This window comes from Clostridium sp. AF35-15, from assembly GCF_003477745.1.
In the GTDB taxonomy this organism is placed as follows: Bacteria; Bacillota; Clostridia; order Lachnospirales; family Lachnospiraceae; genus Otoolea; species Otoolea fessa.
Map to the genome: position 1 here is coordinate 76,660 of NZ_QUDY01000006.1, position 115,343 is coordinate 192,002.

Sequence of the window (115,343 nt, forward strand, 5' to 3'; positions counted from 1 at the left end):
AGGATTTTTTCTGCTGGAGCTGCATGAACCATCGGATGTTCATATTATACACTGTGCGGTCGATGACCTGATACCGTTTAATGAATGGTTTGTACTGCCGTATTTTCTGTGGTACGCGTGGGTGCCGGTGTTTATGATTTATTTTATGATCAAGGATCGGGAGGCATATCTGAGACTTTGTTTTGTGATGTTTGCAGGAGCAACCTTTTGCTTATTTGTCTACCTGCTGGCACCGAACGGTTTAAATCTGCGGCAGGAGATCACATCACAGAATTTCTGCGCGCAGATTGTGAGGTTTCTGCGGAGTGTGGATCCGCCGAACAATGTCTGCCCGTCGATCCATGTATCGAGCACTGTGGCGGTGCATCTGACGATCTGCCACGCGGCAAGTGTGCGGAACAAGAAACCGATCCGTACACTTTCGTGGATTGTCACGATTCTGATTTGTCTTTCAACCATGTTCATCAAACAGCATTCGCTGGTCGATGTGCTCTGTGGCTGGATTTTGAGCCTGATTCTTGACGAGGCGGTGAATGTGTGGGTGCTAGTAAAGGCATTTTCAAAAGGAAAAGCTGGAAAAACAACGAATGCGGTTCATGAAGAATAAAAAAGTGAACGAATTGAACAGTTGCAATGATTTTCTGATATCTAAAAAGAAAAAATGATTGCTTTGTGGAAAATAAAAAAATAATATAAAAAGTGTTATAAAAACAAAGAACAGGAGGAAATAATCATGGCTGTAGTATACGCATTTTTAGCAGATGGACTGGAAGAAGTGGAATGTCTGGCGACGGCAGACGTGCTGATCCGCGCGGGTGTGAAGGTAAAACTGGTTTCGATTACGGGTAAAAAAGAGGTGAAGGGCGCACATGGATTTGGTATCCATGCAGATGCCCTGCTGCATGAGGTTGATCCGATGAAAGCGGATCTTCTGTTCCTTCCGGGCGGTATGCCGGGAACGAAAAATCTGATGGCGTGCAAACCGCTCTGCGATGCACTGGTGCATGCAGATGCTGCTGGAAAGCGCCTGGCAGCGATCTGTGCGGCTCCGAGCATTCTGGGGCAGCTGGGGCTTTTGAAGGACAAGAAGGCAACCTGCTATCCGGGCTTTGAGGATGCCCTGACCGGTGCGAAGCTGACGGGTGCGGGCGTTGTGACGGACGGCAATATCACAACGGCGCGTGGACTTGGATATGCGCTGGATCTGGGAATTGAGCTGGCATCGCTCTTAGTCGATCGCCCGGTAGCATTACAGGTCAAAGATTCAATTCAGTATGACCAGGTGTAGTTTCAACTTAGAAACACACAGAAAATGCATCAAAAATGGCATAAAACCCACCTAAAACCACTCATAAACCCGCAAAAAGTGAACGCAAAATTATATTTTCCGCTAGTATTTAGCACGCAGATATGCTATAATGCTATCTTGAAGTGTAACGCCCGGTAGAATGGCGGTTCACATATAGAAGCAAGGAGGACCCCTTAAAATGAGTTTACAGGTAGAAAAATTAGAGAAGAACATGGCAAAGCTGACCATCGAAGTTCCGGCTGAAGAGTTTGATGCAGCAATCAAAAATGCGTACAACAAGAACAAAAACAAATTCAGCATCCCGGGATTCCGTAAAGGTAAAGCACCGTTAGCTATGCTGGAGAAGATGTATGGCGCTGGCATTTTCTATGAGGATGCAGCAAACGAAGTGATCGACGCATCTTATCCGAAGGCAGCAGAGGAGAGCAAGGAAGAGATCGTTTCCACTCCGGAGATCAAAGTGACTCAGATCGAAAAAGGTAAGGCATTCATCTACGAGGCAACCGTAGCTCTGAAACCGGAAGTAACTCTGGGCGAGTACAAAGGCGTAGAAGTTAAGAAGGCAGAAGCTGTTGTGACAGACGAGGATGTAGAGAACGAGCTGACTGCAGCACGTAAGAAAAACGGCAGACTGATTGACGTAGAAGACGGCGCAATCGAGGACGGCGACAACACTATCATCGACTTCACCGGCTACATTGATGACAAGACATTTGACGGCGGCGCTGGTACAGATTATCCGCTGGTAATCGGTTCCCATTCCTTCATCGAGGGCTTTGAGGATCAGTTAATCGGCAAGAAAAAAGGCGAGACCTGTGACGTAAACGTTACTTTCCCGGCTGAGTACCATGCAGATGAGCTGGCTGGCAAACCGGCTAAGTTCGTTGTAACCATCAAAGAAGTTAAGAGAAACGAGCTTCCGGAGCTGAACGATGAGTTCGCAAGCGAAGTATCTGATTTCGATACTCTGGATGAGTACAAAGCAGACATCCGCAAGAAACTGCAGGAGAAGAAAGAGCAGGACGCTAAAGTAGAGAACGAGAACAACGTAATCGAAAAAGTAGTTGAGAACGCTCAGATGGAACTGCCGCAGCCGATGGTTGACACTCAGGCAAGAGAGATGGTAGAGAACTACGCTCGCCGTCTGCAGAGCCAGGGCTTAAACATCAACGATTACATGAAATATACCGGCATGACACCGGAGAAGCTGATGGAGCAGATGCGTCCGGAAGCAGAGAAGAGAATCAAGACCAGACTGGTTCTTGAGAAAGTAGTTGAAGTTGAGAACGTAGAAGTTTCCGATGAGAAGCTTGACGAGCAGATCAACGAGATCGCAGCATCCTATAAACTGGAAGGCGCTAAGCTGAAAGAAATGATGGGTGAGCGCGAGAAAGAGCAGATCCGTGAGGACCTGAAAGTTCAGGCAGCGATCGATTTACTGGTAGAGCAGGCAAAGCTTGCTTAATCAAACCGATAAAAGCGAATACTGAAATACGGCAGAATTCTATGGTGTCCTAAGGCATCATAGAATTTTGTATTACTGTTCACAGGCAGGCACTTTTGGAACCGAAAGTGCCGTGCGATAACATAGTGGCAGCAGATTTTGCAGATTTGTAATGCGAAGCATCAGCAAAATCCTGTTACAGTTTGCACGCGTGTGAACTGTAACAATTTTTGCCATAAACATTCATTCTCAATTATAGGAGGAAGAATCATGAGTTTAGTACCTTATGTCCTTGAATCCACCAGCCGCGGCGAGCGGACGTATGACATTTACTCCCGTTTGCTTAAAGATCGTATCATTTTCCTGGGAGAGGAAGTAAATGATGTGACAGCCAGCCTGGTTGTAGCACAGCTTCTGTTCCTGGAGGCAGAGGATCCGAATAAGGATATCAGCTTATATATCAACAGCCCGGGCGGTTCTGTTACCGCAGGTATGGCGATCTATGACACGATGAATTATATCAAATGTGATGTATCTACCATCTGTCTGGGTATGGCAGCCAGCATGGGCGCATTCCTGCTTTCCGGCGGTACCAAAGGAAAGAGATATGCACTTCCGAACGCAGAAGTGATGATTCACCAGCCATCCGGCGGCGCGAGAGGACAGGCAACCGAGATCCAGATTGTAGCGGAGAATATTCTTCGTACCAAGAAGAAATTAAATGAGATTCTGGCAGCCAATACAGGCCAGCCGTATGACGTGATCGTGCGTGATACAGAGCGTGATAATTACATGACAGCAGAGCAGGCGAAAGAGTATGGTCTGATTGATTGTGTCATTACCAACCACTAATTAGATTTCTGGATGGAATAATAGAAAGGAACAAGGTGGAAGTATGCCAGGCAGAACAGACGACAAAATACGCTGCTCATTTTGCGGCAAGACACAGGATCAGGTTAGAAAACTGATCGCTGGCACAGATAATGTATATATCTGCGATGACTGTATCGAACTCTGCTCGGAGATTCTGGAAGAGGAATTTGCCGATCAGGAAAAAGGACCGGATTTCAGCGGAATCAACCTGCTGAAGCCGAAGGAAATCAAAGAATTTCTCGATGAGTATGTCATCGGACAGGACGACGCCAAGAAGGTGCTCTCCGTAGCGGTTTATAACCATTACAAGAGAGTTATGTCCAAGTCCACGCAGGATGTAGAGCTTCAGAAGAGCAACATCCTGATGCTCGGACCGACCGGTTCCGGTAAGACATACCTGGCGCAGACGCTGGCGAAGATCTTAAATGTACCGTTTGCCATCGCGGATGCGACCACTCTGACCGAGGCTGGATATGTCGGCGAGGATGTAGAGAACATTCTCTTGAAGATCATCCAGGCGGCTGATTACGACGTCAGCAAGGCAGAGTACGGCATCATTTATATTGATGAGATTGATAAAATTACGAAGAAGTCTGAAAATGTATCTATCACCCGCGATGTATCGGGCGAGGGTGTACAGCAGGCGCTTTTAAAGATTCTGGAAGGAACCATTGCCAGTGTTCCGCCGCAGGGCGGCAGAAAGCATCCGCAGCAGGAACTGATTCAGATCGATACGACCAACATCCTGTTCATCTGCGGCGGTGCATTTGACGGTCTGGAGAAGATCATCGACAGCCGTTTAGGTGCCGGTTCCATCGGATTTAACTCCGATATTGTGGATCGCAAGCATCAGGATATCGATGAGCTTCTGAAACAGGTAATGCCGCAGGATCTGACGAAGTTTGGTCTGATTCCGGAGTTTATCGGTCGTGTGCCAATCACGGTATCGCTCCAGACGCTCAATGAGGAGGCGCTGGTCCGCATTTTAAGAGAGCCGAAGAATGCCCTGATCAAGCAGTATCAGGCGCTTCTCGATCTGGACGGCGTGAAGCTGGAGTTCACGGATGATGCGCTGATGGCGATCGCCCACATGGCAGTCGAGAGAAAGACGGGAGCCAGAGGACTTCGTTCTATCATGGAGTCCCTGATGATGGATACCATGTATGAGATTCCGTCCGATTCCACGATCGGCATCTGCACGATTACCAAAGACGTAGTCGAGGGAAAGAGTGCGCCGGAGCTGGTATATCGCGACAATACGGTGCCCCGCAAGTCTTTTACAGGACGTTCTAAGAAAGACAGAACCGGCGAGATTGCGTAAATGTAAAGGAAAATAAATGCAGCAGCTTGAGAATGGCGGCTGTTAATGGGGTCTGTGAGATGGCGAACTGCCATAGGCAGACCCCTGTTTTTCTTTTCACAGGAAATAACGATACATTTGATTAAGAAAGATAAAGGTGTTATGGAAGATAAGAAACTGACAATGCCGATGATCGCGCTGCGCGGACTGACCGTGCTGCCGCAGATGACGGTAAATTTCGATATCATCCGGGATAAATCCATCGCGGCGGTGGAGCAGGCGATGGTGGGCGATCAGCGAGTATTTCTGGCGACGCAGAAGCAGCCGGATGAGGTGATCCCGGATATTGACGGGATTTTTCAGGTAGGAACGATTGGCTACGTGAAACAGCTTGTCAAGATGCCGGGCGGCATGGTGCGCGTCACGGTGGAAGGGCAGGAGAGAGCCGAGCTTCTGGAGATGGAGAAGGGCGAGGCATGCTGCACTGCGATCGTGGAGATTCTGGATCCGGTCGAGGACGATCTGGACACGATTCAGAAAGAGGCGATGCTCCGGATTCTGAAAGAAAAGCTGGAAGAATACGGAAAATTAAATGTGGCAGCGGGACGTGAAGTATTAAGTCCGTTGATCGCACAGCCAGATCTGACCGAATTAATGAACCAGATATCAGCCCAGTTCCCGTGGAACTATGAAGCGCGCCAGTCGGTACTGGAATGCCGGACGCTGACGGAGATGTATGAGACAGAGCTGCAGCTTCTGCTGACGGAATTAGAGGTTTACCGCGTGAAACGCGAGTTTCAGACGAAGGTAAAGGCGGCGCTGGATAAAAATCAGCGTGATTATATTCTGCGGGAGCAGCTGCGTGTGATCCGGGAGGAGCTGGGAGAGGAAAATCCGGTTTCTGATGCGGATGAGATGAAGGAACAGTTGAAGAAGATCAAAGCCAGCGTGGAAGTAAAGGAGCGGATCCGCAAGGAGATCAACCGTTTCCAGAATATGCCGGCTGGCAGCCAGGATGCGAATGTGATCCGGACATATCTGGAAACGGTGCTGGAACTGCCGTGGAACAAAATGACGAAGGATAACGCGAGCCTGAAGCATGCGGAAGAGATTCTGGAAGCCGACCATTATGGTCTGGAAAAGGTCAAAGAGCGCGTGCTGGAATACCTGGCAGTCCGCATCCTGACGAAGAAGGGCACCAGCCCGATCCTTTGCCTGGTGGGACCGCCTGGAACCGGTAAAACTTCGATCGCCCGCTCGATTGCGAAGGCGATGGGACGCAAATATGTCCGCATCAGCCTGGGCGGCGTGCGCGACGAGGCGGAGATCCGCGGTCACAGAAAGACCTACGTCGGCGCGATGCCGGGACGCATCGTGGAAGGGCTCAAGCAGGCAGGGGTTGCCAATCCGCTGATGCTGCTGGATGAGATCGACAAAGTCAGCAGCGATTATAAGGGAGATACATCCTCGGCGCTCTTAGAGGTGCTGGACAGCGAGCAGAATGTGAAATTCCGCGACCATTATGTGGAGATCCCGATTGACCTGTCGGAGGTATTATTTATCGCGACGGCGAATACAACGCAGACGATCCCTGGACCGCTGCTGGACCGTATGGAGCTGATTGAAGTCAATAGTTACACGGAAAATGAAAAATATCACATTGCAAAAGACTATCTGATTCCGAAACAGCTGGAGAAGAATGGCCTTTCGAAGGAACAGTTAAATATCACGGGTTCGGCGCTGGAGAAAATGATTCACAGCTACACCAGGGAAGCTGGAGTCAGGAATCTGGAGCGCCGGGTTGGCGATATCTGCCGAAAGGCAGCCAGAGAGGTGCTGGAGAAGAAGAAACCGTCGATCCGCGTGACAGAGCGGAATCTGGATCATTATCTGGGACGCGAGAAAGTCTTCTTCGATGCAGCCGGAAATGAGGCACAGGTCGGTATCGTGCGCGGTCTGGCGTGGACGAGCGTCGGCGGCGATACACTGCAGATCGAGGTCAATGTCATGCCGGGCAAAGGCGTGCTGCAGATGACGGGTCAGATGGGCGATGTCATGAAGGAGTCGGCGCAGATTGCACTGACCTATGTGCGTTCGGTTGCATCTGATTACGGCGTGAAGGAGAACTATTTCGAGAAACACGATATTCACCTGCATATCCCGGAGGGCGCGGTGCCGAAGGATGGTCCGTCGGCCGGAATCACGATGGCAACGGCGATGCTGTCGGCGGTGACAGGACGGAAGGTACTGCCGCGTGTGGCGATGACCGGCGAGGTAACGCTGCGCGGTCATGTGCTGATGATCGGCGGTCTGAAAGAAAAACTGCTCGCAGCCCGCATGGCGCAGGTGGAAAAGGTACTGGTACCGGCGAAAAATCAGCCGGATGTCGAGGAACTTTCGAAGGAAATCACGAAAGGAATGGAGATCGTATACATCAAGGAGATGAACGAAGTCATCCGAGAGGCATTTGTACCGGAGAAATAGCGGTTTAGTAGGAGAAAAAATATGATTATAAAAGATGTAAATCTGGAAACCGTCTGCGGTATCACCAGTAAGCTGCCGGCAAATACACAGCCGGAATTCGCGTTTGCAGGCAAATCAAACGTCGGCAAATCGTCCCTGATCAATGCGCTGATGAACCGCCGATCCTATGCGAGAACATCCTCGCAGCCGGGCAAGACCCAGACGATCAATTTTTACCATATCAACGACGCGTTTTACTACGTCGATCTGCCAGGGTACGGCTACGCGCGCGCGAGCGTCGAGGTCAAGGCAAAGTGGGGCAAGATGATTGAAAATTATCTGCACAAATCGCAGATGCTTCGCTGCGTCTTCCTGCTGATTGATATCCGTCATGAGCCATCTTCAAACGACAAACTCATGTACGACTGGATCGTTTCCCAGGGCTTCCAGCCGATCCTGATTGCGACCAAGGCTGACAAGATCAAGCGCAGCCAGCTCCAGAAACAGTTAAAGATTCTCAGAACAGGTCTGGGAGTCGGCACCGAAGTGATGATGATTCCGTTCTCCGCCGAGACAAAACAGGGCAGAGAAGAGATCTGGAACTATCTGGAGACGGAGATCTGGAGGGTGGAACATCCGGGGGAATAGATGCCGGTGGGTAATTGTTCACAGGTAGGAATTTTCTGAACTGAAAATTCCGTATGATACAGTTCCGGCAGCAGATTTTGCCGATTTGGAATGCGTAGCATCGGCAAAATCCCGTTGCTGAGCACACATGTGTGAACAGTAACGCCGGTGGAGAGTGCGGACGGCGAGAAATAGAATAGAGTTTTAGAAAAATTCGAAAAATAAACGTATAAACTGCGGTATCTGACCGGATATCAGGCGGCGCCTATCCTTGCGGGCGATGTCAAATATCTGGGCTGGGTGGCGCAGTTTTTTGTTTCACAGGAAATTGCGTCCTATGAAACAAAAAAAGCGTTAGGTTTTTTTGAGAGAATAAAATATATATTTCTGGAAAATATAAAAATTGAGGTAACTGTTCAGTAGGTCTGCGCATTTACTGCGCTGACCGTACGAAAACATGGGTCAGCAGGAAAAAATTCCATTGCCGTAGGCAATTTTTAATGAATTTTTGCGCGTGACTGTGAAGGTACTGAACAGTTACGAATTGAGGAAAAAAATAAGGATATTTTGACATGAAAAATGGCAGGATGGAATTTAAGCTTTATAATGGTGCGGGTTGTGATTGAGTTGTGAGATAGAAGGGAGCAGCCATGTTTGAAAATCGGACGGATCTGGCGTTGGAGGAGAGAGAAAGTTTTGAGGGGGATGGGGGCGAAATCGGCGGTGTGGCGCTGCGGGAATGGCGCTGTCATGGCAGTTCGATCCGGATGACGGAAGTCTCGATTTTGAACGAAAAAGGTGCGGAATCAATGGGAAAGCCGATGGGAACCTACCTGACGATGGAAGATCCGGGGCTGTCGGAGACAGAGGACGCATACTGTGAGGCGGCTGCCGGGGAGTTAGGACGGCAGCTGGCGTCCCTGATCCGGAAAAACTGTGCTTCAACCATGGCCGGACTTTCGATTCTGGTAGCGGGACTGGGAAACCGGCAGGTGACGCCGGATTCGCTGGGACCGCGCGTGGTGGATGGGCTTTCGATGAACCGCCATCTGCGGACGGAGCCAGGCAGAAGAAATGGCACATACCTCTATACGGCTGAGAAAGCGGGGCGGACGGTGCATCCGGTTCTCAGCGGTATCCATCCAGGGGTGATGGCACAGACAGGGATGGAGACGGCAGAAATTGTCCGCGGCGTCGTGCGGGAGAGCCGCCCGGATCTGGTGATCGCGGTCGACGCGCTGGCGGCGCGAAACGTCCACCGTCTGGCAAGCACCATTCAGCTGACGGATACAGGAATTCATCCGGGTTCCGGCGTCGGCAACCACCGCCGGGGAATGACGCGGGAAAATCTCGGCGTGCCGGTAATCGCGATCGGCGTTCCGACGGTTGTGGGCGCGGCGGCGATCGTTCACGGGACGGTCAATGCGTTAGTGCGGACACTAACCGCCTCAAAAGAGGGCAGCCGGTACGGTGAATACATCCGGGAACTGGATTCGGACAGCCAATATGAGCTGATCCGGGAACTTCTGGAACCTGAATTTGGAGCGATGTTTGTGACCCCGCAGGACATGGACGAGCGTATCTGCAAGCTGAGCGCAGCAATCGCCGAGGGGATCCGGCGGGCAGTGGAACGGCTGGAGGAAGAAAGATAACACTGAAAAAAATGCCAGATTGAAAAACAGAACTAAACAGGAAACTACACTTTGCTAACCGCATAGGATAGAACAGGAAAGAAGGGAGATGAATGCGGTGCGGTGGTGGCAGAGGGCAGCCGGGCTCCTGATGGTTCTGTTTTTGCTGACAGTCGGCTGGAAGATGCGTGCATTCATCTGGACAGCTGTGCAGAATGCGGTGGTAAGGTCCTGGTACCCGGTCTGGGGGACTAATTTGCGGGATATACCAGATTCGGAGGAGGGGAAAAGGCATAGACTTGCCGGGTGGAAGAAACAGACGCAGGGAGAAGCCGATCCGTCCTATTATAAATATCTGGAAGAACAGGAAGTCCGGCAGGAGTATATGGATTTCCTGGCACAGTTTTCCGGGAGTAGGCTGGTGGATGGAACTTTACTTGGAAAATGGAACGGGCTTGTTCATGAAAGTGGGAGACAGGGCGGCGGAGAGACGGACGAAGAGAGGCTGTATAGTGCTGGAAAGAATGGAGAAAAGACAGAGAGGGCAAATACTGCCGCACTGGTGGACAGCCCGCGTCTGCGGAAAAAGCTGGAAGATTATGATTATCTGATCCAGCATTTTTTTACAATCCACCCGACGGCGTCGATTGACCGGAGCCTGATGAACGCAGAGACATTTTTGTCGATGGATCTGACAATCAGGAAGGACGAGGCGGACGGACCACAGATCTTGATTTATCATACCCATTCGCAGGAAAATTATAGAGATTATACGGGAAGCGACGGAAAGGGCGCGGTGGTGTCTCTGGGGGAAGAGCTGGCAAAACGGCTGCGGACGAAAGGATATCAGGTCTGGCACGATACAACTGCCTATGATATGAAGTCGGGGCATCTAGACCGGAGCCGTGCCTATACATATGCCTGCGAGGGTGTCACGAACCTTTTGCAGAAATACCCGTCGATTCAGGTGATTTTAGATGTGCACCGGGACGGTGTCAGCGAGCAGACGCATCTAGTCACGCAGATAGAAGGGAAACCAACGGCACAGATCATGTTTTTCAACGGTACCAGCGAGACGCCGGACGGACCGATCGAGTATCTGGCAAATCCCTGCCGGAAGGAAAATCTGGCGTTCAGTTTTCAGATGAAGTGGAATGCCGATCAGATATATCCTGGGTTTACGCGGACAATTTATTTAAAGGGGCTTCGTTACAATCTACATCTACGCCCGCGCTCGGCGTTGATCGAGGTCGGGGCACAGACGAATACATATGAAGAGGCGGTCAATGCGATGGATCCGCTGGCGCAGCTTCTGGATCAGGTGCTGACAGGTTGCTGTTGACGGGCTAATGTCAAGGCTTTTTCTATTTCAGGACTTGCGGCGTACCTGAAAAAATGGTATATTCATTTAGATCAGGTGTTATTTATTATAAAAGATGATTTTAAATAAAAAATAAGATATCGCAGCAAACATGTTGCTGCCAAACAAAGTGATACAGAGAGAGGAATGAACGGATGGCAATTATAGATCAGAGCAAAATCAGAAATTTCTGCATCATTGCACATATCGATCACGGCAAATCAACGCTGGCAGATCGTATTATTGAGATGACGGGACTTTTAACGAGCCGTGAGATGCAGGCGCAGGTGCTTGATAACATGGATCTGGAGCGGGAGAGAGGTATTACCATCAAGTCGCAGGCAGTCCGCACGGTATATAAGGCGAAAGACGGTCAGGAGTACATTTTTAACTTAATCGACACGCCTGGACATGTGGACTTTAACTACGAGGTTTCCCGAAGCCTGGCGGCGTGCGACGGCGCGATTCTGGTTGTGGATGCGGCACAGGGAATCGAGGCGCAGACGCTGGCGAATGTATATCTGGCGCTGGATCATGATCTGGAGGTCATTCCGGTGTTAAATAAGATCGATCTGCCGAGTGCGGATCCGGAGCGCGTGGCAGCGGAGATCGAGGATGTGATCGGTCTGGAGGCGTCAGATGCACCGCGCATTTCTGCGAAGACCGGCTTAAATGTCGAGGCAGTTCTGGAGGAGATCGTGCAGAAGATCCCGGCACCGGCGGGCGATCCGGAGGCATCGCTGCAGGCGCTTATTTTCGACTCCCTGTATGATTCTTACAAGGGCGTTATCGTATTCTGCCGTGTGAAGAACGGTACGATCAAAAAAGGCACACGCATGAAAATGATGGCGACCGGAGCGGCTGCAGAGGTTGTGGAGGTTGGATATTTTGGCGCAGGTCAGTTTATTCCGTGCGAAGAGCTTTCAGCCGGTATGGTTGGCTATGTGACTGCCAGTATTAAAAATGTGCAGGATACCCGCGTGGGCGATACGATCACCGATCTGGACAACCCATGTGCAGAGCCGCTTCCGGGTTACAAGAAGGTAACGCCGATGGTATACTGCGGTCTTTATCCGGCGGATGGTGCGAAATATCCGGATCTGCGGGACGCGCTGGAAAAATTGCAGCTCAACGATGCAGCGCTCTATTTTGAGCCAGAGACATCGGTAGCGCTGGGCTTTGGTTTCCGGTGTGGTTTCCTGGGGCTTCTCCATCTGGATATTATCCAGGAACGCCTGGAACGCGAGTACAATCTGGATCTTGTGACAACGGCGCCGGGCGTTGTATACCGGGTGCACAAGACGAACGGCGATATGATTGAGCTGACGAACCCGTCAAACCTGCCGGATCCGTCCGAGATTGCCTATATGGAAGAGCCGATCGTGTCGGCGGAGATCATGGTTACGACCGAGTTTGTCGGTGCGATCATGACGCTGTGCCAGGAGCGCCGCGGCGTTTACCTGGGAATGGAGTATATTGAGGCGAGCCGTGCGCTGCTGAAATATGAACTTCCGTTAAATGAGATTATTTATGATTTCTTCGATGCATTGAAATCGCGCTCCCGCGGTTACGCGTCGTTTGATTATGAGTTAAAGGGCTACGAGGAATCCAAGCTGGTAAAACTGGATATTCTCGTCAACCGCGAGGAAGTGGACGCACTCTCTTTCATCGTATTCGAAGGTTCGGCATATGAGCGCGGCAGAAAAATGTGCGAGAAGCTCAAGGATGAGATTCCGCGTCATTTATTTGAGATTCCAATCCAGGCGGCGGTCGGCGGCAAGATCATTGCCCGCGAGACGGTCAAGGCAATGCGGAAGGACGTTTTGGCAAAATGCTACGGCGGCGATATTTCCCGAAAGAGAAAACTTCTGGAGAAGCAGAAGGAAGGAAAGAAACGTATGCGTCAGATCGGAAACGTAGAGATTCCGCAGAAGGCATTTATGAGCGTCCTGAAGCTGGACGAGGAATAATGGAATTATATATACACATCCCGTTCTGTGTCCGCAAATGCCGTTACTGTGATTTTCTTTCGTTTGCGTCCGATGCGTGCGTGCGGGAGAAATATGTGGATCAGCTGATCCGGGAGATTGAAAGCATTCCGGAAGAGGATGCAGGGCAGTGTCCTGAAAATGCGGCGCCGCGGCTAAACCTGACAGGGCGGACGGTGGAGACGATCTTTATCGGCGGCGGAACGCCGTCCCTGCTTCCACCATCGGCGATTGAGCGGATTCTGGCAGCCGTCCGGCAGGTCTTTCGGGTAGAGCCGGATGCGGAGATCACGATGGAGGCGAATCCGGGGACATTGACGCCGGATTCGGCAGCCGGTTACCGGAATGCAGGGGTCAGCCGCCTGAGTCTGGGGCTGCAGTCGGCTTCGGAGGAGGAATTGCGGCTTTTAGGGCGGATTCATACGCGGGAGCAGTTTTTGCAGAGTTTTCGTGCTGCGCGGGACGCTGGATTTGACAATATCAATGTCGATCTGATGTCGGCGCTTCCGGGACAGTCGGAGGAGAGCTGGCAGGAGACTCTGCGGTTCGTCTGCGACCTTGAACCGGAACATATTTCCGCATACAGCCTGATTGTGGAAGAAGGCACGCCGTTATATGAAGAGTACGGGGAGATGTGCGCGGATCTGGAAAAATACGGCGATTACGCCTCTATGCCAAAGCGTTTACAGACGAAGTATGAAGGCTGCAAATGTCTGCCGGATGAGGAGACAGACCGGAATATGTACCACCACACGAAAACAACGCTGGCGAAGCTGGGCTATGAGCGGTATGAGATTTCCAATTATGCCAGACCGGGCTATGCCTGCCGCCACAACATCGGTTACTGGACCGGTGTGGAGTATCTGGGGCTTGGTCTGGGGGCATCCTCGCTGGTGGGCGGGAAACGCTTTCAGGTGACGGCGGATTTGAACCGTTATCTGGTGTTTACGAAAGAAGAGCTGGCAGCGGGCGCGCAGTATGAGGAAATACACGAACTGAGCCGTCAGGAGCGGATGGAAGAATTTATGTTTCTGGGGCTGCGGCTGACCGGCGGCGTCCGGACGGCAGAGTTTGAACGCCGGTTTGGCGTGGCGATAGAAGCGGTGTACGGTGAGGTGATCGAGCGGCTTTTGAAAGAAGGATTGTTGGAAGCATCGGTCCAGACAGATAGCCATATCCGCCTGACTGAATATGGCTTGGATGTCAGTACCTATGCACTGGCGGAGTTTTTGCAATAAGAATAGAAATGTATGCCCGGAGTGCTTTTTGATATCTGTTTTGCGACGGCAGGAGGAATTTGGGTGTGCATGAAAATTTTGGAGGGTGAAGCATGGATTGCACGATACTGCAGTTTATAATTGTCTGTCCGATGGTATTTCTGGCAGGCTTTGTGGATGCGATCGCAGGGGGAGGCGGATTGATTTCACTTCCGGCGTACCTGATCGCCGGGGTTCCGACCCATATGGCGCTCGGAACCAACAAAATGAGTTCCATGATGGGAACGGCAATCGCGACCGGGCGGTTTGCCAAAAACGGTTACATACAGTTTAAGAAGGTGGTTTGGTTTATCGTGGCGGCGCTGATCGGTTCTTCGATCGGTTCGAACCTGACTTTGTTAGTCAGCGATAAGATTTTACAGTATATGATGATCGTGATTCTTCCGATTGTAGCATTTTATGTTATGCGGAATAAGAAAATGGGCGATGATTCGCTGGCGGGCACCCTGCCGGAGCGGAAATCATTTTTGATTGCGCTGGCATCCGCGCTGATCATCGGTATTTATGATGGTTTTTACGGACCGGGAACCGGAACTTTCCTGCTGCTGGTGCTCACAGGAGCGGCACGCTATACGATGAAAGAGGCGGCGGGTACGACAAAGGCGATCAATCTTTCGTCTAATGTGGCGGCGTTTGTCACATTTGTGATTCACGGCAAGATCATTTACACGCTGGGGCTGGCTGCGGCGATCTGCAGTATTTTAGGAAATTATATCGGTTCCGGCCTGGTATTGGGAAATGGACAGAAGATCGTGCGCCCGCTGATTCTGGTGGTGCTGGCGATCCTGTTTGTGAAGATTTTATTGGGAAATTAGAAAAGAAAATTAGAACGATTAGGCTGATTCATTCGTTTGACAGTTACTGTTCACGCATACGTGCCCAGTAACGGAATTTGCCGTGGCTTCGCATTTAAATACGGCAAATTCCTGCTGCCACCACGTTTTCTTACGGCACTTTCGGTTCCAAAAGTGCCTACCTGTGAACAGTAACATTTGACACATTTACAGTGAGAATGATGCAAAAATAGCTGCGTGATGAAATGTGAATGTTTGGATGATAAGTCGTTTCAATAAAGAGAGGTAACGAACATGAAATGGAAGAAATTTACGCTGACGACCACCACAGAGGCGGTGGATCTCATCAGCTACACATTGGATGAACTCGGCATCGAGGGCATTGAGATTGAGGACAATATCCCGCTGACCGAGAAAGAGACGAAGGGAATGTTCATCGACATTCTGCCGGAGCTTCCGCCGGATGAGGGCGTGGCGAAGGTAAGTTTTTATCTCGATGAGGATGATGATATCCCGGCGATGATGGCGAAAGTCAAAGAGGCGCTGGAAGAATTGAAGCCGTTTACCGATCTGGGCGCCTGCACGTTTGCAGAATCCGAGACGGAGGATAAGGACTGGATCAACAACTGGAAACAGTATTTCAAACCGTTTACGGTCGATCACATCCTCATCAAGCCGACCTGGGAGACAGTGCCGGAGGAGCACAAGGATAAGCTGCTGATTCAGATCGATCCGGGTACGGCGTTTGGTACGGGCATGCATGAGACAACGCAGCTTTGCATCCGCCAGCTCGAGAAATACGTGACACCGGATTCAGAGGTGCTTGATGTCGGAACCGGAAGCGGTATCTTAGGCATCACGGCGTTAAAACTGGGCGCAAAACACGTATTTGGAACGGATCTGGATGAAAATGCGATCACAGCCGTTGGCGAGAATCTGGAAGCAAACGGAATCGCACCGGAGCAGTTCAAGGTCGTACAGGGCAACATCATCGACGATAAAACAGTGCAGGACGAGGTAAAATACGAGTATTACGACATTGCGGTTGCCAACATCCTGGCAGACGTTATCATCATGCTGCAGAAAGAGATCCCGGTTCATATTAAGAAAAATGGTATCTTCATCACATCGGGTATCATTGATATGAAGGAAGAGGCAGTCAAGGCGGCATTTGAGGCGAACGATGCCTTTGAGATTGTAGAGATTACCCATCAGGGCGAGTGGGTTTCTGTCACAGCGAGGAAGAAATAATCATGTACCATTTTTTTGTGGAACCGCACCAGATCGGGGCGGAAGAAATCCGGATTGAGGGCGCGGATGTCAACCATATCCGCAATGTTCTGCGGATGAAGCCGGGTGAGGAGATCCTGATCAGCAGCCGTGAGGGCGGCGACTATTTCTGCCGCGTGGAAGAACTGGAACCAGAGTATGTTTCGGCAAAGATTCTGGAAGAATGGGAAAACAAAGAGCTTCCGGCGCGGATTCACCTGTTCCAGGGGCTTCCGAAGGGCGATAAGATGGAACTGATCATCCAGAAGGCGGTGGAGCTGGGGGCATACCGGGTGGTTCCGGTCAGCATGAAGCGATCGGTTGTCAAGCTGGATGCGAAAAAAGCGGACGCGAAGAGAAAACGCTGGAATGCGGTTTCTGAGAGCGCCGCGAAGCAGTCCAAGCGCAGCCTTATCCCGGAGGTGGCGCCGCTTATGACCTACAAAGAGGCGGTCAAAGAGGCAGCCGGGTACGATATGGTTCTTCTGCCATATGAGTCGGCGGATGGCATTCGGAAAACGAGGGAACTGCTGGCGTCGGTCAAGCCGGGTACGGATATCGCCGTTTTCATCGGTCCGGAGGGCGGTTTTGAGGACGAAGAAGTCGAGCTTGCCAGGGAAAACGGGGCGGAGATCGTAACGCTTGGAAAGAGAATTTTGCGGACGGAGACGGCAGGCTTGTGTATGCTGTCGGCACTGATGCTGCAGTTGGAAGTGTAATTGGAAAATTACAAAGGAGATAGAGATAAAAATGGAAGCCTATTTTGATAATTCAGCGACCACCAAGGTGCTGGACTGCGTAAAGGATGCGGTCGTTGATGCAATGTGCGTCAACTACGGAAACGCGGCGGCGAAGCACAGAAAAGGTGTGGAAGCAGAAAATTTGATTCGCGAGGCAAAGAAGGCGATCGCGGATACACTGAAAGTGCAGGAGAAGGAGATTCTCTTTACTTCCGGCGGAACAGAGTCGAACAATACGGCGCTGATCGGCACGGCGCTGGCAAACCGCAGAGCCGGAAAACACCTTATCACGACCGGTGTGGAACATCCGTCGATCTACAATACGATGTCATTTCTGGAGGAGATGGGCTTTGAGGTGACCTATCTTCCGGTCGATCATCTGGGACATATTTCTCTGGAGGATCTGGAAAAAGCTATCCGCGAGGACACGATCCTGGTGTCTGTGATGTACGTCAATAACGAGGTCGGAGCAGTAGAGCCGATCGAGGCGATCAGCCAGTGCATCAAGAAGAAAAATCCGAAGACATTGTTCCATGTCGATGCGATCCAGGCATATGGAAAATATAAGATCCGTCCGAAAAAACAGGGAATTGACCTGCTTTCCGTCAGCGGACACAAGATCCATGCGCCGAAGGGCGTCGGATTCCTCTATATCCGCGACGGTGTCAAGATCCGCCCGATTTTGTTTGGCGGCGGCCAGCAGAAAGGCATGCGTTCCGGTACGGAAAATGTGCCGGGGTGTGTCGGACTCGGCGTGGCAGCACGCGAGGCGTACAAAGATTTTGATGCACGCATCGAAAAGCTGTATACACTCCGGGAGCACCTGATTGCGGGATTGAAACCGCTCGGCGGCGTCACCATCAACGGCAGTGAGGACCGCACCAACGCGCCGCAGATCGTCAGCGCCAGCTTTGAGGGCGTCCGCAGCGAGGTACTTCTCCATGCGCTGGAGGACAAAGGGGTTTATGTATCGTCCGGTTCCGCCTGCTCGTCCAATCATCCGGGCATCAGCGGTACTTTAAAGGGAATCGGCGTGAAAAAAGAACTTCTCGATTCGACGATCCGGTTCAGTCTGGGTGATCTGAATACCGAGGAAGAAGTAAACTATGCGATCGGCGTTCTGGGAGAACTGCTTCCGGTACTGCGCCGTTACCAGATGAAATAAAATGGCTGTTTAAAGAATGGCTGCTCAGTTTTTTTGCGGGAAAGCAGAAGAATGACAGCCTGTTGTAGAAAGGGAATTCCATGTTTCATACATTTTTGATTAAATATGCGGAGATTGGCCTGAAAGGTAAAAACCGCTATGTATTCGAGGACGCGCTGGTGTCCCACATCCATCACTCGTTAAAACGTCTTGATGGAAAATTTACCGTAACCAAGGAGGCAGGGCGTATCTATGCGACCGCAGCGGAAGAATTTGATTACGATGAGGTCATCGATGCACTGAAAAAGGTATTCGGTATTGCGGCGATCTGTCCGATGGTCCAGTTAGAGGACAACGGCTATGACGACCTGAAAGCGAAGATTGTTGAGTATGTGGACAAAGCATACCCAGATAAACACTTTACGTTCAAGGTAAACACCCGCCGTGCCAACAAACAGTATCCGCATACCTCCGAGGAAGTCAACCGCGATCTCGGTGAGGTCATCCTGGACGCATTCCCGGAGACAAAGGTAGACGTACACAATCCGGATGTTCTTTTAAATGTGGAACTGCGTGCAAAACGTATCAACGTATACTCTCTGGTGATTCCGGGACCGGGCGGTATGCCGGTCGGAACCAATGGACGCGCGATGCTGCTTTTATCCGGCGGTATCGACAGCCCGGTGGCAGGATACATGATCGCAAAACGCGGCGTTACCATCGAGGCAACCTATTTCCATGCGCCGCCATACACCAGCGACCGTGCAAAACAGAAAGTAGTCGATCTGGCAAAGCAGGTAGCAAAATACGCAGGTCCGATCAAATTAAACGTAGTCAATTTCACAGATATCCAGCTCTACATCTACGAGCAGTGCCCGCATGAGGAGCTGACGATTATCATGCGCCGCTACATGATGAAGATCGCGGAAGAGCTGGCGAAGAAAGACGACTGTCTCGGACTCATCACCGGCGAGAGCATCGGTCAGGTAGCATCCCAGACGGTTCATTCCCTGGCGGTTACCAATGCAGTCTGCACACTTCCGGTCTTCCGCCCGCTGATCGGTTTCGACAAACAGGATATCGTCGATATTTCCCTGAAAATCGGTACCTACGAGACATCGATCGAGCCGTATGAAGATTGCTGCACCATCTTCGTAGCCAAACACCCGGTTACCAAGCCGGTCCTGCACCTGATTGAAAAATCCGAGCGCAATCTGGAAGAGAAGATAGATGCGCTGGTAAAAGAGGCGATCGATACGGTTGAGGTTATCCGGTGCTAGTCATATAAAATAGAGGATTTGGAGGAACAACGATAATCCAGAGAAGCCGCTGGAGCCGTTCTTCCAAATCTAAAAAAGAACCGCTGCAAAGCGCGTTGCTTAACAGCGGTTTTTTTCGTTTCAAACAGAACCATCTCGATCGTTCTAATGGTTGCTATACAATGTACGGAGCCAGTGTCGTTAAGATCTCGTCAATCTGGTTCTCAGAATGGATGTTTAAATCAATCGGTTTGGACAGATCCAGACTGAAGATACCCATGATGGATTTAGCATCAATCACATAACGTCCGGAAACAAGGTCAAAATCTACGTCGAACTTCGCTAAGTCGTTGACGAAGGATTTAACTTTATCGATCGAGTTTAAAGAAATACGAACTGTTTTCATGAAAAAAACCTCCTCTATCTACAATAATACTTTTATACTACAAAGTAATCTGACAAAAGTCAAGAGAGGATTCAATTTAAAGGAGATAAAAATGAGAAAAGCGGCATTCCACAATCTGGGCTGCAAAGTGAACTCATATGAGACGGAAGCCATGCAGCAGCTCTTAGAGGATGCAGGATATGAGATTGTGCCGTTCCGGGAAGGAGCGGATGTTTATATTATCAACACGTGTTCCGTGACAAATGTCGCCGACCGGAAATCGCGCCAGATGCTGCACCGGGCAAAGAAAATGAACCCGTCGGCGGCTGTTGTGGCGGTCGGCTGTTATGTGCAGGCAGCAGGCGCGGAGCTAAAAAAAGATGAGGCGGTCGATCTGATCGTCGGCAATAACCAGAAAAAAGATCTGGTACAGATTCTGGATGATTATTTTGCAGATCACGAAAATAGCGGTGAGATTCTGGATATCGGACATTCACAGGAATACGAAGAACTCCATATCCGCCGGATTGCTGACCATACGCGTGCCTTTATCAAGGTACAGGACGGCTGCAACCAGTTTTGCAGCTATTGTATTATACCATATACGAGGGGACGCGTCCGCAGCCGCCGCCCGGAGGACATCGAGCGCGAGGTGCGCGGGATTGCGGAAGCCGGATACAGGGAAATTGTCTTGACAGGTATTCATTTAAGCTCATATGGCGTCGATTTCAAGGATGAGCAGAAAGAAAATCTGCTGACTTTAATCAAACGTCTCGATCAGATTCCGGGCATTGAGCGCCTGCGCCTTGGTTCTCTTGAACCACGTATCGTAACCCGCGAATTTGCCAAAGAGCTGGCGAGTCTGCGGACCATCTGCCCGCACTTCCATCTGTCACTCCAGAGTGGCTGCGACGCGACCTTAAAGCGCATGAACCGCCGCTACAATGCTGCTGAATACCAGGTGTGCTGTGAAATTCTGCGGGAAGAATTTGACAATCCGGCGATCACGACCGATGTCATCGTAGGATTCCCGGGTGAGACCGAAGAAGAATTTGCTGAAACAGAGCGCTTCTTAAAAACGATCCATTTCTACGAGATGCATATATTCAAATATTCCCGCCGCGCAGGCACCCGCGCCGCCGATATGCCGGATCAGGTACCAGAAGGAACCAAATCTGTCCGCAGCGATATCCTGCTGGCACTGGAAAAACAGCAGTCCTTAGAATACCGCGGGCGCTTCCTCGGAACCGAAGAAGAAATCCTTCTCGAAGAACCAATCGAGATTGACGGAACCAAATACATGATGGGACACACCCGCCAGTATGTCAAAGGTGCCGTGCCATACGAAGAAGGATTGAAAAATAAGACGGTGAAGGGAATCTTCACGAAGGCACTGAATGAAGAGGTGCTTTTACTGGAAAATGAATAAAAGACAGGAAACGAAAAAACCAATGATACCCCCAAGATGGGATTCATTGGTTTTTTACATACATATAAAATTAAAAAAAATGACATAAATAGAATATATCGGCTTAACAAATTAATCAGTAAGCAATCAATGAACCCCAACGAGATCCTTAATAACTTCCCCAGCAATAATCAGTCCCACTACGGACGGCACAAAAGAGATACTCCCCGGAATCTGCCGTCTGGCGGTACAGCTGCGTGCGGTTCCCGGCGGGCAGACACAGTGGGAACGGCAGGAGATTGCCATATCATCGCCCGGAGTCAACGGTTTCTCTTTCGAATAAACCACTTTCAGTTTCTTGATTCCGCGTTTTTTTAGCTCACGCCGCATGACCTTCGCGAGCGGGCAGACGGAAGTCTTATAAATGTCAGTTACCTCAAAGGCAGCCGGATCCAGCTTGTTTCCGGCACCCATCGAGCTGATGATCGGCGTGTGGCTTGCCTCTGCCTGTTCTACCAGCATCAGTTTTCCCGTTACGGTGTCGATTGCGTCGATCACGTAGTCATACTGGGAAAAATCAAATTCCTTCGCGGTATCCGGCATGTAGAATGTCTTGTAGGTGTGGACAACCGCATGCGGGTTGATGGATTTGATGCGTTCCTCAGCGACATCGACCTTGTACTTTCCGATGGTGGAGGTGGTTGCGATGATCTGACGGTTGATGTTGGTTAAGCAGACCTTGTCATCGTCGATGAGATCAAGCGTGCCGACGCCGCTGCGCGCGAGGGCCTCCACCGCATAGCCGCCGACTCCGCCGATGCCGAAGATGGCAACGCGTGCTTTTGATAAACGCTCCATGGCATCCCTGCCGAGGAGAAGTTCCGTTCGTGAAAATGAATTTAACATATGATACTCCCTTGTAATATATTCTGTCAGTAGCTTCACAGTCACAACTGTGCTATACTAAATAATAGCAGGCTCTGTTTCTGAACGTTTTTTACCCATCAGTTCGGTATTTTATTGTAAAGGTGCGGTCTGCGTTTGTCAAGAAAGACATGAAGAAACGTAACAAAGTGTGCAAATAATCGTTACTGGGCACGCGTGCGTGAACAGTAACAACGGGCAAAAAAAGGTTGACAGATATTGCATAAAGTGATAATATACCTACTAAGCTGATAGGAAAAAGAAAAGGAGTGAAGATCATGAAAGCAGTCAATGGTTTTTGGATGAATACGATGTGTTGCAGCAATGTTTGTACCTGTATGGATCGATGTTGTTGTCGCATTTGTGTACGCGAAAACCAGAAAGCTGGACTTCGGTAAGCGGGGTTTCCGGGGAAAACGGGTTTCGTGAATCTTTTTATTCATAAGGGTTAAGGATATAGAAAGAGCGCATCCGCGTACACAGAAAAACAAGCAGGACAGGCGGCAGAAAAGCTGGATTGGACGGGCGGGAAATGTGTATAGAGGATGGGCTCTTTTCGCATTTTAAACTTCTTTTGGAGCGAGTTTTTCAAATTGGAAATGAGTTCTGTAAAAAAGAAGAATCTATAGAAATCTATAAAAATTAAAAAATATAAAAATCATCACAGATATTAGGAGGAAATCATCATGGCAAACATTTATAAGGGAACACTGGGACTGGTAGGAAACACACCATTAGTTGAGGTTGTGAATGTTGAGAAAGCGCTGGGACTGGAAGCAACGGTTCTGGTAAAACTGGAGTATTTAAACCCGGCTGGAAGCGTGAAGGATCGTATTGCAAAAGGCATGATTGAGGATGCAGAGAAGAGAGGTGTCCTGAAAGAGGGTTCTGTCATCATCGAGCCGACTTCCGGCAATACCGGTATCGGTCTGGCGTCCATCGCAGCAGCGAAGGGATATCGCATCATCCTGACGATGCCGGAGACGATGAGCGTGGAGCGCCGCAACATTCTGAAAGCGTACGGTGCAGAGATTGTCCTGACTGAGGGCGCAAAGGGCATGAAGGGCGCGATCGAGAAGGCAGAAGAGCTGGCAAAAGAGACACCAGGCAGCTTCTTAGCCGGTCAGTTTGTCAATCCGGTCAATCCGGCGGTTCACAGAGCAACCACTGGTCCGGAGATCTGGAATGATACCGACGGAAAGGTTGATATCCTGATCGCAGGCGTTGGTACCGGCGGAACTCTGACAGGTACCGGCGAATACTTAAAATCCCAGAATCCGAATGTGAAAGTCATAGCGCTGGAGCCGGCTTCCTCCCCGGTATTAAAGACAGGCAAGGGCGGCGCACACAAGATTCAGGGTATCGGTGCCGGATTTGTACCGGATGTACTGAACACTAAGATTTATGATGAGATTTTCGAGGCGGAGAATGAGGATGCATTTGCGGCAGCGAAACTTCTGGCACACAAAGAGGGCATTTTAGTCGGTATTTCCTCCGGCGCAGCCCTGCATGGTGCGATTGAGCTGGCAAAACGCCCGGAAAATAAGGGGAAAACCATCGTAGCGATTCTTCCGGACAGCGGTGACCGCTATTATTCCACACCACTCTTTACAGAGGACTAAGAGACTAATTATAGAAATAGGACTTCCCAGAATGCAGGGAGAGTGTTATAATTAACAGAAAATGAGTTACTGGTTACGTGCGCGTGAACGGTAACAAAACAGCAGAAAAACACAGGACCCGTTTGTTTGGCAGAGCACTGTCAGCGCGGATCCTGTGCTTTTGTTTCATTTCATGAGAATTGTGGTTACTGTACACAGGTAGGTACATTTTTTACATTCTTTTTCTTAAAGAGGATTTTGCAGATAACGGATACAGGAGAATATACAATGAAAACGATTACGATTGAGGAGCTGGAAGCGTTAAAGGATGCGGAGAAGACGATCGTGGACATCCGCCCGCAGGACCAGTATATGCGCGGAACTTTTCCGGGGGCGGTAAGCCTCCCGGCGTCCCGGCTGGAAGAGCAATATGAGGAAGAAACAGCCAGGTTAGACAAAATGCATCCAGTGTACGTGATGTGCCATACCGGTGAGAAGAGTCAGGAGTGGGTGCGTCGTCTGACCGGAGACGGATTTGACGCGGTCAATGTGGAGGGTGGTTACCGTGCGTGGCTGCGCCTCTCCCTGTCCCGCTTCGTAGGCGGAGAATCCGAGGCGGATCGAGAGGAAAAACGGGCGAGAATTGAGCAGAGTATTATAAAAAAATTCCGCAAGCCGATCTGGCGGGCGTTTACGCGGGCACTCAACACCTACGACCTGATTCAGGAGGGCGACAAGATCGCAGTCTGTATCTCCGGCGGCAAGGATTCCATGCTGATGGCGAAACTTTTCCAGGAATTGAAAAAACATGGAAAATTCCAGTTTGAAACCGTTTTTCTAGTGATGAATCCGGGCTACAATGCGGATAACTGGAAGATCATCCAGGACAATGCGAAACTTCTCGGCATTCCGCTGACGGTATTTGAGAGCGATATTTTCGACACGGTGGCGACGATCGAACAGAATCCGTGCTACCTTTGTGCCAGAATGCGACGCGGTCACCTCTATGCACAGGCGAAAGCGCTGGGCTGCAATAAAATTGCGCTTGGGCATCATTTTGATGATGTGATTGAGACGATCCTCATGGGAATGCTGTACAGCGGCAAGATTGAGACGATGATGCCGAAGCTGCACAGCCAGAATTTCGAGGGCATGGAGCTGATCCGCCCGATGTACCTTATCAAGGAAGATGCGGTCAAGGCGTGGCGTGATTACAACGGACTGCAGTTTATACAGTGCGCGTGCCGTTTTACTGAAAATTGCGTGAGCTGCGGAGGCGGACGTGGTTCCAAGCGCGATGAGATGAAGGAATTGATCGCCCATTTCCGCAAGGAGAGCGACGTGATCGAGAAAAATATCTTTAAGAGTGTCCACAATATCAACTTAAAGACTGTGATCGGTTACCACAAGGACGATTGGACGTACAATTTCCTGGATGATTATAATGATAAAAAATAACTTGCCGAATGGGGTAAAGTAGAGTAAAATAAAAAAGAGTAGTTTACCTGCACGCATGGATCCGCAGAGTGACAGAGCGCGGCGGGTATTTAAAAGGACGTGAAGACAAAATGGGTGATATCAGCAATACACAGTTTTTTAGAGCAGTACAGGAAGAGAAGAAGCTGGAGGCAAGCCAGGTTCTGGAACAGGTATATACAGCGCTGACGGAGAAGGGTTACAACCCGATCAATCAGATTGTAGGATATATTATGTCTGGAGATCCGACCTATATTACCAGCCACAAGAGTGCCAGAAGCCTGATTATGAAGGTAGAGCGTGACGAAATTCTGGAAGAGCTTGTGAAGGTATATATTGAGACGAAGCTTCAGTAAAGAGTGGATGCAGCACGGCAATTAAAAAGCGGAAGAGTAAACAGCTGGCGACAACAGTCCAATATCTGACGGGCTGCCAGCTTGTTTTGTTATGGAGAAAATAGAATATGAGAATTATGGGGCTTGATTTTGGATCGAAGACCACGGGAGTGGCAGTCAGCGATCCGTTAGGCATTACAGCACAGGGGATTGAGACGATCACACGGAAGGATGAGAACAAACTTCGCCAGACCTGCGCCCGGATTGAAGAGCTGATCCGGGAATACGAGGTTGGGACGATTGTTTTGGGGTATCCTAAAAATATGAATAATACGCTGGGAGAGCGCGTTGAAAAGACGCTGGCATTTAAAGAGATGCTGGAACGGCGGACGAATCTTCCGGTCGTTATGTGGGACGAGCGTCTGACGACGAATGCGGCGGAGCAGATCCTGATCGAGAGTGGAGTGCGCCGGGAAAACCGGAAGAGCGTGATTGATAAGATTGCGGCAGTATTGATTTTGCAGGGATATTTGGATTTACAGGCACAAGGAAAAGCGGAAGAATAAATTATCAGTGATAAAAATCAATGATTGAAAATAAAGAATAGAAGGAGAATCATAGAATGGGAAACCTGGATTCAATGTTAGATGAACTGAATAATATGGAAAACAGCATCACGCTGAGGGATGAGAACGGCGAGGAAGTGAAGCTGTATGTCCTGGAAGAGACAAAGTTAAATGGCGAGTCCTATCTGCTGGCAAGTGATACGAAGGACGGCGATGGAGAGTGCTATCTGTTGAGAGATACATCAAAGCCGGAGGATGCAGAAGCAGCTTACGAATTTGTGGACGATGACGGAGAACTGGAGTATATGTCCAAGGTGTTTGCGGAGCTGATGAGCGATCTGGGCGTTGATATCGAATAAAAATCTAAAAATCGAATTTTTGGAGGTGCATTGATTGAAAAAGGAAACAAATCATAATAAGGTAAAGATCATACCGCTCGGTGGTCTGGAACAGATCGGTATGAATATGACTGCCTTCGAATATGAAGACAGCATTATTGTAGTAGACTGCGGTATGGCATTCCCGAGCGACGATATGCTGGGAATCGATCTGGTTATCCCGGATGTATCCTATTTAAAGAACAACATTGACAAAGTCAAGGGCTTTGTGATCACGCACGGACATGAGGACCATATCGGCGCGCTGCCGTATGTACTCCGCGATGTTCCGGCACCGGTATACGGCACCAAACTGACGATCGGACTGATTGAGAATAAATTAAAAGAGCATAATATGATGAAGACCGTCCGCCGCAAGGTCGTAAAGCACGGACAGTCCATCAATCTCGGATGTTTTCGGATTGAGTTTATCAAGACGAACCACAGTATCGCAGATGCATCGGCGCTTGCGATCTTCTCCCCGGCTGGCATTATCGTCCACACCGGCGACTTCAAGATCGATTACACACCGGTATTCGGTGAACCGGCGGATCTGCAGCGTTTTGCCGAGCTTGGAAAGAAAGGCGTGCTGGCGCTGATGTGTGACAGTACCAACGCGATCCGTCCGGGATTTACGATGTCGGAGCGCACCGTCGGCAAGACCTTTGATTCGATTTTTGCAGAGCACAAGAACAACCGGATCATCGTTGCGACGTTTGCTTCCAACGTAGACCGTGTCCAGCAGATCATCAATACGGCATACCACTATGGACGTAAGGTAGTGGTCGAGGGCCGAAGCATGGTCAATGTCATCGGCACGGCGAGCGAACTTGGATACATTAATATTCCGGAAAATACACTGATCGACATTGAACATCTGAAAAATTATAAGAAAGAGGATACCGTCCTTATCACGACCGGCAGCCAGGGCGAGTCTCTGGCGGCCCTGTCCCGTATGGCGGCAGACCTGCACAAGAAGGTTTCGATCATGCCGGGTGACGTGGTTATTTTAAGTTCCACCCCGATTCCGGGCAATGAGAAAGCCGTTGCAAGAGTTATCAACGAGCTGTCGATGAAGGGCGCAGAGGTTATCAACCAGGATACCCACGTATCCGGACATGCCTGCCAGGAGGAGATCAAGCTGATGTACTCCTTAGTTCGTCCGAAATTCTCGATTCCGGTACACGGTGAGTACCGCCACCTGATGGCGCAGCGCAACCTGGCAATTTCAATGGGCATTCCGAAGGAAAATGTCATCCTGATGCGCTCAGGTGATGTGATCGAGATCGGGGACGAAGGCTACCGTGTTGCCGACCATGTACAGGCGGGCGGCATCCTGGTCGATGGTCTGGGCATCGGTGATGTCGGAAATATCGTTCTGCGCGACCGCCAGAACCTGGCACAGAATGGTATCATTATTGTGGTACTGACGTTGGAGAAATACAGCAACCAGCTCTTAGCGGGACCGGATATCGTGTCCCGAGGTTTCGTCTATGTGCGTGAGTCCGAGGATCTGATGGAAGAGGCACAGAGAATCGTGGATGAAGCCGTACAAGGCTGTCTTGAGAAGCACGTGAGCGACTGGGGCAAGATCAAGAACATTATCCGCGACAGCCTGAGTGATTTCCTATGGAAGAAGATGAAGAGAAATCCGATGATTCTTCCGATCATCATGGAAGTGTAGAAGACTGCAAAAGCAGCACGGAGGTGGAATATGAGCCGGACATCTGGGGAACCCCATATCGCAGTATCAATTCTGGACAGTGTGTTCCGGATCGTTTTTTTGGTACTGACACTGTTTCTGCTCTATGAGGGCGCAACGAAGGGTTACTGGCTGGGGCATGAGATATTTAACCCGACCGCAGTTGAGGCAGAGCCGGGAAGAATGAGAACGGTTACCATCGAGGAAAGCGAAAGCACCTCCGAGGCAGGCGAAGCGCTGGAACGCGTCGGTTTGATTCAAAGCCGCGTGGTCTTTGTGCTGCAGGCAAAGATTTATGAATACAAGATATATCCGGGAACCTATCAGTTCAGCACCGCCCAGACTTCTCTGGAGATGCTGAAGGAGATGGATGAGGCGGCAGCTTCTGCCGCCAGCCCGGAGGAGGATAAAAGTGATAGTAAATGACAGAATTACCGCCTATATCCAGTCGTTGGACGCGGGCAACGGACCGCTGCTCGACTCGATAGAGGAAGAAGCGCTGGCTGACTGCGTGCCGATCATCCGCAGGGAGACCTCCGCATTTCTGAAAACACTGATTGCTCTCAAGCGCCCGCAGTCGATTCTGGAGGTAGGAACGGCTGTGGGCTATTCGGCTTTACTGATGAGCCGTGTGATGCCGGAAAACTGCCGGATCACGACGATTGAGAAGTACGAAAAAAGAATACCGATTGCCAAGCGCAATTTTGAAAGGGCAGGAAAAGAGCCGTGCATTACTTTACTGGAAGGCGATGCGGAAGAGATACTGGGGACGCTTTCCGGCCCTTATGATTTTATATTTATGGATGCGGCTAAGGGGCAGTATATGCACTGGCTGCCTCAGATTTTGCGTCTGCTGCCGTCCGGCGGCGTTCTTCTGTCGGACAATGTCTTACAGGACGGCGATATCGTGGAATCCCGCTATGCGGTCGAGCGCCGCAACCGGACGATCCACACGCGGATGCGCGATTATTTATATGAACTGACACACATGAAAGAATTTGAGACGTCTGTCATTCCGATCGGGGATGGCGTGGCGTTAAGTGTAAAGCGATAAAAGAAAGGAAAAACATGAGAAAACTGGAACTTTTAATCCCGGCGGGCAGCCTGGACGTCCTCAAGACGGCGGTCCTTTACGGAGCCGATGCGGTCTATCTGGGCGGCGAGGCGTTTGGTCTGCGGGCAAAGGCAAAGAATTTTACGAACGAAGAGATCAAAGAGGGCATTGCGTTCGCCCATGAGCGCGGCGTCAAAGTATATATTACAGCAAATATTTTTGCACATAATGATGATTTAGCCGGTGTGGAAGAATATTTCACAGAACTGAAAGAAATCAAGCCGGATGCGCTGATTATTTCCGATCCGGGTGTTTTTGAGATTGCCAGACGCATTCTCCCGGAGATGGAGATCCATATCAGCACACAGGCAAATAATACAAACTACGGGACGTTCCTTTTCTGGTATAAACAGGGCGCGAAGCGCGTGGTAACGGCGCGGGAGCTGTCCTTGAAGGAGATTCGCGAGATCCGCGAACATATTCCGGAGGATATGGAGATCGAGAGCTTCATCCACGGAGCGATGTGCATTTCCTATTCAGGACGATGTCTTCTCAGCAATTTTCTGACGGGGCGCGACGCGAACCAGGGCGCCTGTACTCATCCGTGCCGCTGGAAATATGCGGTGGCGGAGGAGACAAGACCGGGCGAGTGGATGCCGGTCTATGAAAATGAGCGCGGCAGCTATATTTTCAACTCCCGCGACCTGTGCATGATTGAGCACATTCCGGAGATGGTCGAAGCAGGAATCGACAGCTTCAAGATCGAGGGACGCATGAAGACAGCACTCTATGTGGCAACCGTGGCGAGAACCTACCGAATCGCAATCGACGATTATCTGGAAAGCCCGGAAAAATACCAGTCCAAGATGGAGTGGTATAAGAGTGAGATCCGCAAATGTACCCACCGGGAATACATCACTGGATTTTATTTCCATAAACCGGGTACCGAGTCGCAGGTATACGGAAGCAATACTTATGTAAAACCGTACACCTATCTGGGAACGGTCGGCGCTGTGCGCGGGGATGGCCTGGTTCATCTGGAGCAGAAGAATAAATTCAGCGTGGGAGAGACGATCGAGATCATGAAGCCGGACGGACGTAACCTGCGTGTGGAAGTGAAAGGCATCTTTACCGAGGATGGAACCGCGCAGGAGAGCGCACCGCACCCGAAGCAGCAGCTCTGGGTAGACTTAGGCGGCATGGCAAAGCCGCAGGATATCCTGCGGCGTGAGGACGAAGCGCTGGATTTGTAAAGGTGCGGCTGGATGGACATCAGGAGGATGACAGATGGTTTGGTTTTTAGGAGGAACGGCGGTCCTGTGCCTGTTATATTATATCATAATTGTTATTTATTCAGGTGTTTCGACTTCGTTTGCCTTGATCTGGCCCTGCTTGGCGATCTTTTTGGGACTTTTGGCGGCTGGATGGTGGTTTGGCAGCCAGCATGAGGGCAGAATCCCCGTGTGGATCGGCGTTTCCGTCGGGACAGTATGTGCGGCGGGATTTCTGATTCTGGTGATCACGGAGGTTTTGATCGGCTGGAGCGCCATTACGGCGACGGGACAGCCGGCGGACTATGTGATCGTGCTGGGAGCACGTGTGCGCGGCACCAGGATCAGCAATTCCCTAAAGCAGCGTCTGGATCGGGCGATCGAGTATTCGGAGGAATATCCGAACACGGTTCTGGTGCTTTCCGGCGGAAAAGGTCCGGGCGAGGAGATCAGCGAGGCGCGGGCGATGTACGAATATTTACAGTACAACGGGATTCCGGAGGATAAGCTGCTGATTGAAGACCAGTCCTCCGACACGGTGCAGAACATCGAGTTCAGCCGGACGGTGATCGACCGGCAGGAATACAACAAGGCGCAGGCGGCGCGGGCGCACCTGATGGAGTTTTACCGTGAGCGCCCGGACGGCGATACCATCCGGATCGGGATTCTGACGAGCAATTACCATGTGTTCCGGGCGGAGGCGATCGCGCGCAGACAGGAGATCGAGCCGGTCGGCGTGGCAGCTGCGTGCGACCCGGTGCTGGCGGTGCACCTGTGGCTGCGGGAGGCATTTGCCGTACTAAAAGACAAATTTATGGGAAGACTGTAAAAAAAGAAGAAAAAAAGGTGCGATTCAACGTTACTGTTCACGTATGCGTGAACAGTAACGATTCAACAGATGTCTGTATGCGCTGTGGAATCGTTTTAGAGAAAGGAAAGACAGCATGACAGTAAAAGATTTGAAGAGCTATCAGATCCTGAATGAAAAACACGTAAAAGAGCTGAATTCCGAGGGGATTCTTCTGGAACATAAGAAGACGGGAGCGAGAGTGTTCCTGCTCTCGAATGACGATGAGAACAAGGTATTCTGCATCGGATTCCGCACCCCGCCATCTGACAGCACGGGTGTGCCGCATATCATGGAGCACAGCGTTTTGTGCGGTTCGGCGAAATTTCCAGTCAAGGATCCGTTTGTAGAGCTGGTGAAGGGCTCCTTAAATACCTTCTTAAACGCGATGACCTACCCGGATAAGACGGTATACCCGGTTGCAAGCTGCAACGACAAAGATTTCCAGAACCTGATGGACGTCTATATGGACGCGGTTCTGCATCCGAATATCTATAAAGAAGAGAAGATTTTCCGCCAGGAGGGCTGGCATTATGAGATGGAGTCGGCGGACAGCCCGATCACGGTAAACGGTGTCGTTTACAATGAGATGAAGGGTGCATTTTCCTCCCCGGAGGGCGTGCTTGACCGCTACACGCAGAACACGCTTTACCCGGATACCTGCTATACGCATGAGTCTGGCGGCGCCCCGGAGGTTATCCCGGAGCTGACCTATGAGGATTTCCTGAATTTCCACCGCAAATTCTACCATCCGTCCAACAGCTTTATCTATCTGTACGGAAATATGGATATGGCAGAGAAGCTGGACTGGCTGGATCGTGAGTATTTAAGCCACTATGACCGTCAGCCGGTAGATTCTGAAATTCACTACCAGAAGCCGTTTGACGCGCCGAAGGACCGTGAGATCTTCTATCCGATCACTGAGGATGAGCCGGAGGATCACGCAACCTACCTGTCGGTTAATACGGTGGTGGGCGACGATCTCGACCCGATTCTCTACATGGCATTTCAGATCCTGGAGTATGTGCTTTTGGATGCGCCGGGCGCCGTTTTAAAGAAAGAACTCATCAACGCCGGGATTGGCCAGGATATCCTGGGAAGCTATGAAAATGGTATTTTACAGCCCTATTTTTCTGTCATTGCGAAAAATGCGGATAGCAGCCAGAAAGAGGCATTTTTAAAGACTGTCAAGGCAACGCTTAAGAAGCTGGCAGATGATGGCATCAACCAGAAGAGCCTGCTGGCGGGCATCAACTACTATGAATTCCGCAGCCGCGAGGCAGATTTCGGCAACGCGCCAAAAGGATTGATGTACGGCTTGCAGTGCTTAGATAGCTGGCTGTACGGCGGCGATCCGCTGATGCACCTGGAATATGAGGAGACATTTGCATTCCTCAAAAAAGCAGCAAAGGAAGGATATTTTGAAGAACTGATCCGCAAATATCTCTTAGATAACCCGTTTGAGGCGGTGATCACGGTCAGCCCGAAGCGGGGACTGACGGCGATCGAGGATGAGAAGCTGCGTGAAAAGCTGGAAGCATATAAGAAGAGCCTGAGCGCGGAGGAGATTCAGGCGATCGTGGATGGCACGAAAGAGCTGAAAGAGTATCAGGACACCCCGTCCCCGAAGGAAGATTTAGAGAAGATTCCGCTGTTGAAACGCTCAGATATCCGCAAAGAGGCGGAGAAATTTATCCTGACCGAGCGCGAGATTGGCGGAACCAAGGTGCTGGCACATGAGCTCTTTACCTCAGGCATCGGTTATCTGCGCGTGATGTTCCGTACTGACCGTGTACCATCCAGGGATCTGCCGTATGTGGGACTTTTGAAAGCAGTGCTTGGATTTGTCGATACGACGAAACACACATACAGCGATTTGTCGGATGAGATCAACTTAAATACCGGCGGTATCACGCTCAGCGTCAGCTCCTATGCGGACAGCCGGAAACAGGGCGCGTTTACCGGTATTTTTACCGCGAGTGCCCGGGTGCTGTGCGAGAAGCTGGACTTTGGATTTTCAGCGATCGCGGAGATTCTGCTTGATTCAATCCTTGATGATGAGAAACGTCTCGGCGAGATTGTGGCGGAGACGAAGTCGAAGAGCCAGATGCGTTTAAATCAGGCGGCACATTCAGCGGCAGTGATGAGAGCCAGCTCCTATTTTTCAGCAGAATCGGCATTTGACGACTGCACGGGCGGAATCGGCTTCTACCAGTTCCTTGAAGAGACGGCAAAGCACTTTGAGGAGAAAAAGGGCGAGGTGATCGCGAAATTAAAAGAGACGGCGGCACGCCTGTTTACAAAAGAAAATATGCTGATAAGCTACACGGCAGCAGCCGACGATCAGGCAGGGCTTGAAGCAGCGCTTCCGCTTTTAAAAGAACGTCTTCCACAGGGAGACGGAACCGTTTATCCGTTTGAGTGGAAAAAAGAGAACTTAAACGAGGGCTTCATGACCTCCTCCCAGGTCAATTATCTGGCGCGCTGCGGCAATTTCGTGGAGAAAGGGCTGGCATACAAGGGCACGCTGCGGACGCTGAAAGTCATTCTCGGATATGATTATCTGTGGATCAATGTCCGTGTCAAGGGCGGCGCTTACGGCGTCATGAATGGAGCCGGACGGTTTGGCGACAGCTATTTCGTTTCCTACCGCGATCCGAACCTGCGTGAGACGAATGAGGTTTACGAGGGTATCGTGCCGTATCTGGAGCAGTTTGAGGCAGACGAGCGTGATATGACGAAATTCGTGATTGGAACCATCAGCGACCTTGATGCGCCGCTTCTGCCGCCGTACAAAGGCATTCGCGCCGACGCGGCCTGGTTTACCGGCGTGACGGATGCGATGATCCAGAAAGAGAGAGACGAGATCCTGGCAGTTACTCCGGAGGATATCCGGGAGCTGGCGCCGATTATCAGGGCAGTGCTCAGTGAGCAGAGCATCTGTGCGATTGGAAATGCAGAAAAAGTCAAGGCAAATCAGGATCTGTTTAAGACGGTGAAAAATCTGTTTAACTAAATAAAATGTAAGTGAAAGGAAACAAGATGGCAAATACAGATACAAAAGAGTTTAAATCTGGCTTTGTGACCCTGATCGGGCGTCCGAATGTCGGCAAATCCACGCTGATGAACCACCTGATAGGACAGAAGATCGCGATCACATCTGAGAAGCCGCAGACGACCCGGAACCGTATCCAGACGGTTTACACAGACGAGCGCGGACAGATCATTTTTCTGGACACACCGGGTATCCACAAGGCGAAAAACAAGCTGGGCGAGTACATGGTCAATGTCGCAGAGAATACGTTAAAAGAGGTTGACGTGATTCTCTGGCTGGTAGAGCCGACCACCTTCATCGGGGCAGGCGAGCGCCACATTGCAGAGCAGCTTTCGAAGATCAAGACGCCGGTCATTCTGGTTATCAATAAAATTGATACGGTCAAATCGAAGGAAGAGATTCTGACCTTTATCGCGGCATATAAGGATATTTTGAATTTTGCGGAGATTATCCCGGTTTCGGCTCTCAAAGAGATGAATATCGAAGATGTCAAGAGCAGTATTTTTAAATACCTCCCGGCAGGTCCGCAGTTTTACGATGAGGATACCGTCACCGACCAGCCGATGCGCCAGATCGCAGCGGAGCTGATCCGCGAGAAAGCGCTTCGGATGCTGGACGACGAGATCCCGCACGGCATTGCAGTTGTCATCGACCAGATGAAAGAGCGTCCAAACGGCATCATCGACGTGGATGCAACGATCGTGTGCGAGCGCGATTCCCACAAGGGCATCATCATCGGAAAAGGCGGATCGATGTTAAAACGTATCGGAACCGCTGCCCGGATGGAAATTGAAAATCTGATGGACACGAAGGTCAACCTGAAACTCTGGGTTAAAGTGCGCCGGGAGTGGAGAGACAGCGATATGTATATGAAGAATTACGGATATAACCCGAAAGAAATTTAAGTGAGGGAAGGAAGGGCTGCATGCGAGATTTGATACAGACAACCGGAATGGTGCTTTATGCAGCCCCGGTCGGTGAATTTGATAAACGTCTGATTCTCCTGACGGGAGACCGCGGAAAAATCACGGCATTTGCCCGCGGGGCGAAGCGCACTGGAAGTTTGCTGCGTGCGGCAAGCCGGCCTTTCGCATTTGGAATCTTCACACTTTCTGAGACGCGGGATGCCTACAATCTCTATGGCGCGGAGATCGAAAACTATTTCGAAGGACTTGAACAGGACGTTGAGTGCGCCTGCTACGCCTCCTATTTTGCTGAATTCGCCGAATACTTTGGAAGAGAAGGTCTGGAGGCAAGAGAAATGCTGCGATTACTCTACCAGTCCTTCCGCGCCCTCCTAAAACCCGCACTCCCCAACAAACTTGTACAGCGTATCTTCGAGTTAAAAATCATGGTCATCAACGGCGAATACACCGAAGATCCACCCCTGCGCGCCGGAGACTCCGCACGCTACGCCTGGCAGTACGTCATCTACGCGCCGATCGAGAAGTTGTATACATTTCTTCTGAAAGAAGATGCATTTGCACAATTTGCGGCGAATGTGGAGCGGAATAAGAGGGCGTATGTAGATAAAAGTTTTCACTCATTGGAGATATTGCAGACGATTACATAACATACAACTATCCAGGGAGGAACCATTTATATGCCAGAACCCAAATTCCACCAGAAAATTGCCTGGTTCAATTTCATCTGCTGCCTCATGGTCATCTGGACGCATTCCGGCAACGCGGATCTGTTTTTCCCGGAACTGGGGCAGGACGCACCGTGGTGGCATTTCCAGTACCCGGTCATGCAGGAAATTTTGCGGGTGGACATCCCATGCTTTATCATGCTGTCTGCCTACCTGTTCTACCGGAACTTCACGATGAAGCGGCTGGGAGAAAAATTAAATAAACGTCTGCATTCGCTTCTGGTTCCGTACCTGCTCTGGAATACTATCTACTACGTGGCGTATGTGGCGGCGAGCCGGATTCCGGGACTGCAGACGATCGCCAACCGGACGGATCTGGTGATCACGACGTCCGGGGCATGGCAGGCGATCACCAAGTATACCTTCAATCCGGTGTTCTGGTTCATGTATCAGATCATTCTGCTGGTGCTGCTGGCACCGGTGCTGTATCTGTTTCTGAAAAATATCTGGACCGGCGCGGCATTTCTGCTGGTGCTACTTGTGGCACTTTTCAAGGGAGTGGCGCTGCCGGAGCTGAATCTGGACGCCCTGATTTATTATTCCTTTGCCGCCTATGCGGCGCTGCACGGGAGAAAATGGGCGGAGGCGGTATGGTCGTGGAAGCGGGCGGCACTGGGGGTGTGCCTGCTGGCAGTGGGAATCGTGCTCAGCAGGAGCTATTATACCCACTATTTTGTGCCGGGAATCGTTCTCTACCAGCTTCTGGCAGTCATCGGTATCTGGATGATGGTAAACGAGCGCTGGCTGGGAGAAGTCAGACCGTTTATGACCTGCACCTTTTTTATCTATGCGACGCACTTTGTGGTGGTCCGTTTCCTCAATAAGGCGGCGGCGCTGCTATTTCCGGGCAGCCAGCTGGTTTCGATGTTTATGTATGTGTGTATGCCGCTGCTTGCAGTGACACTCTGTTATCAGGCGGCGCGCGTGCTGCGGAGGTACCGTCCGGATATCTGGAAGACCCTGAATGGGGGACGCTGACAAAAAGCAGGATTTACGGTTGAAAGGCAGGTATCTCTGGAAACGGAAGTGCGAGTATGCGTTTTTTCAGGTCCAAGTCTTGAAAATACATAGAAAAGCAGGTATACTATAAAAACTTGGTTGTAGGAGCATTTTTGCGCTTGGGAGGAAGAGCAATGAAAAAAAGAGGATTTCTTCTGGCAGCGTGTACCGTGGGTGTGATGCTGTCCGGCTGTGGCTCACGGGAAACCGCCTTTTCCCCTTCGGAGAGCTGCGTATATGTGGCAAAAGACGGGGCGCTGTCGAGTGCTCTGGTGGAGCAGACCGGCGGTATTTCGGTCGATGAGAATGAATTAAAGCAGTATTTAGAGACGGCAGTGATTCATTTTAATGAAGAAAAAGGCGCCGGGGCGCTGGCACAGAACCAGAAAAATGCCGAGAGACTGCCGGCAGCATTGAAAAGTGTGAAGGCGGGAAAAGACACGGTGACTGCGATCTTTGATTATGCTTCCTTTGAAGATCTGAAAGCATTCGGAGAGACGAATGACAATGAGGACACCAGCAACTCCCTGACGGCGCTGGAGGCAAAGCCGCTTTCGGAGGCGATTGCCGATGGATGGTTTTCCGAGGGTGAGCTGGTAAAGGCAGATGGAAGCGAAGCCGGAACGGATACGGTTCAGAATGAAAAGAGCGGCATGGCAGTCCGGAGCGAGGGCGGTGCGACGCTGATGGTCGGCGGAAAAGTGCTTTACCGCAGTTCGAATACCGAGTTAAAAGACGATTCAACCGTCAGTCTGCCGGAAACAGGCACGGCTTATGTGATTTTTAAAAGATAAAAAACAGAATGATTGTTAAATTCGTCCATCTGCCAGATATCGAAAGAAGAGGCGGGGACGGGTACAATGATAAATGAATCAGGAGGACAAGACAAATGGAAAAGACGATGGACAAAATCGTGGCGCTCGCAAAATCAAGAGGATTTGTATATCCGGGTTCTGAGATTTACGGCGGCCTTGCCAATACATGGGACTACGGCAATCTGGGCGTAGAACTGAAAAACAATGTAAAACGTGCATGGTGGCAGAAATTTATTCAGGAAAGCCCGTACAACGTAGGTGTAGACTGTGCGATTCTCATGAACTCCCAGACATGGGTGGCATCCGGACATCTGGGCGGCTTCTCTGACCCGCTGATGGACTGCAAGAGCTGTAAAGAGCGTTTCCGTGCAGATAAGCTCATCGAGGACTATATGGCAGAGCACAACATCGAGATCGAGGGTTCTGTAGACGGCTGGTCCCAGGAGCAGATGAAACAGTACATTGATGACAATAACATCTGCTGTCCGAGCTGCGGCAAGCATGATTTCACTGACATTCGTCAGTTTAACCTGATGTTCAAGACTTTCCAGGGAGTTACCGAGGATGCAAAAAACACCGTATATCTGCGTCCGGAGACTGCACAGGGTATCTTTGTAAACTTCAAGAACGTACAGAGAACCTCCCGCAAGAAGATCCCGTTTGGTATCGGTCAGATCGGTAAATCTTTCCGTAACGAGATCACACCGGGTAACTTTACTTTCCGTACCAGAGAGTTCGAGCAGATGGAGCTGGAGTTCTTCTGTGAACCGGGAACCGACCTTGAGTGGTTTGCATACTGGAAACAGCACTGCATCGACTGGCTGCAGACACTTGGCATCAAGCCGGATGAGATGCGCGCGCGCGACCATTCTCCGGAAGAGCTGTGCTTCTACAGCAAGGCGACGACCGATCTGGAATTTCTGTTCCCGTTCGGATGGGGCGAGCTGTGGGGTATCGCAGACCGTACCGATTACGATCTGACCCAGCATCAGAACACCTCCGGTCAGGATATGACCTACTTTGACGATGAGAAGAAGGAGAAATACATCCCGTATGTGATTGAGCCGTCACTGGGTGCTGACCGTGTAACCCTGGCATTCCTGTGTGCTGCATACGATGAGGAAGAGATCGGAGAGGGCGATGTGAGAACCGTTCTTCACTTCCATCCGGCGATTGCACCGGTTAAGATCGGTGTGCTTCCGCTGTCCAAGAAGCTTAACGAGGGAGCAGAGAAGATCTACGCAGAGCTTTCCAAGTACTACAACTGCGAGTTCGACGACAGAGGAAACATTGGTAAGCGTTACCGCCGTCAGGATGAGATCGGTACTCCGTTCTGCATCACTTACGACTTCGAGTCGGAGACCGACCAGGCTGTTACCGTCCGTGACCGTGATACCATGGAGCAGGTACGTGTGCCGATCGCCGAGTTAAAGAACTACTTTGAGGATAAGTTCCGTTTCTAATCTTTAAATAAACAAAAAAGCAGAAACCATATTCCAGAAAACAGGAGATGGTTTCTGCTTTTTGTGTTAGAGAGGGCTTGTGACATTTTTGGCATTTTGCAAAGAACGAAATTTATTTTGGGGAAGATTAGGCACTGTTCTGGATAGTCATCTCATTTAATATTCGCGAAAATTACAAAAAAATATATATTGATCGAAAAAAAGTTGGAAAGAATTCAAAAAAACTCTTTACTAGACCGCAGTTTATGTTATAATATTCACGATGGCTTTTATCTTTCACATAAATACAAATATGTGAATGTAAAACATAAACGAGTATAGGAGGAAAATACTTATGGCAAAATGGGTTTATATGTTTAGCGAGGGCGACATGACCATGCGTAACCTGCTGGGAGGAAAGGGAGCGAACCTGGCGGAGATGACAAGCATCGGTCTGCCGGTTCCACAGGGATTTACAATCACAACTGAGGCTTGTACCCAGTATTACGAAGATGGTCGCAAGATTAACGACGAGATCATGGCACAGACCATGGAAGGCGTTAAGAAGATGGAAGAGCTCAATGGAAAGAAATTTGGCGATCTGAAGAACCCACTGTTAGTATCGGTTCGTTCCGGTGCGAGAGCATCCATGCCAGGTATGATGGATACCATCTTAAACCTTGGTTTAAATGACGAGGTAGTTGCAGCGATGATCGCAGGCAACCCGGACCCGAAATTTGAGCGATTTGTATATGACTCCTACAGACGTTTCATCCAGATGTTCTCGGATGTCGTTATGGAAGTTGGTAAGAAATACTTCGAGCAGCTCATCGACAAGATGAAAGAAGAGAAGGGTGTTCAGTACGATATCGAACTGACTGCTGCTGACTTAAAGACTCTGGCTGAGCAGTTCAAGGCTGAGTACAAAAAACAGTTAGGTGAGGACTTCCCGTCTGACCCGGTTGTTCAGTTAAAATTAGCAATCGAAGCTGTATTCCGTTCCTGGGACAACCCACGTGCGAACGTATACAGAAGAGATAATGATATTCCGTATTCCTGGGGTACTGCAGTAAACGTAATGCCGATGGTATTCGGTAACTTAAACGATGAGTCCGGTACAGGTGTTGCATTTACCCGTGACCCGGCAACCGGCGAGAAGAAGCTGATGGGCGAGTTCTTAAAGAACGCACAGGGCGAGGACGTAGTTGCTGGTGTTCGTACTCCGATGCCGATCGCTCAGATGGAGCAGGAGTTCCCGGAGGCATATGCAGATTTCATCAAGGTTTGCGATGTGCTTGAGAACCACTACCATGATATGCAGGATATGGAGTTTACTGTAGAGAACCGTAAACTTTATATGTTACAGTGCCGTAACGGTAAGAGAACTGCTCAGGCAGCTCTGCAGATCGCTTGCGACCTGGTAGATGAAGGACATAAGACAGAGGAAGAAGCAGTCGCTATGATCGACCCGCGTAACCTCGATACACTGCTGCATCCGCAGTTTGACGCTGCTGCATTAAAGGCAGCTACTCCGCTTGGAAAAGGCTTAGGTGCTTCTCCGGGTGCTGCTTGCGGTAAAGTTGTATTCACTGCAGAGGATGCTGAGAAATGGGCTGAAAAGGGCGAGAAGGTTGTCTTAGTTCGTCTTGAGACCTCTCCGGAAGACATTACCGGTATGAAGGTTGCTCAGGGTATCTTAACCGTTCGTGGTGGTATGACCTCTCACGCAGCCGTAGTTGCCCGTGGTATGGGTACCTGCTGTGTATCCGGATGCGGCGACATCGCTATGGATGAAGAAAATAAGAAATTCACATTAGCTGGTAAAGAGTTCAATGAGGGAGACTTCATCTCCATTGATGGTACAACCGGTAATATTTACGAGGGCGAGATCAAGACCGTAGACGCTACCATCGCTGGTACATTCGGCCGCGTTATGGCATGGGCTGACAAGTTCAGAAGACTGAAAGTTCGTACCAACGCTGATACACCGGCAGATGCGAAGAAAGCTAGAGAGCTTGGCGCAGAAGGTATCGGTCTTTGCCGTACTGAGCATATGTTCTTCGAGGAAGACAGAATCGCTGCTTTCCGTGAGATGATCTGTGCTGACACTGTAGAAGAGAGAGAAGCAGCTCTGGATAAGATCCTTCCGTATCAGCAGGGCGATTTCGAAGGCTTATTCGAGGCTCTGGAGGGCAACCCGGTAACCATCCGTTTCCTGGATCCGCCGCTGCATGAGTTTGTTCCGACTGAGGAAGATGACATCAAGAAACTGGCTGACGCTCAGGGCAAACCGGTTGAGACTATCAAGAACATCATCGCTTCCCTGCATGAGTTCAACCCGATGATGGGTCACCGTGGACTTCGTCTGGCAGTTACCTATCCGGAGATCGCAGTTATGCAGACCAAGGCAGTTATCCGTGCAGCTATCAACGTACAGAAAGCTCACGCTGACTGGTCCGTAAAACCGGAGATCATGATTCCGCTCGCTTGCGATGCGAAAGAGTTAAAATATGTAAAAGATATCGTTGCGAAGACCGCTGACGAGGAGATCGCAGCAGCAGGCGTTGATCTGAAGTACGAAGTAGGTACCATGATCGAGATCCCGCGTGCAGCTCTGACCGCTGACGACATCGCAAAAGAGGCTGAATTCTTCTGCTTCGGTACAAACGACTTAACTCAGATGACCTACGGCTTCTCCCGTGATGATGCAGGCAAGTTCCTGAATGCTTACTATGATAAGAAGATCTTCGAGAGCGATCCATTCGCAAAACTGGATCAGACTGGCGTAGGTAAGCTCATGGAGATGGCGATCAAGTTAGGTAAAGCAGAGCGCCCGACCCTTCATGTAGGTATCTGCGGCGAGCACGGCGGCGACCCGTCTTCCGTAGAGTTCTGCCACAAGATTGGTCTTGACTATGTATCCTGCTCACCGTTCCGTGTGCCGATCGCTCGTCTGGCTGCTGCTCAGGCTGCAATCGCTGAGAAATAATTATTTAAAGGAAACCTTAAATAGAATAAATGGGTAGATAAGGACTCCCTTACGAAAGTAAGGGGGTTCTTTTGTATAAATAACCGGCGGCTGTTTATGAAAAAAAACATGTATGATGGCAATTTTTATGGACATGGTATATTTTGAATGCTATAATCGAAAGTGTAAGAATATAAGGTAAGAGTTAAGTGGGTATTATAGATAAAGTTCCTGTAAATTTTTTACATGGAGCTTTTTTTGATCATATAGGAAATTAAGTCTTATGTGTGGGGGGCACCGAAGCGCAGGCCACTGAATCGTAATAAATAGCCGGAAATAAGATGTGAAAAAATAGAAAAGAATAACAGGGATGGAAGGAAAATGAAAGGAAAAAGAGTGATCGCAGGTATTCTGCTTGTTGGAATCTTAGCAGTCATCCTGGCAGGGTGCAAAAATACAGATGAGAATAAAAAAGAAACGGAAAAACCCGTCATCACACTAGGAAGCGACAACTATCCACCATACAATTATCTGAATGAAGATGGTGTGCCGACAGGAATCGATGTAGAACTGGCTACAGAAGCCTTCAGAAGAATGGGCTATCGGGTGGAGGTTGTCCAGATTAACTGGGAGAAGAAGAAAGAGCTGGTGGAGAGTGGAGAGATAGATTGCATCATGGGCTGTTTTTCCATGGAAGGACGTCTGGATGATTACCGCTGGGCCGGACCGTATATAGCAAGCCGTCAGGTGGTTGCTGTAAATGAGAGCAGTGACATCTATAAACTGAGTGACCTGGAGGGGAAAAATCTGGCTGTCCAGTCCACAACCAAACCGGAGGGCATCTTTCTGAACCGGACGGATGAGAGAATCCCAAAACTGGGAAATCTGATCAGCCTGGGACACCGGGAACTGATCTATACATTTCTGGGGAAAGGATATGTGGATGCAGCTGCCGCACATGAGGAATCGATTGTCCAGTATATGAAGGATGATGACATAAGCTTTCGTATCCTGGAAGAACCGCTGATGATCACCGGAATAGGGGTTGCTTTTGCAAAAGAGGATGAGCGGGGAATCTGTGAACAGATGGATCAGATTCTGGAGGAAATGCGTCAGGATGGCACATCCCTGAAAATCATTGAAAAATATCTGGATGATCCGGAGAAGTATCTGGAGGTGGATAATCTTGGATATTAAGAGAAGAACGAAGGAAAAACAGATTAAAACAATTGGTATTTTGCTTGGAATCTGTGTGGCTGTAGTCTCTCTATTTTATTTCTTCCACACGGAAAAAGCGGAAGCAGAAGAAAGAATGGTAGAGATCGTAAACTATGTGAAAGTGCAGTGCTCCACCTACACCCATTATAATGAATCTTCGGAATCCAAAAGTCTCCTCCGTGCCATTGAAAGTGCCAGACAGATGAGTACCAATATTAACATGGAAACAGAAAACGGCGGTCAGTTAAGCCGGGAGTTTCTGAAGGATAATCTGCAGACGCTCTGGGTGAATGGTATCCTTGTACTTGATGCAGAAGGAAAGGTGGTCTGTGAGTACAGCATGAACGAGTCTCTGACGGATGAGATTACGAAGTATCTGCAAAAAGAAATTATCATGGATTTTGCCGGATATGAAGAAAGAAGCTATTCGGAACGGTTTGCCAGGGAAGACGGGTCCCGGATCGACATTGCAGCCTGCGCCAGAAAAGACGCACCGGGTATTGTGGCAATTTACTATTACACATCTCCTGAATTTACCAGAAACTATACTTTGACAATACAGGGGCTTTTAAATGGCTATAGTGTCCAGAAAGATGGAACAATTATTGTTGCAGACGATGGGCTCGTTGTTGCCAGTAACGATGAGAGCCTGTTGGGGCAGAATACGGCCGACAATGAGGTTGTTCAGGCAATGAAAAGCCATACAGACAGCCAGCATATTTTTCATTTGAAGAATGAAGGAACCGGATGCTACGGAATCATGCTGAAGCAGCGGGATTATTATATTTATGCATATCTTGCGGATCGAGAAGTATTTCATAATCTTCTATTAAGGATGATAAGTGTTATTTTTCTATATTTTCTGATATTTGGTATATTCTGGTTCTGTATCTCCAGAACCAATCTGGAACATGAGAAACAAGAACGGGAAAAGGATGAAAAATATAAAGCAGAACTTCTGATAGCTGCAAAAAAGGCGGAAGCCGCCAATAGGGCGAAAACGGAATTCCTCCAAAGGATGAGCCATGATATCCGGACTCCGATTAATGGAATCTGCGGTTTGGTCAATATGGCAGATCATTGTGCAGATGATATGGAGAAACAGACAGAATACAGAACAAAGGTGAAAGAGGCATCCAATTTGTTGCTGGAACTGGTAAACGATGTCCTGGATATGAGTAAGCTGGAGTCGGGCGAAGTGATTTTGGAAGAAATTCCGTTTGATCTGAGCCGTATTTCCAGGGAAGTACTTGTTGTGATCGAGCAGATGGCGGCAGAACAGAATATCCGGATCGTGTGGGAGAAGAAAGAAATCACACATCGGAAGCTTATTGGAAGTCCAGGATATGTGAAACGTGTGATGATGAATATACTGTCGAATGCGGTGAAATATAACAGAAAAAACGGACATATCTATATTAGCTGCCGGGAGATTCCATCCGGACAGCCAGAGATGACAACGATAGAATTTGTCTGCCGGGATACAGGAATCGGAATGACAGATGAGTTTCAGAAACATATTTTTGAACCGTTTGCCCAGGAACATGCAGGAAGCCGTACAAAATTTGCCGGAACAGGCCTGGGAATGCCGATTGCAAAGAAGTTGATTGAGACAATGGGTGGAACCATTACCTTTGAAAGTGAAAACGGTGCAGGGACTACCTTTGTGATCCGGATTCCATTTAAAATCGATCTGAATTCGGATAAACGGGAAGAAAAGAAAGATGTATCAGATGGAAAACCTATAAAGGGACTGCATATTCTTCTGGCAGAAGATAATGAGCTGAACATGGAAATTGCTGAATTTGTGCTTCAGAATGAAGGTGCTGTCGTGACTAAGGCATGGAATGGGCAGGAAGCCGTTGAACGATTCAAAAAAAGTGAACCCGGTGAATTTGATGCGATTCTTATGGATATCATGATGCCGGTTATGAATGGTTATGAAGCAGCAAAGACGATTCGTTCCATGGATAGAAAAGATGCTAAGGTGATACCGATCATTGCAATGACAGCAAATGCGTTCGCGGAGGACAGAATAAAAGCAAAAGAAGCAGGGATGGATGAACATATTTCTAAGCCTGTTGATGAAAAATTACTGGTAAAGGTAATTTATGAACTAGAGGAACGCAGTTTTAGGGGGATTCGTAATGAAAAAGAAAAATAGAAATAAGTTACTTGCTGTGCTTCTGGTGATGGTGACTGCTATATCTCTTTTGTCAGGCTGTGGCGGGAAGCGTGCAGAAAAAGAAGATGCAGAAACCATCACGGTGTATTTATGGAGTACAAAACTGTATGAAAAATACGCACCCTATATTCAGAAGCAGCTTCCGGATATCAATGTTGAATTTGTAGTAGGAAATAATGATCTGGATTTTTACAGATTTCTGGATGAAAATGAAGGATTGCCGGATATTATAACCTGCTGTCGTTTTTCACTGCATGATGCAAGTCCTCTGAAAGATAGTCTGATGGATCTTTCTACAACCAATGCGGCTGGTGCTGTCTATGATACATATCTAAACAATTTTAGGAATGAGGATGGCAGCGTAAACTGGCTTCCAGTGTGCGCAGATGCCCATGGCTTTGTAGTGAACAAGGATCTTTTTGAAGAGTACGATATTCCGCTGCCAACCGATTATGACAGCTTCGTCTCTGCCTGTCAGGCATTTGACGATGAGGGAATCCGTGGGTTTACAGCAGACTATTTTTATGATTATACCTGTATGGAGACACTGCAGGGGCTGTCAGCATCAGAGTTGTCTTCTGTAGACGGACGCAAGTGGCGGACGACCTACAGTGACCCGGATAATACAAAGAGAGAAGGTCTGGACAGCACCGTCTGGCCGGCGGCTTTTGAACGTATGGAACAGTTCATCCGGGATATCGGTCTGAGTCAGGACGATCTGGATTTGAATTATGATGATATAGTAGAAATGTATCAAAATGGGAAGCTTGCCATGTACTTTGGAAGCTCTTCCGGTGTAAAAATGTTTCAGGATCAGGGCATTCAAACAATATTTCTGCCATTCTTTCAAGAAAACGGCGAAAAATGGCTGATGACTACACCCTATTTTCAGGTGGCTTTAAACCGTGACCTGGCACAGGATGAAACACGACGGCAGAAAGCCATGAAGGTATTGAACACGATGCTTTCTGAGAATGCACAGAAACAGATCCTTTATGATGGTCAGGATCTCTTAAGCTACAGCCAGGATGTGGATATCCATCTTACAGAATATCTGAAAGATGTGAAACCTGTGATTGAAGAAAATCATATGTATATCCGTATTGCGTCAAATGATTTTTTCGCTGTTTCCAAGGATGTGGTATCTAAGATGATTGCAGGAGAATACGATGCAGAGCAGGCTTATCAGTCCTTTAACACCCAGCTTTTGAATGAGCAGACTATCTCTGAGGATATCCTGTTAGATTCACAGAAATCATATTCCAATCGTTTCCATACCAGTGGAGGTAATGCGGCTTATTCGGTTATGGCAAACACTCTGCGCGGCATTTATGATACGGATGTGCTGATCACCACTGGAAACAGCTTTACTGGAAACGTGCTGAAAGCCGGTTACACAGAAAAAATGGCGGGTGACATGATCATGCCCAATGGTCTTTCAGCTTACAGCAGTAAGATGAGTGGGGCGGAACTGAAGGAGACTGTCAGAAATTTTGTGGAAGGCTATGAGGGAGGCTTTATTCCCTTTAACCGAGGTTCTCTCCCTGTGTTCAGTGGTATTTCTGTGGAGCTCCGGGAAACGGATAATGGTTATACATTGAACAGAGTTACGAAGGATGGAAAGAAAGTTCAGGACAAAGAGATGTTCACGGTAACCTGCCTGACGACACCTAAATACATGGAGAATTATCCGGTAGATGATAATATTGTGTTTGATATAAGAGATACTTCTGTGAAGGATACCTGGATAGGATATATTTCAGATGGTGATGCCGTTCTTGCAGAGCATGAAGACTATATGGCTCTGAGGTGAGAAAAATGGATATTAAGAATCATAATACAGACAAAAAGAAGCTTGTCAATAGCAAACAATTCAAGGCAGCTGTTTTTATAGCTATTTTGCTTGGAATCGTATTGACGGTTTTCCGATATTTTGAATTTGTGTCGAAAACGGTATATGAGGAAAGTGTGTCTCATCTGACAGAGATTTTTCATCAGTCTGATAATATGCTGCGGGAACTGACAGACAAGAATCTGACCTATCTTCATATCTGGGGAGAGAATCTGCAGAACATCTCTAATGAAGACAAAATTCGTGAATATATAGAGAAAGCACAGGAAGATGCCGGATTTTTAGAATTCTTTTTTCTGTCAGCTGACGGAAACTATAAGAAGGTAACAGGTGAAACAGGGTATCTTGGATTACAGGGGAATATGGAAGAGGAGCTCCGGCAGGGAAGTGATGTGATAACAAATGCAGCAGTTCCTGGAAAAGCCCAGCTGCTTGTTTTTGCAACTCCCAAGGTCTATGGAAGCTATCAGGGATTTGAATATGATGCGATTGCCATTGCCTATGAGAATTCTGATATCGTAAATGTACTGGACATCTCTGCTTTCGACGGAAATGCCCAGAGTTATGTGGTTCATCAGGATGGTCGTGTTGTGGTGGATCATTCTTCCGAGTCATGGGGGAGAGTGTATAATTTCTTCGCCGTTCTGAGAGAGCATTCGGAGATGCCTGAAAGAGAGATCAATGAGCTTTCGGAAAAGTTTAAAGAAGGGCGTAGCGATGCGGGAATGGTAAAGCTTGATGGAAGAAGCTACTATCTGGTCTATGAAAAATCAGATATTCAGGACTGGATGTTTCTGGGACTTGTTCAGGTGGATATTGTGAATGCCAGTATGAACAGTCTGCAGTATAGTACGATTCTTCTTGTAGGTGCAGTTGTGCTCTGTGCTGCCGCCTTTTTAATTAGCCTTATTGTGCAAAAAAACAGGAGAAATCTTAGGAAAAAGGATACGGAGATCCTGTACCGGGATGAATTGTTTCAAAAGCTGTCAATGAATGTAAATGATGTTTTTCTGATGCTGGATGCAAAAAGACAACAGGCAGATTATGTCAGCCCGAATGCGGAAAAATTGCTGGGTATTACAGTGGAACAAATCCGTAAAGATATTCGTGTTTTGGGAAAACTGCATCTCACAGAGTCACAAGATCCGGAAACGAATTATCTGGAAGAAATTCAGGTAAATGAACAGAAGGAATGGGATTGTGAATATGCTCATTTGAAAACAGGAGAACGACGCTGGTTTCATAATATTGCAATGGGCAGTGAGGTAAACGGGAAAAAGAAATTTATTCTGGTTATGTCGGATCGTACCTCTGACCGGAAAATGAATCAGGCACTTTCTGAGGCAGTCCGTGCTGCGGAGACTGCCAATCGTGCAAAGAGTACGTTCCTTTCCAATATGTCCCACGATATCCGGACACCCATGAATGCAATTATTGGCCTTACAACATTGGCTGTAAGCAACATTGACAATCAGAAAAAAGTCAGGGATTATCTAAGCAAGATCCTTTCGTCCAGTAACCATCTGCTCTCCCTGATCAATGATATATTGGATATGAGCCGTATCGAGAGTGGAAAGATTCATCTGGAAGAAATAGAGGTGAGCCTGTCGGAAGTGCTTCATGATCTGAAGACCATCGTCAGTGGGCAGATTCATGCGAAGCAGCTGGAGCTTTATATGGATGCAATGGATGTGACGAATGAGTACGTCTATTGTGATAAGACGCGTCTGAATCAGATGCTGTTGAATCTTTTGTCCAATGCCATTAAGTTTACGCCTGCAGGTGGAACCGTTTCTGTCCGGTTAAAGCAGTTCCCGGGAACGGTAAAAGGCAGTGAACTGTATGAGATCCGGGTAAAGGATAACGGAATCGGTATGAGCCCGGAATTTGTACAGAAGCTCTTTTCTCCTTTTGAGAGGGAACGGACTTCCACGGTCAGCAAGACTCAGGGTACAGGACTTGGCATGGCGATCACCAAGAACATTGTAAATATGATGGGTGGAACCATTGAGGTTCAGACAGAACAGGGCAAAGGTACCGAATTTATTGTCCGTCTGCCATTTCGGATTCAGACTGAGCATCACCGCATAGAGAAGATCGTAGAGCTGGAAGGTCTTAAGGCATTGGTGGTAGATGATGATTTTAATACCTGTGACAGTGTGACAAAGATGCTTGTCAAGATTGGAATGCGTTCAGAATGGACTCTTTCCGGTAAGGAGGCTGTTCTCCGGGCGCGGCAGTCTATGGAACTGGGGGATGCATTCCATGCGTATATCATTGACTGGCGTCTGCCGGATATGAACGGGATTGAAGTGACCCGCCAGATCCGCAGTCTGGGTGACCATACACCAATCATTATCCTGACGGCTTATGACTGGTCGGATATCGAAGTGGAGGCCAGAGCGGCAGGGGTTACAGCATTCTGTTCGAAACCTATGTTTATGTCAGATATCAGAGAGACCTTGATGATAGCTATCGGTCAGAGGCAGGCTGAGCAAGAGGATAATATTCTCCCGGCAGCAGGTTCAGATTTCAAGGGCAGATGTATATTGCTTGTGGAAGACAATGAACTGAACCGTGAAATTGCGGTAGAGCTCCTGAATGAATATGGCTTTCTGGTTGATACTGCCGAAAATGGAGCAGAGGCAGTAGAGAAAGTAAAAAAATCAAAACCAGGCGGTTATGATCTTGTGTTGATGGATGTGCAGATGCCTGTCATGAACGGGTATGAGGCCACAAAGCGGATTCGTGCCCTGGATGATCCGGCACAGGCGGGAATCACTATTCTTGCCATGACTGCCAATGCTTTTGATGAAGACAGGAAGGAAGCGCTGGAATACGGTATGAATGGATTTCTATCCAAGCCAATTGTTGTAGAGGAATTAATTGATGCATTGCAAAAAAATCTTTCATAGAGGGGATACAGGAAGCAATGGCAAAAGTAACGGAAGTATATGAGTTAACCATTTGAGAAATTAAGAAGGGATTGCATTAAGTAATGTGGCATGTTGCTAATTGACAAAATAGTATGTATGATTTGAATGTGGAGTAAATATGACCGAAAAACATAGTTATGAGATTATCGTCCTGGATCTGGACGGAACCTTAACAAACAGAGATAAGGTGATTACGCCAAAGACGAAGCAGCGTCTGATGGAGCTTCAGGAGCGCGGAAAGAAGATTGTTCTGGCGTCCGGGCGTCCGACGCCGGGAGTGCTGCCGCTTGCGAGAGAGCTGGAGCTGGCAAAATACGGCAGTTATATTCTGTCGTTTAATGGAGGCAGGATCACGAACTGCAAAACCGGCGAGATCATATTCAGCCGTTCCCTGCCGCAGGAGGCAAATCAGAAGATTATACGCTTGGCCGAGGAGGAACAGGTGGGGCTTTTGAGTTACGATGAGGCGGGGGCAAAGCTTCTGACGAACCAGAGTGACAGTCCCTATGCGAAGTTGGAAGCGCGGATCAACGGCATGGAGTTAGTACAGGTGGACGACATGGAAGCTGCGATCACGTATCCGGTACCGAAATACCTGATGATGGAGGATGGAGACTACCTGGCGATGGTCGAGCCGCGCGTCAAGGCGGCGATGGGGAAGAATTTCAGCGTTTACCGTTCGGAGCCGTTTTTCCTGGAGGTGCTTCCGAGGGGCATCGATAAAGCACAGTCGTTAGAGCGCCTTCTTTCTCACATCGGGCTTTCGCGTGAGCAGATGATTGCCTGTGGGGACGGCTACAACGACCTCACGATGATTCAGTATGCCGGATTAGGTGTAGCGATGGAGAATGCGGTGCTTCCGGTGCGGAAAGCTGCAGACTTTATTACCTATTCCAACAACGACGACGGTGTGGCTCATGTGGTGGAGAAGTTTATGCTGTAGAAGATTTGGCAGATTCGCATAAATGTATATTGCGTGAACAGATGAAAAATAAAATATTCATAAAAATAGGCAAGATACTAGACTTTAAAACTTTAATATGTTAATATAAGAAAAACGGAAAAATGAATATATTTTCGGAGTACATATTAAAAAGGGGTGCCTTGCATTATGAATAAAAAACTGAAAACCGAAGCTGTGGATCATCTGTTCCAGGCGATTCTGACACTGAAAAATACCGACGAATGCTATAGCTTTTTCGAGGATGTATGCACAGTTAATGAACTTTTATCATTTTCCCAGAGATATGAAGTAGCGAAGATGCTGCGCGAGAAGAAGACATATCTGGAGATCGCGGACAAGACCGGCGCATCGACAGCGACGATCAGCCGTGTCAACCGTTCTTTAAATTACGGAAGCGACGGATATGATATGGTATTTGCGCGTGTGAAAGAGCAGGAAGAGGCGGAGAAAACGGAAGCGTAAGACGAAGTAGGAATATACGCACGATAGATAAAGCGCGTACTTTCATAGGTGTAGCAAACCAACCTGCCAAAGATGGACAAATTTGGCTTGGGGTGGAATTGTCCCAGGAGCTGGCAGCTGGTTGAATGAAAGATAAAAAGAAATGAAAGAAAAAAGACATTGAAAGAATTTCCACAAGGGGAAGTGATTCCAGTGTCTTTTTTATCGTGTATGGTGCAATGGGTTGAAATTTTTGTTGTTTAGCCTATTTTTGAGTGTGGCGGTACAGCGGAAGTGCTGCCTATTTCTTCTTCTTCGGATTCACTGGCGTCTCCTGCCGGAGCTGTTCCGCCAGGATTTCAATCATCTGTTTTTTCAGATAGACATCAAACGCCAGCTCACTGATAAAGGCGAACAGCTGTAAATACTCGCGGTCTTCACAGTCATAGTCCTTGAATGTCTGGCTGGCGGCGTCAAATTTTGCCATGACGTCTTCCTGCAAGCGCTTGCGCTGCCCTTTTTCCAGCGAAAAGATTTCGTTGTAAAGCTCTTCTAATTCCGGGCTGGAACCATGGGAAAAGTGGTGCTCGCTGATGGGCGAGAAGAGCTGCTCAATATCCCGAAAGGATATCACATTTTTAAAATAATAAATCAGAATCAGCATCAGCAGATGATTCTTGGAGTAGCGTTTTTTGACGGGCGGCGGCAGCAGGTTATTTTTGGCATAGTTATTGATCATGGTTTTGGTCAGGATCTTATCCTCGCCCAGCCATTTGGAAGTGTTCAGGTGGCTGTCCATGAAGGTCGTGACCTGATCCATATATAAATCAATACCGGGAATCTCCGACGGATGCACCCGGGTCAGACTATCAACATAAGCCAGCAGATCCTGCAGGCGTTCTTCGTTCGATTTCATGTATGTACCTCGCTGCGTTGAAATTCGAAAGCTGCGAAACAGGGAGGCGATTTTGGCGCTTCCGCTGTCATGAACTCTCTATGTGATATTATATAGTTTTGAAAACCAGATAGCAAGGAGAAATTTAAAATCAATGAAAATTCCGTGACATCCAAGAGAAAATAGATTATACTAGAGCGTATTCGAACATACTTTTTGTCATTAAAAATAGATTATATAAGAGGATAGAAGGGAACGAAACATATATGAGCAAATACGACACACTTAACCCGATGCAGCGGGAGGCGGTTTTTCACACGGAGGGACCACTCCTGGTTCTGGCAGGCGCCGGTTCAGGAAAGACGCGCGTCCTGACACACCGGATTGCGTATTTAATCGAGGAAAAACGGGTGGAGCCGTGGAATATCATGGCGATCACATTTACCAATAAAGCGGCGGCGGAGATGCGCGAGCGTGTGGATAAGATTGTGGGGGAAGGCGCGGAGGCGATCTGGGTCAGCACGTTCCATTCGAGCTGCGTTCGGATTTTGCGCCGATTTATCGACCGTCTGGGATATGACTCGAATTTTACTATCTATGACGGCGACGACCAGAAAACGCTGATGAAGCAGGTGCTCAAGAAAATGCAGGCGGATCCGAAGCAGTTTAAGGAGCGGGCGGTGCTGTCACGGATTTCTGCGGCGAAAAATGACCGGATCACGGCGGATGAGTTTGAGCAGCAGGCGGGAGCGGACTTCCGGGAGAAAAAGATTGCTCAGATTTACCGGGAATACCAGAAAGAACTCAAGAAGAATAATGCTCTGGATTTTGACGATCTGCTGGTGAAAACGGTAGAACTTTTCGAGGCAAACGCGGATGTGCTGGAATATTATCAGGATAAATTCCGGTATATCATGGTGGACGAGTACCAGGACACGAACCTTGTACAGTTTAAGCTGGTCGATCTGCTGGCAAAGAAGTACAGAAATATCTGTGTGGTCGGTGATGATGATCAGTCGATCTACAAATTCCGCGGGGCAAATATCGAAAATATTTTAAGTTTTGAGAAAGCATTTCCGGGCGCACGCGTTATCAAGCTGGAGCAGAACTACCGTTCCACCCAGAGCATCCTGAACGCGGCAAATGAGGTGATCCGCCACAACCGCGGCAGAAAGGACAAGACGCTGTGGACGGCGAATGACGAGGGACCGAAGGTGCGCTTCCGTCAGTATGACACGGCATACGAGGAGGCAGACGCCATTATCTGTGATATTGAGCGTGAGAAAGAAGAGAAAAATGCGGAATATTCGGATTTTGCCGTGCTGTACCGTACCAATGCACAGTCGCGTCTTCTGGAGGAAAAATGTATTTATTACAGCATTCCGTACCGGCTGGTCGGTGGCGTCAATTTCTATCAGCGCAAGGAAATCAAGGATATTCTCTGCTATTTAAAGACGATTGCGAATGGGCGCGATGATCTGGCGGTTCAGCGTGTTATCAATGTGCCGAAGCGCGGCATCGGTGCGACCTCGATCGGAAAAGTGACGATCTATGCGTCTGCCAATGGCATGAGCTTTTATGATGCACTGCTGCGCGTGCGCGGCGTGCCGACGATCGGCAAGGCGGCGGATAAGATCGAGAAGTTTACGGAGCAGATCGAAAACTTCCGGTCGCGGCTTTCGGCCCTTTCGATCCCGGAACTTATCGAGGCGATTCTGGAAGAGACGGGATATAAGAAGGATCTGGAGGCGGAAGGCGAGATCGAGGGAGAAACACGTCTGCAGAACGTGGAAGAGCTGGTTAATAAGGCGACCGGCTATATGAGCACGGCGGAGGAACCGACGCTGGACGGATTTTTGGAGGAGGTTGCGCTGGTAGCGGATGTAGATAGCCTGGACGAATCCGAAAACAGGATTGTCCTGATGACTTTGCACGGCGCAAAAGGTCTGGAATTTCCGTATGTCTATTTAAGCGGCATGGAGGACGGGCTGTTTCCGAGCAGCATGTCCATCTTTTCGGATGATAAGGACGCCATCGAAGAAGAACGGCGTCTCTGCTATGTCGGAATCACCCGTGCGGAGAAAGAACTGACGCTGACGGCGGCGAGACAGCGCATGGTCAATGGAGAAACGCGGTTTGCGAAGGTCAGCCGCTTCATCGAGGAGATTCCGCCGCAGCTTCTGGACGAGGAAGATCAGCCGACCGTCTTTGAACGGGCTGCCGGTATGAGCCGGGGCGGACGCGGATTTGAAGATTCGGGGACTTCTGGCTGGACAACGGGCAGCTTTGGTGTATCTGGCGCGGGAGACGGCGATCGGGTGCGGATTGGCGGAATGTCTGGAAAACACCCTCTTTCAGAGAACGATGCCGCCTGGGAGCGCGGCGCAGCCCGGATGAGCGGCTGGGGCGGTGTGAATGGTTCCGGAAGTGCTGGTTCTGGCCGCACGCTGGATCCATATAAGAGCGCTTATAGTTCCAGCAGCCGTCCAGCCAGCCCGGCACCGTCATTTGGCAAGGCATTTACGGTCCAGAAGGCCGACCATCTTTCCTACGGCGAGGGCGACCGAGTCCGCCACCTCAAATTTGGCGAGGGAACGGTGCAGAAGATCGCGGACGGCGGCAAGGATTTTGAGGTGACGGTTAATTTTGACCGCGTGGGCGTGAAAAAAATGTTTGCTTCATTTGCAAAACTGGTGAAATGTTAGACCGTGCCGTATTGTTACTGTACACGTATGCGAAAACAGTAATGCCGTATTAAAACATTTTCGCCAGATCCAATAAAAAATATAGTAAAATCGGCTGAGAGATGGTATAATAAAATCAAGAATTGCGGATCAAAACGCGGGAAAGGATGTGGAGTGTATGAATAAATTTGATATGATGAGCAAAGATGCGCTCTCCAGAGTAGAAGAGATCATGAATGCAACCAAACTGAATGAATTCCTTCACAGAAAAGAAGAAGAGGAGAAACAGAAAAACTGTATTCTCTGGATTTTAGCCATTATCGGTATTGTAGCAGCAGTTGCAGCGATTGCATACGGCGTATATCGTTTCTTTACTCCAGATTATCTGGAAGATTTCGAGGACGACTTCGATGATGATTTCGACGACGATTTCTTCGAGGATGAGAGCGACGAGAAAGAAAAGAAAGACTGATTGTGATAATTTAGTCAATGAATCAGAATAAATACTGCGCGGAATCGGAAAATCGGTTTCACGCAGTATTTTTTATGCCATAGGAAAGTTTGTAGATAAGTTTGTATTTTTTATATCTTGGAAAAAGAAAAAAATTCCTGTATACTATAAAGATATGAATTAGAACCGCAGATGGAAATTAGCTGTGAGTTGAAGAAGCATTTGCAGTTGGTGATTATAGTGCGGTAAAAGCCACTGAGAGAAGGAGCTATATAGTTATCAATGAAAAAAGGTGAGATTTACGAAGGAACTGTAGAACGGATTGAGTTTCCAAATAAGGGCGTAGTTGTGATAGATGGAGAGAAAGCGATCGTCAAAAATGCGCTTCCGGGACAGAAGATCCGGTTCCGTATCAATAAAAAGCGCGGCGGTCGATGCGAGGGTATGCTTTTGGAGGTTGTCGAGCACTCAAAGTTAGAGACGGCAGAGGATGTATGTCCGCATTTTGGTATCTGCGGCGGATGTCTTTATCAGCCGATTCCGTATGAGGAACAGCTTGCGATCAAGGAAAAACAGGTTCGTTCCCTTCTGGATGCGGTATGTCCGGAATATGAGTTTGAGGGCATCTTAGGCAGCCCGCTGGTGCAGGGCTACCGGAATAAGATGGAGTTTTCCTTCGGTGATGAGGTCAAGGATGGTCCTATGTCGCTGGGAATGCACAAGCGCGGCAGTTTTTATGATGTGGTTACAACCGGCGAATGCCATATCGTGCATCCGGATTTTTGCAAGATTCTTGTCTGTACAAAAGAATATTTTGAGGAAAAGAAAGTTGGATTTTATAAAAAAATGCAGCATACCGGCTATTTGCGCCATCTTCTGGTGCGCCGTGCGATCAAGACAGGGGAGATTCTGGTCGATCTGATCACGACGACACAGACGGACACCTTTGAGGGAACCGAGGAAGCACTTTTACGGGGATGGACGGAGCGCCTGCAGGCACTTCCTATGGAGGGAAGCTTTGCGGGCATTCTGCATACTAAAAATGATACATTGGCGGATGCCGTAAAAGATGAGGGGACGGACATTCTGTTCGGACGCGAGCATTTTTACGAAGAGCTTTTAGGGCTGCGGTTCCAGATCTCGCCGTTTTCTTTTTTCCAGACGAACTCATTGGGCGCGGAGGTGCTGTACGAGAAAACGCGTGAGTATGTGGGTGAGACGAAGGGAAAAGTCGTATTTGACCTTTACAGCGGCACCGGCACGATCGCGCAGATCCTCGCACCGGTGGCGGAGAAAGTAGTCGGCGTGGAGATTGTCGGGGAAGCAGTCGAGGCAGCCCGTGAGAATGCGGCGCGCAACGGACTTGGCAACTGCGAATTTCTGGCGGGGGATGTCCTCAAGGTGGTGGACGAGCTGGAAGAAAAGCCGGATCTGATCGTTCTGGATCCGCCGCGCGACGGAATCCATCCGAAGGCGATCGGAAAGATTTTGAATTTTGGCGTCAGCCACATGGTTTATGTGTCCTGCAAACCAACCAGCCTTGCGAGGGATCTGGAACCGATCCAGGCGGCAGGATATCAGGTGGATAAGGTGTGCTGCGTGGATATGTTCCCGCATACTGCCAATTGTGAGACGGTGGTTTCATTGACGCGGAAGAAATAAGATCCCAAAATGGATGTGGGAAAAATGGATGAAACAAAAGAGAATGAAATAAAACCAGATACAGCAGATTGTCAGGTACAGGAGACAGCTGTGCAGCGCCGGAAGAGGGAGACTTTACTGCGCGAACAGACGCCGGATGCCCTGTGGGAAGCGATTCTTGCATTTGAGGGGGCAATATTTTACACGGCGAAAGGGCTGGAATATTCGTACACGATCCGGGGCAACGAGATGTTTGTCAGCCGGAAAGAAAAGTCGGTCACGCGTGCAAGCATCCTGGTGGCGTATAAAAAAGCGCAGGAGCTTGGCTGCGTGACCGGACCAAAGCAGCTGGGAGTGTTTGGGGCAAGCTATCTGTATCCGGTGTTCCTGAGGCTGGGGATTATCTGCGCCAGTGCTGGTTGATTTCCGCACCGAAAAACAGGATGCAGATGCAGGCGTACAGCCACAGCATCAGGATCACGACGGCGGTCAAGCTGCCGTACATATAAGAATAATTACTGAAATGGTTGAAGTAGATGGAAAATCCGTAGGAACATCCGATCCATCCGACGGTGGAAATCAGCGCACCGGGAAGCTGGAGACGGATATCCTGCCGTTCATAGGGCAGCCAGGTGTACAGCGCGACGAAAAAGAGCGTCAGCAGCGCTAGCGCAAGAAACGTCCGGAGACTAATCAGGCAGGAAACGAATCTGTCCAGCATCGGAAAGTAACGGAATAGCAGGCGCTGCAGGGAGGAACCGAACACCATCAGAACCAGGGAGAAAATGCACATCAGGAGAAAAACAATGGTATAGCCAGAGTTGATGATACGTCCTAAAAGGTAATTTCTGCGCTTGCGGCAGCCGATGATCCGGTTTAAGCCGCGCTCGATCCCAAGCATGCCGCGGGCAGCCGACCAGATGGTTGCCACGGTGGTAACCGAGAGCAGGGCGGCCGGGGATACAGTCTGGATGTCCTGGATTACCGATTCAATCAGCGGGTGGATGCTGGAGGGAAGAAGCTGTGTCATCACGTGCATCAGATCCTCCGGGCTGACGGCGGGGATGAGCTGGATCAGCGTCAGCAGAATCATGATAAAAGGTGCGGCAGAGAGAACGATAAAAAAAGAAGCCTGGGCGGCGTACACCGTGACTTCGTCTTTGATGAAATCGTTGTAAATCCGTTTACAGTTCAGGAGAAAAGAAAGCATGAAAAACCTCGCTTGATTTATGTTATTAAGAAAATATCCGTAACTGGCTCATTTCCCTTTGAAAAATGGCTGACGATAGGTGAATGTCATTTCAGTGTTGTTAAAAGTATATTATCATGAGGTCGAAAAAATAGCAACGGATTTGCCTGTCTTGACGAAAACACCGGTTTCCCGTATGATAACAGGATAGAAATGATTCGGGTCTGCAGGGCATAAGGATGGCAGTGATGCGGACAGCAGCAAAAATCAGCCGGCAGCCAATTGGAAAATGGGACATGGGAGGAAACAAAATGATCGCAATCACAGCATGTGCGGCGGCACTGGCAGCCGTGACAGTGGGGCTTTTGCTCCGCTCGGAATATGAAAAAAAACATTTTGTGACCGACCAGTATGAGATAGAGAGTCCGAAGCTGCCGGATGGCGCTGCGTTGCGCTGCGTATTTTTGTCGGATCTGCATGATAATGTGTATGGAACGGACAATGAGCCGCTGGTGGCGGCGATCCGCGCATTCAAGCCGGATGCGGTGCTGATCGGCGGCGATATGATGGTCTGTAAGGGAAAAGGTGATTTAACCGTCACGGTATCGCTTCTGGAAAAAATAACCTCGTTTGTGCCGGTTTACTATGCAAACGGAAATCATGAGGAGCGGATGAACCGGGAGCGGGATGTGTACGGAGATTTGTATGATCGGTTCCAGATGGAATTAAAACGTCTGGGGGTTCATTATTTATCGGATCGGAGCGAGGAGATCCATCCGTGGATCCGGGTGACTGGGTGCAATTTGCGGGAGATATATTATAAGCATCATTTCACGGTGCCGGAACTGCCGATGGAAGAGCTTTCGGAGCGGGTTGGAACTGCGGCAGAGAAGACGTGTTTTCATCAGATGAAAGAATCGTTGTCTCCTGACTTGGCGGAAAAGGAGCGAGAAGCCGGACATGAAATGTATGAGATATTATTATTTCATTCTCCCCTCTTTTTTGAGACCTGCCGGAAATGGGGCGCGGATCTGACGCTTTGCGGACATTTCCACGGCGGAACCATCCGGATCCCGGGGCTGGGAGGCGTGATGACGCCGCAGTACCAGTTTTTCCTGCCATGGTGCGCCGGACGGTTTGATGCGGACGGAAAGACGATGATCGTCAGCCGGGGGCTTGGGACACATTCGATCAATGTGCGGCTGAATGACCGGCCAGAGCTGGTTTGTGTGACGTTGCGGGGAAAACAATAGAGAGATTCTGGTTATTGTACACGGGTAGGCACTTTTGGAACCGAAAGTGCCGTAAGAAAACGTGGTGGCAGCAGGAATAACTCTTCGGCACGGGTGGATGTATACGGAATTTGGTATATGATTGTAGAAAAAGCTGGCTAAAAGAAGGAGTTCGGAAAGAATGGAAATTTCCTATAAATTAGATAATTTTGAAGGACCGTTGGACCTGCTGCTTCATCTGATTGAAAAGAATAAAGTAAGTATCTACGATATTCCGATCGTCCTGATTACGGAGCAGTATCTGGAATATGTTAATCAGATGGATCATGAGGATCTGGATGTGGTCAGCGATTTTCTGGTGATGGCGGCGACGCTTCTGGACATCAAATCGCGGATGCTCCTTCCGAAGGTGGAAAAAGAAGAGGAAGAAGACGAGGAAGATCCGCGCGCCGAGCTGGTGCGCCGGCTGTTGGAATATAAGATGTATAAATATATGGCGCAGGAGCTGGAAGAGCGGGAGCAGGAGGCAGAGCTTCTCTTTTTTAAGGAACCGACGATTCCCCGGGAGGTGGCGAAATATGAAGAACCGCTGGATCTGGACAAGCTTCTGGATGGTCTGACGCTGGCAAAGCTGCAGAAAGTGTTTGACGCGGTCATGAAGCGGAATGCCAATAAGCTTGACCCGGTGCGAAGCCGGTTCAGCACGATCCGCAGGGAACCGATCAGCCTGGAGCAGAAGGTAAGGTCGGTGCTTTCTTATGCGCGGGAACACCGTCATTTTAAATTCAGCGATGTGCTGGAGAGGGAATCCGATCGCCTGGAGATAGTCGTGGCGTTTCTGGCAGTGCTGGAGCTGATGAAGATGGGACGGATTCATCTGGTGCAGGAAAAATTGTTTGATGAGATGCAGCTCGATACGGTGGATGTGGATGAAACGGAAGACGAGGCAGAGCTGGAACTTTCGACGGAGGAAGGAGAAGAGTATGCCAGAATTAGATGAAAAACGCGAGGAAGCCATCGTGGAATCGGTTCTCTTTACAATGGGAAAATCGGTTGAGCTGCGCCAGCTTGCGGCGGCGCTCGGGACGGATACAGAGCGCGCGGAAGCGGCGGTCAGACGATTACAGAGCCGATATGAGGCAGAAAAGCGGGGCATGCAGATCACGCAGCTGGAGGACAGCTGGCAGATGGCGACCCGCGCGGAATATTATGAGAATCTGATCCGGGTGGCAGCGACGCCGAAGAAGCAGATTTTAACGGATGTTGTGCTTGAGACACTCTCGATCATTGCTTATAAACAGCCGATCACGAAGCTTGAGATTGAAAAGATCCGCGGGGTTAAATCGGATCACGCGGTCAATAAACTGATTGAGTACAATCTCGTTTACGAGGTAGGGCGTTTGGATGTGCCGGGACGTCCGGCATTGTTTGCGACGACGGAGGAATTTTTGCGCCGGTTTGGAGTCGGATCGACGAAAGAACTGCCGGAACCGGCACCGGGACGAATCGATGAGTTCCGCATGGAGGCGGAGGAAGAGCTGAAGTTTGAGGGGAAACTGCCGGAAGAGGCAGAGAAGGAAATGAAATATTAACGTTTTCTTAACAATATTCATTCAATTCTGACATTAACAGATTCTTAACATCATATTTCTGTATTTTCTTGTAACTTTTTGTAGCCAACGTGGAAAATGAGGTCAACACAAACAAACAAGCAGCTCTTTCAAATCGCTACATAAATGAAAGAAGCCAGCAAAACAAAAGGGGGAATTGTTTATGTTGACACTTGAGCTTGATATGTATCAGGCGTGTGCTCTTGGCGCACTGGTCTACTGTCTGGGAAGATTGCTTGTACAAAAGCTGCCCTTCCTGAGCAAGTATTGTATACCGGCTCCGGTTGCGGGCGGTGTCGTATTTGCATTCGCTCATCTGGCGTTGTATGCAACAGGAGTTCTGGAGCTTTCCTTTGATACAACCTTACAGAGCGTATTTATGACGATCTTCTTCTGCAGCGTCGGTTTTACCGCCTGCTTCCGTCTGTTAAAGAAGGGCGGCGTTCAGGTATTTATGTTCCTGGCGCTGGCAGTTGGTATCTGTATCGTGCAGGATGCAGTCGGCAGCGGTCTGGCAGCAGCGTTTGGTCTGAATCCGCTTCTCGGCTTATGTATGGGTTCTATGCCGTTAGTTGGAGGTCACGGAACGAGTGGTTCCTTCGGACCGCTTCTGGAGCAGGAATACGCAGTTGTAGGCGCAACTACAGTTGCCTTGGCATCCGCTACATATGGTCTGGTATCCGGCAGTATGATGGGTGGTCCTATCGCCCGTGCCCGTGTTGAGAAACACCATCTGAAATCAACCGCAGCCGAGGAAGGCAATGCAGTTGACGAAGTAGCATCGCCGATCGACGGTCAGAAATTCACCACCGCGGCTGTATTCCTTGCAGTTGCAATCGGTGTTGGTACCTTCATTTTCGCGTTCTTTAAGAGCATTGGTCTTACATTCCCGACTTACATCGGTGCGATGCTGGCAGCAGCCGCTATCCGTAATATCTGGGATGTACAGCACAAAGATCTTCCGATGGAAGAAGTTGACGCACTGGGCGGCCTGTCCCTGAACCTGTTCTTAGCGATGGCAATGATGAGCCTGAAGCTGTGGCAGTTAGCAGCTCTGGCGCTTCCGATGATTGTTATCCTGTTAGTTCAGACGGTTGTTATGTTCCTGTATGCAAACTTCCTTGTATTCAACATCATGGGCCGTGATTACGAGGCAGCTGCAATGACCACCGCATTCTGTGGTTTCGGTATGGGCGCAACCCCGAACGCAATGGCAAACATGAGAGCACTGGTAGAGCGTTATGGTCCGGCTCCGCGTGCATTCTTCATCGTACCGTTAGTAGGAAGCTTATTCGTAGACTTCTTTAACTCCATGGTACTGACTACTTTCATGAACCTCTTATAATTTGACGGCTGGTTCAGCAAAGTATCCATTTAAAATATTCTGATATTGAAGTAGCTCCAACCTATTTCCTTCCCGGCGGTTCTGGATTTCCAGGCCGCCGGGATTTTTCGCGCGCAACGAGCGAAAGTCCGTGCCTGCACGAATTAATACTTTCGGAAAACGCGCGTGTGTGGTATTATAGAGAAACTGGAAAGTTGAAAAATATTTTTCGGGGAGGTGCTTTGTGAAAAACAAACTTGCAAGGCAGCCATTACCGGATAAAATGTGACATAAGAAAGGATTTCATACAGATATGAACAGCATGAACATAAAGATCAAATATTTCACAGACGCCATTGACCGCCTCGCCTACATTGACGGCAAATCTGACTGGATCGACCTGCGTGCGGCGCGTGAGGTGGTGCTGAAAAAGGGTGATTTTGCCCTGATTCCGCTTGGCGTGGCGATGGAGCTGCCGAAGGGCTATGAGGCGCATGTAGTTCCGCGCAGCAGTACCTTTAAAAATTTCGGCATCATCCAGACCAATCATATGGGTGTGATCGATGAGAGCTACTGCGGGGACAACGATCAGTGGCATTTTCCGGCATATGCGCTGCGTGATACAGTGATCCATGTCAATGACCGCATCTGCCAGTTCCGCATCATGGAGCATCAGCCGAAGATCGTATTTGAGGAGACGGAGAAGCTTGACAATAAAGATCGCGGCGGGATCGGAAGTACGGGAAAGAATTAATAAAAAGGTTTGGTAAAAAATGAAGCAGATAAAGAGGTTAAAACGAGGAAAAGTAAGTCTTTTTCTGGCAGCAGCGGTGCTTTCACTGGGCATCCTTTCCGGCTGCGGCACTGAATCGAAGGAAGCGAAAGAAGCGCGTATGACCGGAATCGAGCAGTTAAATGCAGGTAATTATCAGGATGCGATTGATTCGTTTGGAAAAGCGCTGGATGAGAGCGATGGGATCGTCAATTCTTTTGAGCTGGATGTTTTAAAATACCGCGGCGAGGCAGAATACAAACTGGCGGATTATAAGGCGGCAGCGCAGACCTATGGAATTCTGGCGGAGGTAGACGGCGGAAAAGCGGAATACCTCTATTATAAAGCGGCATCGGAGGCAGCAGCCGGACAGGCGGAGGATGCCGAAAAGGATTTTGCGGCAGCGGAGGAAAAGGCGAAGAACAGCAAAAAGAGCAGCGCCACGGCTCCGGGTGTGAGTCTGGCGTTTACGGCGCTTGCGTCGGCGGCGCGGGATGCCGGGGATAGTGAACTCGCAGCCCAGTACTGCAATCAGGCGATCGAGCGCGGCGTGTCGGGACCGGAGATTTATAATCAGCTTGCGATCAGTGAGATGGAGGCTGGCGATTATGAGAGCGCGATGTCCCATTATGAGGAGGCGCTTTCGCTGGCGGACAATGAGACGGCGCTGGTAATCCGGCAGAATATTGCGGTTCTCTATGAGAAAGAGGGCGATTTTGCGAAGGCGCTGGAAAAGTTTAAGGAGTGCCAGGCAGCCGGTGCGGACACACCGGAGGTGCAGAAGGAAATCCGTTTTCTGGAAAGCCGGTAAATATTGGAGGTAATATGGCAGAATTGTTCGATATGAAAGAACTGGAGGAGCGCGTCATTCTGGTGGCGGTCAGCACCTCTGATGAAGATGATACGGAGGCGTCCCTGGATGAGCTGGAGGAACTGGCGGATACCGCCGGAGCGACGGCGATCGGGCGTCTGGTGCAGAACCGGGAGAAGATTCATCCAGGCACCTATCTGGGCAGTGGAAAGATCGGGGAACTGCGGGAGATGGTCTGGGAAATGGGCGCAACCGGCGTGATCTGCGACGATGAACTGTCCCCGGCACAGCTTCGCAATCTGGAATCGGCGCTGGATACGAAGGTAATGGACCGGACGATGGTCATTCTCGATATTTTCGCGGCGCATGCGACGACGAGCGAGGGAAAAATCCAGGTTGAGCTGGCACAGCTGCGTTACCGCGCAGCGCGCCTGGTCGGTCTGCGCAGTTCCCTGTCCCGTCTGGGCGGCGGTATCGGTACGAGAGGACCGGGTGAAAAGAAGCTGGAGATGGACCGCCGTCTGATTCATGAGCGGATCGGGCAGCTAAAGTCGGAACTGGAAGATGTCAAACGCCACCGCGAGGTGACGAGAAAACAGCGCGACCGGAAATATACGCTGTCGGCGGCGATCGTCGGCTACACGAATGCCGGTAAGTCAACGCTTTTAAACACCCTGACGGGTGCAGGAATCCTGGCACAGGATAAACTGTTTGCGACGCTGGATCCGACGACGCGTGGATTAAAGCTGGCGAGCGGACAGGAGATCCTGCTGACAGATACGGTCGGATTCATCCGCAAACTGCCGCACCATCTGATCGAGGCGTTCAAGAGTACGCTGGAGGAGGCACGTTATAGCGATATTGTCCTCCATGTGGTCGATGCGTCGAATCCGCAGATGGACACGCAGATGTATGTCGTATATGATACGTTGCGTCAGCTGGAGATCGGCGATAAGACGGTGGTAACAGTCTTTAACAAGATGGATCAGGTGGAGCAGCCGGAGACGCTGAAAGATCTGCATTCTGATTATCAGGTGCAGATTTCCGCGAAGACGGGCGCGGGGCTGGATGAGCTGAAGGATATTCTGGAAATGATTCTGCGAAACCGCAAGATTTATCTGGAAAAGGTATTTTCCTACCAGGAAGCCGGACGCATCCAGACGATCCGTAAATACGGTCAGCTTTTAAAAGAAGAGTACCGGGAAGATGGCATTTACGTGGAGGCATATGTGCCGACGGAGCTCTACGCAGGGCTGATGCGCTAACAGGCAGATGATAGGTTACTGTGTTACGTTCACGTATACGTGCCCAGTAACGGGATTTGCCGTGGCTTCGCATTTAAATACGGCAAATTCCTGCTGCCACCACGTTTTCTTACGGCACCTTTGAAATTCCCGGGAATTGACTTTTTATTTTAAATTTGTTAGAATGTAGCATATTTATGGCTGTACAGAATGCTGGAAGGCAGATGCGTACAGATCCATACGGTAAAGAGGTGTGCGGGGAAAAACCGTATGCCTCTTCTTCATGTTTTGGCGGATGCTAAGAAGTTGTTAAGATGAAGAGAAAAGAGATGACAGGGCGCAGGCTGCTTGTGTCGGATAGAATGACCGCACAAGTTTGCAGACATCTGGGATAAAGGAGTTAGAAGATACAGAATGGAACAGAAGGGACAAAACGGACAGGAACAGATTCTCGTCGGAATTGACGTTGGCTCAACGACGACGAAGGTGGCAGTGATGGAGGTGGCAACGGGGAAAGTCCTGTTTTCGGACTATACACGCCATCACTCGGATCAGCTTCAGAGTGTGTCGAGAGCTGTAAAATTGGTGAAAGAGACGCTTGCGGGGCGGTCATTTCTGACGGCGATGACCGGTTCGGGCGCAAAGCACCTCTCGGAAGAGCTGGAGATCCCTTATGTACAGGAGGTAGTGGCGAACTCGATCGCCTTGAAAGCCATGTACGGGGAAATCGGAACGGCGATCGAGCTGGGTGGACAGGATGCGAAGATTATCTTTTTCCAGAGGGATAAACGGACGGGCGAGCTGCAGGTCACAGATATGCGGATGAACGGCAGCTGTGCTGGCGGTACAGGTGCGTTTGTGGATGAGATTGCTTCTCTTCTTAAGACACCGGTTGAGGAATTTGACGCGCTGGCGGCACAGGGAACAACCGTATATGATATATCCGGACGGTGCGGCGTGTACGCCAAGACCGACATCCAGCCTCTTTTAAATCAGGGGGTTAAAAAATCAGATTTGGCGCTTTCCTCCTTCCATGCGATTGCCAAACAGACGATCGGCGGTCTGGCACAGGGACTTTCGATCGAGAAGCCGGTTGTCTTTGAGGGCGGTCCGCTGACCTTTAACCGGACGCTGGTGCGCGTGTTTGCTGAACGTCTGGACCTTCGGCCGGAGGAAATTTTAAGTCCGGACCGGCCGGAACTTCTGATTGCCTGCGGTGCGGCGCGTGCGGCAGTGAAGCTTTTTTCGAAGGAAGAGGCGCTCGCCACGGCAGACGGACTGTTAGATCGGATCGAGAAGGTGCGTGCGGCGCGCGAGGAAGCAAAGAAACAAAGTGAAGCCGGAAATGGCGATGAGATGGCGGAGGGCACGTTCCGTTCCCGTCCATTTTTTGCCGATCAGGCGGCGCAGACGGAATTTCAGGAGAGACACAGACGTCCGGAACGAAAAACAGTATATCCGCAGTCAGGCAGTACGCTGCGGGCATATCTGGGTATTGATTCGGGCAGTACGACGACAAAATTTGTCCTGTTAGATGAGAATGAGGAACTTCTGGATTCCTTTTATGCGCCGAATCAAGGCGATCCGCTGACGGTGGCAAAGAAAGCATTGATTGCGATGCGGGAAAAGTATGCGTCCCACGGCGTGCGGCTGGAGATTTTGGCAGCCGGGACGACCGGTTATGGAGAAATGCTGTTTTCACGTGCATTTTCGGCCGAGACACACGCGGTTGAGACGGTGGCACATGCGCGTGCGGCGGCAAAATACACGCCGGATGCGACGTTTCTTCTGGACATCGGTGGTCAGGATATGAAGGCAATCTGGCTGGACAATGGCGTTATCACAAATATTGTCGTGAATGAAGCCTGCTCATCCGGCTGTGGGTCTTTTTTGGAAAATTTTGCATCCTCCCTGCATATTCCGGCGCGGGAGATTGCTGAAAAGGCATTTTCTTCGCAGCATCCGGCTGCGCTCGGAAGCCGCTGTACCGTCTTTATGACGAGCAGTATCGTGACGGAGCAGAGAAATGGAAAGCTGCCGGAGGACATCATGGCGGGGCTGTGCCGTTCGATCATTGAAAATGTATTTACAAAGGTTATCCGTGTGTCGAACCTGGATTCTCTGGGAAAGAGGATTGTCGTACAGGGCGGAACGTTTGAAAATGATGCGGTTCTCTGTGCGCTGGAACAGTATGTCGGCCGCCCGGTGATCCGGGCACCGTATCCGGGCATTATGGGGGCGATCGGTGCGGCGCTTTTAGCGAAGGAAGAAGCACAGAGCCGGAAACAGCCGCATTTTACCAGTTTGGATCAAATGGAGTCCCTGACCTGGCAGCAGGAGGCGAACGTGCCGTGTCCGTTCTGTATGAACCATTGTCAGCGTGCGGTGGTGCGGTTTTCGAATGGAACCTCATGGATCACGAACAACCGTTGTGAGCGGGGCGAGATTCTTGGCGATCCGAAGGATGTGAAGGTGCGCGAGCGACTGAAAATAGCGTCAGAAACCCGGAATAAAGTGCCAAATCTCTATAAATTGCGGGAAGAACTCCTGTTTGCAGATTATCTGGATCAAGCGGTAGAGGGGGATGCATCGTCTGCAAAAAGTCATTCAGAGCGGGCAGCCGCTAAGACTGGTCTTGTGCCGAATGCTGTGTCTGATACTGTGCGGCGAAATATAACCATCGGTCTGCCGCGCGTCCTTGCTTTCTGGGATACGATGCCGTTCTGGACGACGTTCTGGCGTTCGCTGGGCTTTGAGATTCAGATTTCATCCCCGAGCACGCACAAGATGTTTGAGGAAGGCTTAAGCGCGGTAACTTCAGATACCGTCTGCTTTCCGGCAAAACTGGTGCACGGGCATATCCGCGATCTGGTAAAGAAGAAAGTGGATCGTATTTTTATGCCGTCGATTGCGGCGATCGGATCGGAAAATACGGAATCAACGAGCGAGTCCATGTGTGCAGTCGTGAAGGGATATCCGCTTGTGATCCGCAACTCGGATTCTCCGGAGAAACAGTGGGGCATTCCGTTTGATGCACCGTTATTTTACTGGTACAGGGAGGAAGATAAAGAACGTCAGCTTATTACATATATGGAACAGACATTTTCCATCCAGCCGTCGGAAACGAAAAAGGCGGTTCTTGCAGGAAATGATGCGATGCGGCAGTTTGGGAGCCGCCTGAAAGAGGCGGGAGCGAAGGTTCTGGAAGAGGTGGAAAAAGAGGGGCGCTATGCGGTGGTGCTGGCGTCAAGACCGTATCAGAATGATGCGCTTGTCAACCACAGCCTGCCGGAGCTTTTGACCGAGTTCGGCGTTCCGGTTCTGACGGCAGATTCTGTTCCGGGCATTGAAAATGTGGATTTAAGCCACAGCCGTCTGGATGTCGTAAACAATTACCACGCGCGGATGCTGGCGTCCGCGGTTCTGGCGGCACAGAGCCAGAATCTGGAATATGTCCAGTTTGTAAGCTTTGGATGCGGGCATGACGCATATTTGTCGGATGAGATCCAGCGTATGATGCGGGAAATCTCCGGAAAATCACCGCTGATCCTGAAACTTGACGAAAGCGAGGTACAGGGACCGCTGCGGATCAGGGTGCGTTCCTTCCTGGAGACGATCAACATGCGGCGGAAGAAGCGGGAGATGGCGGAGAGGCTGCAAAACCAGCCTGGAACAAGCCGACAGGAGAATGCGGGCGGCGGAAATGAATGCGGGACGGTTGCGCTGGGACCAGACATTCAAAAATCCTGGCAGGTTCATGAACTTTCGGATCCATATCCGGTTAAATTTGAGGTGGAAGACCGCAAGAAGCGCACGGTTCTGGTCCCGAACACCTCCCACGCGTTCTGCCGGATTATGTCGGCGGCGTTGAAGACACAGGGAATCCGGGCAGTTCCGCTGGCGGTCGGCAGGGAAGAGGCGATCCGCCTCGGAAAGCAGTATGTCCACAACGATATCTGTTTCCCGGCGCAGATTGTCATCGGCGAGGCGCTGGCAGCACTTCGGAGTGGTCAGTATGTGCCATCTGAGACGGCGATCGGTATGGGAAAATACATCGGTGACTGCCGCCTGACCCATTACAGTGCGCTGCTTCGCAAGGCGCTTGACGACGCCGGCTACCCGGAGGTGGCGATTCTGACGAACGATGACGTCGATTATCATGATCTGCATCCGGGCTTCCGGATGAACCTTGTGTCGGCGATCCGTCTGGCGGGAGCGCTTCCGATGATCGATATTCTGGAAGAGCTGCTTCGCAAGATCCGCCCGTATGAGAAAGTTTCTGGAAGCAGTGATCAGGCATTTGGCGAGGCGATGGATTTCGTCGTGGATGGTCTGGAGCAGCATGGGCTTTCAGGCGCTCTGCGAGGCTTTAAAAAGGCGATCCAGCGGATGAATGCGATCGAATATGACCGGAGCCAGCCGCGCCCGCGCGTCCTGATCATCGGCGAGTATCTCCTCAATTTCCATCCGGGCGCGAATCATGAGATTGAGCGCTACCTGGAGAAAAATGGATTTGAGATTATCGAGGCGCGGATGACGGATGTTATCCGGAAAACGTATTTCTGCCAGGATGAGCAGATTCGGACGTATCATCTGAAAAAGCCGTTTGTCAAGAAAAACTGGTACCATGTGGCGAACAGGGTATTTGACGCTGCGCACGCGGCAGCGGATCGGATAGCGAAACAGCATCCGCTCTATACGCCTGTCTGCCGCCTGCCGGAACTGGTAAAGGAAAGTGACCCGATCATCCCACACACCTTTGATGCGGGCGAGGGCGTGCTGATTCCGGGCGAGATCCTGCACCATGCGGCGCATGGCTGCCGGGCATTTGTGATTTTACAGCCATTTGGCTGTCTGCCAAACCATGTGGTAGGACGCGGCATCGTAAAAAAAATGCGGGAAATGTACCCGGACGCCCAGATCCTGCCGCTTGACTACGATCCGGATGTGAGCTTTGCCAATCTGGAAAACCGCCTGCAGATGCTGATTATGAATGTGAAAGAAAGAAGCGTGGACACGGTTGCCCTGCCGGACGTGGGGCAGAGAAGCCCCGTGGAGACTATGAATAGAAAACAGAAAAACGCCGATAATAAAAAGCAGAAAGTTTCCTGATTTCGGGTTAGACAAAAATAGAAATCACATAAGCCCACGCGGCGGAAAGGGACAGGCTATGAAACATCTGGAAATTGAAAAGGTGATTGGACGGGAGATTGTTGATTCGAGAGGAAATCCAACAGTGGAGGCGGAAGTTTATCTATCAGACGGAAGCATAGGACGCGGCGCGGCACCGAGCGGTGCATCGACAGGTGAATTTGAGGCTCTGGAGCTGCGCGACGGCGACAAGTCGCGTTTTGGCGGAAAGGGCGTACAAAAAGCAGTCCAGAATGTGAATACCGTGATTGCAGAAGTATTAAAGGGCATGGATCCGGCGGACATTTATGCGGTTGATAAAGCGATGATCGAGGCGGACGGAACCAAGGATAAATCCAAGCTGGGCGCGAATGCGATCCTGGCGGCTTCGATCGCGAGCGCACGGGCGGCAGCCAATGCGTATGGTCTTCCGCTGTACCGTTTTCTCGGCGGCGTATCTGGAAACCGTCTTCCGGTCCCGATGATGAACATTTTAAACGGCGGCGCGCATGCGGCAAATACCGTCGATGTACAGGAATTTATGATTATGCCGGTTGGCGCGGAGAGCTTTTGCGAGGGACTCCGCTGGTGTACCGAGGTGTTCCATGCGCTGGCAGCATTGCTTAAAGAGCGCGGACTGGCAACCTCCGTCGGCGATGAGGGCGGTTTTGCACCGGATCTGGGAAGTGACGAAGAAGCAATCCAGTGCATCTTAGAGGCAGTGGAGAGAGCCGGATATAAGCCGGGCGAGGACTTTGTCCTGGCGATGGATGCGGCATCTAGTGAGTGGAAGAGCGGCAGGAAGGGCGAATATCTGCTTCCGAAGAGTGGCAAACACTTCACCTCCGAGGAGCTGATCGCACACTGGAAACAGCTCTGCGGGAAATACCCGATCGCCTCGATAGAGGATGGTCTGGATGAGGAGGATTGGGAAGGCTGGCAGAAGATGACTGCAGAACTCGGCGGGCAGGTGCAGCTGGTCGGCGACGATCTGTTTGTAACAAACACCGAGCGCCTGGAAAAAGGTATCCGTCTCGGCTGCGGCAATTCGATCCTGATTAAGCTGAACCAGATTGGCTCCGTCTCCGAGACACTGGAGGCAATCAAGATGGCACATAAGGCAGGTTACACGGCGATTGTATCCCACCGTTCCGGCGAGACCGAGGATACGACGATCGCAGATCTGGCGGTTGCGTTAAATACCTGCCAGATAAAGACGGGCGCACCGAGCCGGAGTGAGCGCGTGGCAAAATACAACCAGCTTCTGCGGATTGAGGAAGAGCTGGGAACCGGCGCACAGTATCCGGGGAAGGCGGCATTTAATAAAAAATAAGTTGTCTTTTTTACGGGATATCGTACAGACAAGCAATCTGTTACATTGCATAAAATGTGTGAGTTGTTCCGAAAACGAATGCATTTCTTCGGAAACAGACAAAAATCATCTGGGGAAATGCTGGATGGCGTCGAGGCAAAGGAAAATAGAATACAACTTTGAAAGGGAATGCGTTTTACCGTACAACTGGAACGGAGAGAAACGTATTCCTTTTTGTTTTGCATTAGACCGAAAAAGGAATATTGCTAAAAGTTTGACAATATTTTGAAAAATATTCGTTTTTTTACGAAATTTATTGACAAAACAGCGGGAGTAATTGTAAAATAACTGTAAAGCAAATATGAAAAAAGAATTTATTTTTTTTAAACGAATGGAAAAACGTTTTACCAAAGGAATGGTCCGGCGGATAACGTATTTCATATAAAAAAGGAGGATGAAAGAATGAGAAAAAGAACATTAAGCATTGTACTTGCAGCAGCAATGTGCGCCAGCTTAACAGCCTGCGGCGGTGGCGGAAGCACTGCTGAGACAACGGCAGCTGACAGCAGCAATACCGAGACGAAGGCAGCCGACGCTTCAGAGAAATCTGACAAACCGCTCCGTGTATGTGTTGTTTACACTGGAAACTTAGGTGATAAGAGCTACAATGACTCTTGCAACATGGGTGCACAGAAAGCAGTTGAGGATTTCGGCATTGAGCTTAAGAGTCTGGAGGGTACCACTGCTGAGGAGTGGAAAGCAAACCTGCTTCAGGCTTGTGATGATGGCTACGATTTAATTATCGGTGCTTCTTCTAACATCGCAGATTACATCACTGAGAATGCTTCCAGTTATCCGGATACCAAGTTCGCAGTTATCGATACAACCGTAGATCTGCCGAACGTTGAGTCTATCAGCTTTGCTCAGAATGAGGGTTCCTTCCTGGCAGGTGCAGCAGCAGCTATGTTTACTACCAAGACTGATATCCCGAATGTCAATGAAGATCATATCATCGGCTGGGTAGGCGGTATGGATATTCCGGTACTTCATGACTTCTATACAGGCTATGAGCAAGGTGCGAAGTACATCGATCCGGATATCAAGATTCTTCAGGCTTTTGCAGGAAGCTGGACGGATCCGTTAAAGGGCAAAGAGCTGACTTTAGCACAGTATGAGCAGGGCGCTGATATTGTCATGAACGTAGCATCCGGTACCGGTGTTGGTATTCTGGAAGGTGCAAAAGAAGCTGACAAATACGCAATCGGCGTTGACTTAAACCAGGATTCCGATCAGCCTGGACATATTCTTACTTCTATGGTTAAGAGAGTTGATAATGCCTGCTACCTGGTTATCCAGTCTGCAGTAGATGGAACCTTTGAGGGCGGCACAACTAAATATCTGGCACTGAAGGACGGCGGCGTCAGCCTGACTGATTTCTCTGTTATCAAAGAATCTCTGGGCGACAAATTCCCGCAGGATATCGTTGATAAGTGTGATGAGCTTGCCGAGAAGATCAAATCCGGCGAGATCGTAGTAGAAAACTATGAAGGATTTGGCCCAGAGGCATAATTGATAAAGACAAGGCCGGGAGCGAGTGAAACCTGGCGGCGAAGGGGGATCTGGATTCTTTCAGGTTCCCCTTCATTTTCAACAAAAATGTTTTTCTTGGAAAGAGCCGTCAGGCATTTCCGGACGAGAGGGTGATCGAATGAACGAATACGTAGTGGAGATGAAAGGAATTGTCAAAAATTTCGGACAGGTTCAGGCGGTAAAGCATGGCGAATTTACTCTGAAAAAAGGCGAGATCCATTCACTGATTGGTGAAAATGGAGCTGGTAAATCCACCATGATGAAGCTTCTGTACGGCATGTATCCCATTGACGAGGGCGAGATTATCGTCAAGGGGGAACCGATGGGAACCATCACACCGAAGATTGCAATTGAGCACGGTGTCGGCATGGTCCATCAGGAATTTATGCTGGTAAATGAGCTGACGGTTCTGGAGAATATTATTCTGGGATTTGAACCGAAAAAGGGATTGACAATTGACTTTGACAAGGCAAGAAAAGAAGTTAAAAAATATATTGAACAGTATCATATGGACGTGCAGCTGGATAAGAAGGTAAGCCAGATATCCGTTGGTGAGGCGCAGCGTGTCGAGATTATCAAGACATTGATGCGAGGTGCTGATATCATCATTCTGGATGAGCCTACAGCGGTTCTGACTCCTCAGGAGGCGGAACGTCTGTTTGAAATCCTGAACAATCTGAAACAGGATGGAAAATCCCTTGTCTTTATTTCTCATAAGCTGAATGAAGTTATGGCAATATCAGACCGCATCTCTGTGATGCGTCAGGGACAATATATGGGCACTGTTAATAAAGAGGAAACTTCTCCGCTGGATCTGACCAAACGAATGATCGGACGTGAAGTATTCTTAAACATTGATAAGGCTTATTCTGAGGCGGGAGATACGATTCTGGAGGTTCAGGATGTGTGGATTCCCAGCCAGAAGGAGACATCGAAGATCCGGGGCATGTCCCTGCATGTCAAGGCCGGTGAGATTGTCGGCGTGGCAGGTATCGATGGAAATGGACAGAGTGAGCTGGTTGAGGCGATCACCGGACTCCGCAAGGTAGAGAAGGGCAAGATCCTTCTTTGCGGCAAGGATATTACGAATCAGAGTCCGAGAAAAGTGAGAGAGAGCGGTCTTTCCCATATTCCGGAGGATCGAAATACAAGAGGTCTGAACCGTGCCATGACCATCGAGGAAAATCTGATCGCAGTCCGTCTGGATCAGCCTCCATTTACCAAGGGCATCATGATGAATAAATCAGGACAGGATACCTATGCAAAAGAAATGGTAGAACAGTTTGATATCCGCCCGGCGGATTATAATCTTCCTACCTCTTCCTTATCCGGTGGCAATGCACAGAAGGTCGTAGTAGCCCGGGAGGTATCTCTTGGCAATAAGCTTCTGGTAGCATCCCAGCCTACCAGAGGTGTAGATATCGGTGCCATCGAGCTGATTCGTAATACACTGGAAAAGGCGAAAAAGGCAGGCGCCGGTGTCCTGCTGGTATCGGCAGAGCTGGAGGAGATTATCTCCCTTTCGGATCGTATCGTTGTTATCCATGAGGGCAAGATCACCGGCGAGATGCGTGCGGATGAGGCGAATGAGAACAATCTGGGTCTGCTTATGATGGGCGGTACAGACACAGGGAAGGACGGTGAAGCAGCAGTATGAATCAAACAATAAATGGTATTCGAAGGATTCTTATTACGATACTCGTTGCGATGGGTGTCGGTGCGCTGTTTATCGTAGCGATCGGGGAGAATCCGATTGATGCATATGCGGCGCTGTTCCGAGGTGCTTTTGACGGAAAGCTTCGTCTTGGTACAACCTTGGCAGGATTTACTCCGCTGCTGCTGACATCCATTGCTTTTGCAGTTGCAGCGAAAGCAGGCGCATTTAACGTAGGTGTTGAGGGCGAGGTTTTCTTGGGCGGTATCACAGCTGCTTATATCGGCATCAACTGGACCTTCCTTCCGAAGCCGGCTCTGTATGTGGCCTGCTTCGTAGGTGCTATGGTGGTAGCAGCTGCCTGGGCCTTTATTCCGGCGGTTTTGCGTGCCTATTATAATGTAAATGAAGTATGTACCACCATTTTGATGAACACAGTAGCCCTTTATATCACATCTTATCTGGTCAGCGGACCTATGAGTGCCGGTACTGCTAATGCTCAGTCCCTGCCGGTTACGGTAAGACTGTATCAGTTTATGAAACCCAGCAGTGTCAACGTTGGTATTTTCATCGCAGCCATCACCGTGATTGTGATTATTTTTATGCTTCAGAAAAGCAGCTGGGGCTACAAGATCCGTACCGTCGGCCTGAATCCGACCCATGCGGATTATGTGGGAATTGATTCCAAAAAGGTATTTGTCGGTGCTATGATGCTTTCCGGTATGTTAGGCGGCATGGCAGGCTGCATCGAGGTTCTGGGTGTTCATGGATATTTCCTGAACAACTTTGCAACCGGACTTGGAAGCAATGGTATGCTGGCAGCTCTGATTGTAAAGAACAACATGGTTTCAACTCCATTTATGGCATTTTTCCTGGCAGTTTTAAAATCAGGTGCTATGGGAATGCAGCAGTCAACCGGTGTACCAAAATCGCTGGTTGATACCATTACAGCAGTTTTCATTATCATAGCGACCATGGAGACTGCATTCCAGTTTACAAAGAAACGTAAAAAGAAAACGGAGGAGAAGAAGGAGGATAAGGCATGAATGCGATAATGCAGAATTTTGATAAAATCTTTAATGCGTCGCTGATTTATGCAACGTTTCGTTCAGCGACTCCGATCATCTTTGCCGCTCTTTGTGCGGCAATCACCCAGCAGGCCAATATCTTAAATATCGGTACTGAGGGTATCATGCTGGTAGGTGCTTTTACAGCAGTAGCGGTCAGCTACTTTACCGGAAACTGGCTGTTAGGTATCATCGCGGCGATGATCGCGGGCGCTGTGATTGCGATGATCATGGCGGTCGGTCACATCCGTTATAACTCTGAGATCTGTGCAATCGGTATGGGTATCAACATGCTGGCGCTGGCGCTCACAAAATTCATGGTAAATGCGATCTTCCACAGCACCGGCAGCTTTTCCAGCCCGGACATCAAAGCAATTCCGCGTGTGTCGCTCGGATTTTTAGACAATCTGCCGGTGGTTGGCGACCTGTTTAACAACTGGTGTGTGACCGAGTGGTTTGCCATCGTTTTGATTATTCTGCTTCAGTTCTTCTTTTATAAGACTGTATGGGGACTGCGTCTGCGTGCGGTGGGTCAGTTTCCGGAAGCAGCCAAGACGGCAGGTATCAAGGTAAATGCAGTCAAATATCAGGCAATGCTGCTTTCTGGTCTCATCGGTGGTCTGGCAGGTGCACATCTTTCCCTGGGATACAGTACCCAGTTTATCGAGAACATGACCAATAACCGTGGTTTCATGGGCGTTGCAGCCATGTATTTCGGTGGTGCGAACCCGGTTCTGACCACACTGGGCTGTCTGCTCTTTGGATTTTCAGATTCCGTCGGTGCCCGCCTCCAGGCATATGGCATTCCATCCCAGTTCGTTCTGATGATGCCGTATATCGTGACCATCGCGGTACTGGCAATTTCCATGATTGCGAAGATTTCAACCAACAAGAAGAGAGAATCTTCCCTGCATGTGGGAAGCTGATGATGAAAAAAGATAAAACACTATAAGGAGGACATAATCAGATGGAAAAGACAAAAATTATTCTTGACTGCGATCCGGGACATGATGACGCGGTCGCGATCACGCTGGCGGCGAACAGTGACAAGATCGATCTGTTAGGTATTACAGTCGTAGCAGGCAACCAGACGCTGGAGAAAACGCAGATTAATGCGAGAAATGTGTGCCAGTGGCTTGGTGTGGATGTGCCAGTGTATGCGGGCTGCGGACAGCCGATGGTGCGTGAAAAAATGATAGCGGGCGATATCCACGGTGAAACAGGGCTGGATGGTCCGGTTTTCCCGCCGCTGACAAAAGAATTAGAGAAAGAGCACGCAGTCGATTTCATCGTTAAAACCCTGATGGAGTCCGACGGCGATATCACGATGGTGACAACCGGTCCGATGACCAATCTGGCGATGGCGATGCGGATGGAACCGGCGATTATTCCGAAGATCAAACAGATCGTCCTGATGGGAGGCGCGTATACCAATGGTAACGTAACTCCAGCGGCAGAGTTTAATATCATCGCCGATGCGGATGCAGCGTATGTATGCTTTACCAGCGGACGCCCAATCACGATGATGGGTCTGGATGTTACCCGCAAGGTACTGTGCTATCCGGAGATCGTTGACCGGATGGAGAAGATCGGCAATAAGGCATCCAAGCTCTTTGCGGATCTGATGCGCTTCTTCTGCAAGACCCAGAAAGAGGTATTTGGCTGGGAAGGCGGACCTCTGCACGATCCGGTTACGATCGCATGGCTGATTGATCCGAGCGTTGTGACCCTGAAACCGATGCATGTGGACATTGACATCCGCAGCGTCCAGTCCTACGGACGTACCAACTGCGATTTCTTCGGTTACGGCGGACAGGAGCCGACTGCAAACGTAGCGATCGATATCGATGCGGCGAAGTTCTGGGATATCGTTGAGGCAGGGCTGAGAAGATACAGCGAGGCATAGTTTATAATACTTGTGTTCGGAGGCAGATATAGATGAGAGACCTGAAAGAAGTTTTAGAGCAGAACAAAGAGAAATATATCGAAGAACTCAAGAATCTGGTGGGAATTGATACCCATGACTTAGGGCACGGAATCGATGGTGGTCTGGAGAAACAGGGACAGGAGTATATGGTAAACCTGTTTGAATCGATGGGAGCCGACGAGATCACGGTGGATCCGATGGATGAGGCTGTGATTCAGGAAAGCTACAAAAAGCACCAGGAAGGAAATCTGGGGCACAACCAGACCGACCGTGCCAATGTCTATGCGACATTTAAAGGAAAACAGGGCGGAAAAAGCCTGTTATTTAACGGTCATATTGACGTTATGCCGGCGGAGATGGAAGACGGCTGGACGAACCCGCCGTTTGAGCCGGTAATTCGGGATGGCAAGATGTACGGACGCGGCTGCACGGATATGAAGGGCGGTCTGATGGCATCGGTGATGGCGGTAAAGCTTTTGCAGGATGCCGGGTATGAGCTGCCGGGCGATGTGACAATTACCTCCGTGTGTGACGAGGAAGGCGGAGGCAATGGCTCGATCCAGGCGGTAATGCGCGGTCTGAAAGCCGACGGCGTTGTCAACTGCGAGCCGACCGACGATACCCTGATTCTGGCGCATATGGGCTGGGTATTCTTTAAGGTTGATTTTGAAGGAAAAGCGTGCCATTCCGGTGCAAAAGCTGAGGGCGTCAGCGCGATCGAGAAGGCGATCAAAGTAATTCAGGGGTTAAATGAGATGGAGCACCGCTGGCTTCTGACGATCCGCCACCGCCTGCTTCCGCCGCCGAGCTTAAATATCGGCGTGATCGAGGGTGGAACCGCCGGTTCTACCGTGCCGGGCGAGTGCAGTTTTTCTACCTGCGTCCACTATGTTCCGACCCTGATGAATCAGGATATGGTTGTAAAGGAATTTACAGAGGTCGTTGAGCGGATCAGCCGTTCCGACGCGTGGATGGAGGCACATCCGCCTAAGATTTCCATTTACCAGACCGGACATGGGTTTGAGATGGAGGAGGCACATCCGCTGGTAGACACCTTTAAGGAGGCGTACAGTGAGGCACTTTCGCGCAGCGTGAAGGTGGAAGGATCCCATTTTGGCTGTGATTCCCGCCTGTGGCGCAACATTGCCGGATGCCCGACGATCCAGTACGGACCGGGCGAGGGCGCACAGTGCCATACCGTGGATGAGTGGCTGAAGCTCGATTCCTATCTGGAAGCGATTCTGGTGTATGCGAAACTGATTCTTTCCTGGGGAGAGAAGAAATAAGGAATTGATAAATATATAAGGAGATAAAAATATGAGCAAGAAAGTTTTACTGGCAGGCGAGTCCTGGATGAGCTATACAACCCATGTTAAGGGATTTGATTCATTTTACACTTCTACCTATGAAACCGGTGAAAAATGGCTGAAAGCAGCCCTTGAGGCAGGTGGTTATGAGGTGACATTCCTTCCAAACCATCTGGCAAATGAAGAATTTCCATTTACAATGGAAGAACTGAAACAGTATGATCTGGTAATTCTGTCCGATATCGGAGCAAACACCCTGCTTCTGCCGGGTGCTACGTTTAACCGCAGTGAAAAAATGCCGAACCGCTGCAATCTGATCCGCGACTATGTCAACGATGGCGGCGCTCTTCTGATGGTCGGCGGCTATCTGACCTTCTCCGGCGTGGATGCAAAGGGCAAATGGCATGACACAGCCGTACAGGAGGTTCTTCCAGTCGAGGTTCTGACGGTCGATGACCGTATGGAACACTGTGAGGGTGTAAAACCGGTAACCGTGGGCGAGCATGAAGCTTTAAAGGGCATTCCGACCGACTGGCCGGAGGTTCTCGGTTACAATAAGGTAATCGCAAAACCGGAGGCAGAGGTTCCGGTTACTGTAGAGGGCGATCCGTTTATCGCGTTTGCTTCTTATGGAAAAGGGCGCAGCGGTGTTGTCACAACCGACTGTGCACCGCACTGGGCACCGCCGGAATTCTGCGAGTGGGAATACTACAATAAATTGTGGCAGAATATCGCAGACTGGCTGATTCAGAAATAAGATAGCAGGAAAAAGGAGAGCGCGTATGGACGGAGCGGTGAAACTTTTAAAAGAGCTTCTGACCATTCGGAGTGTCAATGGACGGGATGACGAGGGAGCAGTGGCAGAATATTTGTGCAAGTATTTTGAACAATCGGGATTTTCTGCACATATACAGCGGATTGACGCGACACACGCCAATGTGCTGGCGGAGCTTGAGGGGGAGTCGGATGGCGCTCCGATCTTCTGGAACGGGCATCTGGACACGGTTCCTTACGGAGATACCGGAGAATGGAAGACTGACCCGGCGGTTCCGGTGGAACGGGACGGTTTTCTCTATGCCCGCGGTGCCAGCGATATGAAGAGTGGGCTTGCCGCGATGGTGTACGCGCTCTGTGAATATAAAAAATCCGGTCGTCCGGTGCCGCGTACGATCCATTTCCTCGGAACCTGTGATGAGGAAAAGGGCGGCATCGGCGCTAGGGAGATCTTAAAGGAAGTCCCGGAGACGTCGATTGGAACGCTTCTGATAGGAGAACCGACGGGATGCAGGCTGGGCGTGGCGCAGAAAGGCTGCCTGTGGCTGGAGATAGAAGCACACGGAAAGACGAGCCACGGGGCATACCCGCAGGAGGGCTGCAATGCCGTGGAACAGGCGATGGCGCTGACAGGTGAGATTGAAACATATGTGAAAAGCTTCACACACCCGGTTCTCGGCGCATCGACCGCGCAGGTAACGCAGATTTCCGGCGGCGTGGCGCCAAATATGACGCCGGACACCTGCCGGATTCTCATGGATATCCGTATGACACCAGGACTGACAAGCCAGATGGTAGTCGGTCAGGCGGAGGCGTTTGCGGCGGCGCGTTCCGTTACATCGGAAGAAAAATTCCGCGTCAGCTGCCGGATTGTCAATGACCGGCGGGCGATCGAGATTGGAGAATCCCATCCGCTTGTGAAACAGCTCTCGAAGGAACTGGAGAAAAAAGGGCTTCCGGTGGAGACGACTGGGATTAATTTCTTTACAGATGCTTCGATCCTGGTGGAACACAAGCTGGATGCAGCCGTTCTCTTATTTGGTCCGGGCGAGGCAGGTATGGCGCATAAGCCAAATGAGCGGGTCGAGATAGAAAAATATCAGAAATCCATTCAGGTTCTCATGGATCTGATCGCATCGGAGGTGGATGAGTGAGGGCAACCATCAAGGATATTGCCGCTGAGACTGGTTTTTCCGTGACGACAATCTCACTGGTTCTCAATGGAAAAGGATATAAGATCTCGGATGAGACAAAGAATCAGATCCTAGCGAAGGCGCGGGAACTGAATTATCGTCCGAACCAGCTCGCGGTCAGTCTGGTAAAGCGGCAGAGCAAGACCATAGGATTTATCGTCCCGGATATTTCCAATGTATATTTTGCCAATATGGCGCGCGCGATCGATGAGGCGTGCCGCGAAAATGGCTGGAGTGTGATTCTCTGCAACACGAATGATAATTATGACCGGGATCGCGAGTATATCGATCTTCTGGCGGATAAAGGCGCGGACGGCATTGTGTTTATCATGGCTAAAGATAATACGCGGGAGATGGCGGCGGAGGAGATTGATTATCTGGAATCGATCCACATACCCTATGTGGTAGTTGACCGGATCCCGGAGCTTCGGAATTGTCCGGCGGTCGGTACCGACCATGAGATCGGCGGTTATCTGGCGGCGCGCCATCTGTTAAGTCTTGGACACCGGCGGATTGCCTGCGTCGTGGGACCGCATGCGACCCAGATGGATTCGGAGGCGCGTTACCATGGCTACTGCCGGGCGATGGAGGAGGCGGGAATTCCGGTGGATGAACGTCTCGTCTGTGTCGGCGAGTATACGCAGGAGGGCGGCGCGGCGGCAGTCGAACAGCTCATTTCACAGGATTTTACGGCGATTTTCGCCTGCAACGATGCTTCAGCGTATGGCGTATGCAGAAAACTCAAGGAATATAGAAAGAAAGTGCCGGAAGATGTTTCGGTCGTCGGATACGATGACGTTTTCTATGCCCGGATGCTGGAGGTGCCGCTGACAACGATACGGCAGCAGGTACGGGAGATGGGAAGAGAGGCGGTAAGGCTGCTTCTGAAACAGATACGGGAACATAAAAGACCGGAGAGCAAGGTGATCTTTGCGCCGGAACTGGTAGTACGGGAGAGTACGGCGCGAATACAGCCGTCTTAAGCGATACATCAAAGATGCCGGCGGCAGATTTTGAAGGAATTGGTCAAGGAGGGGAGCAGAGTGAAGGTATTGAATTTTGGTTCACTGAATATTGATTATACGTATCAGGTGGATCATTTTGTAAGAGCGGGAGAGACGATGTCCTCCGAGTCGCTGCAGGTATTCAGCGGCGGCAAAGGGCTGAATCAGTCGATCGCGCTGAGCAAGGCGGGCGCAGACGTATGGCACGCCGGAGCTGTCGGAGCCGGGGATGGAGATTTCCTTATCGAGCAGATGAAGAAGGCGGGCGTCCACACGGAGTTGATCGAGCATCTCGACGGGCAGACAGGACACGCGATCATCCAGAAAGATCCGGCAGGGCAGAACTGCATTCTGCTGTATGGCGGTGCCAACCAGCGGATCACGAGGGAAATGGTGGATCGCGTCCTGACACAGTTTGAGGCGGACGATTTCCTGATTTTACAGAATGAGATCAGCGAGATCGGCTATATCATGGAGAAAGCCCATGAAAAAGGCATGAAGATCGTTCTGAATCCGTCCCCGATGAATGCGAAGATCCTGTCCTATCCGCTGGAATATGTGGATTACTTCTTATTAAATGAGGTGGAGGCGTCGGATATCTGCGGCATTGAGGCAACCAAAGATCCGCAGGCGCTGATGAACGGACTGGTAAAACAGTTCCCGGAGGCGAAGATTGTCCTGACACTCGGCGGCGATGGTTCCGTGTACCGCGATGGTGACACAGTCCTTCGTCAGGGAATCTATAAAGTGCCGGTTGTGGACACGACGGCGGCAGGCGATACATTTACCGGTTATTTTATCGGCGGCTTACAGCTCGGTGAAGACCCGAAGACGGCGCTGGAACATGCGGCAAAAGCGGCAGCGATCGCCGTTTCCCGCCCAGGAGCAGCTCCGTCGGTGCCGAACCGGGAGGAAGTCGAGACGTTTGAAGGATAAAAAGCACCTGAAAACTTGTCTTTTAAAACAGAATATAGTAAAATACCATTTGGTGGCGTTTCCGAAATTCGGGCTGGTACCGGGATTTGCGGAGGCGCCTCTTTTTTGCGCCCGTCTGACTCTTGTCAGTGTGGGCCTGTAGAAATAAAAAAGGAGAAGGTAAGTAGAAATGGGAAGAGAACGTTTTTCCTCTCGGCTGGGATTTATCCTGATTTCCGCGGGTTGTGCGATCGGTCTGGGAAATGTGTGGAGATTCCCGTACATCGTCGGTCAGTATGGCGGCGCGGCGTTTGTACTGATTTATGCGGCATTTCTGGTGCTTTTAGGTCTTCCGATCATCGTTATGGAATACTCGGTCGGCAGAGCGAGCCAGAAGAGTGCGGCGCTTTCATTTGATGTGCTGGAGCCAAAGGGTACTAAGTGGCATTTTGAAAAATGGTTCGCGATGGCGGGCAACTATGTCCTGATGATGTTTTATACGACGGTAGCCGGATGGCTTCTGCTGTATGTGTTCAAGATGGCGAAAGGCGATTTCGTGGGTCTGGATGCGGACGGTGTAGCAGGGGAATTTGGCTCTGTACTGGCAAATCCGGGACTGATGACGGTATTTATGCTGCTCTGTGTCGTATTCTGTTTTTCCATCTGTGCGATGGGACTCCAGAACGGCGTTGAGAAGATCACAAAGATGATGATGGTCTGCCTATTATTCCTGATGGTTGTGCTGGCAATCAATTCGGTGCGGATGGAAGGCGGACGTCCGGGACTTGAATTTTACTTAAAGCCGGATTTTGGCAAGATTCAGGAGGTTGGTGTCGGCAAAGTCGTATTTGCGGCGCTGGGACAGTCGTTCTTCACGTTGAGTATCGGTATCGGTGCGATGGCGATTTTTGGAAGTTATATCGATAAAGAGCGCAGCCTGACCGGCGAGGCAATCAATGTACTGGTCCTTGACACGCTGGTAGCGTTTATGGCAGGACTTATCATTTTTCCGGCATGTGCGGCTTACGGCATCGAGGCAGGACAGGGACCAAGCCTGATCTTCATCACGCTGCCGAATGTATTTAACCACATGGCAGGCGGACGTTTCTGGGGCACGCTGTTCTTTGTCTTTATGACCTTTGCGGCGGCATCAACGGTCACAGCGGTATTCCAGAATATCGTATCCTTTGCAACGGATCTGACTGGCTGTTCGATCAAAAAGGCAGTCTGCGTCAATCTGGTGGTGATTGCGGTCCTGTCGCTTCCGTGCGTGCTGGGTTTCAATCTCTGGAGTGGTTTCATGCCGTTCGGAGAGGGCAGCAACGTGTTGGATCTCGAGGATTTCATCGTCAGCAACAACCTGCTTCCACTCGGAAGTCTCGTTTACCTGATGTTCTGTACCAGCCGGTATGGATGGGGATTTGAGAATTTTCTCAAGGAGGCAAATGAGGGAAAAGGCGTGAAGTTCCCGCGCCAGGTGCGAGCGTATGTGACATATGTCATTCCACTGATTGTGCTGTTTATTTTTGTGCAGGGGTACTGGAGTAAGTTTTTCCAGTAGACTGTGCAGCTCTTTAGGTAACGAGAAAAAAGGAAAGTCCGGCAGAGGCAAACTCCGCCGGACTTTCCTTTTTTCGCCAAGGCTATTGACATAGTATTTAAGGGAAAGTTTTACGGGATTTTTACACAGTTTTGTTGATTCTGTATAAACAAAAGCTATATTATAACCATTTGTATTAATTTTTATACAGAGTGAAGGGGGCAGAAGATTCATTTTTCAATTGTGAATTTTTTTTACCTGTGTTATACTATACGCGGTAGATTCTAGCTCCTACGCCCGATAATATTTTCACAATTTCGGCAGAAAAGGCATCTGACGGGAGGTGAATGGGTGGAGGATGAAGGAAAATTTAGTAAGAGAAAGAGGGTTTAATTGATGGGTTTGGCTACATTTATAGGCGGCATTCATCCATATGAGGGTAAAGAACTGTCTGAGGATAAGCCGATCAAGGTTCTCGAACCGTTACAGGGCGAGATCATGGTTTATCCGCTGTCCCAGCACATTGGCGCACCTGCGAAACCACTGGTAGCGAAGGGCGATCACGTGCTGAAAGGCCAGATCATTGCAGAGGCAGGCGGATTTATTTCCGCAAACGTACTTAGTTCTGTTTCCGGTACGGTAAAGGGAATCGAGTCCAAGCTGGTTGCCAATGGTGCAATGGTTCAGTCAATCCTGGTGGAGAATGACGGTGAAGAAGAGGCGATTGAGGGCTTCGGAACAGACAGAGATGCAACAAAGCTGTCGAAAGAAGAGATCCGTAAGATCGTTAAGGATGCCGGTATCGTCGGCCTGGGCGGCGCTGGTTTCCCGACACATGTAAAGCTTACTCCGAAAGATGAGAACGCAATTGATTACGTTATCGTCAACGGTGCAGAGTGCGAGCCGTACTTAACCAGTGACTATCGTACCATGATGGAGCGTCCGGAGCAGATTATCGGCGGCCTGAAGGTTATGCTTCAGCTGTTTGACAATGCGAAGGGTGTTATCGGTATCGAGAACAACAAGCCGGAGGCTATCAAGAAGCTGACGGAGATGGTAAAGGACGAGCCGAGAATCGAAGTATGTCCGCTGCTTACCAAGTACCCGCAGGGTGGTGAGCGTACACTTATCTATGCAGTGACAGGACGTGAGATCAATTCTTCCATGCTGCCGGCAGATGCAGGCTGTATCGTAGACAATATTGATACCGTTGCTTCTATTTATAATGCAGTATGCAAGACAACTCCGCTGATCCGCAAGATCATTACGGTAACCGGTGATGCCATTGCAGAGCCGCAGAACTTTGAGGTACGCCTTGGTACCAACTATCAGAGACTGGTAGAGGCAGCAGGCGGCTTTAAACAGGAACCGGAGAAGATGATTTCCGGTGGTCCTATGATGGGACAGGCTCTTTTCAGCCTTGACTTCCCGGTAGCGAAGACTTCATCTGCTCTGACCACCTTTACCAAGGATCAGGTAGCAGCGATGGAGCCGTCAGCATGTATCCGCTGCGGACGCTGCGTAGGCGTTTGTCCGGAGCATCTTGTACCTCCGCTGATGATGAAGGCATCTACGGCTCACGACCTTGAGAATTTCCAGAGCTTAAACGGCATGGAATGCGTTGAGTGCGGATGCTGTGCATATGCTTGTCCGGCAAGACGGCCGCTGACCCAGGCATTCAAAGAGATGCGTAAGGCAGTAGCAGCCAGCCGCAGAAAGTAGGAGGTGGGAAGAAATGGAAAAATTATTAAAAGTATCGTCATCACCTCACGTTCGTGACGGAGTTACGACACAGCGCCTGATGTTTGACGTTGTGATCGCCATGATTCCTGCCAGTGTTTATGGTGTATGGCAGTTCGGCATGAATGCACTTCTGGTTCTGATCGCTACCGTGATCGCCAGTGTGGCAGCCGAGTATCTTTATGAGAAATTAATGCACAAGCCGATTACGATTTCGGACGGCAGTGCAGTTGTTACCGGCATGATTCTTGCACTGAATATGCCGCCGGAAATCCCGGTTTGGATCCCGGTTCTTGGTGCATTCTTTGCAATCATCGTTGTAAAACAGCTTTACGGTGGTCTGGGACAGAACTTCATGAACCCGGCACTGGCAGCCAGATGTTTCCTTCTGACTTCCTTCGCTCTGTTTATGAATAACTTCTCATCCGCAAAGCTTGGATTTGACAGTCTGACAGGTGCAACTCCGCTGGCACAGTTAAGAGCCGGTGAGACAGTGGATCTGGCATCCCTGGTAATCGGACGTATCCCGGGAACTATCGGTGAGGTATCTGTAATTGCCCTGCTGATTGGTGCGATTTACATGGTAGTCCGCAAAGTTATCAGCCCGGTTATTCCGCTGATTTACATTGGAACCGTATTTGTATTTACATTCCTGTTTGGCGGATTCAACCTGACCTATTCTCTCAGTGAGATCTGTGCAGGTGGTCTTATCTTCGGTGCATTCTTTATGGCAACCGATTATGTAACGAGTCCTCTGACTCCGAAGGGACAGATCGTATACGGACTGATCCTCGGAATCGTAACCGGAATCTTCCGTCTCTGGGGTGCTTCTCCGGAGGGCGTTTCCTATGCGATCATCTTCAGCAACCTGCTGGTTCCGCTGATTGAGCGCTATACGCTTCCGACAGCATTTGGAAAAGGAGGTCAGAAGAAATAATGAACCAGATTATCAAAAATACAATCATCCTTTTCGTTATTACTCTGGTAGCTGGTATCTGTCTGGGAACAGTACATGATATTACGCTGGATCCGATTGCACAGGCACAGGAGGCAGCAGCTACTAAAACTTATCAGGAAGTTTACCCGGATGCGGCAAGCTTTGATGAACCGCAGGAGCTGGCTGACGCAGTAACTGCTGCAGCGGACAGCATCTCTGAGTGGGGATTTGGAAAAGTTACCATCAATGATGCAAAAGAAGCGCTGGATGCAAGCGGCAACCAGATCGGTTACCTGATTACCTCTACCTCCGCAGAGAGCTACGGCGGCAACGTGCAGATCGCAGTTGGTATCACCAACGAGGGCGAGCTGACCGGTATCGGTTTCTTAAGCATCAGCGATACGCCAGGTCTTGGTATGAGAGCCAAAGAACCGGATTTCAAGGATCAGTTTATCGGCAAGAAAGCTGAGAACCTGGAAGTTACAAAGACAGGCGCGTCTGCAGATAATCAGATTGAAGCCATCAGTGGTGCAACGATCACTTCCAAGGCAGTCACCAACGCGACAGATGCAGCTATCTATTTCGTGGCTAACTGCCTGGCACAGTAGGAGGTGGAAAGATTATGAATAAATATGTAGAGCGCTTATATAACGGTATCTGGAAAGAAAACCCGATTTTCGTTCAGATGCTGGGTCTGTGTCCGACCCTGGCGGTAACCACTTCCGCCATCAACGGTGTCGGCATGGGACTTTCGACAACCGCCGTACTGATTGCGGCGAACTTTCTGATTGCATTGCTTCGTAAGATCATTCCGGACGGCGTGCGTCTGCCGGCAGAGATCGTAGTCGTAGCATCCTTCGTAACCATCGTAGATATGTTGATGGAAGGTTTCGTTCCAAGCTTATATGCTTCCCTGGGACTTTACATTCCGCTGATCGTAGTTAACTGTATCATCCTTGGCCGTGCCGAGGCATATGCTATGAAGAACGGTCCGATCCTGTCTGCATTTGACGGTATCGGTATGGGACTTGGATTTACAGTTGCTCTGGCACTCATCGGTTCCTTCCGTGAGCTTCTGGGTGCAGGTACTATCTTTGGTATCCAGATTATGCCGGCTTCCTATCAGCCGATCTCAATCTTCATCCTGGCGCCGGGTGCATTCTTCGTACTGGCTTGCCTGACTGCTCTTCAGAATCGTCTGAAGATGCCGTGTGCAACAAACGGTTCCGTAAAAGAGAAGAAGAAGGGTGGCTGCTGCAGCGGCGACTGCTTAAGCTGTGCTGGTCATGATGCAGAAGTTAAGAAGGAACAGGAGGAGAAGTGATGAAAGAATTACTTATTATTGCGATAAGCTCGGCGCTGGTCAGCAACGTCGTACTGAGCCAGTTCCTCGGTATCTGCTCCTTCGTCGGCGTATCCAAAAAAGTTGAAACAGCAGCTGGTATGGGTGGTGCGGTTATCTTCGTTATTACCATCGCATCCATCGTTGCAAACTTGATTTATCAGTTCGTTCTGGCACCGCTTGGTATCGATTACCTGAAAACCATCGTTTTCATTCTCGTTATCGCAGCACTGGTTCAGATCGTTGAGATGTTCTTAAAGAAGTGCATGGTTTCCCTGTATAACGCGCTGGGTGTATTCCTTCCGCTGATTACAACAAACTGTGCCGTTCTTGGTGTTGCCCTGACAAACGTCCAGAACGGATATGGATTTTTACAGAGTGTGGTAAATGGTGTTGGTACAGCCGTTGGTTATACCATCTCCATCGTGCTTCTGGCAGGTATCCGTGAGCACATCGAGGGAAATGATATCCCGTATAACTTCCAGGGATCTCCTATCGTACTGGTAACGGCTGGTCTGATGGCGATTGCATTTCTCGGATTTTCCGGATTACTGTAGAAGGAGGAGACGAAAATGGATATGAATTCAATCATTATCGCTGCTGTCGTGATCGCGGCAGTCGGCATCATCGTCGGTGTCGGTCTGGGTCTGTTCGGCGCGAAATTTAAAGTTGAAGTAGATGAAAAAGAGGCAGCTGTTCGTGAAGAGCTGCCAGGCAACAACTGCGGTGGCTGTGGTTACCCGGGCTGTGATGGTCTTGCAAAGGCCATCGCAGAGGGCAAAGCTCCGGTTAATGCCTGCCCGGTCGGCGGTGCTCCGGTTGGCGAGAAGATCGCTGCTATCATGGGCGTAGAGGCTGGTTCCTCTGAGAAGAAGGTAGCTTTCGTTAAATGTAAAGGTACCTGCGACAAGACAAAAGTACAGTACGAGTACCATGGTATCGAGGACTGTGCGAAGGCATCCGTTGTACCGGGTGGCGGTGCAAAGGCATGTTCTTACGGCTGTACCGGTTTCGGAACCTGTGTGAAGGCATGTAAATTCGATGCAATCCACGTGGTAGACGGCGTAGCGGTTGTAGACAAAGAGAAGTGTGTAGCGTGTGGTGCCTGCGTGGCAGCCTGCCCGAAACACCTGATCGACCTGGTACCGTACAAGGCAAAACATCTGGTACAGTGCAGCTCCCACGATCGTGGACCGGCTGTCAAGGCAGCCTGCCAGGTTGGCTGTATCGGCTGTACGCTGTGTACCAAGCAGTGTAAGTTTGACGCAATCCATATGGATAACAACGTAGCTGTTATCGATTATGAGAAGTGCGTAAACTGCGGAGCTTGTGCAGCGAAGTGCCCGGTTAAGGTTATTCAGTAAATAACGTAAATGAATACGCGTGACTGTGAAGGTACTGAACAGTCACGAATACGGAAGTAAAACGTCCGGTTGAACCGTTTGGAAAGACGGTTCAGCCGGACGTTTTGATTAGAAGAAGCTATATGGAGTGATATGAAACTTAAAGGATCGCTTTCGCCAGTGCGGTATGTATCACATTTAAGAGTGCCTGTGAGGTATACTGGCTGCCGCTTTCAAAGGAGAGATTTTCAAGCGACTGCGTGCTCACGATCTGCTCCGAGAGATGCGAAGCGGAAGGGGAGAGCAGCGGGTACATAGTTTCGATGGAATCACTTAAAGGACGGCAGGTAACAGAGGTGATTTGGGTGGAATCAACCGTGACTTCGACATTGACTGCCTGGCTGCCAAGTGTCAGGGTAGAACTGTACATGCCTGGCAGATAGTGGATACCAGCCGCAGCAGGGGCAGAAGCACTCTGTGTCTTCCTTCCAGGACGGAACATGATGAGGAGAAGCGCGATGAGAAGAAGCCCCAGCCCGATAAAGATAGCAGTATAAATAATCTCTTTCATGCGGAGTACGACAATTTTTGTTTTTGAACTCATAAGAAAGCTCCGGAATTCGTTTAGTACAGTGTATGAGACGGTTTGAGGGAAAATGAAAGAATATGATTTGTTATAAAAATAAAAGTCCCTATTTACATTTGTGTGTCTGATGTATCAACAGTATAATGATACATTTCACAAATTGCGTATGCGATTAGAAAATCAAGTAGTCCAAATTCCATAAAATGAAATTTTAGGGCAAATTACAGACATTAGCTTGGCTGTAGTATTTTTAAACAACATGTGTTAGACTACTGTTATACTAATCGGTATTTAACGAGGAGGTAATGATTATGAGTAGAAATATAAAAGGTGGTTTTTTAACATTAAGTGGTGTTGTTGGTATTGTGGGAATGATAATAGTGGCAATGCAAAATCCAGCAACTGAATGGGTAACGCCACCTGGAAGAATGATTGTAAGTATTTTAGAAAATGGATTATTGATTCCTACGGTTTTATTCCTTGTTCTTTTTATTTATGGATTGTATATTCTCCTAACGGAGAAAAACGATTGAGCAATACCGGTTTGTCGAATTAAGAAAACCGGTATTTGTGGAAGAGGAATTCTGTAATGAAATTTTTTGAAAATACCCGTAAGCCACAAGGCTTCGGCGGAAAATTGATGACGAAGATGATGAACAGCGGTCACGCCAAATTATCGCAATGGGGATTCTCAAATATCTCCGCGAAGTCTGATGCTGAAGTTCTGGACGTCGGCTGTGGCGGCGGAGCAAATATTGCGGTCTGGCTTGATAGATGTGGAAATGGCCACGTGACAGGAATGGATTATTCTGAGGTTAGTGTGGCAGAATCTCAAAAATTGAACGCCCTCGCCATTAAACAAGGGAAATGTAATGTAGTTCAAGGAGATGTATCTGCTATACCCTTTTCTGACGCGACTTTTGATTATGTTTCTGCCTTCGAAACAGTTTACTTTTGGCCAGGATTAGTAAAATGCTTTTCCGAGATCAACCGTGTGCTAAAAAGCGAAGGCATATTCCTGATTTGTAACGAGAGTGACGGAACGAATGCCGCAGATGAAAAATGGACAAAGATGATCAATGGTATGAAGATTTACACATCTAAACAACTTGTTGCCGCTTTGAAAGAAGCGGGTTTTACAGAGATCAAAACGTATTCAAATGCAAAAAATCATTGGATAAGTATTGTTGCAACGAAATAGCCAAATTCCAGTTTGTCAATTACAGGTGACATTGAAAGAGTCAGCCCATTCAAGGTGCTGGCTCTTTCAAAAATTCAAATCTAATAAATTGCACGACAACTTAGAGTAAAAATGAATACCCATTAGCCAGAAATGAATAGAAAATGAATAAAAGAGTGGTGTTTCGTATAATTATGAGTTAGTATGCATCAGACACACTTTTGTAAAAAGGGAGAAATAAAAAGAGCTGCCATCCGTTGATATGCTTTGAGAGGATACCCCTCCCCCAAATCTACGAAAAGGGAATCTGATCAGCGGATGGCAGCTTCTGAGATTTTATGACACGATATTAAACATTGAAGCGGAAGAGTACGACATCGCCGTCCTTCACCACGTAGTCCTTGCCCTCCATGCGTACCAACCCTTTCTCTCTGGCTGCATTGTAGGAACCGCAGTCTAAGAGATCCTGATAGTTGACTACCTCAGCTTTGATGAAGCCGCGCTCAAAATCGGAGTGGATTTTTCCAGCTGCCTGCGGTGCTTTGGTGCCGACTTTGATGGTCCATGCACGGGTTTCAGTTTCACCGGCAGTCAGGTAGCTGATAAGGCCAAGAATGCGGTAGCTGGCTGCAATCAGTTTTTCAAGACCGGATTCAGTCAGACCGAGATCTTCGAGGAACATTTTCTTCTCATCTTCATCTAACTCAGCGATCTCCTGCTCAATCTGGGCGCAGATAACAAATACCTCGCTGTCGTTCTCAGCTGCAAATTCGCGAACCTGTTTTACATATTCATTGGAAGCACCGTCATCTGTCAGATCATCCTCGGATACGTTGGCAGCGAAGATAACCGGTTTCCAGGTTAAGAGATCCAGCGTATTGATGAACGTGAGTTCATCCTCGTCCTCCGGCTCAAAGCTCTTAGCCAGATTGCCGTTTTCAAGGTGCGCATACAGTTTTTTCAGAGTTTCCAGCTCTTTTGCAAGGGATTTATTTCCCATGGCGCTCTTGGTTGTCTTGGCAATACGGCGTTCCAGAACTTCCATATCGGAGAAGATGAGCTCCAGGTTGATGGTTTCGATATCGCGGAGCGGATTGACGCTGCCGTCTACATGGATAACATTTGGATCCTCAAAGCAACGGACAACGTGTACGATCGCGTCTACCTCACGGATATTGGCAAGGAACTGGTTACCAAGACCTTCGCCCTTGGAAGCGCCCTTTACCAGACCAGCGATATCAACGAACTCGATTACAGCCGGAGTGATTTTGGCAGAATTATAAAGAGCTGCTAACTGACCCAGACGCGGATCTGGAACCGGTACGACACCGACGTTCGGATCGATGGTACAGAACGGGTAATTGGCAGACTCAGCGCCAGCCTTGGTCAGAGAATTAAACAGTGTACTTTTGCCTACGTTTGGCAGACCTACGATACCTAATTTCATTTTATGATTTACCTATCCGAAAATCCTTTGCTTATCAGGATTTCCGCCTTTCTTTCGGTTTCTTATTGCGCCTTTTTACGCCCTTTTTGTAATGTTTCTTAATTTTAATGAAAGAAATCAATGCAACTATGTATTATAGCAGAAAGACAGCGCTTTTTCAATCTCAAAGGAGACATTTTGTGGCTATAGGAATGCAGAAATGGTTACTGTTCACAGGTAGGCACTTTTGGAACCGAAAGTGCTGTAAGAAAACGTGGTGGCAGCAGGAATTTGCCGTATTTAAATGCGAAGCCACGGCAAATTCCGTTACTGGGCACGTATGCGTGAACAGTAACCAGAAATGTGTAATGGTTGTCTATTTTCCTGTTTAAGAAGTAAGAAAGGATTTTTTAAGGGAGCTGCGGAGTGGTAGGATAGGGCTGAAATACATGATTTTGCAGTAGAAAGAAACTATAAAAATATAGGAATAATTAGAACAAATAAAAAAAAATAAAAAAAACAAAAAAATGCTTGCATTCGCGGAGCGCCTGTGCTATACTAAGCTTCGTCAGTGAGTGACTCACTCGACAGGCAAAAATAAAAAGCAGTAAGCGGGAGTGCTGGAATTGGCAGACAGGCAAGACTAAGGATCTTGTGGGTGTATGCTCGTGTGGGTTCAAGTCCCATCTCCCGCAGTGAGCAGAAGTGGCGGAATTGGCAGACGCGCACGGTTCAGGTCCGTGTGATGGCAACATCATGAGGGTTCAAGTCCCTTCTTCTGCATGACTGATAGCCCGGTACAGAGATGTGCCGGGTTTTTGCTATACTCTGATTCAATAAATTCAGATATAAATTTGCGGAAAACAGGCTTGCAATTCAAATGAAATTGTGCTATACTACTCTTTGTCGGTGAGAAAATCATCGGACAGAGAAAATTGAAAAACAGTAAGCGGGAGTGCTGGAATTGGCAGACAGGCAAGACTAAGGATCTTGTGGGTGTATGCTCGTGTGGGTTCAAGTCCCATCTCCCGCAGTAAGCAGAAGTGGCGGAATTGGCAGACGCGCACGGTTCAGGTCCGTGTGATGGCAACATCATGAGGGTTCAAGTCCCTTCTTCTGCATGATCGATAGCCCGGTACAGAGATGTACCGGGTTTTGTTTTGTTAAAAAAATAGATAGAATATGATGCTGGGATTTGCCATATAAGCATAAACTGTAAAATGAGTGAATTAGTGAATGGCAAGAGCCAGAAAAAAGAAAACCTTTTAAACTTATCTTTGGATGCGACAGAAGCGGAACGGGAAAAGTCCCCGGCACTTCAGATGGGATACGACCAGAATACGAAACGCTGGGAATTAATCATTCAATATAATGGAACTGTGGAAAAGTTGCAGGAACAGCTGCCGCAGGCGGAAATTTATCCACTTTCCGGCGGCTACGCGATTGTGCGGCTCCCTGAATCGCAGGTGGATGATCTGGCAGGATTATCACAGGTTGAGTATATAGAAAAGCCGAAGCGTCTTTATTTTGAGGTGAACCGGGCGATTCGGGATACCTGTATTGCGCCGGTGCAGAGCGGAAATCAAGTCTCTCAAAACGTGTATGGCAGAGATGCTGATTTAAGTGGTCGAGGCACATTGACTGCCATCATCGACTCCGGAATCGATTATTTCCATCCGGACTTTCGAAACGCAGATGGAACGACGCGCATCGCCGCACTTTGGGATCAGGAGCAGAACCGGATTTATATGCGGGAGGAGCTCAACCGGGCATTGGAGGCGGGCAGCCGGGAACGCGCTTACGAGATCGTCCAGTCGCGGGATGTGAGTGGGCACGGGACGGCAGTTGCGGCGATTGCAGCCGGAAATGGCTGGGAGGGCGGCGGACACTACCGGGGAGTAGCCTGGGAGAGTGAACTTCTGGTCGTGAAGCTTGGAACGCCGCTTGCGGATTCATTTCCCAGGACAACAGAGCTGATGCGGGCGTTGGACTATGTGGTGGGAATCGCACAGGAATGGCGGATGCCGGTGGCGGTGAATCTGAGCTTTGGAAATACCTACGGTTCTCATGACGGAACCAGCCTACTGGAGACGTATCTAAATTCGATGGCAGAGCGGGGGCGGACTTCCATCATCGTGGGAACCGGAAATGAAGGATACAGCATGGGACACCGGGCGGGATTTCTGCAGATGGGACGTCCGGTGGAGATAGAGCTTGCAGTGGGGGAATATCAGACGGGCTTCGGTGTGCAGCTATGGAAATTGTATCAGGACCGGTTTTCAGTAGAAATTTTCAGCCCGGGCGGCAGCAGCACCGGGCTGATCCGGGAATCGTTGGGAGCACAGCGGCTTTCCTATGAGACGGAAGAGATTCTTCTATATTATGGGATGCCGAGTCCATACAGTCAGGCGCAGGAGATTTATCTGGATTTGATTCCAAAAGGAAGCTACATTCAGGACGGGCTCTGGAAAATCCGTCTGATTCCAGAAGAAATACGGGATGGTCAGTATGATCTGTGGCTGCCAGCGGGCATGGCACTGAACAGGGAAACACGTTTTTTGACGGCATCGCCGGACACGACGCTGACAATCCCATCGACCGCCAGCCGGGCGATCTCGGTGGGGGCGTACGATGACGCCACGCAGGCGTATGCAGATTTTTCCGGTCGTGGATTTGCAAGATTGGGGCATCCGATCAAACCAGAGCTGGCGGCACCTGGTGTAAATATCATCACCGCCCGCGCAGGCGGCGGATATGAGGCGGTGACAGGAACTTCCTTTGCCGCTCCATTTGTGACCGGATCGGCGGCGCTGATGATGCAATGGGGGATTGTAAATGGGAACGATCCCTACCTGTATGGAGAGAAGCTGAAAGCATATCTGATCCGCGGTGCACGGAAACTGCCGGGGGAGGCAGAGTATCCGAATGAGAGAGTGGGGTATGGGGCATTGTGTCTGGAGCGAAGTTTTCCGTTGTAAAAACAATAGGAAGTGCAAGGTGCACAAAAAACAACAAATGAAATTGTAAATTATATTTAAAGTGTTAATTGAATTTTCTGCTCAAAAGAGTATAATTTATATGGTATAAAATGCAATGAGTATGGCAATAAAAGAACGGGAATACAGAGAGTTACTGGATGGAGCAGGAAAACTGTTTGGATAGAAAATCCGCCTTTGTTATCCGACTGGATAGCAGAGGCGTTTTTTTATAAATAAACAAAGGAAAGAGGTTTAACTATGAGTGGAGTAATGATGATGATAATCGCCATCGTTGTTCTGGGAGGAGCATACCTCCTGTACGGGCGTTATCTCCAGAATAAGTGGGGCATCGATCCGAATGCCAAAACTCCGGCATATGAGATGGAGGACGGTGTCGATTATGTACCGGCTGATACAAACGTTGTGTTTGGTCATCAGTTCGCGTCGATCGCCGGTGCGGGTCCGATCAATGGTCCGATCCAGGCGGCAATTTTTGGCTGGCTTCCGGTCCTGCTTTGGATTTTAATTGGCGGCGTATTTTTCGGCGCCGTTCAGGATTTTGCATCCATGTATGCGTCTGTCAAAAATAAGGGTCGTACAATCGGATACATCATCGAAGAGTACATTGGAAAATTAGGAAAGAAATTATTTCTTTTATTCTGCTGGCTGTTCTGTATTCTGGTTGTCGCAGCGTTTGCAGACGTTGTAGCGGGAACATTTAAGGGATTTACGGTCGATGAGGCAGGTGCTGTCACAAAGATAGCGGCAAATGGAGCCGTTGCAACTACTTCTATGTTATTTATCATCGAGGCAGTTGCACTTGGATATTTCCTCAAATATACCAAATTCAACAAATGGATCAACACAGCCGTCGCTATTTTATTACTGGTGGCAGCGATCGCACTGGGACTGAATTTCCCGGTCTATGTCGATCTTGGAACCTGGCATATTATTATCTTTGTGTACATTCTGATTGCCAGTGTCGCTCCGGTATGGGCGCTGCTTCAGCCGCGTGATTATCTGAACAGCTATCTGCTGATCTTTATGATCGTCGGTGCAGTTATCGGTGTATTTGTGGCCAATCCGGCATGTAATTTGAAACCGTTTACAAGCTTTAATGTAAATGGACAGTATATGTTCCCGATTTTATTTGTAACGATTGCCTGTGGCGCAGTTTCTGGTTTCCATTCTCTGGTATCTTCCGGTACTGCATCTAAACAGATCAAAAATGAAAAGAACATGCTTCCAGTTTCGTTTGGCGCAATGCTGATGGAGAGTATGCTTGCTATCATCGCACTGATTGCAGTTGCTTCCTTTGCAGATGGCGAGGCAGCAGCACAGGGACTTACCACCCAGCCGCAGATTTTTGCAGGCGCGATCGCAAACTTTCTTTCCGTAGTTGGTCTGCCGCATTCGCTTGTGTTTACATTAATCAACCTGGCGGTATCTGCATTTGCACTGACTTCCCTGGATTCGGTTGCCCGGGTAGGACGTCTGTCGTTCCAGGAATTTTTCATGGATTCGGACACAGACGAGGAAAATATGAGCCCGTTTGTAAAAGTAGTAACCAATAAATATTTTGCAACCATCATCACACTGGTACTCGCATACCTGCTTACCAAGGTCGGCTATGCAGAGATCTGGCCGTTATTCGGTTCTGCAAACCAGCTGTTATCGGTACTTGCTCTTGTAGCTTGTGCAGTATTCTTAAAGAAAACCAAGCGTCAGGGCTGGATGCTCTGGGTGCCGATGCTGTTCATGATGGCAGTTACCTTTACTGCACTGAGCATGACCATCATAAAGCTCACAAACGCATTTATGACGACCGGTCTGGATCTGGGAAATACACTGCAGCTTGTATTTGCAGTGCTGCTGTTAATCCTGGGTGTATTAGTAGCAATTCAGGGTATCAAGAAACTGCTTGAAAAAGCGGATAAGTAAAAATAATAAGTGAAAATAAAATGTAGATGAGGTCCATCGGGGACAGCCGTTACGTTTTGTATGTGTGATAGTAAAGAGAGGATGTCTGTATTCAAAAGAACAGATGTCTTCTCTTTTTCATTCTAAGCCCCTTTGTTCAATAGATGGAAATAAGTAGTCATAATTCCCCTTCTTTCCACATAAAATAAAAAAAGAAAATAGAAAAAGATCAAAAATCCATGGAAAACCTCTGTCCCAAATTACAAAAATATGATATTATTATAAGATAATGGGCGAACTTTCGAATTTATTCCGTAAATTATTCTGAATAAAGGTGGGATCTGGATGAATATCAGAGAAACGATCGAAAAATGGGAACAGGAAACCCTGAGTCTGTATGCGTCGCTGAGTGCGAATACACGGGGACGGGAGCGGAAAGAACCGCTCTGCGACATCCGGCCAGAGTATCAGCGCGATCGCGACCGTATTCTGCACAGCAAATCGTTCCGGCGTCTGAAACAGAAAACGCAGGTTTTTCTGGCGCCGGAGGGCGACCATTACCGGACGCGCCTGACGCACACGCTGGAAGTATCGCAGATAGCGCGCACGATCGCGAAAGCGCTGCGGCTGAATGAGTCTCTGGCGGAGGCGATCGCGCTGGGGCACGATCTGGGACATACGCCGTTTGGTCATTCGGGGGAGGCGGTGCTCAACCGGCTCTGCAGCGAGGGGTTCGCGCATTATCAGCAGAGTGTCCGCATTGTGGAGGTGCTGGAGCAGAAGGGGCAGGGGCTGAACCTGACCTGGGAGGTTCGCAACGGGATCCTGAACCACCGGACGAGCGGTCATCCGGCGACGCTGGAAGGGAATGTTGTGCGGCTTTCAGATAAAATTGCCTACATAAACCATGATATAGATGATGCGATCCGGGGAAAGATCATGAAGGAAGAGGATTTGCCGCGGGAGTACACGGACATTCTGGGAAACAGTGTGCATGAGCGGCTGAATATCATGATCCACGACATCATCGAGCACAGCCAGGACAAGCCGGAGGTGGCGATGTCACCGGAACGCGAGGAGGCGATGCACGGGCTGCGCCGCTGGATGTTTGACCATGTCTACCATGACGGGATTGCGAAAGCGGAGGAAGGGCGCGCACAGCAGATGATCGAGATGCTGTATGGATATTATATGGCGCATCCGGAGGAACTTCCGGAAGAATCCCACCGGATTATGGAGATAAGAAATGAGACGAAAGAGCGCGCGGTATGCGATTATATCGCGGGTATGACAGATATTTACGCGATTGACCGGTTTAAGGAATTGTTTATTCCGAAAGCCTGGAGCGTATAAGGAGGAAGAAATGTATTATCCGGAAGAGGTAATCGAGGAAGTCAGAATGCGTAGCGACATTGTGGATGTGATTTCCGGATACGTGAAGCTGCAGAAGAAGGGAAGCAACCTGTTTGGACTCTGCCCGTTTCATCATGAGAAATCGCCATCCTTTTCGGTGTCGCCGTCCAAGCAGATGTACCACTGCTTTGGCTGCGGTGTCAGCGGCAATGTGATTACGTTTGTGATGGAATATGAAAATTATTCATTCCGCGAGGCGGTTGAGATGCTGGCGGACCGTTCAGGCGTGAAACTGCCGAAGATGGAATATTCTAAAGAGGCAAAGGCGAAGGCGGACCGCAAGGCGGCGCTTCTGGAGATCAATAAGCTGGCAGCCAATTATTTTTATTACCAGCTCAAGCAGCCGCAGGGAAAGATAGGATATGATTATCTGGTAAAGCGGAAGCTGACGGATGAGACAATCCGGCGGTTCGGACTGGGATTTTCCAATAAAATCAGCGATGATCTGTACCGGTATCTGAAAAGCAAGGGCTATGAGGACGAGCTTTTAAAGGATACGGGGCTGGTGACGATCGAGGAGCGCGGCGCCAGGGACAAGTTCTGGAACCGTGTCATGTTTCCGATCATGGATGTCAACAGCCGGGTGATCGGGTTTGGCGGACGTGTCCTCGGGGACGGGGAACCGAAATACTTAAACTCACCGGAGACGATGCTGTTTGACAAAAGCCGGAATCTATACGGACTTAATTACGCGCGTACTTCGAGAAAGAAATATATGATGCTCTGCGAGGGCTACATGGATGTGATTTCCATGCACCAGGCAGGTTATACGAACGCGGTCGCATCGCTGGGAACGGCGCTGACCGAGCAGCATGCGGCGCTTTTGAAGCGGTATACGGATCAGGTCATTCTGACCTACGACAGCGATGGCGCGGGCGTCAAAGCGGCGCTGCGGGCGATTCCGATCCTCAAGCGGGCAGGAATTTCAACCAAGGTATTGAATATGCGTCCGTATAAGGATCCAGATGAATTTATGAAAAACCTGGGAGCAGAGGAGTTTGAAAAGCGGATCGAGACGGCTAGAAACAGCTTTCTCTATGAGATCGATGTGCTGAAAGCCGGTTTTGATATGGAAGATCCGGAGCAGAAGACGGCATTTTACAATCAGACGGCGCGCAAGCTGCTTGAATTTGGCGAGGCGCTGGAGCGGGATAATTATATACAGGCGGTTTCGCGGGAATACTTTATCAATTATGAAGATCTGCGGCGGCTGGTCAACCAGCTCGGAAGCCGGTATGGCGTCGGGGAGACGGCAGCAGGCGGATATGCGGGTCGCTATGGTGATTCATATAGAACCGGAAATACGACTGGTGCGGTACAAAACAGGGAGGTAGGCGGAAGCGTCGGCAGTGCCGGGGCAGTGGCGGAAAACCGCGGTGCTGGAAATGCAGAGTTTCCGGGAAATGCGGGACCGGCGGTGAGACCGGTGGGCAGGAAGAAGGAAAAGGACGAGGGCATCCGCCGTTCAGAACGCCTGCTTCTTACATGGCTGATTGAAGAACCATCGTTATATGCCCGGATCAAGGACATCATCGGACCGGAGGATTTTGTAAAACCACTTTATAAAGAAGCGGCAAAAGCTGTATTTGAGGGTCTGGAAGCTGGAAATGTCAATCCGGCGGCGATTTTGAACCGCTTTATCGACGACGAGGGCAATTATAAAGAAGTCGCGGCGCTTTTCAATGCAAGTCTGGAAGAATCCTTAAACAATGAGGAGCAGAAAAAGGCATTTGCGGAGACGGTGCGCCGGATCAAGAAGAACAGCCTCGACGATCAGATCCGGCGGGCGTCGGATTTGAATGAGCTGCAGCGGCTCATACGGGAACAGGCGGGATTGTCTTCGCTCGTAATTACGTTGGAGTGATTGCGGATTGGGAAAAATTGGGTTACTGTACACGGGTAGGCACTTTTGGAACCGAAAGTGCCGTAAGAAAACGTGGTGGCAGCAGGAATTTGCCGTATTGAAATGCGAAGCCACGGCAAATTCCGTTACTGGACACGTATGCGTGTTCAGTAACAAAATTGGAAATGGTCGGGCAGGTTCTGAGGATGGAAGGAAGGATGAACTATGGAAGAGAAAAAAGTTACATTTGAAGAAAAACTCACACAGCTTCTGGAATTGGCAAAAACAAAGAAAAATGTACTGGACAATAAAGAAATATTGAATTATTTCCATGGTGAGATACTGAGCCCGGAACAGCTCGATCAGATCTACGATTTTCTGGAAAATCATCATGTAGACGTTCTCCGGATGGATGACGATGAGGACATGGAGCCAGAACTTTTTGAAGACGGCGAGGAGGAGGAGCCGATCGACGTGGACAACCTGGATCTCAGCATCCCGGATGGCGTCAGCCTCGATGATCCAGTCCGGATGTATCTGAAAGAGATCGGAAAAGTGCCGCTGCTTTCCCCGGAAGAGGAAATTGAGCTGGCGAAGCGGATGGAGCTGGGAGATGAAAATGCCAGAAAACGTCTGGCGGAGGCGAATCTGCGCCTGGTTGTCAGCATTGCGAAGCGCTATGTCGGCAGAGGTATGCAGTTCCTTGACCTGATTCAGGAAGGAAATCTGGGTCTTATCAAGGCGGTTGAAAAATATGATTATTCAAAAGGATTTAAGTTCAGCACCTATGCAACCTGGTGGATCCGTCAGGCGATCACGCGCGCGATCGCGGATCAGGCGCGGACGATCCGGATTCCGGTTCACATGGTGGAGACGATCAACCGTCTGATCCGGACTTCCAGACAGCTTTTACAGGAACTTGGACGGGAACCTACCCCGGAGGAGATCGCGGAAAAGATGGAGATGCCGGTTGAGCGTGTGCGGGAGATCATGAAGATTTCACAGGATCCGGTTTCCTTGGAGACACCGATCGGCGAGGAGGAAGACAGTCATCTGGGCGATTTCATTCAGGACGATCATGTGCAGGTTCCGGTCGATGCGGCAACCTATACATTGCTGCATGAACAGCTCATGGAAGTGCTCGATACGCTGACCGAGCGGGAGCAGAAGGTGCTGCGTCTGCGCTTTGGCCTGGACGACGGCAGACCGCGCACGCTCGAAGAGGTAGGACGGCAGTTCAATGTCACCCGCGAGCGGATCCGCCAGATCGAGGCGAAAGCGCTGCGGAAGCTGCGCCATCCGAGCCGGAGCAAAAAATTGAAGGATTATCTGGATGAATGATCTGGAAAGAAGAAATAAAAAGTAGAACACAGGAGAATAAATCATGCGGACAGAAGTAAAACTCTCGAAGCGTCTGGAACGGATCGCTTCTTTTGTACAGCCGGGCAGCCGGGTAGCAGATATCGGCACCGATCACGGTTATGTGCCGATCTGGCTGGTGCAGAAGGGCGTGTGCCCGTCGGCATTGGCGATGGATGTGCGGAAAGGCCCACTGGAGCGGGCGGAAGAACACGTGGAAGAGGTGGGGCTTTCCGGGAAAATTGAACTGCGCCTGTCAGACGGACTGGCAAAATTGAAGGCAGGCGAGGCAGACACAGTTGTGATCGCCGGAATGGGCGGAAAACTGACCTGCCGGATTCTGGAACAGGGACGCCATGTGTGGGAGAATTGGAGCGAGGGAAAAGAACGCCTGATTCTGTCGCCGCAGTCGGAGCAGGACGAAGTGCGTCATTTTCTGGAGGAACAAGGATTTTTAATTCTCCGGGAAGCGATGCTGACGGTCGAGGGAAAATATTACATAGTGATAGAAGCGGCGCGAGGCACGATGCGGCCAGGGAGAGAGCAGGATTACCGTTTTGGAGCCGATTTGATCCGGAAGAAAGATCCGGTGCTGCTTGCGTATCTGGAGAAAGAAGAGAAGATGACGCGGCAGGTGCTGGCAGGGCTGACAGAAAATGATGCCCAGAACAAGAAGGGAACTTTAGAAGCCAGTGAAGCGGGAGAGGCGGCGATCAGCCGCCGAGCAGCGCGCATCAACGAACTGACCGCCTATCTGGCGCTGATAGAGGAGACGAGACATGAAATGCAGTGAGATTATCAAGATCCTGGAAACACTTTCGCCGCGCAGCATGGCATGTGACTGGGACAATCCGGGGCTTTTAGCGGGGCGCAGCGGGAAGGAAGTGAAGACGATCTTTCTGGCGGTGGACGCCACCGATTCTGTGATTGAGCAGGCAGAGCAGGCGGGGGCGGATATGATTTTGACGCACCATCCGCTTATTTTCAAAGGAATCAAGCAGGTGTCCGATCAGAATTTCATCGGCAGAAGAGTCCTGCGGATGATTCAGGATGATATTTCCTACTATGCGATGCACACCAATTTCGACGCAGCGCCGGGCTGCATGGCAGATCTGGCGGCAAAGAAGCTGGGACTGACGGATTGCGAAGTTTTAGAGAAAATGGGAGAGACCGGAGACGGCACTTCCTACGGAATCGGATGCACTGGACGCTTCGAACAGCCGATGACGCTGCGGGAAGCTGCCGAGCAGGTCAAGGAGGCATTTGGCCTGCCGTATGCGGCGGTCTTCGGTGAGCTGGACGGTGAGGCAGTGATTCAGAAAGCGGCGGTCTGCCCGGGCGCGGGAGGAAGCACGATGGGAGAGGCACTGGCAGCCGGGGCGCAGGTTTATATCACAGGAGATATCAGCCATCATGAAGGAATCGACGCGGTTGCACAGGGCATGGCGGTCATTGACGCCGGACATTATGGAATTGAACACATTTTTACAGAATTTATGGAGAAATATCTGATGAGGAAGCTGGGTGATGCCGTGAAGGTTGTGCGGGAGAAACCGGCGTTTCCAATCCAGATTGTTTAGGGAGGGGATTACATGCCGGAGGTACGGATTGGGAGTGAGATAAAAACATATCCGCAGGGAACCGCCTACGCGGAGATTGCGGAGGAATATCAGAAGAATTACGAGAATGATATTCTTCTGGTCTCGGTAAATGGACGGCTGCGGGAGCTGCATAAAACACTGCAGAAGGACTGCCAGATGGAATTTATCACAGCGGCAGATACGGCTGGCTATCTGGCATATCAGAGAAGTGCCGTCTTTCTGATGATGAAAGCCTTTCAGGATGTGGCAGGCAGGGAAAATGTGAAAAATATCACGGTCTGCTTTTCTATTGAAAATGGCCTGTATGTGGAGGTGGAAGGCAGGGTAACACTCAGCCAGGAGCTCTTAGACCGTGTGAAAGCGGAGATGAAGCGCCTGTCTGAGCAGGATCTGCCGCTGCAGAAACGGAGTGAAAATACGGATGAGGCGATGGATCATTTCCAGGAGCAGGGCATGTATGACAAGGCGCGTTTGTTCAATTACCGGCGGGCGTCGCGGGTCAATGTTTACCGGCTTGGCGATTATGACGACTATTTCTACGGATATATGGTCATGAGCACCCGGTATCTCAAATATTTTGATTTACAGATGTACGAGGAAGGATTTATCCTGCGTCTGCCGAACAAGAAGCAGCCGAAGGCGATTCAGCCGTTCCATCCGCAGAAAAAACTGTTTGATGTCCAGCAGGAGGCGGAAAAGCTCGGTCACAAGCTCGGTGTGTTTGACGTGGGAACACTCAACGATACGATCGCGCGGGGGCGCATGAACGACCTGATCCTGATGCAGGAGGCGCTGCAGGAAAAGAAGATCGGAGATATTGCGGAGCAGATTTATGAGAGCGGACGCAAACTGATCATGATTGCAGGACCGTCCTCTTCGGGAAAAACGACCTTTTCACACCGTTTGTCGATTCAGCTCGGCGCGCTGGGAATGAAACCGCATCCGATCGCGGTGGACAATTATTTTGTCAACCGTGTGGACAGCCCGCGGGATGAAAATGGAAATTACGATTATGAGGCATTAAACTGCATCGATGTGAAACAGTTTAATGAAGATATGGAAGAACTTCTGGCGGGAAAACGCGTGGAACTGCCGGTTTACAACTTTGTCAAGGGCGAGCGCGAATATAAGGGCGATTTTTTGCAGCTTGGGGCGGAGGATATTCTGGTCATCGAGGGAATCCACTGCCTGAATGATGATTTGTCGTATTCACTGCCGCGTGATAAGAAATTTAAGATCTATATCAGTGCGCTGACCCAGTTAAATATCGACGATCACAACCGAGTTCCGACGACGGACGGACGTCTGATCCGGCGGATGGTCCGCGATGCGAGAACGCGCGGTGCGTCGGCACAGGACACGATCCGGATGTGGGATTCCGTACGCCGGGGCGAGGAGCGGAATATTTTCCCGTATCAGGAAGAGGCGGATGCGATGTTCAACTCTGCGTTTTTATATGAGCTTTCGGTGCTCAAACAGTATGCGGAGCCGATCTTATATAGTGTTCCGCGTGATTCGGCGGAGTACAACGAGGCGAAGCGGCTGCTCAAATTTCTCGATTATTTTCTGGGTGTCAGCAGCGAACAGGTGCCGCACAATTCGATTGTGCGCGAATTTATCGGCGGAAGCTGTTTTAAAGTATGATTGACTGGACAAATGCCTGAAAATATGGTAGAGTTAGGATGTTTTGAGTAAGACAGATGGTCGCGGCTGCAGAACCGAAAGGCTGCAGGTGAGGAAAGTCCGGGCTTCACAGGGCAGGATGCCAGATAACGTCTGGTGGAGGCGACTCCAAGGACAGTGCAACAGAAATGTACCGCCCGGTTTACCGGGTAAGGGTGGAAGGGCAGTGTAAGAGACTACCGCCCGGCTGGTAACAGCCGGGGCACATGTAAACCCCATCCGAAGCAAGACCGAACAGAGAGCGCAAGGCGGCCCGTCTGCTCTCGGGTAGGTTGCTTGAGCCTGCTGGCGACAGCAGGACTAGATAGATGACCATTCAACGACATAACCCGGCTTACCGTTTTGCTCAAATCATTTAAGAGGGCTGTTGCCGAATGCAGATACCAAAGAGCATCTTTATCCGGCAGCGGCTCTTTTTTCTATATTGCATACAAAAGAAAAGGGGGAAATTTTATGTTAGAAGGATTTGCATCACTCGTTGGTGTGATCAGCAATGTTATGTACAGCTATCTGTTGATTATCATGCTGCTGGCGGTCGGACTGTATTTCACACTCCGAAGCCGTTTCGTACAGCTCCGTCTGCTTCCGGAATCAATCCGGGTAGTCGGAGAAAAGACAGACAGCAACTCCGTATCCGCATTTCAGGCGCTGATGGTATCGACGGCGAGCCGCGTCGGCACAGGCAATATCGTAGGTGTAGCCAATGCGATCGCCATCGGCGGTTACGGCGCGGTGTTCTGGATGTGGCTGATCGCGATTGTGGGCGGCGCATCGGCTTTTGTTGAGAGCACGCTGGCACAGATTTATAAGAAGCGCGACGCATCCGGCGGAAGCTACGGAGGTCCGTCTTATTATATCGAGGCGGCGCTGAAGAGCCGTGCGCTGGGCGTTGTCTTCGCGATTGCCCTGATTGCTACTTATGCTGGCGGTTTTAATATGCTGGCGTCCTTTAACCTGATTGACAGCATGTCGAATTACGGTTTTTACCATCAATTTATGATGGGGGACAGGAGCCTGGTTCCGATGATCGGCGGCGCCATTCTGGCGATTCTGGTTGGCATCTGTATCATAGGCGGCGGAAAACAGATTGTCCGCATTACCGGTGTGCTGGTTCCGTTTATGGGCGTTTTCTACATCCTGATGGCGATTGCGGTCATGTTTTTAAACATCGGAAGACTACCGGAAGTGTTTGTCAATATCTTCTCCAATGCCTTTGATTTCAAGGCGATCTTCGGCGGATTCGCAGGTTCTGCCATGATGCAGGGAATCAAGAGAGGTCTGTATTCCAACGAGGCGGGTGTTGGTTCTGCACCGAACGCGGCGGCAGCAGCTAATGTCAGCCATCCGGTTAAGCAGGGACTGGTACAGATGCTTTCCGTCTTTATCGATACAATCCTCATCTGTACGGCAACAGCGATGATGTGCCTCTGCACCGGTATCGTTCCGTCCGAAGAGCTGAAAGGCGCTCCGTTCGTACAGGAATCTTTGGGAACGGTATTTGGCGTGATCGGACCGTATTTCATTACATTTGCACTTCTTTTGTTTGCATTTACGACACTGCTCGGCAACCTGTTCTACTGTGAGGGATGTCTCAACTACATCGCAGGTCGTACACTGAAAAACAAAGAAATGAACGTGTTCCGCCTGTTTGCGGTGGTAGTTGTCTTCATCGGCGCACAGCTCCAGTTCGGTCTGGTATGGGATCTCGCGGATGTCCTCATGGGTATCATGGCGATCATCAACCTGCCGGTTATCGTGATTCTGGGAAATACAGCGCTCAAATGTCTGGATGATTACCTGGTGCAGAAAAAGGAAGGCAAGAATCCGTGCTTCAAGGCTGAGAGTATCGGGCTGGAAGGTAAGACAGAGTTCTGGAATTAAGATGTTCAAGGGTAGGCACTTTTGGAATCTATAATCTGGAAAATAATAAAAAGCCATGAAATCGCTTATGATCTGTAAATCTACAGAAAAGTCGTTCATGGCTTTTTTGATATTCATTTGATATATTCAGGAGAATTTACAGCGAATACTTCTCATCACAGTACTGGCAGCGGTATACCTCTTTTTCCTCATCCGCGAGATAGAAGATATGCGGAAGCTCCTGCTCGATCGAGGTAATGCAGCGCGGGTTCTTGCAGTGGATGACATTTGTGATTTTTTTCGGCATCTTGACATCTTTTTTCTCTACGATTTTTCCATCCTTGATGATGTTGATCGTGATACGGTGATCGATGTAGCCGAGCACATCAACATTTACCAGATCAAGGCTGCCGTCGATCTTGATGATGTCCTTGCGTCCCATCTTGCTGCTGCGCGCATTTTTGATGATAGCCACCTGGCAGTCCAGCTTGTCCAGCCCCAGTTTAAAGTAAATATCCATACTGCGTCCTGCCTGAATGTGGTCCAGAACAAAACCTTCTTTTAATCCGCTGATATTTAACATGGTTTTTCCACCTCCAGTAAAGTCATGATCAGAGCCATACGGACGTATACGCCGTACTGAACCTGTTTGAAGTAAGCGGCACGCGGGTCGTTGTCCACCTCAACGGAAATCTCATTGACACGCGGAAGCGGATGGAGCACAAACATATCATCACGGGCAAGCTCCATCTTCTTTTTGTCGAGAATGTAGCAGTCCTTCATACGGATGTAATCTTCCTCGTTGAAGAAACGCTCTCTCTGGACACGTGTCATGTAGAGAATATCAAGCTCCGGCATCGCCTCATCCAGGTTTTCGACCTCTTTGTACTCGATTCCCTTTGCATTCAGTGTATCCTCAATGATATAATCCGGGACGCGCAGTTCCGGCGGGGAAATGAGGACGAAACGGATGCCTGTGTAGCGGGACAGCGCATTGATTAAGGAGTGAACCGTGCGTCCGAATTTCAAATCGCCGCACAGACCGACTGTTAAATTGTTCAGGCGTCCTTTTAAAGAACGGATCGTCATTAGATCGGTCAAGGTCTGCGTCGGATGCTGGTGACCGCCGTCGCCGGCATTGATAACCGGGATGGAAGAGTGCAGGGAAGCAACCATCGGCGCACCTTCCTTCGGGTGGCGCATCGCGCAGATATCTGCGAAGCAGGAGATAACGCGGATGGTATCTGCCACACTCTCGCCCTTGGAAGCAGAGCTTGAATCGGCAGAAGCAAAGCCAAGAACCCGTCCCCCTAAGTTCAGCATAGCAGCCTCAAAACTTAAGCGTGTACGGGTGCTTGGCTCATAAAACAGAGTCGCGATTTTCTTTCCGTCGCAGACGTGTGCATATTTGGCTGGATTGGCTTCGATATCGGAAGCGAGATCCAGAAGCTGGTCGATCTCCTCAACGGAAAAATCCAGTGGATTCAGCAAATGTCTCATTTGATTCTCCTTCTCTATTCGTATTAGCATATTTTTCCCAACTATTATAAAACATTTCCAGATGGATTGCTATAGCTTTTAATGATCTGTGATATAAAAAATATGAATAGGGGGGATAGAAAATATGGACAATGTGATGACGGCTGGAAGATTACCTGCGATGAAATAGGAAATAAAAATGACTTTACAGGGCAAAATGGATTAGCGTAAGGAACGGTCAGACAGGGAGAAAAATCTGGTAAGAAAAGCGTAAGGAACATTAAGAAAAATAAGGTAGGAGAATTGAAACAAATCCGGTATAATGTAGAAAGAAGAACTGGAATTGCAATGGTTGAAACTTGTATAAATCCAGGTTGTCAGGAATGGATTTCGATGGAATATTCAGGAGCATGAAATAAGTTAGAAAATGGAGAAGGTTGATGGAAGAGCGGAAAGTGCCGGGGAAGAATGAACTCCGGAAACGGGAACCTGTCATACAGGTAAAAAATCTATATAAAGTCTACCGCGTCGGCGAGACGAAGGTATACGCGCTGAACGGCGTTGATTTTACGATGTACCGTGGCGAATTCTGTGCGATTGTAGGTACCTCCGGTTCGGGTAAATCTACCTTATTGAATATGCTGGCGGGGCTGGAGAAGCCGACGAAGGGCGAGATTGTCATAGCCGGACAGCACATAGAAAAATTAAACGAGAACCAGCTGGTGGCATTCCGCCGGGAGCGGGTCGGATTTATCTTCCAGTCATATAACCTGCTCGGTACGATGAATGCGGTTGAAAATGTAGCGCTTCCGCTGTCCTTCCGCGGTGTGCCGCGCGGCAGGCGTCGGGAGATGGCGGAAAAATATCTGAAAATGGTCGGACTGGAAAAAGTCGGCGATCATATGCCGAACCAGATGTCCGGCGGGCAGCAGCAGCGTGTCGGCATTGCACGGGCGCTGGTGGTACATCCAGAGATCATTTTTGCAGACGAGCCGACGGGAAATCTGGATTCGCACACGACGATGGATGTGCTGAAACTGATGCAGCGGATCGTCCGGGAACAGAACCAGACGCTGGTTATGGTTACGCATGATAACCATCTGGCGGCGTATGCGGACCGGATCTTCCATATTATCGATGGTAAGATTGTGAAGATAGAGGAGAATCGGCAAATGGGCAAGGAAGATGGGAGAATAGAGGAAATTTAAGAGAGCGAAAGACGGAGCAGATATGAAATAGACAGATAAAAATAGAGTGTTGGCTGTGTCTGGAATTTAGAAGGCTAAAACACAGGAATGCTGACGATAGAATGAGAAATTGATAAAAGCAGCATTTAATGTGAGAGGATATGGAGGTATGAAAAATGAGAGGTATGAGAAAGTGGAAGAGATGGGCGGTGTTTTTGCTGCTTTTTGTGGTGTTGGCGGTGGGAGGAAGCCGGACAGCGCAGGCGGAGATGCTGGATATGACAAAATATAACGATGATTTAATTACCGTCAGTAAAGTGCCGCACGGAAAGGCCGGAAATAAAATTTCGATTAAGATGACGGTTCATAATAATGGCAGCAAAGGAGATAATTATTTAAGAACAATTCGTTTAGCCAATGCGGATCAATACGATCAATTTTATACATATGATGATGACGATGATGATGACAGTGATTCGGATTCCAATATTTCATGGTCTGGAAAACATTTTCCATTTGAAGCTGATTCAAATACGTTTAAAGAAAAAAGAATTGATGTAAAGCCAGGTTCGTCTAAAAGTGTAACATTGACGTATAAACTGCGCCGGGATTTGGCAGCAGGATATTATCAGGCGTTTTTCTATATTGATGACAGCCTAAAAGTCGGCATCAACATCTGGGTTTCCGCTTACGACGGTTCCTCCACCGAGGAAGACGACAACACGAAGCTGGACTACGATTTTTCCATCGGCGATAACCAGCAGACGCCGTATGCGGGGTACAATCAGGTCATGGATTTTGGCGTGAACCTGACCAATACGGGACTTAAAAAGGTTTACGATGTCCGCGTGGATATGCAGCTTGACGCCGATATAACAAAATTCCCGTTTGATATCAATGAGGGCAACTATAACCGTAAAATGGGGGATATGGAATCAGGGCAGATGGTGACGGTTCCGTACAGCATGATGGTGCGTGAGGACGTAAAATCGGGCTTTTTCCCGATTCACTATCTGGTTACATACCGCGAAGAAGAGGGCGGCGAGTTTTCGGAGCCGGTGGACAAGGTGTTTTACGTGCGCGTCAAGGGAAAAGATGACGATGAGCTGTCGGCGGATGCGGGCGAGCAGGATCGAACCAAGGCGCGTATCATCGTGGACAGCTTCGAGACGATCCCGGCAGAGATCTATGCCGGACAGCCGTTTGAACTGCGTGTGCGGATGAAGAATGCGTCTTCGGATGTGGCAGCTTCCAATATTATGTTTACATTTGCTTCGGAAGAAGTTGAAAATACGCCGATCTTTACATCCGAGAGCGGTTCCACCTCCGTAGTTGTCAATAACATGGCGCCGGGGGCGACGGCGGATCTCTCGATGGTGTTCAAGGCGGCGCCGACGGCGGAGCAGAAATCATACCGCATGACGATTCAGGAGCAGTACGACAGCCCGGAATTTAAAAATGCCAAGGAAGAAGTCAAAATTGCCCTCCCGGTAAAACAGGAGCCGCGGCTGAACACCAGCACGATCGATGTGATGCCGGATGCGATCGAGGTTGGTTCTGAGACGAATGTCATGTTTGGCATCAACAACACCGGAAAAGTAATTCTTTACAATGTTATGGCGCGTTTTGAGGCAGATTCTATCCAACCATCTGACGCTTACGTGGGAAATATCAAGCCGGGCGAAACCGGCAATGTCGATACGATGCTGACCGCGATTGCGCCGACAACCGATGATGGAAAAGTGAAGATTATCATTTCCTATGAGGATGAAAATGGAGTCGTTTCAGAGACCGAAAAAGAAATGCTTCTGAACGTGAGTGAGGCGTTTTCCGATGACGGGATGGACGGCATGGATGGAATGGACAACGGCATGGATGCAGATGCCGATGCGGCGCAAGCGGGCGGCGCTGGGCGGATCGCTCCGATGCTTGTGATCGCTGCGCTGGTGGGCGCAGGTGTCGGTGTAGTTGTCTGGAAGAGGAAAAAGAAGAAAATAGCAGGAGAAAAGGCGCTTGAAGACGAATTAGAAGAGGAACTGGACAATGAGCTGGGCGAGCCGGAAATGACGACAGCAGATGTATCGGAAGACGAAACAAAGGACGTTGAAAAAGAACAAAACGATCATCTGAAAAGAAAGAAAAAATAGAAAGGACCGGTGAAAATGAGATTCAGTGATCTGCTGACGATGAGCGTCAACAACCTGTTTCGCAGAAAGCTCCGTACCTTTCTGACGGTTCTGGGAGTCGTGATTGGTACGGCATCGATCGTTGTCATGGTTTCCATCGGAATAGGACTGAAAGAATTTACCATCAAACAGTATTCTTCCTATGGAAGCCTGACCGCGATTCAGGTGTATAATTATGACAATGGAAATTCCAGCGATAAGAAAAATCCAGAGGACAGCTTTATGACGGATGAGACGATGAAGACATTTGAGAAGATTCCGCATGTGACAAGTGCTTATCCGGATCTGAACCTGAATGTGATTATGCGTCAGGGTGTCTACGAGGGAAATGTGCAGCTGCATGGGATCCCCTTGGGAGCAATGAAGAATATCAAGCTGGGGGAAGGAAGTCTGCCGACTGCCGAAACGAAGGATATGGAGATGGTGGTCGGAAACATGGTCGCGCAGAATTTCAGCAATGCTAAGACGGGAAAAGGCTATTGGGACACCGGAGAGATGCCGGATATCGATTTTATCAATAAGCCGATGTTCACGATCTTTGACACGGATGCCTACTATCAGTCTAAGGGTAATTCCGGCGGTGATGACGGCAGCCAGAAGGTGGCGGCTCCGAAGAAATATATGCTGAAAACCGCCGGTCTGGTCGCAGGCGGACCGGATGAGTGGAGTGATTATAGCTACGGCGTCTACGTTGATCTGGATAAGCTCAAGACACAGCTAAAACAGGTGTTCAAGAAAAAGCCGATTCCGGGTCAGCCGACCAATAAAAAAGGAAAACCGTACAATTATTTTGTATATGAGGAAGCAACGGTCAATGTGGACGATATGGATCATGTAATAGAGGTACAGAAAGCCATCAGCAACATGGGCTATGAGGCAAACAGCCAGATGGAATGGCTGGAACAGTCCAAACAGCAGTCCAACATGATCCAGGCAGCCCTCGGCGGCATCGGCGCTGTTTCCCTGCTGGTAGCTGCGATCGGCATTGCCAACACGATGATGATGTCCATCTATGAGCGGACGAAGGAGATTGGCGTGCTGAAAGTGTTAGGATGTTCCCTTGCAACCATCCGAAATATGTTTCTGATTGAGGCAGGTTTTATCGGTTTCATGGGAGGACTCATCGGACTGATGCTGAGTTTTATGGTTTCCGTGCTGATTAACCAGTTTCTGGCAGCGACTTTTTTATATGGAATGGATGGAAAACTGTCCGTGATCCCGATCTGGCTGGCAGTTCCATCGGTAGGATTTGCCATCATCATCGGCATGGCAGCCGGATTCTTCCCGGCGATGCGCGCAATGAAGCTGAGTCCGTTGGCGGCGATACGGAATGAGTGATACGTTTGCTTATGCGATAAAATAGGCAGATGCCAGTTTTCCTCCTTGCAAATCCCCCCAACTTGTTATATACTTAAATATACTATGTTATTATAGTAATGAAAGAACGAAAAAAGGAAGGAATTACCGATGACACTGTTAGAAAATTGGCGCAATCTGGCATATGGTGACGGGCTGGATGATAAAAAGAAAGAGGAACTCTGGTCTGGATATTTTACGATTGAGAAAGGCATTTACGAGCAGATTCTTGCAAACCCGACTGAGGTTGTAGAAGGTACCGTTAAGGAACTGGCTGAGAAGTATGATACCGAAGTTATGATCATGACCGGTTTCCTGGATGGAATCAATGAGAGCTTAAAGGGCTATGAGAACCCGATCGAGACCATGGATGAGGATACCAAGGTTAAGATTGAGATCGACCCGGAGAAGTTATATTACAACATGGTAGAGGCAAAGGCTACCTGGCTGTATGAGCTTCCGCAGTGGGATGCAATCCTGACTGAGGAGAGAAGAACAGAGCTGTACCGCGAGCAGAAGGCATCTGGCACAGTCCGCAATACACATAAGATTTACCCGAACGATCCGTGTCCATGCGGAAGCGGTAAGAAATATAAGAAGTGCTGCGGAAAGAATAAATAATAGATTTATGAATCAGAAGCACATCCGGAACACAGAGTGAACCGGATGTGCTTTTTTCTATGGAAATATAGGACGTGCTTTTGTATA

The 115,343-nt window shown here is 49.5% G+C and carries 93 protein-coding genes, 4 tRNA genes and 1 other RNA gene (1 of these 98 running past the window's edge); 90 read left to right on the forward strand and 8 right to left on the reverse strand.

The window, feature by feature from the left end:
* The 16 genes from DWZ76_RS08675 to thiI form a co-directional block, all read left to right on the forward strand.
* A protein-coding gene (locus DWZ76_RS08675; RefSeq protein WP_182431303.1) for a phosphatase PAP2 family protein crosses the window boundary here: on the forward strand, positions 1-607 show its 3' portion. Its footprint begins 62 nt before the window's first position; the window shows 607 of its 669 coding nt (coding positions 63-669); its start codon lies beyond the left edge, outside the window; it ends in the stop codon at positions 605-607.
* A 126-nt stretch (positions 608-733) separates the two neighbouring features.
* Entirely contained in the window at positions 734-1,288 is a 555-nt protein-coding gene (locus DWZ76_RS08680; protein WP_118472446.1) for a DJ-1 family glyoxalase III, read from the forward strand.
* A gap of 199 nt (positions 1,289-1,487) precedes the next feature.
* A complete protein-coding gene (gene tig, locus DWZ76_RS08685; protein WP_022359227.1) occupies positions 1,488-2,774 on the forward strand; it encodes a trigger factor in 1,287 nt (428 codons plus the stop codon).
* A gap of 249 nt (positions 2,775-3,023) precedes the next feature.
* Positions 3,024-3,605 (forward strand): ATP-dependent Clp endopeptidase proteolytic subunit ClpP, encoded by a 582-nt coding sequence (clpP, locus tag DWZ76_RS08690; RefSeq protein WP_022359226.1) that lies wholly within the window; start codon positions 3,024-3,026, stop codon positions 3,603-3,605.
* A gap of 43 nt (positions 3,606-3,648) precedes the next feature.
* A complete protein-coding gene (clpX, locus tag DWZ76_RS08695; RefSeq protein ID WP_117795072.1) occupies positions 3,649-4,947 on the forward strand; it encodes an ATP-dependent Clp protease ATP-binding subunit ClpX in 1,299 nt (432 codons plus the stop codon).
* Between the two features lie 141 nt (positions 4,948-5,088).
* Positions 5,089-7,410: an endopeptidase La gene (gene lon, locus DWZ76_RS08700; RefSeq protein ID WP_118472498.1), complete on the forward strand. Its 2,322-nt coding sequence runs from the start codon at positions 5,089-5,091 to the stop codon at positions 7,408-7,410.
* A 21-nt stretch (positions 7,411-7,431) separates the two neighbouring features.
* Positions 7,432-8,037, forward strand: coding sequence for a ribosome biogenesis GTP-binding protein YihA/YsxC (gene yihA, locus DWZ76_RS08705; protein WP_118472447.1), 606 nt, complete (start codon positions 7,432-7,434; stop codon positions 8,035-8,037).
* A 629-nt stretch (positions 8,038-8,666) separates the two neighbouring features.
* The gene (gpr, locus tag DWZ76_RS08710; RefSeq protein WP_118472448.1) at positions 8,667-9,668 is read left to right on the forward strand and encodes a GPR endopeptidase; all 1,002 of its coding nucleotides are present in this window, start codon (positions 8,667-8,669) and stop codon (positions 9,666-9,668) included.
* An 88-nt stretch (positions 9,669-9,756) separates the two neighbouring features.
* On the forward strand, positions 9,757-10,989 hold the full coding sequence (spoIIP, locus tag DWZ76_RS08715; RefSeq protein ID WP_118472449.1) for a stage II sporulation protein P: 1,233 nt from the start codon (positions 9,757-9,759) through the stop codon (positions 10,987-10,989).
* A gap of 173 nt (positions 10,990-11,162) precedes the next feature.
* The gene (lepA, locus tag DWZ76_RS08720) at positions 11,163-12,977 is read left to right on the forward strand and encodes a translation elongation factor 4 (protein ID WP_022359720.1); all 1,815 of its coding nucleotides are present in this window, start codon (positions 11,163-11,165) and stop codon (positions 12,975-12,977) included.
* Complete coding sequence (gene hemW, locus DWZ76_RS08725; RefSeq protein WP_118472450.1) at positions 12,977-14,233, forward strand: radical SAM family heme chaperone HemW; 1,257 nt, start codon at positions 12,977-12,979, stop codon at positions 14,231-14,233. Before lepA ends, hemW begins: the two co-directional genes overlap by 1 nt.
* A gap of 92 nt (positions 14,234-14,325) precedes the next feature.
* Positions 14,326-15,087: a TSUP family transporter gene (locus DWZ76_RS08730; protein WP_107001602.1), complete on the forward strand. Its 762-nt coding sequence runs from the start codon at positions 14,326-14,328 to the stop codon at positions 15,085-15,087.
* A 273-nt stretch (positions 15,088-15,360) separates the two neighbouring features.
* The gene (gene prmA / locus DWZ76_RS08735; protein ID WP_022359722.1) at positions 15,361-16,317 is read left to right on the forward strand and encodes a 50S ribosomal protein L11 methyltransferase; all 957 of its coding nucleotides are present in this window, start codon (positions 15,361-15,363) and stop codon (positions 16,315-16,317) included.
* 2 nt (positions 16,318-16,319) lie between these two features.
* The gene (locus DWZ76_RS08740) at positions 16,320-17,054 is read left to right on the forward strand and encodes a 16S rRNA (uracil(1498)-N(3))-methyltransferase (protein ID WP_117795082.1); all 735 of its coding nucleotides are present in this window, start codon (positions 16,320-16,322) and stop codon (positions 17,052-17,054) included.
* A gap of 31 nt (positions 17,055-17,085) precedes the next feature.
* Positions 17,086-18,240, forward strand: a complete 1,155-nt coding sequence (locus DWZ76_RS08745) for a cysteine desulfurase family protein (RefSeq protein WP_118472451.1) — start codon at positions 17,086-17,088, stop codon at positions 18,238-18,240.
* Positions 18,241-18,320: 80 nt separating this feature from the next.
* Entirely contained in the window at positions 18,321-19,499 is a 1,179-nt protein-coding gene (gene thiI, locus DWZ76_RS08750) for a tRNA uracil 4-sulfurtransferase ThiI (RefSeq protein ID WP_117795086.1), read from the forward strand.
* A gap of 154 nt (positions 19,500-19,653) precedes the next feature.
* On the opposite strand, the gene DWZ76_RS08755 is transcribed toward thiI, so the two are convergent.
* Positions 19,654-19,884, reverse strand: a complete 231-nt coding sequence (locus DWZ76_RS08755; RefSeq protein WP_022359725.1) for an HPr family phosphocarrier protein — start codon at positions 19,882-19,884, stop codon at positions 19,654-19,656.
* 91 nt (positions 19,885-19,975) lie between these two features.
* Between DWZ76_RS08755 and mtaB the strand changes: the two genes are divergently transcribed.
* Positions 19,976-21,292 (forward strand): tRNA (N(6)-L-threonylcarbamoyladenosine(37)-C(2))-methylthiotransferase MtaB, encoded by a 1,317-nt coding sequence (gene mtaB / locus DWZ76_RS08760; RefSeq protein ID WP_107001597.1) that lies wholly within the window; start codon positions 19,976-19,978, stop codon positions 21,290-21,292.
* Between the two features lie 126 nt (positions 21,293-21,418).
* On the opposite strand, the gene DWZ76_RS08765 is transcribed toward mtaB, so the two are convergent.
* Positions 21,419-22,177, reverse strand: coding sequence for a tRNA threonylcarbamoyladenosine dehydratase (locus tag DWZ76_RS08765; RefSeq protein ID WP_107001596.1), 759 nt, complete (start codon positions 22,175-22,177; stop codon positions 21,419-21,421).
* A gap of 704 nt (positions 22,178-22,881) precedes the next feature.
* On the opposite strand from DWZ76_RS08765, the gene cysK reads away from it, so the two are divergent.
* The 23 genes from cysK to DWZ76_RS08880 all read left to right on the forward strand — a co-directional run bounded on the left by cysK (position 22,882) and on the right by DWZ76_RS08880 (position 51,971).
* Positions 22,882-23,817 (forward strand): cysteine synthase A, encoded by a 936-nt coding sequence (gene cysK / locus DWZ76_RS08770; protein WP_118472452.1) that lies wholly within the window; start codon positions 22,882-22,884, stop codon positions 23,815-23,817.
* Positions 23,818-24,084: 267 nt separating this feature from the next.
* A complete protein-coding gene (locus tag DWZ76_RS08775) occupies positions 24,085-25,254 on the forward strand; it encodes an ATP-binding protein (RefSeq protein ID WP_107001594.1) in 1,170 nt (389 codons plus the stop codon).
* 110 nt (positions 25,255-25,364) lie between these two features.
* Positions 25,365-25,628, forward strand: coding sequence for an IreB family regulatory phosphoprotein (locus DWZ76_RS08780; protein ID WP_022359731.1), 264 nt, complete (start codon positions 25,365-25,367; stop codon positions 25,626-25,628).
* Between the two features lie 107 nt (positions 25,629-25,735).
* Complete coding sequence (ruvX, locus tag DWZ76_RS08785) at positions 25,736-26,173, forward strand: Holliday junction resolvase RuvX (protein ID WP_118293431.1); 438 nt, start codon at positions 25,736-25,738, stop codon at positions 26,171-26,173.
* A 56-nt stretch (positions 26,174-26,229) separates the two neighbouring features.
* Entirely contained in the window at positions 26,230-26,532 is a 303-nt protein-coding gene (locus tag DWZ76_RS08790; RefSeq protein WP_107001592.1) for a DUF1292 domain-containing protein, read from the forward strand.
* 34 nt (positions 26,533-26,566) lie between these two features.
* Positions 26,567-28,234 (forward strand): ribonuclease J, encoded by a 1,668-nt coding sequence (locus tag DWZ76_RS08795; RefSeq protein ID WP_022359733.1) that lies wholly within the window; start codon positions 26,567-26,569, stop codon positions 28,232-28,234.
* Positions 28,235-28,264: 30 nt separating this feature from the next.
* The gene (locus tag DWZ76_RS08800; RefSeq protein ID WP_118472453.1) at positions 28,265-28,678 is read left to right on the forward strand and encodes an aminodeoxychorismate lyase; all 414 of its coding nucleotides are present in this window, start codon (positions 28,265-28,267) and stop codon (positions 28,676-28,678) included.
* Positions 28,665-29,306 carry an O-methyltransferase gene (locus DWZ76_RS08805; protein WP_022359735.1) on the forward strand — a complete coding sequence of 214 codons (642 nt, stop codon included), beginning with the start codon at positions 28,665-28,667 and terminating at the stop codon, positions 29,304-29,306. Before DWZ76_RS08800 ends, DWZ76_RS08805 begins: the two co-directional genes overlap by 14 nt.
* A gap of 14 nt (positions 29,307-29,320) precedes the next feature.
* A complete protein-coding gene (locus DWZ76_RS08810; protein ID WP_118467416.1) occupies positions 29,321-30,559 on the forward strand; it encodes a U32 family peptidase in 1,239 nt (412 codons plus the stop codon).
* A 34-nt stretch (positions 30,560-30,593) separates the two neighbouring features.
* Positions 30,594-31,406: a YdcF family protein gene (locus DWZ76_RS08815; RefSeq protein ID WP_118472454.1), complete on the forward strand. Its 813-nt coding sequence runs from the start codon at positions 30,594-30,596 to the stop codon at positions 31,404-31,406.
* A 115-nt stretch (positions 31,407-31,521) separates the two neighbouring features.
* Entirely contained in the window at positions 31,522-34,440 is a 2,919-nt protein-coding gene (locus DWZ76_RS08820; protein WP_118472455.1) for an insulinase family protein, read from the forward strand.
* A 26-nt stretch (positions 34,441-34,466) separates the two neighbouring features.
* Positions 34,467-35,384 (forward strand): GTPase Era, encoded by a 918-nt coding sequence (era, locus tag DWZ76_RS08825; RefSeq protein ID WP_022359739.1) that lies wholly within the window; start codon positions 34,467-34,469, stop codon positions 35,382-35,384.
* Positions 35,385-35,404: 20 nt separating this feature from the next.
* Positions 35,405-36,052 (forward strand): DNA repair protein RecO, encoded by a 648-nt coding sequence (recO, locus tag DWZ76_RS08830; protein ID WP_118472456.1) that lies wholly within the window; start codon positions 35,405-35,407, stop codon positions 36,050-36,052.
* A gap of 30 nt (positions 36,053-36,082) precedes the next feature.
* Positions 36,083-37,108, forward strand: coding sequence for an acyltransferase (locus DWZ76_RS08835; protein ID WP_118472457.1), 1,026 nt, complete (start codon positions 36,083-36,085; stop codon positions 37,106-37,108).
* 155 nt (positions 37,109-37,263) lie between these two features.
* Positions 37,264-37,923 (forward strand): hypothetical protein, encoded by a 660-nt coding sequence (locus DWZ76_RS08840; protein WP_107001586.1) that lies wholly within the window; start codon positions 37,264-37,266, stop codon positions 37,921-37,923.
* A 95-nt stretch (positions 37,924-38,018) separates the two neighbouring features.
* Positions 38,019-39,407: a glycine--tRNA ligase gene (locus tag DWZ76_RS08845; protein WP_107001585.1), complete on the forward strand. Its 1,389-nt coding sequence runs from the start codon at positions 38,019-38,021 to the stop codon at positions 39,405-39,407.
* Positions 39,408-39,741: 334 nt separating this feature from the next.
* Entirely contained in the window at positions 39,742-42,375 is a 2,634-nt protein-coding gene (gene ppdK / locus DWZ76_RS08850) for a pyruvate, phosphate dikinase (RefSeq protein WP_118472458.1), read from the forward strand.
* 360 nt (positions 42,376-42,735) lie between these two features.
* On the forward strand, positions 42,736-43,551 hold the full coding sequence (locus DWZ76_RS08855; RefSeq protein WP_118472459.1) for an ABC transporter substrate-binding protein: 816 nt from the start codon (positions 42,736-42,738) through the stop codon (positions 43,549-43,551).
* 115 nt (positions 43,552-43,666) lie between these two features.
* Positions 43,667-45,736 carry an ATP-binding protein gene (locus tag DWZ76_RS08860; RefSeq protein WP_347560920.1) on the forward strand — a complete coding sequence of 690 codons (2,070 nt, stop codon included), beginning with the start codon at positions 43,667-43,669 and terminating at the stop codon, positions 45,734-45,736.
* On the forward strand, positions 45,720-47,570 hold the full coding sequence (locus DWZ76_RS08865; protein WP_118472460.1) for an ABC transporter substrate-binding protein: 1,851 nt from the start codon (positions 45,720-45,722) through the stop codon (positions 47,568-47,570). Before DWZ76_RS08860 ends, DWZ76_RS08865 begins: the two co-directional genes overlap by 17 nt.
* Before the next feature lie 5 nt (positions 47,571-47,575).
* A complete protein-coding gene (locus DWZ76_RS08870) occupies positions 47,576-50,524 on the forward strand; it encodes a response regulator (protein WP_118472461.1) in 2,949 nt (982 codons plus the stop codon).
* A gap of 139 nt (positions 50,525-50,663) precedes the next feature.
* Positions 50,664-51,488 (forward strand): Cof-type HAD-IIB family hydrolase, encoded by an 825-nt coding sequence (locus DWZ76_RS08875; protein WP_107001580.1) that lies wholly within the window; start codon positions 50,664-50,666, stop codon positions 51,486-51,488.
* A gap of 168 nt (positions 51,489-51,656) precedes the next feature.
* A complete protein-coding gene (locus tag DWZ76_RS08880) occupies positions 51,657-51,971 on the forward strand; it encodes a YerC/YecD family TrpR-related protein (RefSeq protein ID WP_022359748.1) in 315 nt (104 codons plus the stop codon).
* Between the two features lie 280 nt (positions 51,972-52,251).
* Here DWZ76_RS08880 and DWZ76_RS08885 read toward each other — a convergent pair whose 3' ends face one another.
* Positions 52,252-52,866, reverse strand: coding sequence for a DUF1836 domain-containing protein (locus DWZ76_RS08885; RefSeq protein ID WP_022359749.1), 615 nt, complete (start codon positions 52,864-52,866; stop codon positions 52,252-52,254).
* 245 nt (positions 52,867-53,111) lie between these two features.
* Here DWZ76_RS08885 and DWZ76_RS08890 point away from each other — a divergent pair, with 245 nt between their 5' ends.
* From DWZ76_RS08890 to DWZ76_RS08905, 4 genes are all read left to right on the forward strand, one after another.
* Positions 53,112-55,550: a UvrD-helicase domain-containing protein gene (locus DWZ76_RS08890; protein ID WP_118472462.1), complete on the forward strand. Its 2,439-nt coding sequence runs from the start codon at positions 53,112-53,114 to the stop codon at positions 55,548-55,550.
* Positions 55,551-55,707: 157 nt separating this feature from the next.
* Positions 55,708-56,001 (forward strand): hypothetical protein, encoded by a 294-nt coding sequence (locus tag DWZ76_RS08895; RefSeq protein WP_022359751.1) that lies wholly within the window; start codon positions 55,708-55,710, stop codon positions 55,999-56,001.
* 261 nt (positions 56,002-56,262) lie between these two features.
* Positions 56,263-57,642, forward strand: a complete 1,380-nt coding sequence (gene rlmD, locus DWZ76_RS08900; protein WP_022359752.1) for a 23S rRNA (uracil(1939)-C(5))-methyltransferase RlmD — start codon at positions 56,263-56,265, stop codon at positions 57,640-57,642.
* A gap of 24 nt (positions 57,643-57,666) precedes the next feature.
* A complete protein-coding gene (locus DWZ76_RS08905; protein ID WP_107001672.1) occupies positions 57,667-58,044 on the forward strand; it encodes a hypothetical protein in 378 nt (125 codons plus the stop codon).
* Here DWZ76_RS08905 and DWZ76_RS08910 read toward each other — a convergent pair.
* Complete coding sequence (locus DWZ76_RS08910; protein WP_107001577.1) at positions 58,022-58,831, reverse strand: YihY/virulence factor BrkB family protein; 810 nt, start codon at positions 58,829-58,831, stop codon at positions 58,022-58,024. The two genes, DWZ76_RS08905 and DWZ76_RS08910, sit on opposite strands and share 23 nt — an antisense overlap.
* 290 nt (positions 58,832-59,121) lie before the next feature.
* Between DWZ76_RS08910 and DWZ76_RS08915 the strand changes: the two genes are divergently transcribed.
* The 26 genes from DWZ76_RS08915 to DWZ76_RS09040 all read left to right on the forward strand — a co-directional run bounded on the left by DWZ76_RS08915 (position 59,122) and on the right by DWZ76_RS09040 (position 90,599).
* Complete coding sequence (locus DWZ76_RS08915; protein ID WP_118472500.1) at positions 59,122-60,063, forward strand: metallophosphoesterase; 942 nt, start codon at positions 59,122-59,124, stop codon at positions 60,061-60,063.
* A 160-nt stretch (positions 60,064-60,223) separates the two neighbouring features.
* Positions 60,224-61,042, forward strand: a complete 819-nt coding sequence (locus DWZ76_RS08920) for a segregation/condensation protein A (RefSeq protein ID WP_117795115.1) — start codon at positions 60,224-60,226, stop codon at positions 61,040-61,042.
* The gene (gene scpB / locus DWZ76_RS08925; RefSeq protein WP_118467432.1) at positions 61,026-61,634 is read left to right on the forward strand and encodes an SMC-Scp complex subunit ScpB; all 609 of its coding nucleotides are present in this window, start codon (positions 61,026-61,028) and stop codon (positions 61,632-61,634) included. Before DWZ76_RS08920 ends, scpB begins: the two co-directional genes overlap by 17 nt.
* A 181-nt stretch (positions 61,635-61,815) precedes the next feature.
* Positions 61,816-62,997: a sodium/glutamate symporter gene (gene gltS, locus DWZ76_RS08930; protein WP_107001574.1), complete on the forward strand. Its 1,182-nt coding sequence runs from the start codon at positions 61,816-61,818 to the stop codon at positions 62,995-62,997.
* A 301-nt stretch (positions 62,998-63,298) separates the two neighbouring features.
* Complete coding sequence (locus tag DWZ76_RS08935; protein ID WP_117795742.1) at positions 63,299-63,730, forward strand: dUTP diphosphatase; 432 nt, start codon at positions 63,299-63,301, stop codon at positions 63,728-63,730.
* A gap of 19 nt (positions 63,731-63,749) precedes the next feature.
* Entirely contained in the window at positions 63,750-64,559 is an 810-nt protein-coding gene (locus DWZ76_RS08940) for a tetratricopeptide repeat protein (protein ID WP_118472463.1), read from the forward strand.
* A 14-nt stretch (positions 64,560-64,573) separates the two neighbouring features.
* Positions 64,574-65,824, forward strand: a complete 1,251-nt coding sequence (hflX, locus tag DWZ76_RS08945) for a GTPase HflX (RefSeq protein ID WP_118472464.1) — start codon at positions 64,574-64,576, stop codon at positions 65,822-65,824.
* Positions 65,825-66,217: 393 nt separating this feature from the next.
* Complete coding sequence (locus DWZ76_RS08950; RefSeq protein ID WP_118472465.1) at positions 66,218-70,915, forward strand: acyl-CoA dehydratase activase; 4,698 nt, start codon at positions 66,218-66,220, stop codon at positions 70,913-70,915.
* Between the two features lie 58 nt (positions 70,916-70,973).
* A complete protein-coding gene (eno, locus tag DWZ76_RS08955) occupies positions 70,974-72,266 on the forward strand; it encodes a phosphopyruvate hydratase (protein WP_118472466.1) in 1,293 nt (430 codons plus the stop codon).
* Positions 72,267-72,707: 441 nt separating this feature from the next.
* A complete protein-coding gene (locus DWZ76_RS08960) occupies positions 72,708-73,814 on the forward strand; it encodes a BMP family ABC transporter substrate-binding protein (RefSeq protein WP_022359763.1) in 1,107 nt (368 codons plus the stop codon).
* A 139-nt stretch (positions 73,815-73,953) separates the two neighbouring features.
* Positions 73,954-75,492 (forward strand): ABC transporter ATP-binding protein, encoded by a 1,539-nt coding sequence (locus tag DWZ76_RS08965; protein ID WP_022359764.1) that lies wholly within the window; start codon positions 73,954-73,956, stop codon positions 75,490-75,492.
* Positions 75,489-76,535, forward strand: a complete 1,047-nt coding sequence (locus tag DWZ76_RS08970) for an ABC transporter permease (RefSeq protein ID WP_118472467.1) — start codon at positions 75,489-75,491, stop codon at positions 76,533-76,535. The genes DWZ76_RS08965 and DWZ76_RS08970 overlap by 4 nt, the downstream gene beginning before the upstream one ends.
* Positions 76,532-77,482 (forward strand): ABC transporter permease, encoded by a 951-nt coding sequence (locus DWZ76_RS08975; RefSeq protein ID WP_243017803.1) that lies wholly within the window; start codon positions 76,532-76,534, stop codon positions 77,480-77,482. Before DWZ76_RS08970 ends, DWZ76_RS08975 begins: the two co-directional genes overlap by 4 nt.
* Before the next feature lie 41 nt (positions 77,483-77,523).
* A complete protein-coding gene (locus DWZ76_RS08980; protein WP_107001566.1) occupies positions 77,524-78,462 on the forward strand; it encodes a nucleoside hydrolase in 939 nt (312 codons plus the stop codon).
* 32 nt (positions 78,463-78,494) lie between these two features.
* Positions 78,495-79,769 (forward strand): ArgE/DapE family deacylase, encoded by a 1,275-nt coding sequence (locus DWZ76_RS08985; RefSeq protein WP_118472468.1) that lies wholly within the window; start codon positions 78,495-78,497, stop codon positions 79,767-79,769.
* A gap of 31 nt (positions 79,770-79,800) precedes the next feature.
* Positions 79,801-80,547 (forward strand): glutamine amidotransferase, encoded by a 747-nt coding sequence (locus DWZ76_RS08990; RefSeq protein ID WP_118472469.1) that lies wholly within the window; start codon positions 79,801-79,803, stop codon positions 80,545-80,547.
* 25 nt (positions 80,548-80,572) lie between these two features.
* On the forward strand, positions 80,573-81,718 hold the full coding sequence (locus tag DWZ76_RS08995; protein ID WP_118472470.1) for a M20 family metallopeptidase: 1,146 nt from the start codon (positions 80,573-80,575) through the stop codon (positions 81,716-81,718).
* A complete protein-coding gene (locus DWZ76_RS09000; protein ID WP_117795132.1) occupies positions 81,715-82,740 on the forward strand; it encodes a LacI family DNA-binding transcriptional regulator in 1,026 nt (341 codons plus the stop codon). Before DWZ76_RS08995 ends, DWZ76_RS09000 begins: the two co-directional genes overlap by 4 nt.
* 60 nt (positions 82,741-82,800) lie before the next feature.
* Positions 82,801-83,697, forward strand: coding sequence for a ribokinase (locus tag DWZ76_RS09005; protein ID WP_107001561.1), 897 nt, complete (start codon positions 82,801-82,803; stop codon positions 83,695-83,697).
* Positions 83,698-83,866: 169 nt separating this feature from the next.
* On the forward strand, positions 83,867-85,237 hold the full coding sequence (locus DWZ76_RS09010; protein WP_107001560.1) for a sodium-dependent transporter: 1,371 nt from the start codon (positions 83,867-83,869) through the stop codon (positions 85,235-85,237).
* A gap of 375 nt (positions 85,238-85,612) precedes the next feature.
* Entirely contained in the window at positions 85,613-86,938 is a 1,326-nt protein-coding gene (gene rsxC, locus DWZ76_RS09015) for an electron transport complex subunit RsxC (protein ID WP_118472471.1), read from the forward strand.
* 13 nt (positions 86,939-86,951) lie between these two features.
* Entirely contained in the window at positions 86,952-87,893 is a 942-nt protein-coding gene (locus tag DWZ76_RS09020; RefSeq protein ID WP_107001558.1) for an RnfABCDGE type electron transport complex subunit D, read from the forward strand.
* Complete coding sequence (locus tag DWZ76_RS09025; protein WP_022359777.1) at positions 87,893-88,501, forward strand: RnfABCDGE type electron transport complex subunit G; 609 nt, start codon at positions 87,893-87,895, stop codon at positions 88,499-88,501. Before DWZ76_RS09020 ends, DWZ76_RS09025 begins: the two co-directional genes overlap by 1 nt.
* A 14-nt stretch (positions 88,502-88,515) precedes the next feature.
* Positions 88,516-89,217 (forward strand): electron transport complex subunit E, encoded by a 702-nt coding sequence (locus tag DWZ76_RS09030; RefSeq protein WP_022359778.1) that lies wholly within the window; start codon positions 88,516-88,518, stop codon positions 89,215-89,217.
* On the forward strand, positions 89,217-89,792 hold the full coding sequence (locus DWZ76_RS09035) for an RnfABCDGE type electron transport complex subunit A (RefSeq protein ID WP_107001556.1): 576 nt from the start codon (positions 89,217-89,219) through the stop codon (positions 89,790-89,792). Before DWZ76_RS09030 ends, DWZ76_RS09035 begins: the two co-directional genes overlap by 1 nt.
* Before the next feature lie 15 nt (positions 89,793-89,807).
* Entirely contained in the window at positions 89,808-90,599 is a 792-nt protein-coding gene (locus DWZ76_RS09040) for an RnfABCDGE type electron transport complex subunit B (RefSeq protein WP_022359780.1), read from the forward strand.
* A 139-nt stretch (positions 90,600-90,738) separates the two neighbouring features.
* Here the strand turns inward: DWZ76_RS09040 and DWZ76_RS09045 are convergent, their stop codons facing one another.
* Complete coding sequence (locus DWZ76_RS09045; RefSeq protein WP_117795137.1) at positions 90,739-91,182, reverse strand: hypothetical protein; 444 nt, start codon at positions 91,180-91,182, stop codon at positions 90,739-90,741.
* Between the two features lie 293 nt (positions 91,183-91,475).
* On the opposite strand from DWZ76_RS09045, the gene DWZ76_RS09050 reads away from it, so the two are divergent.
* Positions 91,476-91,697 carry a peptidase M50 gene (locus DWZ76_RS09050; RefSeq protein ID WP_107001555.1) on the forward strand — a complete coding sequence of 74 codons (222 nt, stop codon included), beginning with the start codon at positions 91,476-91,478 and terminating at the stop codon, positions 91,695-91,697.
* Positions 91,698-91,753: 56 nt separating this feature from the next.
* Positions 91,754-92,365, forward strand: a complete 612-nt coding sequence (locus DWZ76_RS09055) for a class I SAM-dependent methyltransferase (RefSeq protein ID WP_117795139.1) — start codon at positions 91,754-91,756, stop codon at positions 92,363-92,365.
* A gap of 328 nt (positions 92,366-92,693) precedes the next feature.
* Here the strand turns inward: DWZ76_RS09055 and ychF are convergent, their stop codons facing one another.
* Positions 92,694-93,791: a redox-regulated ATPase YchF gene (gene ychF, locus DWZ76_RS09060; RefSeq protein ID WP_118472472.1), complete on the reverse strand. Its 1,098-nt coding sequence runs from the start codon at positions 93,789-93,791 to the stop codon at positions 92,694-92,696.
* 590 nt (positions 93,792-94,381) lie between these two features.
* Between ychF and DWZ76_RS09065 the strand changes: the two genes are divergently transcribed.
* The 14 genes from DWZ76_RS09065 to DWZ76_RS09130 all read left to right on the forward strand — a co-directional run bounded on the left by DWZ76_RS09065 (position 94,382) and on the right by DWZ76_RS09130 (position 108,448).
* Positions 94,382-94,465, forward strand: a tRNA-Leu gene (locus tag DWZ76_RS09065).
* 4 nt (positions 94,466-94,469) lie between these two features.
* Positions 94,470-94,553: transfer RNA gene (locus DWZ76_RS09070), tRNA-Leu, on the forward strand.
* A 166-nt stretch (positions 94,554-94,719) separates the two neighbouring features.
* Positions 94,720-94,803, forward strand: a tRNA-Leu gene (locus DWZ76_RS09075).
* 4 nt (positions 94,804-94,807) lie between these two features.
* A tRNA-Leu gene (locus DWZ76_RS09080) sits at positions 94,808-94,891 on the forward strand.
* 99 nt (positions 94,892-94,990) lie between these two features.
* On the forward strand, positions 94,991-96,748 hold the full coding sequence (locus DWZ76_RS09085; RefSeq protein WP_118472473.1) for a S8 family peptidase: 1,758 nt from the start codon (positions 94,991-94,993) through the stop codon (positions 96,746-96,748).
* A 258-nt stretch (positions 96,749-97,006) separates the two neighbouring features.
* The gene (locus DWZ76_RS09090; protein ID WP_022359691.1) at positions 97,007-98,689 is read left to right on the forward strand and encodes a carbon starvation protein A; all 1,683 of its coding nucleotides are present in this window, start codon (positions 97,007-97,009) and stop codon (positions 98,687-98,689) included.
* Positions 98,690-99,013: 324 nt separating this feature from the next.
* The gene (locus DWZ76_RS09095; RefSeq protein WP_118467460.1) at positions 99,014-100,021 is read left to right on the forward strand and encodes a deoxyguanosinetriphosphate triphosphohydrolase; all 1,008 of its coding nucleotides are present in this window, start codon (positions 99,014-99,016) and stop codon (positions 100,019-100,021) included.
* Between the two features lie 10 nt (positions 100,022-100,031).
* On the forward strand, positions 100,032-101,945 hold the full coding sequence (dnaG, locus tag DWZ76_RS09100; protein ID WP_118472474.1) for a DNA primase: 1,914 nt from the start codon (positions 100,032-100,034) through the stop codon (positions 101,943-101,945).
* A gap of 204 nt (positions 101,946-102,149) precedes the next feature.
* Positions 102,150-103,265, forward strand: coding sequence for an RNA polymerase sigma factor RpoD (rpoD, locus tag DWZ76_RS09105; protein WP_022359694.1), 1,116 nt, complete (start codon positions 102,150-102,152; stop codon positions 103,263-103,265).
* Positions 103,266-103,308: 43 nt separating this feature from the next.
* The gene (locus DWZ76_RS09110) at positions 103,309-104,076 is read left to right on the forward strand and encodes a class I SAM-dependent methyltransferase (protein ID WP_118472475.1); all 768 of its coding nucleotides are present in this window, start codon (positions 103,309-103,311) and stop codon (positions 104,074-104,076) included.
* Entirely contained in the window at positions 104,063-104,863 is an 801-nt protein-coding gene (locus DWZ76_RS09115) for a Nif3-like dinuclear metal center hexameric protein (protein ID WP_118472476.1), read from the forward strand. Before DWZ76_RS09110 ends, DWZ76_RS09115 begins: the two co-directional genes overlap by 14 nt.
* Positions 104,864-104,875: 12 nt before the next feature.
* Complete coding sequence (locus DWZ76_RS09120; RefSeq protein ID WP_118472477.1) at positions 104,876-106,528, forward strand: nucleoside kinase; 1,653 nt, start codon at positions 104,876-104,878, stop codon at positions 106,526-106,528.
* Between the two features lie 44 nt (positions 106,529-106,572).
* Positions 106,573-106,920: RNase P RNA component class A (gene rnpB, locus DWZ76_RS09125), an RNA gene on the forward strand.
* Positions 106,921-107,020: 100 nt separating this feature from the next.
* Positions 107,021-108,448 carry an alanine/glycine:cation symporter family protein gene (locus DWZ76_RS09130; protein ID WP_118472478.1) on the forward strand — a complete coding sequence of 476 codons (1,428 nt, stop codon included), beginning with the start codon at positions 107,021-107,023 and terminating at the stop codon, positions 108,446-108,448.
* A gap of 136 nt (positions 108,449-108,584) precedes the next feature.
* Here the strand turns inward: DWZ76_RS09130 and DWZ76_RS09135 are convergent, their stop codons facing one another.
* Entirely contained in the window at positions 108,585-109,010 is a 426-nt protein-coding gene (locus DWZ76_RS09135) for an aspartate carbamoyltransferase regulatory subunit (protein ID WP_022359701.1), read from the reverse strand.
* The gene (gene pyrB, locus DWZ76_RS09140; RefSeq protein WP_107001544.1) at positions 109,004-109,927 is read right to left on the reverse strand and encodes an aspartate carbamoyltransferase; all 924 of its coding nucleotides are present in this window, start codon (positions 109,925-109,927) and stop codon (positions 109,004-109,006) included. Before pyrB ends, DWZ76_RS09135 begins: the two co-directional genes overlap by 7 nt.
* Positions 109,928-110,346: 419 nt before the next feature.
* Here pyrB and DWZ76_RS09145 point away from each other — a divergent pair, with 419 nt between their 5' ends.
* The 4 genes from DWZ76_RS09145 to DWZ76_RS09160 all read left to right on the forward strand — a co-directional run bounded on the left by DWZ76_RS09145 (position 110,347) and on the right by DWZ76_RS09160 (position 115,256).
* Positions 110,347-111,114 carry an ABC transporter ATP-binding protein gene (locus DWZ76_RS09145; protein WP_118472479.1) on the forward strand — a complete coding sequence of 256 codons (768 nt, stop codon included), beginning with the start codon at positions 110,347-110,349 and terminating at the stop codon, positions 111,112-111,114.
* A 155-nt stretch (positions 111,115-111,269) separates the two neighbouring features.
* Positions 111,270-113,240, forward strand: coding sequence for a CARDB domain-containing protein (locus tag DWZ76_RS09150; RefSeq protein ID WP_243017804.1), 1,971 nt, complete (start codon positions 111,270-111,272; stop codon positions 113,238-113,240).
* A gap of 15 nt (positions 113,241-113,255) precedes the next feature.
* A complete protein-coding gene (locus tag DWZ76_RS09155; protein ID WP_118472480.1) occupies positions 113,256-114,617 on the forward strand; it encodes an ABC transporter permease in 1,362 nt (453 codons plus the stop codon).
* Between the two features lie 129 nt (positions 114,618-114,746).
* A complete protein-coding gene (locus tag DWZ76_RS09160) occupies positions 114,747-115,256 on the forward strand; it encodes an SEC-C metal-binding domain-containing protein (protein WP_022359524.1) in 510 nt (169 codons plus the stop codon).
* The last annotated feature ends 87 nt before the right edge of the window (positions 115,257-115,343 follow it).

Excerpts from the sequence above, each read along its gene's own strand:
- DWZ76_RS08680 (WP_118472446.1), top strand. The coding sequence starts at position 734 with ATGGCTGTAGTATACGCATTTTTAGCAGATGGACTGGAAGAAGTGGAA.
- tig (WP_022359227.1), top strand. The coding sequence starts at position 1,488 with ATGAGTTTACAGGTAGAAAAATTAGAGAAGAACATGGCAAAGCTGACC.
- clpP (WP_022359226.1), top strand. The coding sequence starts at position 3,024 with ATGAGTTTAGTACCTTATGTCCTTGAATCCACCAGCCGCGGCGAGCGG.
- clpX (WP_117795072.1), top strand. The coding sequence starts at position 3,649 with ATGCCAGGCAGAACAGACGACAAAATACGCTGCTCATTTTGCGGCAAG.
- lon (WP_118472498.1), top strand. The coding sequence starts at position 5,089 with ATGGAAGATAAGAAACTGACAATGCCGATGATCGCGCTGCGCGGACTG.
- yihA (WP_118472447.1), top strand. The coding sequence starts at position 7,432 with ATGATTATAAAAGATGTAAATCTGGAAACCGTCTGCGGTATCACCAGT.
- gpr (WP_118472448.1), top strand. The coding sequence starts at position 8,667 with ATGTTTGAAAATCGGACGGATCTGGCGTTGGAGGAGAGAGAAAGTTTT.
- spoIIP (WP_118472449.1), top strand. The coding sequence starts at position 9,757 with ATGAATGCGGTGCGGTGGTGGCAGAGGGCAGCCGGGCTCCTGATGGTT.
- lepA (WP_022359720.1), top strand. The coding sequence starts at position 11,163 with ATGGCAATTATAGATCAGAGCAAAATCAGAAATTTCTGCATCATTGCA.
- hemW (WP_118472450.1), top strand. The coding sequence starts at position 12,977 with ATGGAATTATATATACACATCCCGTTCTGTGTCCGCAAATGCCGTTAC.
- DWZ76_RS08730 (WP_107001602.1), top strand. The coding sequence starts at position 14,326 with ATGGATTGCACGATACTGCAGTTTATAATTGTCTGTCCGATGGTATTT.
- prmA (WP_022359722.1), top strand. The coding sequence starts at position 15,361 with ATGAAATGGAAGAAATTTACGCTGACGACCACCACAGAGGCGGTGGAT.
- DWZ76_RS08740 (WP_117795082.1), top strand. The coding sequence starts at position 16,320 with ATGTACCATTTTTTTGTGGAACCGCACCAGATCGGGGCGGAAGAAATC.
- DWZ76_RS08745 (WP_118472451.1), top strand. The coding sequence starts at position 17,086 with ATGGAAGCCTATTTTGATAATTCAGCGACCACCAAGGTGCTGGACTGC.
- thiI (WP_117795086.1), top strand. The coding sequence starts at position 18,321 with ATGTTTCATACATTTTTGATTAAATATGCGGAGATTGGCCTGAAAGGT.
- DWZ76_RS08755 (WP_022359725.1), bottom strand. The coding sequence starts at position 19,884 with ATGAAAACAGTTCGTATTTCTTTAAACTCGATCGATAAAGTTAAATCC.
- mtaB (WP_107001597.1), top strand. The coding sequence starts at position 19,976 with ATGAGAAAAGCGGCATTCCACAATCTGGGCTGCAAAGTGAACTCATAT.
- DWZ76_RS08765 (WP_107001596.1), bottom strand. The coding sequence starts at position 22,177 with ATGTTAAATTCATTTTCACGAACGGAACTTCTCCTCGGCAGGGATGCC.
- cysK (WP_118472452.1), top strand. The coding sequence starts at position 22,882 with ATGGCAAACATTTATAAGGGAACACTGGGACTGGTAGGAAACACACCA.
- DWZ76_RS08775 (WP_107001594.1), top strand. The coding sequence starts at position 24,085 with ATGAAAACGATTACGATTGAGGAGCTGGAAGCGTTAAAGGATGCGGAG.
- DWZ76_RS08780 (WP_022359731.1), top strand. The coding sequence starts at position 25,365 with ATGGGTGATATCAGCAATACACAGTTTTTTAGAGCAGTACAGGAAGAG.
- ruvX (WP_118293431.1), top strand. The coding sequence starts at position 25,736 with ATGAGAATTATGGGGCTTGATTTTGGATCGAAGACCACGGGAGTGGCA.
- DWZ76_RS08790 (WP_107001592.1), top strand. The coding sequence starts at position 26,230 with ATGGGAAACCTGGATTCAATGTTAGATGAACTGAATAATATGGAAAAC.
- DWZ76_RS08800 (WP_118472453.1), top strand. The coding sequence starts at position 28,265 with ATGAGCCGGACATCTGGGGAACCCCATATCGCAGTATCAATTCTGGAC.
- DWZ76_RS08810 (WP_118467416.1), top strand. The coding sequence starts at position 29,321 with ATGAGAAAACTGGAACTTTTAATCCCGGCGGGCAGCCTGGACGTCCTC.
- DWZ76_RS08815 (WP_118472454.1), top strand. The coding sequence starts at position 30,594 with ATGGTTTGGTTTTTAGGAGGAACGGCGGTCCTGTGCCTGTTATATTAT.
- DWZ76_RS08820 (WP_118472455.1), top strand. The coding sequence starts at position 31,522 with ATGACAGTAAAAGATTTGAAGAGCTATCAGATCCTGAATGAAAAACAC.
- era (WP_022359739.1), top strand. The coding sequence starts at position 34,467 with ATGGCAAATACAGATACAAAAGAGTTTAAATCTGGCTTTGTGACCCTG.
- recO (WP_118472456.1), top strand. The coding sequence starts at position 35,405 with ATGCGAGATTTGATACAGACAACCGGAATGGTGCTTTATGCAGCCCCG.
- DWZ76_RS08835 (WP_118472457.1), top strand. The coding sequence starts at position 36,083 with ATGCCAGAACCCAAATTCCACCAGAAAATTGCCTGGTTCAATTTCATC.
- DWZ76_RS08840 (WP_107001586.1), top strand. The coding sequence starts at position 37,264 with ATGAAAAAAAGAGGATTTCTTCTGGCAGCGTGTACCGTGGGTGTGATG.
- DWZ76_RS08845 (WP_107001585.1), top strand. The coding sequence starts at position 38,019 with ATGGAAAAGACGATGGACAAAATCGTGGCGCTCGCAAAATCAAGAGGA.
- ppdK (WP_118472458.1), top strand. The coding sequence starts at position 39,742 with ATGGCAAAATGGGTTTATATGTTTAGCGAGGGCGACATGACCATGCGT.
- DWZ76_RS08855 (WP_118472459.1), top strand. The coding sequence starts at position 42,736 with ATGAAAGGAAAAAGAGTGATCGCAGGTATTCTGCTTGTTGGAATCTTA.
- DWZ76_RS08860 (WP_347560920.1), top strand. The coding sequence starts at position 43,667 with ATGGTAGAGATCGTAAACTATGTGAAAGTGCAGTGCTCCACCTACACC.
- DWZ76_RS08865 (WP_118472460.1), top strand. The coding sequence starts at position 45,720 with ATGAAAAAGAAAAATAGAAATAAGTTACTTGCTGTGCTTCTGGTGATG.
- DWZ76_RS08870 (WP_118472461.1), top strand. The coding sequence starts at position 47,576 with ATGGATATTAAGAATCATAATACAGACAAAAAGAAGCTTGTCAATAGC.
- DWZ76_RS08875 (WP_107001580.1), top strand. The coding sequence starts at position 50,664 with ATGACCGAAAAACATAGTTATGAGATTATCGTCCTGGATCTGGACGGA.
- DWZ76_RS08880 (WP_022359748.1), top strand. The coding sequence starts at position 51,657 with ATGAATAAAAAACTGAAAACCGAAGCTGTGGATCATCTGTTCCAGGCG.
- DWZ76_RS08885 (WP_022359749.1), bottom strand. The coding sequence starts at position 52,866 with ATGAAATCGAACGAAGAACGCCTGCAGGATCTGCTGGCTTATGTTGAT.
- DWZ76_RS08890 (WP_118472462.1), top strand. The coding sequence starts at position 53,112 with ATGAGCAAATACGACACACTTAACCCGATGCAGCGGGAGGCGGTTTTT.
- DWZ76_RS08895 (WP_022359751.1), top strand. The coding sequence starts at position 55,708 with ATGAATAAATTTGATATGATGAGCAAAGATGCGCTCTCCAGAGTAGAA.
- rlmD (WP_022359752.1), top strand. The coding sequence starts at position 56,263 with ATGAAAAAAGGTGAGATTTACGAAGGAACTGTAGAACGGATTGAGTTT.
- DWZ76_RS08905 (WP_107001672.1), top strand. The coding sequence starts at position 57,667 with ATGGATGAAACAAAAGAGAATGAAATAAAACCAGATACAGCAGATTGT.
- DWZ76_RS08910 (WP_107001577.1), bottom strand. The coding sequence starts at position 58,831 with ATGCTTTCTTTTCTCCTGAACTGTAAACGGATTTACAACGATTTCATC.
- DWZ76_RS08915 (WP_118472500.1), top strand. The coding sequence starts at position 59,122 with ATGATCGCAATCACAGCATGTGCGGCGGCACTGGCAGCCGTGACAGTG.
- DWZ76_RS08920 (WP_117795115.1), top strand. The coding sequence starts at position 60,224 with ATGGAAATTTCCTATAAATTAGATAATTTTGAAGGACCGTTGGACCTG.
- scpB (WP_118467432.1), top strand. The coding sequence starts at position 61,026 with ATGCCAGAATTAGATGAAAAACGCGAGGAAGCCATCGTGGAATCGGTT.
- gltS (WP_107001574.1), top strand. The coding sequence starts at position 61,816 with ATGTTGACACTTGAGCTTGATATGTATCAGGCGTGTGCTCTTGGCGCA.
- DWZ76_RS08935 (WP_117795742.1), top strand. The coding sequence starts at position 63,299 with ATGAACATAAAGATCAAATATTTCACAGACGCCATTGACCGCCTCGCC.
- DWZ76_RS08940 (WP_118472463.1), top strand. The coding sequence starts at position 63,750 with ATGAAGCAGATAAAGAGGTTAAAACGAGGAAAAGTAAGTCTTTTTCTG.
- hflX (WP_118472464.1), top strand. The coding sequence starts at position 64,574 with ATGGCAGAATTGTTCGATATGAAAGAACTGGAGGAGCGCGTCATTCTG.
- DWZ76_RS08950 (WP_118472465.1), top strand. The coding sequence starts at position 66,218 with ATGGAACAGAAGGGACAAAACGGACAGGAACAGATTCTCGTCGGAATT.
- eno (WP_118472466.1), top strand. The coding sequence starts at position 70,974 with ATGAAACATCTGGAAATTGAAAAGGTGATTGGACGGGAGATTGTTGAT.
- DWZ76_RS08960 (WP_022359763.1), top strand. The coding sequence starts at position 72,708 with ATGAGAAAAAGAACATTAAGCATTGTACTTGCAGCAGCAATGTGCGCC.
- DWZ76_RS08965 (WP_022359764.1), top strand. The coding sequence starts at position 73,954 with ATGAACGAATACGTAGTGGAGATGAAAGGAATTGTCAAAAATTTCGGA.
- DWZ76_RS08970 (WP_118472467.1), top strand. The coding sequence starts at position 75,489 with ATGAATCAAACAATAAATGGTATTCGAAGGATTCTTATTACGATACTC.
- DWZ76_RS08975 (WP_243017803.1), top strand. The coding sequence starts at position 76,532 with ATGAATGCGATAATGCAGAATTTTGATAAAATCTTTAATGCGTCGCTG.
- DWZ76_RS08980 (WP_107001566.1), top strand. The coding sequence starts at position 77,524 with ATGGAAAAGACAAAAATTATTCTTGACTGCGATCCGGGACATGATGAC.
- DWZ76_RS08985 (WP_118472468.1), top strand. The coding sequence starts at position 78,495 with ATGAGAGACCTGAAAGAAGTTTTAGAGCAGAACAAAGAGAAATATATC.
- DWZ76_RS08990 (WP_118472469.1), top strand. The coding sequence starts at position 79,801 with ATGAGCAAGAAAGTTTTACTGGCAGGCGAGTCCTGGATGAGCTATACA.
- DWZ76_RS08995 (WP_118472470.1), top strand. The coding sequence starts at position 80,573 with ATGGACGGAGCGGTGAAACTTTTAAAAGAGCTTCTGACCATTCGGAGT.
- DWZ76_RS09010 (WP_107001560.1), top strand. The coding sequence starts at position 83,867 with ATGGGAAGAGAACGTTTTTCCTCTCGGCTGGGATTTATCCTGATTTCC.
- rsxC (WP_118472471.1), top strand. The coding sequence starts at position 85,613 with ATGGGTTTGGCTACATTTATAGGCGGCATTCATCCATATGAGGGTAAA.
- DWZ76_RS09020 (WP_107001558.1), top strand. The coding sequence starts at position 86,952 with ATGGAAAAATTATTAAAAGTATCGTCATCACCTCACGTTCGTGACGGA.
- DWZ76_RS09025 (WP_022359777.1), top strand. The coding sequence starts at position 87,893 with ATGAACCAGATTATCAAAAATACAATCATCCTTTTCGTTATTACTCTG.
- DWZ76_RS09030 (WP_022359778.1), top strand. The coding sequence starts at position 88,516 with ATGAATAAATATGTAGAGCGCTTATATAACGGTATCTGGAAAGAAAAC.
- DWZ76_RS09035 (WP_107001556.1), top strand. The coding sequence starts at position 89,217 with ATGAAAGAATTACTTATTATTGCGATAAGCTCGGCGCTGGTCAGCAAC.
- DWZ76_RS09040 (WP_022359780.1), top strand. The coding sequence starts at position 89,808 with ATGGATATGAATTCAATCATTATCGCTGCTGTCGTGATCGCGGCAGTC.
- DWZ76_RS09045 (WP_117795137.1), bottom strand. The coding sequence starts at position 91,182 with ATGAGTTCAAAAACAAAAATTGTCGTACTCCGCATGAAAGAGATTATT.
- DWZ76_RS09050 (WP_107001555.1), top strand. The coding sequence starts at position 91,476 with ATGAGTAGAAATATAAAAGGTGGTTTTTTAACATTAAGTGGTGTTGTT.
- DWZ76_RS09055 (WP_117795139.1), top strand. The coding sequence starts at position 91,754 with ATGAAATTTTTTGAAAATACCCGTAAGCCACAAGGCTTCGGCGGAAAA.
- ychF (WP_118472472.1), bottom strand. The coding sequence starts at position 93,791 with ATGAAATTAGGTATCGTAGGTCTGCCAAACGTAGGCAAAAGTACACTG.
- DWZ76_RS09085 (WP_118472473.1), top strand. The coding sequence starts at position 94,991 with ATGAGTGAATTAGTGAATGGCAAGAGCCAGAAAAAAGAAAACCTTTTA.
- DWZ76_RS09090 (WP_022359691.1), top strand. The coding sequence starts at position 97,007 with ATGAGTGGAGTAATGATGATGATAATCGCCATCGTTGTTCTGGGAGGA.
- DWZ76_RS09095 (WP_118467460.1), top strand. The coding sequence starts at position 99,014 with ATGAATATCAGAGAAACGATCGAAAAATGGGAACAGGAAACCCTGAGT.
- dnaG (WP_118472474.1), top strand. The coding sequence starts at position 100,032 with ATGTATTATCCGGAAGAGGTAATCGAGGAAGTCAGAATGCGTAGCGAC.
- rpoD (WP_022359694.1), top strand. The coding sequence starts at position 102,150 with ATGGAAGAGAAAAAAGTTACATTTGAAGAAAAACTCACACAGCTTCTG.
- DWZ76_RS09110 (WP_118472475.1), top strand. The coding sequence starts at position 103,309 with ATGCGGACAGAAGTAAAACTCTCGAAGCGTCTGGAACGGATCGCTTCT.
- DWZ76_RS09115 (WP_118472476.1), top strand. The coding sequence starts at position 104,063 with ATGAAATGCAGTGAGATTATCAAGATCCTGGAAACACTTTCGCCGCGC.
- DWZ76_RS09120 (WP_118472477.1), top strand. The coding sequence starts at position 104,876 with ATGCCGGAGGTACGGATTGGGAGTGAGATAAAAACATATCCGCAGGGA.
- DWZ76_RS09130 (WP_118472478.1), top strand. The coding sequence starts at position 107,021 with ATGTTAGAAGGATTTGCATCACTCGTTGGTGTGATCAGCAATGTTATG.
- DWZ76_RS09135 (WP_022359701.1), bottom strand. The coding sequence starts at position 109,010 with ATGTTAAATATCAGCGGATTAAAAGAAGGTTTTGTTCTGGACCACATT.
- pyrB (WP_107001544.1), bottom strand. The coding sequence starts at position 109,927 with ATGAGACATTTGCTGAATCCACTGGATTTTTCCGTTGAGGAGATCGAC.
- DWZ76_RS09145 (WP_118472479.1), top strand. The coding sequence starts at position 110,347 with ATGGAAGAGCGGAAAGTGCCGGGGAAGAATGAACTCCGGAAACGGGAA.
- DWZ76_RS09150 (WP_243017804.1), top strand. The coding sequence starts at position 111,270 with ATGAGAGGTATGAGAAAGTGGAAGAGATGGGCGGTGTTTTTGCTGCTT.
- DWZ76_RS09155 (WP_118472480.1), top strand. The coding sequence starts at position 113,256 with ATGAGATTCAGTGATCTGCTGACGATGAGCGTCAACAACCTGTTTCGC.
- DWZ76_RS09160 (WP_022359524.1), top strand. The coding sequence starts at position 114,747 with ATGACACTGTTAGAAAATTGGCGCAATCTGGCATATGGTGACGGGCTG.